This is a genomic window from Clostridium sp. AF19-22AC (assembly GCF_003479085.1).
Taxonomy (GTDB): Bacteria; Bacillota; Clostridia; order Lachnospirales; family Lachnospiraceae; genus Faecalicatena_A; species Faecalicatena_A orotica.
Genome location: NZ_QUGN01000001.1, coordinates 289,262 through 404,604 on the forward strand (window position 1 = coordinate 289,262; position 115,343 = coordinate 404,604).

General features: G+C 44.8%; 99 protein-coding genes and 1 pseudogene (1 of these 100 cut by a window edge). 65 read left to right on the forward strand and 35 right to left on the reverse strand.

All coding sequences use genetic code 11. The features are described from left to right. Positions 1-733: 733 nt before the first annotated feature. From DWX43_RS01290 to DWX43_RS01320, 7 genes are all read left to right on the forward strand, one after another. Entirely contained in the window at positions 734-1,726 is a 993-nt protein-coding gene (locus tag DWX43_RS01290) for a sugar phosphate isomerase/epimerase (protein WP_118618343.1), read from the forward strand. Beyond that, on the forward strand, positions 1,726-2,661 hold the full coding sequence (locus DWX43_RS01295; protein ID WP_118618345.1) for a sugar phosphate isomerase/epimerase: 936 nt from the start codon (positions 1,726-1,728) through the stop codon (positions 2,659-2,661). The genes DWX43_RS01290 and DWX43_RS01295 overlap by 1 nt, the downstream gene beginning before the upstream one ends. Before the next feature lie 83 nt (positions 2,662-2,744). Beyond that, on the forward strand, positions 2,745-3,227 hold the full coding sequence (locus DWX43_RS01300; protein ID WP_118618347.1) for a VOC family protein: 483 nt from the start codon (positions 2,745-2,747) through the stop codon (positions 3,225-3,227). Positions 3,228-3,388: 161 nt separating this feature from the next. Continuing rightward, positions 3,389-4,354, forward strand: coding sequence for an aldo/keto reductase (locus DWX43_RS01305; RefSeq protein ID WP_118618349.1), 966 nt, complete (start codon positions 3,389-3,391; stop codon positions 4,352-4,354). An 88-nt stretch (positions 4,355-4,442) separates the two neighbouring features. Continuing rightward, entirely contained in the window at positions 4,443-5,624 is a 1,182-nt protein-coding gene (locus tag DWX43_RS01310) for an ROK family transcriptional regulator (protein WP_181368692.1), read from the forward strand. 86 nt (positions 5,625-5,710) lie between these two features. Continuing rightward, entirely contained in the window at positions 5,711-6,994 is a 1,284-nt protein-coding gene (locus tag DWX43_RS01315; RefSeq protein WP_118618518.1) for a thiolase family protein, read from the forward strand. A 12-nt stretch (positions 6,995-7,006) separates the two neighbouring features. Continuing rightward, positions 7,007-7,420 carry a zinc ribbon domain-containing protein gene (locus DWX43_RS01320; protein WP_118618351.1) on the forward strand — a complete coding sequence of 138 codons (414 nt, stop codon included), beginning with the start codon at positions 7,007-7,009 and terminating at the stop codon, positions 7,418-7,420. A gap of 630 nt (positions 7,421-8,050) precedes the next feature. Here the strand turns inward: DWX43_RS01320 and DWX43_RS01325 are convergent. The 30 genes and pseudogenes from DWX43_RS01325 to DWX43_RS01495 form a co-directional block, all read right to left on the reverse strand. Continuing rightward, on the reverse strand, positions 8,051-9,241 hold the full coding sequence (locus tag DWX43_RS01325) for a site-specific integrase (RefSeq protein WP_003062094.1): 1,191 nt from the start codon (positions 9,239-9,241) through the stop codon (positions 8,051-8,053). 77 nt (positions 9,242-9,318) lie between these two features. Further along, positions 9,319-9,522 carry an excisionase gene (locus DWX43_RS01330; RefSeq protein ID WP_002322728.1) on the reverse strand — a complete coding sequence of 68 codons (204 nt, stop codon included), beginning with the start codon at positions 9,520-9,522 and terminating at the stop codon, positions 9,319-9,321. Between the two features lie 373 nt (positions 9,523-9,895). Further along, positions 9,896-10,150, reverse strand: a complete 255-nt coding sequence (locus tag DWX43_RS01340) for a helix-turn-helix domain-containing protein (protein WP_002322727.1) — start codon at positions 10,148-10,150, stop codon at positions 9,896-9,898. 3 nt (positions 10,151-10,153) lie between these two features. Then, on the reverse strand, positions 10,154-10,573 hold the full coding sequence (locus DWX43_RS01345) for a sigma-70 family RNA polymerase sigma factor (RefSeq protein ID WP_003061815.1): 420 nt from the start codon (positions 10,571-10,573) through the stop codon (positions 10,154-10,156). A 294-nt stretch (positions 10,574-10,867) separates the two neighbouring features. Beyond that, positions 10,868-11,128 (reverse strand): annotated as a pseudogene (locus DWX43_RS01350) (topoisomerase DNA-binding C4 zinc finger domain-containing protein); the annotation flags it as partial. A gap of 169 nt (positions 11,129-11,297) precedes the next feature. After that, positions 11,298-12,035 carry a 23S rRNA (adenine(2058)-N(6))-methyltransferase Erm(B) gene (erm(B), locus tag DWX43_RS01360; RefSeq protein ID WP_001038795.1) on the reverse strand — a complete coding sequence of 246 codons (738 nt, stop codon included), beginning with the start codon at positions 12,033-12,035 and terminating at the stop codon, positions 11,298-11,300. Between the two features lie 124 nt (positions 12,036-12,159). Beyond that, entirely contained in the window at positions 12,160-12,243 is an 84-nt protein-coding gene (locus DWX43_RS01365) for a 23S rRNA methyltransferase attenuation leader peptide (RefSeq protein ID WP_001814874.1), read from the reverse strand. A gap of 20 nt (positions 12,244-12,263) precedes the next feature. Next, positions 12,264-13,106: an ABC transporter permease gene (locus DWX43_RS01370; protein WP_003060411.1), complete on the reverse strand. Its 843-nt coding sequence runs from the start codon at positions 13,104-13,106 to the stop codon at positions 12,264-12,266. Continuing rightward, positions 13,096-13,866, reverse strand: coding sequence for an ABC transporter ATP-binding protein (locus tag DWX43_RS01375; protein ID WP_003061398.1), 771 nt, complete (start codon positions 13,864-13,866; stop codon positions 13,096-13,098). Before DWX43_RS01375 ends, DWX43_RS01370 begins: the two co-directional genes overlap by 11 nt. Positions 13,867-14,032: 166 nt before the next feature. Then, positions 14,033-14,263: a hypothetical protein gene (locus DWX43_RS01385; RefSeq protein ID WP_003060191.1), complete on the reverse strand. Its 231-nt coding sequence runs from the start codon at positions 14,261-14,263 to the stop codon at positions 14,033-14,035. A 15-nt stretch (positions 14,264-14,278) separates the two neighbouring features. Beyond that, positions 14,279-14,608: a DUF3784 domain-containing protein gene (locus DWX43_RS01390; RefSeq protein ID WP_003061243.1), complete on the reverse strand. Its 330-nt coding sequence runs from the start codon at positions 14,606-14,608 to the stop codon at positions 14,279-14,281. Positions 14,609-14,622: 14 nt separating this feature from the next. Continuing rightward, positions 14,623-14,832, reverse strand: coding sequence for a helix-turn-helix transcriptional regulator (locus tag DWX43_RS01395; RefSeq protein WP_007286202.1), 210 nt, complete (start codon positions 14,830-14,832; stop codon positions 14,623-14,625). A 1-nt stretch (position 14,833) separates the two neighbouring features. Next, positions 14,834-15,148: a DUF6442 family protein gene (locus DWX43_RS01400; protein WP_003061887.1), complete on the reverse strand. Its 315-nt coding sequence runs from the start codon at positions 15,146-15,148 to the stop codon at positions 14,834-14,836. Between the two features lie 144 nt (positions 15,149-15,292). Next, positions 15,293-16,204, reverse strand: a complete 912-nt coding sequence (locus tag DWX43_RS01405; RefSeq protein ID WP_003062215.1) for a conjugal transfer protein — start codon at positions 16,202-16,204, stop codon at positions 15,293-15,295. 16 nt (positions 16,205-16,220) lie between these two features. Beyond that, positions 16,221-17,228 carry a bifunctional lysozyme/C40 family peptidase gene (locus DWX43_RS01410; protein WP_003059774.1) on the reverse strand — a complete coding sequence of 336 codons (1,008 nt, stop codon included), beginning with the start codon at positions 17,226-17,228 and terminating at the stop codon, positions 16,221-16,223. Further along, a complete protein-coding gene (locus DWX43_RS01415) occupies positions 17,225-19,435 on the reverse strand; it encodes an MFS transporter (RefSeq protein WP_003060083.1) in 2,211 nt (736 codons plus the stop codon). The genes DWX43_RS01410 and DWX43_RS01415 overlap by 4 nt, the downstream gene beginning before the upstream one ends. After that, the gene (locus tag DWX43_RS01420) at positions 19,435-21,885 is read right to left on the reverse strand and encodes an ATP-binding protein (RefSeq protein WP_003060327.1); all 2,451 of its coding nucleotides are present in this window, start codon (positions 21,883-21,885) and stop codon (positions 19,435-19,437) included. Before DWX43_RS01420 ends, DWX43_RS01415 begins: the two co-directional genes overlap by 1 nt. Continuing rightward, complete coding sequence (locus DWX43_RS01425; protein ID WP_003061368.1) at positions 21,863-22,261, reverse strand: conjugal transfer protein; 399 nt, start codon at positions 22,259-22,261, stop codon at positions 21,863-21,865. Before DWX43_RS01425 ends, DWX43_RS01420 begins: the two co-directional genes overlap by 23 nt. A 107-nt stretch (positions 22,262-22,368) precedes the next feature. Further along, positions 22,369-22,872 (reverse strand): antirestriction protein ArdA, encoded by a 504-nt coding sequence (locus DWX43_RS01430; protein WP_002323345.1) that lies wholly within the window; start codon positions 22,870-22,872, stop codon positions 22,369-22,371. Between the two features lie 17 nt (positions 22,873-22,889). After that, positions 22,890-23,393 (reverse strand): antirestriction protein ArdA, encoded by a 504-nt coding sequence (locus DWX43_RS01435; RefSeq protein ID WP_003062492.1) that lies wholly within the window; start codon positions 23,391-23,393, stop codon positions 22,890-22,892. Further along, on the reverse strand, positions 23,312-23,608 hold the full coding sequence (locus DWX43_RS01440; RefSeq protein WP_008687105.1) for a hypothetical protein: 297 nt from the start codon (positions 23,606-23,608) through the stop codon (positions 23,312-23,314). The genes DWX43_RS01435 and DWX43_RS01440 overlap by 82 nt, the downstream gene beginning before the upstream one ends. A gap of 90 nt (positions 23,609-23,698) precedes the next feature. Beyond that, a complete protein-coding gene (locus tag DWX43_RS01445; protein WP_003060053.1) occupies positions 23,699-24,118 on the reverse strand; it encodes a nuclear transport factor 2 family protein in 420 nt (139 codons plus the stop codon). A 67-nt stretch (positions 24,119-24,185) separates the two neighbouring features. After that, positions 24,186-24,407 carry a hypothetical protein gene (locus DWX43_RS01450; RefSeq protein ID WP_003060793.1) on the reverse strand — a complete coding sequence of 74 codons (222 nt, stop codon included), beginning with the start codon at positions 24,405-24,407 and terminating at the stop codon, positions 24,186-24,188. Between the two features lies 1 nt (position 24,408). Next, entirely contained in the window at positions 24,409-24,543 is a 135-nt protein-coding gene (locus DWX43_RS01455; protein WP_003061156.1) for a DUF3789 domain-containing protein, read from the reverse strand. A 13-nt stretch (positions 24,544-24,556) separates the two neighbouring features. After that, positions 24,557-25,753: a MobT family relaxase gene (gene mobT / locus DWX43_RS01460; protein WP_003062030.1), complete on the reverse strand. Its 1,197-nt coding sequence runs from the start codon at positions 25,751-25,753 to the stop codon at positions 24,557-24,559. Positions 25,754-25,936: 183 nt separating this feature from the next. Further along, the gene (locus DWX43_RS01470) at positions 25,937-27,331 is read right to left on the reverse strand and encodes an FtsK/SpoIIIE domain-containing protein (protein ID WP_003062524.1); all 1,395 of its coding nucleotides are present in this window, start codon (positions 27,329-27,331) and stop codon (positions 25,937-25,939) included. Between the two features lie 208 nt (positions 27,332-27,539). After that, complete coding sequence (locus tag DWX43_RS01475; protein ID WP_003061262.1) at positions 27,540-28,127, reverse strand: helix-turn-helix transcriptional regulator; 588 nt, start codon at positions 28,125-28,127, stop codon at positions 27,540-27,542. Positions 28,128-28,295: 168 nt separating this feature from the next. Continuing rightward, positions 28,296-28,679, reverse strand: coding sequence for a YdcP family protein (locus tag DWX43_RS01480; protein ID WP_003062614.1), 384 nt, complete (start codon positions 28,677-28,679; stop codon positions 28,296-28,298). A 15-nt stretch (positions 28,680-28,694) separates the two neighbouring features. Beyond that, a complete protein-coding gene (locus DWX43_RS01485) occupies positions 28,695-29,021 on the reverse strand; it encodes a YdcP family protein (RefSeq protein ID WP_003059926.1) in 327 nt (108 codons plus the stop codon). Between the two features lie 235 nt (positions 29,022-29,256). Further along, a complete protein-coding gene (locus DWX43_RS01495; RefSeq protein WP_003060618.1) occupies positions 29,257-32,307 on the reverse strand; it encodes an SrtB-anchored collagen-binding adhesin in 3,051 nt (1,016 codons plus the stop codon). A 346-nt stretch (positions 32,308-32,653) separates the two neighbouring features. Here DWX43_RS01495 and DWX43_RS01500 point away from each other — a divergent pair, with 346 nt between their 5' ends. The 3 genes from DWX43_RS01500 to DWX43_RS01510 all read left to right on the forward strand — a co-directional run bounded on the left by DWX43_RS01500 (position 32,654) and on the right by DWX43_RS01510 (position 35,774). Continuing rightward, positions 32,654-33,646 (forward strand): sugar phosphate isomerase/epimerase, encoded by a 993-nt coding sequence (locus DWX43_RS01500; RefSeq protein WP_118618353.1) that lies wholly within the window; start codon positions 32,654-32,656, stop codon positions 33,644-33,646. Positions 33,647-33,664: 18 nt separating this feature from the next. Then, complete coding sequence (locus tag DWX43_RS01505) at positions 33,665-34,813, forward strand: Gfo/Idh/MocA family oxidoreductase (RefSeq protein ID WP_118618355.1); 1,149 nt, start codon at positions 33,665-33,667, stop codon at positions 34,811-34,813. Positions 34,814-34,895: 82 nt separating this feature from the next. Further along, the gene (locus DWX43_RS01510) at positions 34,896-35,774 is read left to right on the forward strand and encodes a ThuA domain-containing protein (RefSeq protein ID WP_118618357.1); all 879 of its coding nucleotides are present in this window, start codon (positions 34,896-34,898) and stop codon (positions 35,772-35,774) included. A 344-nt stretch (positions 35,775-36,118) separates the two neighbouring features. Here DWX43_RS01510 and DWX43_RS01515 read toward each other — a convergent pair whose 3' ends face one another. Continuing rightward, positions 36,119-37,183, reverse strand: a complete 1,065-nt coding sequence (locus DWX43_RS01515; protein WP_182440589.1) for a LacI family DNA-binding transcriptional regulator — start codon at positions 37,181-37,183, stop codon at positions 36,119-36,121. A gap of 275 nt (positions 37,184-37,458) precedes the next feature. Here DWX43_RS01515 and DWX43_RS01520 point away from each other — a divergent pair, with 275 nt between their 5' ends. The 6 genes from DWX43_RS01520 to DWX43_RS01545 all read left to right on the forward strand — a co-directional run bounded on the left by DWX43_RS01520 (position 37,459) and on the right by DWX43_RS01545 (position 44,612). Further along, positions 37,459-38,886 carry an alpha-L-fucosidase gene (locus tag DWX43_RS01520; protein WP_118618361.1) on the forward strand — a complete coding sequence of 476 codons (1,428 nt, stop codon included), beginning with the start codon at positions 37,459-37,461 and terminating at the stop codon, positions 38,884-38,886. 14 nt (positions 38,887-38,900) lie between these two features. Further along, on the forward strand, positions 38,901-40,235 hold the full coding sequence (locus tag DWX43_RS01525; protein ID WP_118618363.1) for an ABC transporter substrate-binding protein: 1,335 nt from the start codon (positions 38,901-38,903) through the stop codon (positions 40,233-40,235). Between the two features lie 76 nt (positions 40,236-40,311). Further along, positions 40,312-41,196 (forward strand): sugar ABC transporter permease, encoded by an 885-nt coding sequence (locus DWX43_RS01530; RefSeq protein WP_109731498.1) that lies wholly within the window; start codon positions 40,312-40,314, stop codon positions 41,194-41,196. Beyond that, positions 41,193-41,996 (forward strand): carbohydrate ABC transporter permease, encoded by an 804-nt coding sequence (locus tag DWX43_RS01535; protein ID WP_118618364.1) that lies wholly within the window; start codon positions 41,193-41,195, stop codon positions 41,994-41,996. The genes DWX43_RS01530 and DWX43_RS01535 overlap by 4 nt, the downstream gene beginning before the upstream one ends. After that, the gene (locus tag DWX43_RS01540; protein WP_118618365.1) at positions 41,993-43,339 is read left to right on the forward strand and encodes a glycosyl hydrolase family 28 protein; all 1,347 of its coding nucleotides are present in this window, start codon (positions 41,993-41,995) and stop codon (positions 43,337-43,339) included. Before DWX43_RS01535 ends, DWX43_RS01540 begins: the two co-directional genes overlap by 4 nt. Positions 43,340-43,361: 22 nt before the next feature. Further along, a complete protein-coding gene (locus DWX43_RS01545; protein WP_118618366.1) occupies positions 43,362-44,612 on the forward strand; it encodes a glycosyl hydrolase family 28 protein in 1,251 nt (416 codons plus the stop codon). 175 nt (positions 44,613-44,787) lie between these two features. Here the strand turns inward: DWX43_RS01545 and DWX43_RS01550 are convergent, their stop codons facing one another. Then, positions 44,788-45,375: a PD-(D/E)XK nuclease family transposase gene (locus tag DWX43_RS01550; RefSeq protein ID WP_118618367.1), complete on the reverse strand. Its 588-nt coding sequence runs from the start codon at positions 45,373-45,375 to the stop codon at positions 44,788-44,790. A gap of 90 nt (positions 45,376-45,465) precedes the next feature. Between DWX43_RS01550 and DWX43_RS01555 the strand changes: the two genes are divergently transcribed. The 29 genes from DWX43_RS01555 (at position 45,466) to DWX43_RS01700 (ending at position 86,394) form a co-directional block, all read left to right on the forward strand. Beyond that, positions 45,466-45,993 carry a nitroreductase family protein gene (locus DWX43_RS01555; protein ID WP_109731503.1) on the forward strand — a complete coding sequence of 176 codons (528 nt, stop codon included), beginning with the start codon at positions 45,466-45,468 and terminating at the stop codon, positions 45,991-45,993. A gap of 232 nt (positions 45,994-46,225) precedes the next feature. Continuing rightward, on the forward strand, positions 46,226-48,631 hold the full coding sequence (locus DWX43_RS01560; protein ID WP_182440591.1) for a helix-turn-helix domain-containing protein: 2,406 nt from the start codon (positions 46,226-46,228) through the stop codon (positions 48,629-48,631). 194 nt (positions 48,632-48,825) lie between these two features. After that, positions 48,826-50,490, forward strand: a complete 1,665-nt coding sequence (locus DWX43_RS01565; protein ID WP_181368696.1) for an ABC transporter substrate-binding protein — start codon at positions 48,826-48,828, stop codon at positions 50,488-50,490. Positions 50,491-50,647: 157 nt separating this feature from the next. Next, a complete protein-coding gene (locus DWX43_RS01570; protein ID WP_109731506.1) occupies positions 50,648-51,622 on the forward strand; it encodes an ABC transporter permease in 975 nt (324 codons plus the stop codon). Next, complete coding sequence (locus tag DWX43_RS01575; RefSeq protein WP_109731507.1) at positions 51,622-52,515, forward strand: ABC transporter permease; 894 nt, start codon at positions 51,622-51,624, stop codon at positions 52,513-52,515. Before DWX43_RS01570 ends, DWX43_RS01575 begins: the two co-directional genes overlap by 1 nt. Positions 52,516-52,527: 12 nt before the next feature. Beyond that, positions 52,528-53,508 (forward strand): ABC transporter ATP-binding protein, encoded by a 981-nt coding sequence (locus DWX43_RS01580; RefSeq protein ID WP_118618369.1) that lies wholly within the window; start codon positions 52,528-52,530, stop codon positions 53,506-53,508. A 2-nt stretch (positions 53,509-53,510) separates the two neighbouring features. Then, complete coding sequence (locus tag DWX43_RS01585; protein ID WP_109731509.1) at positions 53,511-54,470, forward strand: oligopeptide/dipeptide ABC transporter ATP-binding protein; 960 nt, start codon at positions 53,511-53,513, stop codon at positions 54,468-54,470. Positions 54,471-54,482: 12 nt separating this feature from the next. Then, positions 54,483-55,400, forward strand: a complete 918-nt coding sequence (locus tag DWX43_RS01590) for a flavodoxin family protein (RefSeq protein ID WP_109731510.1) — start codon at positions 54,483-54,485, stop codon at positions 55,398-55,400. Positions 55,401-55,413: 13 nt separating this feature from the next. Continuing rightward, positions 55,414-56,361, forward strand: a complete 948-nt coding sequence (locus DWX43_RS01595; protein ID WP_181368697.1) for a sugar phosphate isomerase/epimerase — start codon at positions 55,414-55,416, stop codon at positions 56,359-56,361. A gap of 13 nt (positions 56,362-56,374) precedes the next feature. Then, on the forward strand, positions 56,375-57,298 hold the full coding sequence (locus tag DWX43_RS01600; protein WP_118618370.1) for a sugar phosphate isomerase/epimerase: 924 nt from the start codon (positions 56,375-56,377) through the stop codon (positions 57,296-57,298). A 15-nt stretch (positions 57,299-57,313) separates the two neighbouring features. Next, positions 57,314-58,492: a Gfo/Idh/MocA family oxidoreductase gene (locus tag DWX43_RS01605; RefSeq protein ID WP_118618371.1), complete on the forward strand. Its 1,179-nt coding sequence runs from the start codon at positions 57,314-57,316 to the stop codon at positions 58,490-58,492. A gap of 252 nt (positions 58,493-58,744) precedes the next feature. Beyond that, positions 58,745-59,857: a Gfo/Idh/MocA family oxidoreductase gene (locus tag DWX43_RS01610; RefSeq protein ID WP_118618372.1), complete on the forward strand. Its 1,113-nt coding sequence runs from the start codon at positions 58,745-58,747 to the stop codon at positions 59,855-59,857. Positions 59,858-59,869: 12 nt separating this feature from the next. Next, positions 59,870-60,265, forward strand: coding sequence for a DUF6379 domain-containing protein (locus DWX43_RS01615; protein ID WP_118618373.1), 396 nt, complete (start codon positions 59,870-59,872; stop codon positions 60,263-60,265). A 12-nt stretch (positions 60,266-60,277) separates the two neighbouring features. After that, on the forward strand, positions 60,278-61,333 hold the full coding sequence (locus DWX43_RS01620; RefSeq protein ID WP_109731516.1) for a TIM barrel protein: 1,056 nt from the start codon (positions 60,278-60,280) through the stop codon (positions 61,331-61,333). A 67-nt stretch (positions 61,334-61,400) separates the two neighbouring features. Further along, positions 61,401-62,450, forward strand: a complete 1,050-nt coding sequence (locus tag DWX43_RS01625; RefSeq protein WP_109731517.1) for a Gfo/Idh/MocA family oxidoreductase — start codon at positions 61,401-61,403, stop codon at positions 62,448-62,450. A 33-nt stretch (positions 62,451-62,483) separates the two neighbouring features. Continuing rightward, entirely contained in the window at positions 62,484-63,935 is a 1,452-nt protein-coding gene (locus tag DWX43_RS01630) for an FAD-dependent oxidoreductase (RefSeq protein ID WP_118618374.1), read from the forward strand. Between the two features lie 217 nt (positions 63,936-64,152). Continuing rightward, on the forward strand, positions 64,153-64,494 hold the full coding sequence (locus DWX43_RS01635) for an ester cyclase (protein WP_118618375.1): 342 nt from the start codon (positions 64,153-64,155) through the stop codon (positions 64,492-64,494). A 34-nt stretch (positions 64,495-64,528) separates the two neighbouring features. Continuing rightward, positions 64,529-66,643, forward strand: coding sequence for an FAD-dependent oxidoreductase (locus DWX43_RS01640; protein WP_118618376.1), 2,115 nt, complete (start codon positions 64,529-64,531; stop codon positions 66,641-66,643). A gap of 4 nt (positions 66,644-66,647) precedes the next feature. Further along, positions 66,648-67,847: an NADH-ubiquinone oxidoreductase-F iron-sulfur binding region domain-containing protein gene (locus DWX43_RS01645; RefSeq protein WP_118618377.1), complete on the forward strand. Its 1,200-nt coding sequence runs from the start codon at positions 66,648-66,650 to the stop codon at positions 67,845-67,847. 143 nt (positions 67,848-67,990) lie between these two features. Next, positions 67,991-70,387 carry a helix-turn-helix domain-containing protein gene (locus DWX43_RS01650; RefSeq protein WP_118618378.1) on the forward strand — a complete coding sequence of 799 codons (2,397 nt, stop codon included), beginning with the start codon at positions 67,991-67,993 and terminating at the stop codon, positions 70,385-70,387. 499 nt (positions 70,388-70,886) lie between these two features. Continuing rightward, the gene (locus tag DWX43_RS01660; protein WP_118618380.1) at positions 70,887-71,858 is read left to right on the forward strand and encodes an NAD(P)H-dependent oxidoreductase; all 972 of its coding nucleotides are present in this window, start codon (positions 70,887-70,889) and stop codon (positions 71,856-71,858) included. A 48-nt stretch (positions 71,859-71,906) separates the two neighbouring features. Beyond that, complete coding sequence (locus DWX43_RS01665) at positions 71,907-73,295, forward strand: MFS transporter (protein WP_118618381.1); 1,389 nt, start codon at positions 71,907-71,909, stop codon at positions 73,293-73,295. Between the two features lie 294 nt (positions 73,296-73,589). Beyond that, on the forward strand, positions 73,590-73,943 hold the full coding sequence (locus DWX43_RS01670; RefSeq protein ID WP_109731526.1) for an Hpt domain-containing protein: 354 nt from the start codon (positions 73,590-73,592) through the stop codon (positions 73,941-73,943). Positions 73,944-73,963: 20 nt separating this feature from the next. Beyond that, positions 73,964-76,078, forward strand: coding sequence for a diguanylate cyclase (locus DWX43_RS01675; RefSeq protein ID WP_118618382.1), 2,115 nt, complete (start codon positions 73,964-73,966; stop codon positions 76,076-76,078). Next, positions 76,039-77,982 carry an extracellular solute-binding protein gene (locus DWX43_RS01680; RefSeq protein WP_118618384.1) on the forward strand — a complete coding sequence of 648 codons (1,944 nt, stop codon included), beginning with the start codon at positions 76,039-76,041 and terminating at the stop codon, positions 77,980-77,982. The genes DWX43_RS01675 and DWX43_RS01680 overlap by 40 nt, the downstream gene beginning before the upstream one ends. 38 nt (positions 77,983-78,020) lie before the next feature. Further along, positions 78,021-80,582: an ATP-binding protein gene (locus DWX43_RS01685; RefSeq protein ID WP_243099228.1), complete on the forward strand. Its 2,562-nt coding sequence runs from the start codon at positions 78,021-78,023 to the stop codon at positions 80,580-80,582. A 49-nt stretch (positions 80,583-80,631) separates the two neighbouring features. Continuing rightward, positions 80,632-82,098, forward strand: a complete 1,467-nt coding sequence (locus DWX43_RS01690) for a GntR family transcriptional regulator (protein WP_330582209.1) — start codon at positions 80,632-80,634, stop codon at positions 82,096-82,098. Positions 82,099-82,123: 25 nt separating this feature from the next. Then, entirely contained in the window at positions 82,124-83,677 is a 1,554-nt protein-coding gene (locus DWX43_RS01695) for a sensor domain-containing diguanylate cyclase (RefSeq protein ID WP_118618386.1), read from the forward strand. An 8-nt stretch (positions 83,678-83,685) separates the two neighbouring features. Beyond that, positions 83,686-86,394, forward strand: coding sequence for a GGDEF domain-containing phosphodiesterase (locus DWX43_RS01700; RefSeq protein WP_118618388.1), 2,709 nt, complete (start codon positions 83,686-83,688; stop codon positions 86,392-86,394). Positions 86,395-86,491: 97 nt separating this feature from the next. Here the strand turns inward: DWX43_RS01700 and DWX43_RS01705 are convergent, their stop codons facing one another. Next, positions 86,492-87,778: a sigma 54-interacting transcriptional regulator gene (locus DWX43_RS01705; protein ID WP_109731532.1), complete on the reverse strand. Its 1,287-nt coding sequence runs from the start codon at positions 87,776-87,778 to the stop codon at positions 86,492-86,494. A 182-nt stretch (positions 87,779-87,960) separates the two neighbouring features. On the opposite strand from DWX43_RS01705, the gene DWX43_RS01710 reads away from it, so the two are divergent. From DWX43_RS01710 to DWX43_RS01745, 8 genes are read left to right on the forward strand one after another with little or no spacing between them, the layout of a single operon-like run. Next, positions 87,961-88,950, forward strand: coding sequence for an ornithine cyclodeaminase family protein (locus DWX43_RS01710; protein WP_118618390.1), 990 nt, complete (start codon positions 87,961-87,963; stop codon positions 88,948-88,950). A 17-nt stretch (positions 88,951-88,967) separates the two neighbouring features. Further along, positions 88,968-90,380 (forward strand): MmgE/PrpD family protein, encoded by a 1,413-nt coding sequence (locus tag DWX43_RS01715; protein WP_118618392.1) that lies wholly within the window; start codon positions 88,968-88,970, stop codon positions 90,378-90,380. Positions 90,381-90,423: 43 nt separating this feature from the next. Beyond that, positions 90,424-91,479, forward strand: a complete 1,056-nt coding sequence (locus tag DWX43_RS01720; RefSeq protein ID WP_118618394.1) for an NAD/NADP octopine/nopaline dehydrogenase family protein — start codon at positions 90,424-90,426, stop codon at positions 91,477-91,479. Between the two features lie 4 nt (positions 91,480-91,483). Continuing rightward, on the forward strand, positions 91,484-92,230 hold the full coding sequence (locus DWX43_RS01725) for a hypothetical protein (RefSeq protein WP_109731536.1): 747 nt from the start codon (positions 91,484-91,486) through the stop codon (positions 92,228-92,230). Further along, positions 92,223-93,398 (forward strand): M20 family metallopeptidase, encoded by a 1,176-nt coding sequence (locus DWX43_RS01730; RefSeq protein WP_182440592.1) that lies wholly within the window; start codon positions 92,223-92,225, stop codon positions 93,396-93,398. Before DWX43_RS01725 ends, DWX43_RS01730 begins: the two co-directional genes overlap by 8 nt. Positions 93,399-93,401: 3 nt before the next feature. After that, the gene (locus tag DWX43_RS01735; RefSeq protein WP_109731538.1) at positions 93,402-94,106 is read left to right on the forward strand and encodes a DUF5058 family protein; all 705 of its coding nucleotides are present in this window, start codon (positions 93,402-93,404) and stop codon (positions 94,104-94,106) included. A gap of 22 nt (positions 94,107-94,128) precedes the next feature. Next, positions 94,129-94,833, forward strand: a complete 705-nt coding sequence (locus DWX43_RS01740; RefSeq protein WP_109731539.1) for a hypothetical protein — start codon at positions 94,129-94,131, stop codon at positions 94,831-94,833. 30 nt (positions 94,834-94,863) lie between these two features. Then, positions 94,864-96,054: an amidohydrolase family protein gene (locus DWX43_RS01745; protein WP_118618398.1), complete on the forward strand. Its 1,191-nt coding sequence runs from the start codon at positions 94,864-94,866 to the stop codon at positions 96,052-96,054. Here DWX43_RS01745 and DWX43_RS01750 read toward each other — a convergent pair. Then, positions 96,045-97,340, reverse strand: coding sequence for a HAMP domain-containing sensor histidine kinase (locus tag DWX43_RS01750; RefSeq protein WP_118618400.1), 1,296 nt, complete (start codon positions 97,338-97,340; stop codon positions 96,045-96,047). The two genes, DWX43_RS01745 and DWX43_RS01750, sit on opposite strands and share 10 nt — an antisense overlap. After that, on the reverse strand, positions 97,330-98,013 hold the full coding sequence (locus DWX43_RS01755) for a response regulator transcription factor (protein ID WP_118618402.1): 684 nt from the start codon (positions 98,011-98,013) through the stop codon (positions 97,330-97,332). The genes DWX43_RS01750 and DWX43_RS01755 overlap by 11 nt, the downstream gene beginning before the upstream one ends. A gap of 139 nt (positions 98,014-98,152) precedes the next feature. Between DWX43_RS01755 and DWX43_RS01760 the strand changes: the two genes are divergently transcribed. From DWX43_RS01760 to DWX43_RS01815, 12 genes are all read left to right on the forward strand, one after another. Next, on the forward strand, positions 98,153-100,390 hold the full coding sequence (locus tag DWX43_RS01760) for an ABC transporter substrate-binding protein (RefSeq protein ID WP_118618404.1): 2,238 nt from the start codon (positions 98,153-98,155) through the stop codon (positions 100,388-100,390). Further along, on the forward strand, positions 100,332-101,249 hold the full coding sequence (locus tag DWX43_RS01765; RefSeq protein ID WP_182440593.1) for a sugar ABC transporter permease: 918 nt from the start codon (positions 100,332-100,334) through the stop codon (positions 101,247-101,249). Before DWX43_RS01760 ends, DWX43_RS01765 begins: the two co-directional genes overlap by 59 nt. Positions 101,250-101,325: 76 nt before the next feature. Beyond that, positions 101,326-102,117: a carbohydrate ABC transporter permease gene (locus DWX43_RS01770; RefSeq protein ID WP_118618526.1), complete on the forward strand. Its 792-nt coding sequence runs from the start codon at positions 101,326-101,328 to the stop codon at positions 102,115-102,117. A gap of 7 nt (positions 102,118-102,124) precedes the next feature. Further along, positions 102,125-103,504, forward strand: a complete 1,380-nt coding sequence (locus DWX43_RS01775; protein WP_118618406.1) for a hypothetical protein — start codon at positions 102,125-102,127, stop codon at positions 103,502-103,504. 143 nt (positions 103,505-103,647) lie between these two features. Beyond that, entirely contained in the window at positions 103,648-104,556 is a 909-nt protein-coding gene (locus DWX43_RS01780; protein WP_147356282.1) for an ABC transporter permease, read from the forward strand. Next, complete coding sequence (locus DWX43_RS01785) at positions 104,540-106,588, forward strand: FAD-dependent oxidoreductase (protein ID WP_118618410.1); 2,049 nt, start codon at positions 104,540-104,542, stop codon at positions 106,586-106,588. The genes DWX43_RS01780 and DWX43_RS01785 overlap by 17 nt, the downstream gene beginning before the upstream one ends. Positions 106,589-106,604: 16 nt before the next feature. After that, positions 106,605-107,882, forward strand: coding sequence for an aconitase X (locus DWX43_RS01790; RefSeq protein WP_243099229.1), 1,278 nt, complete (start codon positions 106,605-106,607; stop codon positions 107,880-107,882). A gap of 15 nt (positions 107,883-107,897) precedes the next feature. Further along, positions 107,898-108,344, forward strand: coding sequence for a DUF126 domain-containing protein (locus DWX43_RS01795; RefSeq protein WP_242996070.1), 447 nt, complete (start codon positions 107,898-107,900; stop codon positions 108,342-108,344). A gap of 114 nt (positions 108,345-108,458) precedes the next feature. After that, a complete protein-coding gene (locus tag DWX43_RS01800) occupies positions 108,459-111,347 on the forward strand; it encodes a glycoside hydrolase family 3 protein (protein WP_109731547.1) in 2,889 nt (962 codons plus the stop codon). Between the two features lie 109 nt (positions 111,348-111,456). Beyond that, positions 111,457-112,161, forward strand: a complete 705-nt coding sequence (locus DWX43_RS01805) for a LytTR family DNA-binding domain-containing protein (protein ID WP_109731548.1) — start codon at positions 111,457-111,459, stop codon at positions 112,159-112,161. Further along, complete coding sequence (locus DWX43_RS01810; protein WP_118618412.1) at positions 112,161-113,531, forward strand: ATP-binding protein; 1,371 nt, start codon at positions 112,161-112,163, stop codon at positions 113,529-113,531. Before DWX43_RS01805 ends, DWX43_RS01810 begins: the two co-directional genes overlap by 1 nt. Positions 113,532-113,646: 115 nt before the next feature. Continuing rightward, positions 113,647-115,343, forward strand: partial view of an ABC transporter ATP-binding protein/permease gene (locus DWX43_RS01815; RefSeq protein WP_118618414.1) — the beginning only. 1,888 nt of this gene lie beyond the right edge of the window; the window shows 1,697 of its 3,585 coding nt (coding positions 1-1,697); its start codon is at positions 113,647-113,649; its stop codon lies off the right edge, out of view.

Here is a 115,343-nt window from a genome sequence, read left to right on the forward strand (position 1 = left end):
TCCTTCGGGCAGCGGTTCATCATGAAGTGCATTATATAGCGAGATATCATTCTCTTCCGCCAGTGCGTCTTCGAAGAATAGGTCTACAAACATGCTGTTCTTGTATTCTCTGTTTTCTTTTACTGTCATAAGCACCCTCCTTTGTGCTTTGTTCCATTCACAGGAGAGGCTCGTTTTTGGGTAACTGCCTGTAGATTTTGAACAGCCACAGTTTCCTTATACATAGAGTATAAGAAATACAGCAGGTATAATCAAGCCCCTTCTTTTTATAAACGGAACGTATTTTAGTGTGAACTGTTTGGTAAAAACGGGGGAATATTCCCTTTTAGATGGTCTGTTTCCTGACCATTTGAATAAACGGATCCTTTTGTTTCATGGATAGACCTTCCATGAGCAGATTTAGAATAGCATACTGTAGATTAGATTACAATACATTTTCTTTGCATTGGCATCAAAATTTTGTTCGTAACATGTGGATATCTGTTGGATAACTATGGGATAACGAGGATAATAAAACTTTCCAGAAAGCTGTTCCGTAAATTGACTTCAGAGAGCAAAAATCCCACTATGATTTTTGCTCTCTGTTCCTTTGCATTTATAACATAAAGCATAATTAATCCCTTATATTTAGCACTTATTTTAAATATTAAAAAAAGTCTTTATTTTAGTGTTGACACAACGAAAAACATGCAGTATTCTACAGATAGAAAGATTCATTCAAAGGAGGTAAAAAATGAAAGCTGTTGCAAGTTTTGGCATCGTAAATGCCGACACAAGCGGACCAGGCGCCTTTTTAAGAGCTGCGAAATGGTATTGGGATGAGATAACGGATATGTTTCCGGCCGCAGGTTTTTCATCTATCATGATTCCTATGGTTCCTAATACAGAGAACGTGTCAAGAAATGGTGCACCGATATGTACAGCATCAATCAGGACACGCTTTGGTTCGCCAAAGGGGTATCTGAGTTACTTAAATGACAAAGGTGTAGAAAATGTGGAAGCCATTACCATTTCTGCCCAGAGCCAGTTTAATAGTCTTTTTGAGACAGGGCTCCCCATTGAGAAGTTTTTTGACGAGTTTTACGACCATGCGGCGGACACGGTAGAAGCCCTGCAGGAATTGAAAGGGAGCACGCTTCTTGTTTCACCGACACCGGGGATTGGCTTTTTGAATCAGACATTTAACGGTGATGAGAATCAGATAGAGAAGTTCCTTGCTGATGCTGCCCAATGTATGAACCGGATCGGCGCAAACTGCCGGAAGAACCAAATTAATCTTGCCATTCGCAATGAGTATTGGACGTTGATGAGGGGCACCGGAATTGATGCGTTTATGAAAATAGTTGACAAGGACCTTGTATCCTATGCTCCGGACCCTGCACATCTGCACATTGCCGGTGCAGACCCTGATGCTTACTTTAAGAAGTATGCCGGGCAGGCAAAGGCAGTCTGCTTTACAGATACAAAATTCGTGGATGAGTCAGATGTATATAAGACGATTTCACCGGAATTCCCGCAGGACGGACGCCTGCAGAGGGTGTATTATGATCTGGGATTTGGGGACATGGATTTCGAGAAGCTTTACGCAATTCTCAAAGAAGCAGATTTTGACGGTCCGGTCATTCTGGATTCTAAATATTCTCTGGATATTCCAAAAGGAATACTCAGGATGAGAACATTCTGGAACAATCTTGAAAAAAATTACGCTGCGAAGGAGGTTCAGTAATGGAAAACAGAAACATCAACTATACATACATGACTAATCTCTGGGGCAATATCAATTACAAACAGATTAATAATTTCAATGAATGGTATATGGGAGATTTTGGTTCAGCCTATTATTATCAGGATTGGGATAAGATCCTTCGGTATTTTGCCGGGGCAGGCTTCAAAGGAATTGAAATCATGGTATTCTCGGTCCCAAGCATTGTGAATGCATTCGGGTCGATGAAGAACTTCAAAGAATTTGCTTTGGAGAGGGGAATCGAGAGAATTACAGGTATGTTTTCCCATCACGTAGGTTCTCAGGATAAGAGAAATCACCCAGATATCTTTGCATACGAACAGCAGGCGATTGATGCACTCGCAGAGTGCGGCGGTATTAATCTCATTGTACAGCCGGCAGGACAGTATTACGGAACAGGACCTCTTGATGAGGAAGGGTTAAAGAACGTTGCAGAGTGTATGAACACAGTGGGACGCATGTGTGCCGAGAAGGGGCTGGCTGTTTCCATTCACAATGAATTCTGGTGTGCAGTCAACAAATACGACCATGAGAAGTTTCTGGAAATGACAGATCCTAATTATGTTTACTACTGCCTCGATACAGCCCAGGTAGCGATTATGGGCAAGGACATCCTGCATTTTTATGATACATATCATGACAGGGTTCAGTATTTCCATATCAAAGATACAACCTATGTAAATGCCCCGGATGAGAAACGTTTTGGGGCAGGAGCAGAATTCGATGAGCAGGGAGCCAGATGGTTCTGGGAGCCGGGCGGTGGTGTGCTTGATTTCAGGGGATTGTGGGAACTTATGAAAAAGCATAATCACAAAGGCTGGATTGGAATCGAGTCAGATGGAACACCGGACCCGTTGGCAACCATCCTGCTGACAAAGAATTATATCGACACAGTCCTTGATCCGATATACAAATAAAATTAAAGCAAACAAAAAAAGAAACACCTGTTCATTATTTTGAACAGAAATATAAAATAAATGATTTTCAGGAGGAAGAAAAAATGGATACACAGTTCGCAAAATTTTTACAGATTGGAATTATCGTTGAGAATGTGGAGGAAACAATCAAACACTATGAGGAATACGGCGTAGGTCCGTGGAGAGTCAGCCCGTTAGATTCCAATGAGTTCCCGGATTTCTCTATGAACGGAACAAAGGACAGACTTCAGACAATTATGGCATTCTGTGACTGCTGGGGATTCGAAATCGAATTGATCCAGCCGATCAGCGAAAGCCCATATAAAACATGGTTAGACGAGCATGGCCCGGGGATGCACCACATTGCACTGATTACGAGAGACAGCTTCGGCGAAGTGATTGAGCAGCACAAGAAACTTACAGGAAGAGATCCTTGGCTTTTATGTAAAGATCCTCAGATCGGAATGGAATTTGCATATCTTGACCTCCACAAGGAATTGGGATTATACCTCGAAGTATACAATGAGGACAAGAAGGGCGGCCTCGACGCTAACTTCATTCCATAGGAAAGTACGTCCTATGAAATAAAGAGCCCTCCCGGCGGGATGCGCACTGCGGCGTATAAGGCAGATGTCGCGGAGCGACCGCCGCAGGCGCGAGTTTCGCAAGCGAAACTCTATTTTAAACTGCCGGAAGAATAAAACGTGATAAGGGAGGAAATGAGAAAATGGAATATGTAAAGTTTGACGGAATAGAAAAAAAGGTAAGTAAGTTTTTTATGGGAACATTCGGAATGTTCCCGGATAATAAAGAAAAACATTTTCAGACATTAGATGCGGCATATGATCTTGGAATCACGGCAATCGATACTGCCAGGGCATATGATTCTGAGCCGACAGTCGGGGAATGGATCAAGTCCCGCGGAGTACGTGAGAATATTGTGCTTCTTTCAAAGGGAGCACATCCTACTGACTACCGTGAAAGAGTGACACCGTACGATATTGACTCTGACCTTGCGGAAACACTGGCAGAGCTTCAGACAGATTATCTTGATATTTATCTGCTTCACAGAGATAACACAAAGCTTCCGGTCGGACCGATCGTGGAGAAGCTCAACGAACATAAAGCAGCAGGCAGGATCAAAATTTTCGGGGGATCTAACTGGACCCATGAGCGTCTGGAAGAGGCAAATGAATATGCTTATGCACACAATCTCACGCCGATGTCAGTCTCCTCTCCAAACTTCAGCCTGGCTGAGCAGGTGAAGAACCCGTTCGCACCGGGATGTGTTACTATCGCAGGCAATAAAAATGCAGACGCACAGGAGTGGTATACAAAGAATCAGATGCCGGTACTGGCATATTCTTCACTGGCAAGAGGTTTATTCTCAGGAAGAATTACAAGAGAACTGCTTGCAAACGATCCGGAGAGCATTGATATGTTCTGCCGAATCGGATACTGCTATGAAGAGAACTTTGTAAGACTTGACCGCTGCAAGGAAATTGCGGAAGAAAAGGGATGCTCCATTCCACAGGTAGCGATGGCTTACGTACTCGACAGCCCGCTCAATGCGTTCCCGATCATCGGGGCTGCAAACAGAAGCGAGATTGAGTCTTCACTCGGTGCTTTAGATGTGAAGCTGACTCCTTCAGAGGTTCTTTACCTTGAGCTTAAGACAGATGATAGAAAATAAGCAGGGCCTGTGTTAAAATAGTATTTAGTAACACTTAAAAAAACTATAAAAGAAAGACGGTAGATGAAATATGAAAGTTGCTAATACTATGGAAATACGTTTACAGAATGCGTTTTATATCATCAATGAAATTGAATGTAACCCGGGGATCACGAATACGGAGATTGCTCAAAAAAGAGGATTAAGTGTACCAACGATATCAAATATCATGAACATCCTAAAGGGCAGTGATATCGTAATGACAACAGGGACAGGAGAATCTTCCGGAGGAAGAAGACCTGTTCAGCTGTCTTTGAACCCCGAATACCAGTATTCCATCGGAGTAAGCATCGCAAGGCATACGGTATACGTGTTGTTGATTGATTTTGAAGGCCATATCCATGAAAAGGAAAAGCATTATATCCAGTTTGTAGAAAACGAGGAATACTGGCGCCAGATTGACAGTCTGATTAAAGGGATGCAGGAAAGGGCGCCGATCCCATGTGGAGTGGGACTTGCGTTACCCGGTTTTGTGGATTATGAACAAAAAGTTATTTCCGATACCTATACTCTGGGGGTGCCTGAGGTATCCCTCGAGAGTATATTCCGGATTCTTGGGGAGCATGTGGCAATAGGGGATTCCTGCAGACTGGCAGCGATGGCACAGGTGTTTGCGAATACGAACGTTGAGGACAATTTTTTTATCCTGCTAAGCAGGCGTGTAAGCGGGATTTTGATTCACGACAGAAGTATTTTTAATTTGAAAGTTTCAAGTCTGGATATCGGTTCCATGATTATAGAACCGGATAAGAAGAAGCTGACATATGAGTCGTCAGGCAGTCTTTTAGGGTTATGCTCCGCAAGTACGATCATTGAAATACTTAAGAAAAATTTTCCGATCAGCAGCTACGAGGAATTGTTTGAAGAAATTGATAAAGGCAGCCTTGTATATGAAAAGCTCTGGGATTCTTATCTGCACCATCTGGCGATAGCAATATATAATATCTATGCTATTTTTAAAGTGGATATTGTAATCGGCGGGGAAATGGCAAAGTATATTGAACCATACACAGAGAAGTTAAACGATTTTATCAGTGCCCTGTCACCCGAGAGCGGCCAGACAATCAGAATCCACTGCAGTATATACGGGGATTATGATGATGCATACGGCGCGGCATTGGAAACAAGGTCACTCTGCCTGCATAAAATGCTTCCGGAATTATTTAAGAACTCAGTAGCCGCGGTGCCTGCCCGGAAAAAAGATGGAAAAAGAAAGAGCGTAAAAAAATAGAATATAGAATGTTATTCATCAGAAGTGAAGGAAGGGTTACTGCGTATACCGTGAGGGTAAACAGTAATCAGGAAGGAGCAGTAGATATGGTAGAGGGAAAACTTGGCAAGTATGCCCGCAGTGTTTCCATTATTGGGATTGGTGCAACCCCATTCTGTAATATTGATGAAGACCCGGACATGAAAGGGCTGACAGAAGGAGAGTTTTTCGGTCATGCTGCACTGATGGCGATGGAAGACGCCGGATTAGAGCCGAGAGATGTTGATTATTTTTATCACGGATCAGCAAATCCTAAGTTCTTTAATTTCGCAGCAACGCCAAATATGCAGGTTGCAGAGTGGTTCGGGATGCGGGGGAAAGGATCTGTTCATCATTCTGAAGCATGCTGTTCAGGTTATGTAGGGCTGGAAGAAGCCGTGAAAGATGTGGCGAGCGGTGCACATGATATTGTGTTAACCGGCTGTGTTGAAATGGCATGCGGTCTGCCTGTAATGGGTAAGCCTGCCCATATACGCAGAACGATAACGACAGAGGATGTAATCCCGGATCTGGAAGCCATTATGGACCGTGCATATACGCGTGCGTTAGGCGGCGGGCATATCGGCCAGGATGACTGGATGGATCTGTATCGGGATGAATATGGCCTGACAGAGACGCAGATTGATGACGTCCTCAATACGATGTCCTATCATGGAAGAAGGGCGGCTGCGCTGAATCCATTGGCAATGCTCCGCACTCCGTTCGAGGAAATCGCAAAACAGTATGGTTTTGATGATCCTATGGAATATCTGCGGTCACCTTTTAATCCTAAGACAACACAGTACCTCAGAGTTACAGGAAACGCACCAAGTGCGGACGGCGCTGCGTGTGTCATTGTATGCCCGACAGAGATGGCATCGAAGTTTAAGCAGAAACCGGTAGAAGTCCTGGGCATTGGCGCGTCCTGTCTGGAATTAATGCAGCCGCATAATGAGATGGAGATTACCAAAGAGGCAGCACGCCAGGTATATGAGACAACTGGATTGACACCGGAAGATATAGATCTTCTTCTTGTGAACGATTTTGTACTTTGTTCACAGCTCTTAGCAGCCGAGGAAGTAGGTTACCTGCCGAAAGGAGAAGGCTGGAAATGGGTAATGGAAGGGCGTACTGCATTTGACGGGGACCGCCCGATTAATCCGCATGGAGGACGCACATCCTATGGACATGCTTATGGCGCATCCGGAATGGCAGATGTTTACGAGGCAGTTCTTCAGCTCCGCGGCCAGGCAGGCTCACATCAGGTCAAGAATCAGCCAAAGACGGCAATGCTCCGTGGCTTCGGCGGCGGACAGAATTGTCGTATTCCTATTCTTAGAACAGTGGATTAGGGGGGAAAGACGTTGAAAATAGAAAAAATTGTAGAAAAATTCTATCAGGGTTTAGCGGAACATAAGCTTTACGGACGTAAATGCAAAGAGTGCGGTGCAATCGAGTATCCGCCGAGATATGCATGTAATACATGTGGATATCATGAAACGGAATGGGTGGAACTATCCGGGAAGGGAAAACTCCACAGTATGATTTTACCGTCCACTCTAAATGCAGACCCCTGGAATGCCAGCCTTGGTACATATGGGTATGGACTTATCGAATTGGAAGAAGGGGTTATGTTTAATGCTACGGTTTTCGGCATAAGCAAGAAAAAAGCAAAGAAATTAAGACCGCTGCTGCCTTTGCCGGTACATCCGCTTTTTGTAGAGAAGGATGGAGTGACAGTCGTATTTTTTGAACTGGACGAAGTAGAAGAGGGTTAGAGAACAAGGGGCCTTGTGAAAAGATGGGGACGCCTGCCGTGGAAGTTGACGGGGTGCGTGAGGGCGGCATATATCCTATGGAAAATGCTGACCGTTATGCTAAGCAGCAGTAAGAGGAAACACGCACAATCTGCCGGCACCATACGCATTCACCGCCTAATCTGATGATTAGGCGGCTCAGGCGTATTCAAAAGTTAATTTGGAAATTAACTTTTGTCCGGCAGATTGTGCGTGTTTCCTCTAACTGCTGCTAAAGCTTACTAAAAGCATTTGCCATAGGATATATGCCATCCTTACGCGCCCCGTCAACTTCCACGGCAGGCTGGTTCCTCCAGTCAGCAGGAAAGTCTTGTTCTCTGGAGGAACCCTTAAGCTCAAGCGCAGTGGATGTGTATTGGCTATGCGGATTGTATAGAAGGCTATTTAAATGATATTTTAATAAAATGTATTCTTTGAAAAACTTACTAAATTTCTGATTATCTTTTCATAAGTTGGTAAATGCCGATATATCCCGTATTTTAGGGCTTTATCGGTATTTTCTTTTTGGAAGATACCTTGCATAAGCTGGCATTTACCAGCATGAAAATGCAACCAAAAGTAGTAAATGAGTAGTAAATATAAGCTCCGATATTAACAAGCCAGTCTTTCCAGTTCTGCTTTTGCAGATTGAAATGTACCGTGTGCATAATAGCCAAGTGTCATGGTTATGTTAGCGTGTCCCATAAGATATTGCAGGGTGTTTGGGTTCATTCCTCTGTTTGCCATATTCGTACAGTAAGTATGTCGGAATGAATGTGGTGTGATGTTCGGTAACTTGTCCGTGTGATACTTGTTATACTTCTTAATTAGTCCTCGCACCATGCCCTCATAGTTTCCTGCAACTTTAGGTAAGCCCTCACGGTTCAAGAATAGGAAATTGCTATAACCACCTACAATCAACGGTTGTGCCTTTCCTCTGTTCTTTAGTATTCTTTGGATTGCTTGATAAGCCCGTTCTGTCAATGGAAGTTCTCGTTTTCCGTTTTTGGTCTTTGGCGTTTCAATATAGTAGCCGATTTCGCTGTCTTTCAATAACTGGTGGTCTATATTGAGTATTCTGTTCTGCATATCAATATGCGTCGTTAGTCCGCAAAATTCAGAAATACGAAGTCCCGTTTCCAGCAGAAGCACAACCTCATCATAATACTTGCTGTAAATCTTATCCTTTTCCATAAAGGCAAGCAGGCGTTCTTCCTGCTCTGGTGTAAGGATAACTTTCTGCTCCGTATCATCTTCCAGAACATCACTTAGCTTAAATTCAAACGGGTTCTTTCTGATACAGTCGTCTTGTATCGCCATGTAAAATGACGCTTTCAAGGAACGCTTGTAGTTATCAATCGTTTTATAGGCGTATCCTTTTTCGCTCATTCTGATAGCCCATTCTTTAGCGTCCGACTGCTTAACAGTATCAATCGCCCTCATACCCAATGGGTCATTTTTCAGAGCGTTCATAAGATACTGTCGTCCTTTTTCAGTAGCCCTCTTGATGTTCTTTCTTTGGCTGTTCTTCTTGTCGTAGAGCTGGCAGACTGTCATTTTACCGCCTGCTGTATCGATACCGTCGTTAAGGTCTTTTTTAATCTGTGTTTCTTTTTCCCTCAACGATATATCATCACGCTTTCCAGCAGGTGTCTTGTCTGTCGGTACAAGTTTCCAAGAATAGATAAATTGTGGCTTTCCGTATATATCGGTATATTTATAAACGTATCTTCCGTCTTTTCGCTGGCTCTCTCCATTACGCAAATTGCGATTTTTACTGTCTTTTCGTTTTACATTAGACATAGTGTAAAGCTCCTTTCCGTCATGGAACGAGCCGTGATACGCTATATTTATTATACCATATCTACGGCTCAATGACATTAGATTTCGTCCAATGTATCTATGATTTTTTCAAATTGTTTTCGCTTAATCTGAATACGGTTGCCGTTCACGATAACCCAGCCAGCGTCAAGATTTTCTTCGGCTAATTTACGCAATTTCTTTTCGCCAATGCGGAAGTATTTGGACGCTTCTTCAACCGTCAGCGTATATTTTTCCCAAATAGGCACATCAGTATTGTTCATAATCTATGCACCCCCCTTTACTGTGTGTCGTTTTTTACAAGCAGGCAGACGGCTTTGGAAAGCTCCATTAGTATCTCAACTATTCCCATTCTTGTGGGCAGAACCGCACCATGCGGACGTATCATTATTCTGTGAGGATAGGTCGTGGCAAAACAACTTTTCCAACAGTCGCTCTCGGATCACTGCGTGGGTCGCTCGCTTTCTTTTGAAAAGGTCGTGGCGTACAGTCCCCGTGGCTCGCCATCTCACAAACGTATCTGTCTGCTTTATTCAGTTGTCAAAGAGCTGTGGTGAAAGCGTGTTGCTTTCATATAAAAGCAGGTGGCAGAGCAGGAAAGAGGGGGATATTAAATCATGCTCCGCTAAAAACTGCTTATTCTTCTGGTTCTAAGTCCATATCTTCAATATCAAAACCTAAAATCATTTTGATAAGTGCTTCTCTGATACGTCCTTTTAATTCCATATCTACAACGATATAAACATTGCCGTATTCATCATAAAGTGAACGCAAACAGCACTTTGATATGTAAGGGTCATAAAATGCCAGTAATTTTTCAATCGCTTTTTCGTTTCCGTCCATAGCTGATGAAATCAAGTAATAAGACGGTTTCTTAAATAACTGTTTCATTTTCTAATGTTCCTCCTTGAGTATTTTTTTCATAGTTTCCAAAGCGTGATGTCGGTTTCTAAATACACCGCTTTGCGTGATTTTCTGCAAGTTGGCAATTTCACTTTCTGTCATTTCCAAGAAGTAATACATCAACAGAGTATTGCGTTTTCTTTCTGGAAGTTTCTTCAAGGCTTCTGCCAATTCATCATCAAGGACACGAATATCAATGCCACATACTGAAAAGATTGTATAATCTGTTTCGTAGTCGTCCCAAACAGCCATTTTATCAACAAGGACATCTGGCAATTCGCTGAAAGATATTTCTTTATTCTTACGACGGTTTAATTCCTTGTAATAATCTTTCACGACACTACGGACAACTTTCTTTAAACAACTTTCAAAACGACATTGAACTGTTTTCTGGAAGTCAGACGGTTTCATCAATCTCACCTCCTTTCCTTTATGATTTGAAAAGTGTTTATCCCTCTTTCCGCACCATATAAGGACAGCTAGGTGTGATTTAATGACCTCTTTTGAAAAATTTTTTAAATTTTTTCGGGTATGAAAAAAGCCCGCACAAAACATATAGTCTGTACGAGCCTTTAAAGCTAAAACATAGTAATATTGTATCATTAAGAATCACAAATCACAAGTGATTTGTGATTAATCACTTGTGATTTGTGATAAGTGATTTGTGATTAATATATAAAAGCCCTCTTTAAAGGGCTTTTATGTTTATTTTGAAAAAGAGATAAAATCAATATATCCCTTTTCCCCAATTTTTACAACGGCATTGTAGGGCTTTTTCTCTTTGTTTTTGATTCCTTTTACCAGGGTTTCTTTTCCCTCCAGTAATTCTTTTACATTCGTTTTGGTTAGTTTTTTCTTTCTAAAATGTTCAGCTAAAGTAAACTTACATTCAGGATAATTTGAACAACCATAAAACGATTTTTTTAATACAATATTGTTGCCACACTTAGGACATTTTCCTACAAGGGGTCCCGAGCGCTTAGTGGGAATTTGTACCCCTTATCGATACAAATTCCCCGTAGGCGCTAGGGACCTCTTTAGCTTCTTGGAAGCTGTCAGTAGTATATCTAATAATTTATCTCCATTCCCTTTAGTAACGTGTAACTTTCCAAATTTAAAAAAGCGACTCATAGAATTATTTCCTCCCGTTAAATAATAGATAACTATTAAAAATAGACAATACTTGCTCATAAGTAATGGTACTTAAATTGTTTACTTTGGCGTGTTTCATTGCTTGATGAAACTGATTTTTAGTAAACAGTTGACGATATTCTCGATTGACCCATTTTGAAACAAAGTACGTATATAGCTTCCAATATTTATCTGGAACATCTGTGGTATGGCGGGTAAGTTTTATTAAGACACTGTTTACTTTTGGTTTAGGATGAAAGCATTCCGCTGGCAGCTTAAGCAATTGCTGAATCGAGACTTGAGTGTGCAAGAGCAACCCTAGTGTTCGGTGAATATCCAAGGTACGCTTGTAGAATCCTTCTTCAACAATCAGATAGATGTCAGACGCACGGCTTTCAAAAACCACTTTTTTAATAATTTGTGTGCTTAAATGGTAAGGAATATTCCCAACAATTTTATACCTCTGTTTGTTAGGGAATTGAAACTGTAGAATATCTTGGTGAATTAAAGTGACACGAGTATTCAGTTTTAATTTTTCTGACGATAAGTTGAATAGATGACTGTCTAATTCAATAGACGTTACCTGTTTACTTATTTTAGCCAGTTTCGTCGTTAAATGCCCTTTACCTGTTCCAATTTCGTAAACGGTATCGGTTTCTTTTAAATTCAATTGTTTTATTATTTGGTTGAGTACTTTTTCACTCGTTAAAAAGTTTTGAGAATATTTTATATTTTTGTTCATGTAATCACTCCTGAAGTGATTACATCTGTAAATAAATACAGAAGTTAAACGATTTGTTTGTAATTTTAGTTATCTGTTTAAAAAGTCATAAGATTAGTCACTGGTAGGAATTAATCTAACGTATTTATTTATCTGCGTAATCACTGTTTTTAGTCTGTTTCAAAACAGTAGATGTTTTATCTACATTACGCATTTGGAATACCAACATGACGAATCCCTCCTTCTTAATTACAAATTTTTAGCATCTAATTTAACTTCAATTCCTATTATACAAAATTTTAAGATAACAGTCAAGAACATATCTGCACAAGTTGTAGATATACCATAAATGCTGATAATCAACATGATTACGCTTACCATCAAATAAGTAAGTGTTTCTTGCTTATTAAAATTATCCATAGTACAACGTGAATTCCAGAGAAAAAGAGAAATCGCACCAAGAATAATACTTAAAACAAAAATGACATTTCTTTTTTTACTGTCACGGAACATTTTCTTTTCATTTTGTTTGTCAAAATAAAGAAAATCACGTATCGTCATTTTACTTATTCTTCTTAATAGATTAAGCAAAACCAAAACATAAATAGTTAAAAAATAAATTATCAATAGTCCAATAGAAACGAAATTCAAAGAAATAAAGAGAGTTTTTGGAATACCCAGTAAGTTTACAATTACTAACGACACAAACTGGCTGAATAAAAAGCCAATAGGAATAGCTAATACAAATGCTAAAATTCCCAACAGTATATTTTCAATTACAACTAAGTGGGCAATTTCTTTTTTCTTAATGCCAAGAAGCATATATGTTCCTAATTCTTTACTTCTTTTTTCAAACATAAATTTCGTTGTATAGTTGATCAAAAAGCATATCACAAAAATAATAAGAATATTTACAGCGAACAATGAATTCTTAAATGCATCCATACTGGAACATAACTTTACAATTTCATCAGAATTTGCCACCAAATTAAAAGCAAATATAAGAGAAAAGGATGCAGTAACGGTTATCAGATAAATCAAATAATCTTTAATATTTCTTTTTGTATTTCTATACGCTAACTTACCTAACATTTCCCACTTCACCTCCGAGCAAGGTTAATATATCCAGTATTTCATTGAAGAAATCTTTTCTGCTTTTTTCCCCTCTGAAAATTTCATTGAATATTTTACCGTCTTTCAAGAACAAAATACGTTCACAGAAAGACGCACTAAACGGGTCATGTGTTACCATTAAAATAGTAGCCTGCATTTTCTTGTTGATTTCAGACATTGTTTCCAGTAATAATCTGGAAGCTTTTGAGTCCAAAGCTCCCGTCGGTTCATCAGCTAAAATCAGTTTCGGTTCATTGATTAAGGCTCTAGCACAAGCACAACGCTGTTTTTGTCCGCCAGAAACTTCATAAGGAAATTTCGATAAAATATCACGAATACCCAATTTATCGGCGATAGCATGAACTCTTTTCTCAATATCAGTAGGGTTCTGTTTGTTGATAACCAATGATAAAGAAATGTTTTCTCCAATCGTTAAAGTATCTAAAAGGTTGAAATCTTGAAAAATGAACCCTAAATTTTCACGTCTGAAATCAGCAAAATCTTTATCCTTGATTTTGGTAATATCTTGATTATTGACTGTAATGTGTCCGCTGGTTACAGTATCAATCGTAGAGATACAGTTTAATAGGGTAGTCTTTCCAGAACCACTAGCTCCCATGATTGCGACAAATTCGCCCTTATCTACATACATAGAAATACCGTCTACTGCCTTTGTGATATTTCCAGAGTTACCCCCGTAGTATTTTTTTACTTGCTCTAAATTTAAAATGTGTTCCATTAAAAATCGCTCCTTTCTTCCTGCCACATTTATTTGTTTTGGAATACAATTAAATTATAGCAAGGGCAGTATTCAATTACACTTACAGTTTTGAAAGTAAACAGAGAGTAAAAGAGCCGTGATAATGCAGATCACAATTTTGTGAAGCATTTCCACGACCCTTTTATTATAATTTTGCCTTTGTCTTTTTCGTAATGATATAAATATATTCTTCTGGTGTAGGGCGTTTATTCCCAAAATACTTTTTGAAATTTGCCTGCACCTCTGGGTCGGTGCTATTCATAGCTTCATCAATCGTAGCTTCAATATCCGCCCGAACATCAGCCAATGATACACCGCCAGCTTTTGCACCAGCTTTCAATGCCTTTTTTATATCTCTTTTGTTCAGTCCTATCATATTCATACCTCAATTCTACTTTTTAAAGCTAATAAGTTTTCCATTGTATTTTACAATGATGAATATGATATAAAACACTCCTACAACAATCAAAATAAGACCTATGTAATAGCCTAATTCAGAATGAGAGATTAAATTGATAATCGGCATAACAAGAATACCAATACTAACCAGTAAAGTGCCTATTCCTATTTTTTTTGTAAACACCTTTTTATCTTTAGGGTCAAGTTGTGTATAATGATAACCATGTAATAAAGTAATATTCTCTTTTATACCTATTTGATAAGATGTAAAAAGTAAAAACAATCCTATAACTATTTCAACAATCAATTCCTCTAATTCCATAATCGTTCTCTCCTTTAATCAAAATAAAATAATTCTTCAAATTTTTTATCTAAAGCTATACAAAGCACTAATGCCAATTTTGCTGTTGGATTAAATTGTCCAGTTTCAATAGAACTAACTGTATTCCGAGAAACCCCGACTAGTTCAGCTAATTCTGTTTGTGATAATTTTTTTTCTTTTCGTACAGTTTTTAATCTGTTTCGCAAAATTAAATGTTCGTCCATTCTATAAACCTACCATTAAAAATTTATAAAAGTAATACCCCATAAATAGAAAAAAGAATAAAGCAATAACAAATTTGGATTTATTTTTTGAAATATGTGCTTCATAACCCATAGAGCCAAATGCCACAGACCCAATAATTGTCATTATGTCATAGTAAGGTTCTTTACAAACTGCTTTAATGAAAAGAATTAAAATGCAGATAAATAAAACAAACATTAAGCCAAAAGATTTCCCTTGAAGTTTAATATGTTTTTCGTATTCATCAAGATATAGATTCTCTTTTTTGTTTTGTGATAGTATTTTTTCTTTATCCATTATATAACGCTCCCTTCAAATAATACCAAGTACACTTGTCATTTATATTATAGCATTCGGTCATTACAAGTCAATATTTTTGCACAGTTTTCTTGTCGTTTTGTAAAAGCGTGCAAATCTGATAGGAAATGCACGCTATATCATTTATCCTACAATCTTCCAGTTACTATCCTTATGTAGCACAAGCTCATACTGCGATACCTGCGTCGCTTTTGTCTGATTATCAATGAATTTTACCGCAACCTTGACTTTCACATTGTCGCCGTCCTTTATAAAGATAGGGTTTACCAGTTCAGAATAAAGGTAGTCCCTGCCGATAGGTTCAATCACATTTCCCAATACATAGTAAGCAAGCTCTTTTTCCGTCGCTGTTGGGTACAGCTTAAAGAATGTTTCCAGAAAAGCGGTAGCGTCATTTACCGTATCAGCGTCCACGCTTGCGTCTGCTTCTGGTGTCTTAGGCTCATAGTCTGATTTTTCAACTGCTGGTGCAAGGGTAGGGTTTTGAACGATTACCATATCCCCGTCTGCGTCCACATAGACTTTTACAGTATAGGTTGCTTTCACATTGCTTGTCTGTTCTCCCTCTTTTATCTGCTGATCTACTTCGTAGGTAGCAGAAAAAGTGTCCGCTCCCGATTGCTCGATATGCCATACAATCACATCTGTAACCGTGGAGCTGGTCGGTATATCGGTTCTAATGGTGTCTACATTTAAGTCCTGCAATTCCTTTGTCAGATAACCGCTGATTGCCTGCGTCCTTGCTTCGATAGCTTCTTTGCTGTTATCCCATGTGTAATAGGACTTCGCAAAGTTTTTCACGAAATTTTCTATCCCGTTGGTGTCCTGCAAGCAAAGTTCAATGATTTCTTTTTCATGGGTGGTGTGCTGGTCGATAGCCGTAAAATTCTTATACACCCCAAAGCTCACGCTTGCGACAAGCACCACCCACAACGCAATCACGGTTTTCTTATGTGTGCCTACCTTGACAGTACGCACCTTTTTTTCTTTTGGTTCTTTGATAGTTTCTGTCTGTTTCTTATTCTTCTTAAACATATTTTTCAAGTCCTTTCTATTGTTTTACTCGTCCTGCACCGATTAAGTGCTGTTGCCAGTAACTACTACTTAGGTCTGCATATCCTATCGGGTCGCCTGCGTGGTACATCTGTGTCGGCGAAACAAGAATACCGACGTGTGTTACATACGAACCAGCGTTATAGGTGGAATGGAAAAACACCAAATCGCCTGCTTTTGCCTGCGAGAGTGGCAGATGTTGGGTTGCGTCATACTGTGCTTGTGCTGTTCTCGGTAAGGAGATACCAGCTTTTCCATAGCACCATTGCGTCAATCCCGAACAATCAAAGGAAGTATTCGGGTTACTGCCACCATACACATACTTCCAGCCTTGATATTTCAACGCTTCATTCATTACCTTTTGTGCCAGTTCTCCCGATACCTGCGGAACTGCTAAATACTGATTGACTACTTCCACATAGAACATATTTCCATAGCCATACCGCCAGCCCCCATTCTTAGCAACGGCTATCGGGTTGGTGTAGGTTACTTTCTTTCCACCCGATTTCTCACGGGCGAAGCTCTCTGCAAGATTAAAAGTGTGTTTTTTTCCTTTTCCTGCCACATATCCCACATAGCCACCGCCATAGTTATAAGACTGTATCGCTACATTCAAGTCGTCGATACCTTGATTTTTGCAGGAAGAAAGCAGGGACGCAAAATACTTACACCCCTGCTTGATTGAGCTTTCCGTATCTAAGGAATTAGGCGGTAAACCAAGACTTTCCGAACTCTGCATAACATCTTCTGCCGTACCGCCACTTTCTACTTGAATGATAGCAAGTAACACATTGACATACTCGGAGATACCGTTTTCTCTGGCGTATTTTTCTACCATAGGCTGATGTTTCAAGACTTCTGCGGATAGGTTCATACCCGTAATGCCAGAAGAAAAATTGCTGTTCTCGTCGTCGCTGTCCGCACTAATGAGGACGCCAAAGAAAAGCACCAGAGAAAAGAGGATAGGAAACAGACTGCCAATGATAGCGATATGTTTCAGTTTCATTTTTTCTTCTGTCCTTTCTTCGTTACAAGGTTACGGGTTTTCTCTATGGTCTGCTGGTTCTTCTGGACGCTCTGGGTCTGCTGAACCTTTATCCTGCGGTCTTTGGTGTCATTCTGGCGTGTTTCCTGCGATACCACTTTTTCTACATTCTGCCTATGTACTGTCTGTGTAGGCTGGGGTGCTTTCTTATCAGAAGCACCAGAAGATAACGGACGCTCTTTGATAACATTTGTCTTGACTGGCTCACTTGCTTTCGGAGTTGGAGCTGTGGCTGGGCGTTTGACTTCCTGCATTTTTTCAACACTCGGCTTTGGAATGGTTGAAGCTGTGACTGGTCGCTCATGGGGACGGGTAGCTCCCGTTGTCGCTGATCCGTCAGCCTTTCGCTGTACCTGCCTTGCTTCTTGTGCCTTTTGAAGCTCCATACGTTTGTCAGCGATATTTTTCTTACGCTGTTCCTGCTTTTCCAAGCGTCCCGTCTGTCTGGACTGCTGTTCCTGCACCATGCCACGCTTGAAGTCGGACACGCTGGACTTTGCCTTTTCCTTTGCGGAATACACCGCATAAGCGGTCTGTGTCGGCATATCCTTGATATTCTCTTTGACAGCGTTTGCCTTGTCTTTCACTTTATTTTTCGTATCTAAAACAGCACCGACTTTTGAACCTGCACGCTGTCCCATGCTGGAAGTGGTATTGCCCCGATTTTCTTTAGAAGCCGTATTTTTTCTTTCGGCTCTCTTGCCAGCAACGGCACTTCCAGCCACCGCACCAGCTACACCGCCCGAAATACCGCCAGCACTTACCGCCCTTGCAATACGGTGTTCCATACGCCTAGCCCGATGTCGCATAAACAGATACGGTCTGCGGAATATGCGTCGTCCCATGCTTTGACTGTCGCCAGCATTAAGTGAGAACATACTCATTAAGTCGCCCAGCTTCATGTAGATACCAGCGAAACATACTATCTGCAAGAACGCCACCATAAAGAATGGGTAGTCTGTGGAAATGTTGTAAAACATACTGGAAATACTAAATGCCACCGTTACAATGAGCGTTATTCCTGCCCGTGTCATTATGGTATTAAATACTCTCACGATTGCCTGCTTTGCCATGCTTTCATAGCTCGGTATCATGGAAAGTAAAAAACTGATAGGTAAAAACATTGCAAAGATAATAAAAAGTATCTGGCTGAACAACATCATGCCCGTAAGCAAGAATACAAATATCGTGATACCCAAGTTAAAGAACAAGAGGAAGAACACCATACCCAAACGGTTCACGACCTGCGGTATTGTCAGATTGTTATTGTCGTTGTCCTCGATTTCTGTTTTCACGACTTCCTCTCTGGTTTTCCCGTCCTCGTCCTCTGGACTTGCCGATACGAGAGCTTCTACACGGTCTGTCCCGATTTCTTCTGCGTTGCTGTTCCCGAATTGAAGCAAGAGCCACGGCTGTTCCACTTGAATAGAAAATAGGCTGTCCCGTATCAAGTCCACGCTGTCCTTACCCTCGCTGTCGGAGTTAGGGAGCATGATTTTTGTTCCCAAATCCAAAGAAGCGGTACTGATGTCTGATGAAAATTCATTTATCTTCTTGATATAGTCGGGAGCATAAGCAATAAATGAAGCGGACAGCACGAACACCACCACAAAGTTGATAACAGCGTGAAGTGCTTTGCTGGTTTCCCGTTTTATCAGTCCCGTATAAGCAACGTACATTCCCACCACTAAGATAATGAGAAGCAGGAAACCAACATAGAAGCCCGTAGAAGAAAAGCCGTTCTCGGTAACGCCTGCAAGGGTCTGTATGCTCTTTCCGATACTGTCTGCCATATCATTGATGAAGTCCAGCTTATAGGCTTCCTGCACCACATAGCCCGTTGCATTACTCAAATACAAACTGATAGTCCAGACAAAGTTGGTAATGCAGTACAGCCCGTATTGTACCGATTTTCCGATACCGTCGAGCCAGTTCCACGGAAGCCACGACCAGCTATTATCGACGAAAAAATCAAGCTGGTAGTTGGAAAGGGGATATTTTGAATAAAGATTTTCTGCGTTTATGGTATCGTCTACAAGCCCCGTCGCATGAGCCACCGTCCCCAAAAGTGAAAGCAGGATAAGGGAGAGTGCCACCACGAACAGAGCCATTTTGAGAAAGTGGAAAATCTTCTTTTTTGTGAACACACCTTTTATCCTTTCTTTCATCACTCCACCTCATTTCTCTGTACGGGCGGTCTGGTATCAAAGGCGTGTAGCAGTTCTTCAAAGACTGGGTGTATCTGCACCACACCGACACGCCCGTATAAGTCCTGCAATAAGCATTGTCCGTTCTCCAAATCACGCAAGCGTTTCTGGTTGTTCTCATCGTCCTTGTCGATACCGAAAAACTCTAAGGTCTGCTTTATCTCGTTTATATCCGTGCTTCTAAATGCAAACTTTAAGCCGATATTGTTTTTCAGACTTTCCTTTGACACGTCATAGGCAGACTGGGTAACGAAATAAACGCCTGCCTGCATAGCTCGCCCAGCACGAACCAGCTTATTTGATAAGGTTTCTCCTTGTGCCACATTTAAGAACGCCCACGCTTCGTCTAAATCGACAATCTTAAAAATGCTTCTGTCCGAATGGATAAAATCAAGGGCAAAGGTACTAATCACAATCAGCATAGACACAGACAACAATTCAATGGTCGTGTATTCTTCAAAAGTGGTATCTTTATCTGGCAGTACAAGGTCGGCTACTTGAATGATATTGAGCTGATTATCCAGACTGATAGCATTTTCTACCGTACCGTCTGAAAACAGCAGGTGTGCAAAGTCGTAGTCCGTGAAGCTGTCGATATGGTCTGCGATATTTCTTGATATGGGCGTATCTTCACGGCGTAGCTCGTCTATCACATGGAGCAAGCCCCGACTGTCGCTCTGGGTAACGGAGCGTACTGCCTTACGAAGTACGGGGAATTTTTCGCCGTCCCTTGAAGAAATACCCGTAAGGAATGTTAAGATGTCGATTGCCAGACTTTCAGCGTCTTTTACATTCTTCATAATCACAAACGGGTCAAGAAGCCCTGCATTGTCCTTATCGCTGGTAAGATTTACGATATTGATTTCATGTGCAATCTCTGGGAGCGTTTCTTTCCAGTTACCACGCTCACTTTTAGGGTCTAACAGAAGTGCTTGACCGCCAAACAGCACCGCATAATATACCAGAAGATTGTTACAGAACGATTTCCCACCGCCAAGCGAACCGACAAAAGCAGACGCTAAAGCGTTGGTAACTGTACCTTTTACACCTTGACTGGCAAGGGACGGTTGCAGGTACACATTTCTTCCCGTATCAACAGAATAGCCCATATAGATACCCGTAGTTTCTCCTAACTGCTGTGTCGCACCAAAGCCAAGCCCAGCTAAAAAATCTGATTTTACATACTGCACATAGTCATTGATATATCGCTTGCTGGCTGGTAAAAATTCAGAATGAAGCCCCAGCATATCCCCAGCAGGACGCACCAGCTTTACATTGAGGTCGTCGTAAAAGTCCTTGACTTCATCACAACGGCGTTTCAGCTCGTCAAGATCGGGTGCAGACACCCGTATGACGTAGCTTAACTTATACATACTTTCTTTTGTCTGGTCTAAATCAGTTTCCAGCTCGTCCACGCTGTCTAAAGCGTCCACCACATTTGAGCTGGTTTCACTTCCTGCTTGATAGGCGTGATTATCAAGGTCTTTCAGTTCCTTTTTCTTGTTGCGGACGGTCGTTAATGCTTTCCGATTTTCCACGATTTCTACATTCATGCTCGTATCAACGGGGAATGTGAATTGCTGTTGCTGGAAATAGAAGATTTCAGACGACGGAAAATCAAGCTCTCCTACAATCGCATTGACGGTAAAATAGGACACATAGCTTTCCTTGTCCTCATGTTCCAATCGTAAATACCGCTGGCTTTCCTCAATCACACACCTTGTCGGACGGATAAGGTCGTAGTATTTTATCAGCGTCTCTTTGTTCAATTTTTTCTTTGGTAGCTGGTACTCATAATCTTCATAAGCGATACCGTCCCTGCCGTAAAGATGTTCCATGAGATACCCAAAATCATGGATTTCCAAGCGACGCACCTTAAAGCGACGGGAGATTTTATTTTCCAGTAACTTTTCCATTTTTATGTAACGGTTGATTTCATCATTCGGCATGGAAACAAAATCATTCATCAGCGTGTGGTTCACTTCATGGAGAAATTCTGTGAACGTCAGCCACACCGATTTTTTGATGTTCTTCAGATTGAGCTGTTCTTCCGTAACCATGAGCTTAAAGCCAAGAAAAAAGCGGTAGTCCACTTGATTGTCCCCAATCATAGATACTAACGCTTCGGTCTGTTCGTCTATCTTCTGGCAGGCAACTTCCTTTAATTTTCCAGTTACCAGCTTCTTTGACTGTTCCTGCATACTGCGGATTGAGCTTTCTGTGGCAATCTGCAACGCATGAATTTTACCCTCACGGGACTGTGCGATAAGCTGTCGGAAACTGTCATGCACGATAAATTTCTGCTCTGCGGATAGAAAAGAATAGTTGTATGGTATCAGCTCATAGTAGGCGAACACCTCATTGTCCTTGTTCCAGACAAGGTTATTGTCAATATATTTTATCGGGAACATAGTTCACACTCCTTACTGCCGTGATTGTTTCATTCAATATCTGCTTATGCAGTTTTACGGCTTTTCCTGCATAAGTGATTTTTGGTCGCAGGGCATAGGTTATCTGTGATTTCAAAAAGCTGTACGGCTTCTTTCCGTCAAAGGTTTTCTGCGACATGAACCAAGTGAGAGCAACGGGAATACCAAAGTATTTGAGAAATGCTCCCTCAATCATGGAAAGTGGGGGAATATCCCCAAACAGAATGATGATAAATTCCGTAATCACAAACCATGTAATCTGTGTAAAAGTAACGGGAAAGGGTAAGTTAAAGTCATTGATTGCATACAAGACTTTTTCCACGTTCCAGATACCCGTGTAGCTTTTAATCTTTTTCAAGTTCTTTCAGCTCCTTTCAAAATAGAAAAGGACAGCCATTTTCAGACTGTCCCTTAAAGAGAAATACGCTGTCAGTAGCAACAATGCTTGTCGCTGATCTTCCAGCGTTAATATGGTATCTCGCACATACCTCGGCTTGTTTCAATAAAGCAACCGCCCATATCCAAATCTCGCCCGTAGGCTTCATAGTCAATGTAATTCTGTAAGCTGGGTGGAATGTCCCCAAGTGCCTGCAATTCGTCTATGTAGTAGTAGGCAACATCTGTCATGGTTTCACAGTCGGGATAATAGTAAATATCGTCCTTATGTTCCACGACTTCTTCCAGCGTCCCATAGTGGCTGATAAATTCGTCCAGACACTCTACAATATAGTCGGGAAGTTCCTCTATCATTTCATACATCTCATTGAGTTCTTCAATGGAAACATACTCGCCAATCGCAATGGGAAAGTTGTCGGTATCATGGATAGCGTATTCCTCATACTGTTCATTCAAGCCGATTTTTTCTTTCACATCTTCCTCGTCAATGGGGAACGTGAACCAAGCACCGACTAAATAGCCCTCATTGTATTTGCCAAGATTAGCAATATAAACCGCCATATCATCAATCATAAGCACCACCTCATTTCCTACTCTGGCAGTTCAAAGATACCGTGTTCTGTTACTAAAAATTTCCCGTGTTCCTGCAAGTGAGAAGCGTAGGCTTCAAAGTCAAAGTAGTATTCTTGACAGTCCTCGGATAAATGCTTGAACATCGGGTCGTTCATCAGCTTTTGCCTTGCAACATCTATCATGCTTTTACAGTCGGGATAAACAATAATCACGTTCCTGCAAATATAAAGTGCTTCTAAATTTTCAAACACCGTAAGTAGTGATACATATTCTTCCTGCATATCACTTGAAAGCTGGCGGTACATAAAATCTAATTCGTTGAGCTGGTACACGCTGGTGTGTTCGTGGACTTCATCAGCATAAGGCAACACCTTTTCGATAATACGATAATCCCCACTTTCTGCACCGATACCTAACTTTTCTTCAAACTCGGCAACATCTATCGGCAGGTCGAACCAGTATGATATTGTTTCTTCGCCAGTTGTTCCTCTCGTTTCCACCAGCACCCTTGTTTCCTGCATTGTTCCTCACGTCCTTTCTGTTGCTTCATCACATCTTTTAAGCTCTGGTACGACATACCAAACACATACTTTGAAAAATCTTCTAACTGTTTTATATCATAATTCGTAAGCGGTAATCGCTTCATTTCATGCCACACTTTACGCTTGTAAGAGGGCAGGTTAGAAATATAATCACAGCCGACGTTTGCCTGCATATCCTTAAAAATATCGCTCATTTCATCACTCCAATCTGATTTTAGGTAAGAAAAAAGCAGTCAATCCTAAGACTAACTGCTTTATGTATATGGATATAATTTGATTAAGTTTTAAAACCAGTTTGTTTTTTCATCTCTAAATTGAGGGTTATCGCTGTGTTGATATGGATTATAGTTATTCAGATTGCAACCATATTCTTTTAATGATTTGATTTTGTTATCTTCTGTCCATTCAATTAAGGAAATACCGTCAAATTCTTCAACGCTTCCCGTATTCATTTCATTTTTAAAATACCATTCTACGACAGTTTGATTTTCTTTATGAAAGAACTGTTTAATATCCCAAATAATGACTTTACCACGAGTATTCCATTCATTAAACCAATGTTTTACTGTTTTAAGATTTTCATATTTAGGACACCAGCTTTCCGTATAAACAACATCTTCTGTAAAAATTTTATCTATTCCTAAGTCTTGCTGTTTCAACCACATATCAAACCATAAACGAATAATTTTTTCTCTCTCATTCAAAATAGAACACCTCGATTACTTCTTTTTTCACATTATAGCACCCATACATCAGCCCCACAATAAAATTTTATGCACCGATAATCTTATTGAACAGCTCTAACAGTACATCTTTCACACCGCCAGCATTGAATACCAAGCCGACAGCAATCAAGGCAACTACCAAGAAACCGATAAGTTTTGAAAACTCACGCTTGAACCCTAAGTAGATACCGATAACCACAATCGACATAAGCACTAAGCTCTGTGCGTTGCTTAAAAACCATTGATACAAATTTTGCCCGAAATTCATGTTATTTGTCCTCGCTTTCTTTTAATTTCTTCATTTCATAGTCAGCTCCTTTGCCAACACTTAAAATACACATCAAGGCTACGCCGATACCCGTTCCAACAGATACCAGCAGGAAGTCTTTCAATAATTCCCACATTTTTTCATCACTCCTAACTTTCTACTAAATCTTTTGCAGGGGTCGTCTGCTGTTTGATTATCATTTCATGCTTTTCTGTGAGCTTTGCCTGCTGTTCGATAGTTTTCATGTAGTCTGTTCCGTTTCCCTTATCAATCCTTTTCAGCATTTTCAAGGTCGGTGCTACCTGCCGTTGTACCCACCGCAATGTACGGTCTAAGGTGTAAGGCTCTGGCTTTGTCGTCAGCTTCAAGCTCTGTCTGTTATCGCCGATAAACCACGCCCAGCGGTCATTGAGTTTCCAGTCATTTTTTCGCTTGTCTGCTTCTTCATCAACAAACCGCACATACTGGTTGATGATAGAAAAGGCAGTCTGCTCTGCGTCATAATAGGTCAGCAAATCTCGTACTGCATAATAGGCACGTTCATTTCTAAGCCGTATCTCAAAACGGTTGATAATGTCGGCTTCTTCCAGCGGTGTCCCTAACTTGACGTACTGCTCATAGTCCTTTTCATAGATACAGAAATACACATCTGATTTTAGCGAACCAAGATAAAGGGTGCGTCCCATATATTCTCTGTCGTCCTCTCTATGCTTGATAAGCTCGCCCGACTGATAAAACTTATAACTTCTGGACTTTCCGATATATTCCCGTTTCCTGCATTTTTCCGCAAGCTCTGGAATATCCAAAATACCCGTATGGTCGTTGATAGCAAGGTCGATACGCTTCATCACGCCACCGTCTATGAGTGCGTCCATGAGAAAGTCATACCAACTTCTTTGTTGTGCCAGCAGGTAACTTTCAAACTGTCGGCAACCACGCCCCTTTAACTCTAAAAGGACACCTTTTTCTTCGTCAGCCGACGTATAGATAAAGATGTCCCCTAAAGAATAATGCTCCGTATAACTGTAATGTCCGTAATCTTCATGGAGCATATAATTGATATTCAGTTTTAATATATCTTTGATGATGTGCTGTATATCCAGCGTGGGAAAACGAATTTTCACATAATCAAACAGCATGGTAAGCGGTACTTCTGGATTGAACCTTGCCAGTTCCTTATGCAGAGTTTCCAGAAGTTCCTTTGACGGCTTCATTTTTCCACTTTCTATCTTGTTGAAATATTCCCTTGTGATACCAGAAGCCACCGCCAGCCTGCCTTGTGAGATACCGTAAGCAATCCGTTTCTCCCGTAATTCTTTTATCCGTTGTTCTTCATTCAGAACCATACCCCCAATCTGTAAAGTGTGAAGTTTTTTAAGGCGACTTCACAGCCGATTTTTGCTAGAAAACCATGCCAGAAGCCTTATGTTTCCTATGTTTTTTGTCTATTGTCTATTTGCAAACGTACCCCTCTGTTAGATACCGAGGGGTTTTACCTGCTGGCGTGGCTGACGCCACACCAGCAACGGCTAGTCCGTGCCGTCGCCTTTCGCTTCGCACGTCGCCGTCCCGTCCTGCCTTGCTTGTGCAAGAGAGCTGATAGTCTGTAAAAAATCATGTCCTTTTGGGACTAAAGGCGTGTAAAACTCACTTATGACGCTTGTTCCCACATCACAATAGCCACGCCCCTTGATACGCTTCTGGAAAAACTGCTTTTTCACATCTGAACCAAACAGCATACCGTAACCTAATTCGCTGATACGCCCAAGTCCCACACGGAAATTGAAGTTATCTCTGATACCATCTGAAAAATACTTTGCGTCTGGACGCTGGCAGGCAACAATAAGGAAATAACCTGCTTGTCGCCCTAACATAACGATTTTCTTTAACTGGCTAAGTAAGCTCACGCTTTCTTTTGTCCCCAACATTTCAAAAAACGCTACATATTCATCAAAGATAAGAAAGCAGGGTGGAAGTCCCAGATAGGCGTAGTTTTCGCCCGTCTTATAGTTCGGGTGTTGCTTCATTTCCTCACTTCGCCGTACCATGCCCTCATAAAAGGCATTGACGCAATCAATCATTTCTTCTTTGGTGTGATAGACATTAGGCATGACTGTTCCCAAGTCTGCAAGGTCGCTGTTCTTTGGGTCTAAGATATAAAGGACAGCGTTGGTATGCAGTAAGGCTTCAATGAGCGTCAGCAGAAAATAAGTTTTACCGCCACCAGTCCCACCAGCAATCAAAGCGTGAGGGAGTGCGTCATATTCCCACACAAGATTTTTCATCAGCCTAAGACAGCCGTTTTCTGCCCATACTTCATCAATGGTAATGCGGTTTGCTATCATGTCATAAAGCAGGGTGTATTCAATATAGCCGTCATGTAAGGTCTTGTCGGTCAGCTCGCAATACAAGCCACTTTCCAATTTATCCTCTAACCGTAAAAGCTGGTCTTGATATTTTCCTAACGTGATTTCACAGCGGATATGGAGCAATCCCTTTTCCATTTGATAATAAATCTTTGGAAACCAGACGATTTTTTCCCTTGATCTGCTTTGCAGGTCAGTAAAAAAACCGCTGTCTTGTACGGTATCGGCTTCATACCACTTATTTTCCAGTATCATTCGTGCCAGCTTTTGACGGTGCAATAGCTTCTTGAAACTGTCGTAACAGAAGCGGTAATACAGAAAAGCGACCAATGCACAAACACCAGTCGCTATCAGCACAGTTATGAAGTTGTAAGGGGAAAGCGTCAAGCCGTTTTCTAACAAGCTGAAATGTTCCCAGTCGGTACGCATGAGCTGTTTGATGTTCAGTAGCAGAAGAACCGCCATGAATACAAACAGAAGCGTCCCTATGGAAAAGTGGTAGACAAGGTGCTTGTCGCTGGCTCTGATACGGTGTCCTTTGTTCCAAATCATACGCATAAATCAATCCTTTCTAGGTATGAAAAAAGCAGTCAATCCTAAGACTAACTGCTTAATCAACAATAAAGTGTAAATTTTATTGTTTCTTTTCTTCTTTTTTATCTTTTTTATTTTTTCTATCCCACCAAGTACCTGCTAATGAACAACTTCCGCCCATAACTATAAAGCCAATCATAATAAGCCAAAATTCCATGATTTCTCCTCCCTTTTAATTTGTTAAATGCTGGCAAATAAAAATTACAACAAAACATATAATAAGTGCGATTACACCTGCAATGAATGCAAATATGATTTTTTGATAATTTCTTTTTCCTATTTCTTGTTGTGTTTCATCATGCGTTAATTGCTTTCCGTCAATAAATGCCAAAATTTCTTTATAGGTTTGAATGTCATGGCTCTTTTTGAATTTTTCAATCTTACTTGCCGTATAGAGCGTTATTGCAAACAAGCATAACCAAATAATAATTCCTATATTTCCCTTAATACTAAATAAAGGATAGGCACTTATGGCTACGACTATCAATTCAATTAGGAAAACTACACTTATCACATTAAACTTTTTAATAGTTGCTTTTTCTACAATCTCCCTCATCTCCTTTATATCTTCTTTTATAAAATTATCTAAAGACACATTGAAGATATTAGATAAAGTAATTAAACTTTTAACATCTGGACAACTTTTATTTGTTTCCCAGTTAGAAATTGTTTGTCTTGAAACAAATATTTTAAGAGCCAGTTCTTCTTGAGAAATTTTTTGTTGTTCCCTAAATTTTTTAATTTGTAATCCAATATCCATCTTGAATCTTCTCCTTTATTGTATATGAATATAGCTATTTTGTCTGTCAAAAGCCTTTGACATTGCCATTTTCCCTTGTCAAAATAGTTTTACATGGCTTAAAACAGAACTTTTCAACTAATTATATCGGTTCTATATATAAGTTACAAGAAAAATATGGGCTCACATTTATTTTTTCATCTGTCCTTGCGGTACATGGTTCTGTGGATTGCCTGCGTTCTGATTGCCTTTATTCTTCAACACAATATCCTCTGCCTTTACATACCAGTCCACATCTGCACCCGTATAGGTTTTTCGTGATACCGTATCGGCTACTGGATTGACAAGCTCCACAACTGCATTGTACGGAAATTCCCTTACTGGTACTTCTGGCGGTACAGACACGGGGATAATTCCACCATGCAGACTGCACTTCAAATCATAGATACGCTTTTTAAGCTGGGTACTCGGTGTCCCGTCCTCATTCTGCAAGAATACATCACGCACTGCTGTAAATTTTAATTCTCCAAATGTTTTCTCTTTGTCAATAACAAAACCGTTTGATAATCTCATAATATTTTCACTCCTTTACTTTTCTTCAACTGCTACAATATCATCAGCAAGTAACACATAATCGGTATGTCCCATATCCCCAATTGCGTAACCTCTGCCGTATAATTTCGGATTGACAAGTTTTACTTTCTGTTCATACTTGAAATGCTTTTCGCCAGCCTGCACGGGAATTTCCACGACAACATTTTCGCCTTTCTGCACATCAGAATAAAGGTTGTAGCTTCGTCTGGCTAAGACCCTGCGGTTATTTTTATCTCTTTCAAAGATAGGCTCGCTTTCGCCTGCAAATTCAAGTGTTCCAAAAGACTGTGCCATATCTGGCACGACATATTTCATTTCCATATTGTTTTACCTCGTTTCTTTCTATATTTGATAAGTTTTTGATAGTGATTTCTTATTCTGGCGGTTAGGGAAGTACCAGCAAGTCCCCAGATAGTAAAGGGTAAAATAAATGCTTACGCACCCTTGACTATCCGTGTTCTTGCAGGTAAGTAGCAGACAAGCCAGAATAAGCGGAAGTCTGCCGACACGGTATCGGCGGAGAACGTGATTTTTCTTTTCTCATATCGTTACCGCCTTATGATTTCTTCATTTTACGGCGTTTGCAGAAGAAGATACCTGCCAGTCCAGCACCAGAAGTTAGTAATAATGCAAGCAGTCCGTAAAGGTTCGTGTTATCGCCCGTTTTTGGACTGTCTGTTTTATGCGGTGTATCTGGTGTCTGTGGTGTTTTGGGTTTCTCTGGTTCTTCTGGGACTTCGGGTTTTTCCTTAAAGGTAATCGTCTGTCCCTCGTTGTCAATGTCTTTATGCTCGGTAACTTTCTTCGGCTCGTCTGGATTGCTTAAATCGTACAATTCTTCAAAAGTTACAAGCTGTTTGCCGTCAAGAGAAGTAGCGTCAAAGGTAAAGGCAACTTCCGCTTTCATAGTTTCGCTGTCTGCGGTAAAGGTGTAATCACTTTCCACACGTTTTCCATTGATAAGAAGCTCTGCATTTTCTTCTTTCAACATCTGCCAGCCTACAAGTTTGTACTGTGTGCCGACTTCTAAGCCCTCTAAGGTTATGGTATCAATGATTGTTACCTCTTTTCCAGCTTCAAGCTCTTTGTTGCCGTCCTTATCGGTAGCAGTCGTATGAATTTTGATGATACGCTCTGTGATAAGTACCGTCTGTCCGTCGTCCTCAATGTCTTTATGTTCCGCAACTTTTACGGGTTCTTCTGGATTGCTCAAATCGTATAATTCCTCGAATGTTACCAGATTTTTACCGCCAAGCTCGGACGCATTGAATGTATAAGTAATTTCCACTTTCATAGCTTCATCATCAGCGATAAAGGTATAGTCATTTTCTACACGCTTTCCATTGATAAGAAGCTCGGTGTTTTCTTCCTTTAACATCTGCCAGCCTTTGAGCTGATATTTTGTGCCTTTTGTAAGTCCGTCTAATTTGACGGTATCAACGATTGTTACCTCTTTTCCTGCAAGGATTGTCTTTTCGCCGTCCTTACTGGTCGCTGTGGTATGGATAGAGATTTCTTTTTCGTATTCATCAGTCAAAGTACCTAAATCAATCACAAGGTTATTTCTTGATACCACGATTTCAAAAGGTGGGATAAGCTCAAAGCCTTTGTTACTATCGCAACGCATTTCTTCAATGATGTAGGTATCATAAGGCAACGCCCCTTTGCTGTCGTCTGGTTTAGAAGTTCCAAACCATACACCGTCCTCGCTGGTCTTTCCTGCGTTGGTATTATGCTTATGAGAAGCCCAGTCAGAAGAAGTGGAGAATTGCCCGTTATCATCAGTTACCACAACATGACTTTCGCCCGTTGTCTTGCTTGTGATCCTAAAGGGAACATCAGCAAGACGCTTGTGTGTGCCTGCTCCGATTTTTACGCCCTCAATATCTCCACGCTTAATCTGATTGTAGATAGAATGGGCTTCGTCGGTTAAATCAACGATTTTTCCATTCTCTGTGATTGCAAAATCAATCGGTTTTGCACCGTCTGTCAAATATCCGTTTGGAGCTTCACTCTCAACGATACGGAATTTTCCATAAGGTAAAAGGTCAGCAGACGTAGAAGCGACACCCTCAATGTCTGTATGGATTGTCTTTACCACTTCATTTTTCTTGTATAGCTTGCCCTCAACCAGTACCGCATTATCATTTAAGGAAATGATGTCAAAGGCAGTATCTTTCAAAGTGGCACTTCCTTGTGGTTTTGTATCGCCCGTTTCTAAATCTCGTTTCTGAATTTTCACACCGCCACGGATAACCTTGTCTGATACAGAAAACTGGTTACTTCCAGTCAATACGGCAAGGTCGCCGTCCTCGGTAATCTGTGTTACATATAAGCCCTTAATCTGTTCGGACTTATCGCCAGCCTGCATATATGCACCGTCCAGCAAGTAACCGTTTGGAGCTTTTGTTTCTTCTACGGTTAGTGTTCCAAGTGGAAGAACGGCTTTGCCGTCCTGCATATAGAAACTGTCGCCAGATACCTTGTATGCGTCCGCTAATTTTGTAACATAGTGGATTGTACCGTCGCTGTCTGTTTCGGCGATTGTCTTTGTAACCCATGTTCTTGTAGCTTCGGCAGGGAGATTGTCTTTATTGTAGAAGCCAGTATAATACTTCCATGTAAATTCCGCACCTGCTAAAGAAGCGTTCCCCTGCGGATTGTCTTTCTGTGTTTCCATATCAATCTTGAAGAGTTCAATCAAAGTGTCTGTTACCTTTGGTGTATCTGATACGTTCAAGGTCGCTGTCTTTCCAGCTTCAACCTTTAAGGAATATATATTTGTATCAACCTTATATCCTGCTGGTGCGGATAATTCCTTGATATAGACTGTGTCAGCCGTTACCTCTACGACATCTGTATTTCCGTTTTCATCAGTCGTAAGGGTGGCAAGCTGTTTCGTGCAGTCCTTATCAGCAAAGACACCGTATGTCGCACCAGCGATAGAGTAATTCCCGTTACCGTCTGTAATGCTGGTATTACTGGAAGTCTTTTGAAGTTTCGCATTTCCAACATTGAGTTTCGCCCAGAATTGTCCCAATTCCTGCCCCTCGCCAGAGTAGATATAACCGCCACATTCATAGCGTCCTTTATTCTCTTTGACAAAGGCTTTTGCACCAGCGAAAACTTCGTCCTGCGTTGCCTTTGGAATTTCATCATAAGAAGCTCGCACGTTATCGCATTGCCAGCCAAGATGTACGCTTAATCTCTGCCAGACAACAAGCTGTCTTAAAAGGTAGGCGTGGTTTTTGCTTATTCCGTTGTGGCTGTCTGTGTACTGTTTTACATATTCGATAGATAAGGCAACGTCGCTTATCTGGTCGGCACTCATACGGGTGCTTGCGTCAGCTCTGGTCTTGTAGCCATTCTTAAAGTCTGTGTTAATGTCGATACAGTAAGCGTCCTCGCCCTCAACGGTCAAATGTCCCTCATTAAAGGTAGAACCAATCGAACCGTCATTCATTACTTTTTCAACGATACCGACACGCTCTTTTGACTCCGTCCAGTATTGCTTACTTTCTGCATGAACGGGTGTAGTCGGCAAAGCAGTAACGACAGTTGCAAGAGCTAAGAAGCCCGTACACAATCGTTTTAACATCTTTTTCATAAATCTAATGCTCCTTTCATTTTTGGTAATAAAATAACCGTCCATAATGAACGGCTGAAAATAGAAAAGGAACGTCATTTTAGGCGTTCCATAGTCTATGAGTTATTCAATTTTTCTTGTTTCAATACTGATGTGCTGTACCATATCTTTGCATATCTAGGAAAACTTGCGTATCAAGGCTCATTCAATGGTAGTAAATAAGTAGTAAATTGATGTGTTTGTTTCCTTGAAAATGCTGATAGATACTGTGTTTTAGCGGATAATCAGATTTTTATTGTGTTTTTGATATAAAAAAATGTATTATGTTGCAATTAATTAAATATTATAAAAATGGAGGTAAAATGTTATGGCAAGACCGGTTACGTTGATGACGGCGCAGTGGGCGGATATCCCTTTTGAAGAGATGTGTGTGTTAGCAAAGAAGATGGGATATGACGGATTGGAGATTGCATGTTGGGGAAGTCATATTGACATTAACCGTGCAGTGGAAGACCCGGACTATGTGGAATGGATTTTAAACACATTGAAGGAAAACGGACTTATCTGCAAGGCAGTCGCTGTTCATACAATAGGACAGTGCGTCGGAGATTATGATGATCCGAGACTTGATAATTTTGCACCGGCCGAGCTGGCCGGAAAACCGGATGAGATTCGTGCATGGGCAGTTAAGACGATGCTTAATGCACCGAAAGTAGCTAAGATGATGGGCGTTCATATTATCACGGGATTTGTGGGATCACCAATCTGGAAATATCTTTACTCTTTCCCACAGACAAGTGAAAAGATGATCGAGGACGGATATCAGGAAATCTACGATTTATGGAAACCTATCATGGATGAGTGTAAGAAGTATGATGTGAAGTTTGCGCTCGAGGTACATCCGGGAGAAATTGCATTTGATTATTATTCAACAAAGAGATTACTGGAGAAATTCGCTGACTGTCCGGAATTCGGAATCAATTTCGACCCGAGCCACTTGATCTGGCAGGGTGTTACACCACATGTATTCTTAAATGATTTTATTGACCGTGTATATCATGTACATATGAAGGATGCAGCCGTTACATTAGACGGAAAGAGCGGACTGCTTGGTTCCCACATCGACTTCGGCGATCTGCGCAGAGGATGGAATTTCCGTTCTTTAGGTCATGGAGATGTAAACTTCGAAGATATTATACGTGTGCTTAACGCATATAACTATCAGGGGCCGCTTTCTGTAGAGTGGGAAGACTCAGGTATGGAAAGAGTTTATGGTGCTACAGAAGCAGCGGAGTTTGTCCGGAAAGTAGATTTTGCACCTTCAGATGTTGCTTTCGATGCAGCGATTGCTAATAAATAGCGGTGAAGGAGGTTAAGAATGAAGAAAACATTAAGTTATGGAATGGTAGGAGGCAGCCTTACAGCTTTTATAGGGGGCGTGCACAGAGTCGGTGTTGATTTTGACGGGAGAGCCTTTTTAAAGGCCGGATGCTTCAGCCAGAATGAGGCTAAGAATAAAGAATGTGCAGAGTTTTATCAGGTAGATGATGAACGTACTTATAAGAATTTTCATGAGATGGCTGAAAAAGAAGGCTCGCGGGAAGACGGAATCGACTTCGTGACGATAACGGCTCCGAATGATGTTCATTATGAAGCAGCAAAAGCATTCCTTGAGAATGGAATCCACGTACTCTGCGAAAAACCTCTTTGTTTTGAGATCGGACAGGCAGAAGAACTGAAAAAAATTGCGGAAGAGAAAAACCTTCTGTTCTGTGTGAACTATTCTTACTCAGGCAATGCAATGGTGAAGGAAGCGAGAGAATTGATTACAAGCGGATACATCGGTGACGTGATCAATGTAAACGCAGAATACCTTCAGGAATATCTGGTTGATGATATCGGTGCCGGAGACCAGGTGATGGTAAAGCTTTCTTCATGGAGAAAAGATCCTGCCGTGGCAGGTATTTCAAACTGTGTGGGTGATATTGGAACACATATCGAAAATACAGTAAGCTATATGACCGGATTAAAGTTAAAGAGAGTTGCGGCAAAACTGGATTACTGGGGACAGCCGCTGGACCTGAATGCAAACATTCTTGTTGAGTTTGAAAATGGTGCACATGGTGTATTCTGTTCATCACAGGTATGCGTAGGCCATATGAACGGCCTTGTAGTGAGAATTTTCGGGACAAAGGGTGCAATCGAATGGATTCAGGAAAATCCGAATATTCTTTATGTGACCCTGAAAGGACAGCCGACACAGATTTACAACCGTGGTATGGGATATGTCACAGAGCGCACAGCCGAAGTCAGCAGAATTCCGTCCGGCCATCCGGAAGGATTGTACGTGGCATTTGCTAATATTTACAGAGTCTGGATTTCCAGTATCCTGAAGTTGAAAAACGGTGAGGAACTGAGCGGTTATGACTATGATTTCCCGTCTATAGATGATGGAATTGAAGGCGTTAAGTTTATTCAGGCTTGTGTGAAAAGCAGTAAAAATGACGCCGTATGGACAGAAGTATAATGTAACAGTAACAACAGTACAGGAAGGTCTGCGTATTTACTGCGCAGACCTTACAAATTTCTGAAAACAAAAAGGAGCAGCCATGAGTAAAACGATGTATCAAATTTTGATTGTTACAGGAATTGTAACCTCGGAGCATGACCCTAAAACCAACAGAATGCTGAAAAGGACTTTGGAGTCAACAGGCAGATTCCAGGTAAAGATTACAGAAGAATTCAGAGGCGCGACAGCAGAAACATTAAAAGGCTATGACGCTGTTCTGTTCAATTATGATGGGAAAGCTGACGTAAAGGCTCCGTATATCCCGTTGGGAGATACCGCAGTAGAAACTCTATGTAAGTTTGTAGCAGACGGAGGCGGAATCATTATCTATCATTCATCCGCGATAGCACAGGAAGAGGAATTCCCTGATGAATTTGTGAAGATGATAGGCGGCGCTTTTAAGTTTACCAATGGAGGACGTAAAAACCCTAAGCTGTCATTTAGAGTAGACACCGTAAAGGGCGATCCCATTTGTGAGGATGTACCCGATTACTGGTATACTGCACAGGATGACTTATTTGTAAATATCAAATGGCTTGAGGGGAATCAGGTGGATGTCCTTGCTACTGTTTATGACGGTGAGGAGGATTACGACCTGAACCGGATGCAGAAACATCTGGCGAAAGACTATCAGAATATCGATTTTTCAAAACTGGAGAATCTGAACAAGGATCATCCGGTGATCTGGAAAAATACATACGGAAAGGGACGCGTTTTCGTCCCGTTTATCGGCCACGGAATAGATACCATACGCAGACCGGAATTCGTCTCCATATTTGCACGAGGATGCGAGTGGGCGTGCTGCGGGGAGGTTACCATTCCATATCCAGATATACAGGAAGAAAAAAGATTTGCCGTGTGGCCGTACTATGATAATATTTCACTGGCAAAAATGGCAGAACTGACAGAAGGAATTTAGTGGAGGAGGGCGCCTGCCGGGGAAGGGGACGGAGGATGACGGGAGTATCTGACCTGTTTGAATGACTGCCCGCTATGCTAAACAGCAATAAGAGAGAATACGCAAAATCAGCCGGAACCGTACGCATTCACCGCCTAATCTGATGATTAGACGGTTCAGGCGTACTGAAAAGTTAATTTGGAATTAACTTTTCTCCGGCTGGTTTTGCGTATTTTCACTAACTGCTGCTAAGCCTGCTCTATGCATTTCAAACAGGTTAGATACTCCCGCTGCCCTCCGCCCCCCTTCCCCTGCAGGCTGGGCTCATCCGACTTGTAGTGAGAACCCTTGCACTGAGGAGAATCCTAAACGATGCTCTGGGTTTGAGGTGCAATTGTTTTGCGTTCAACGATATGTGTGGAGAATATGACGTTTCGGATACAAGGATTATCTACAGGACTTTTTAAATGCAGTTTATCCAGCAGGATCCGGACGGCCTCCTGACCGAGTTCCTCACGGGGGTAGGAGATGGTTGTTAGGGGTGGGTTCACATATTGTGAAAATTCTATATTATCACACCCAATGATCGATATATCTTCAGGAATCGAGTATCCGAGTTCCTGGATTGCTCTCATGGCGCCGATAGCCATTCTGTCATTCGCTGCAAACACTGCTGTAATATCAGCGGTGGAGGTTAATAACTTTTTCATTTCCATGTAGGCGTTCTCCATATCCCAATTAATATTGAGCAGCAGGGAAGGGTTCAATTGTCTGTTGTTGGCCAGCATGGCCATTGCATATCCGCGGAAGCGGTCTTCATATTCCAGAATACGTATTTTATCAGGTGTGTAACCGCTGATATCTCCGATGTAAACAATCTGGCTGTGTCCCAGATCAATCAGGCGCTGGATAATGGAGTATACAGTACTCTCAAAATTGAGGGATATCTTGTCATTCTGGAATCTGCCATATCCCCGGAACATCTCGACAGCAGGAATCTGTTTTTCATAAAAATACTCGTATATTTCTATGGGGACATCGCCTATAAAAATAACACCGTCACAGGCGGAGGGTTCTCCCTTTTCACGCACTGCGGAATCAGAAAATTCCTCTGCTGAAAGCGCAAAGCTTAAGTTACATTTCTGCGCAATCAATTCCGACTCTATTCCCTTGATAATATCGGAAAAATAACTGTCGTCAAAGGAATGCTCATCTTTGGTTACGATATAACCGATATTCTTTGTCCTTGAATTAGTCTGGGACTTGGTTTTCCGTTTTTTTACCTTATAGCCGAGTTCTCGTACACTTTCCCAGATCTTTTCCTCTGTTTCTTTTGAAACGTTCATTGTTTTATCATAGTTTATAACTCTCGAAACCGTGGTCAGGGAAACGCCTGCCTTCTCGGCTACATCACTTAGTTTAACCGCCATTTTATAACCATCCTTTTGCTTATACCCAAAGGTGATAAGCATTTTACTAAAATCTATAAAGCTATATTAACATACTATTTTCTGGTTTTCAATGGGTTCTTTCGGAAATCTAAATTTTAGTAAAAAATGTAATAGTTTATAATACATGTAAAATATAGTAAATTCAATAATGGTAAATATTTCCACTGAATCAGAAAGAATGATAATTTTAGTAAAATTAGTGTTGACAAATTTACTAAAATTATATATATTAAAATAAAAAAGGAGGTAACGGAATGGAAGAAAAACAAAAGAAAACGAGTTATGAAGCGAATTGGGAATCTTTAAAGCAGCATGAGCCCTCGGAATGGTTTAAGGATTCAAAGTTTGGTATTTTTGTACACTGGGGTGTGTACTCGGTGCCGGCATGGGCGCCGACCAATGACTGCCAGATCGACCAGTATACGAAACTGCATGGGACTCACCCGTATGCGGAGATTTACCTGTATTGTATGAGGTTCAGGAACAGTCCTTTCTGGAAACACCACGTAGAGACGTATGGGAGCAATTTTCATTACGATGACTTTATACCGATGTTTCAGGCTGAAAATTACCATGCAGAGGAATGGGCAGACCTGTTTAGGGAGGCAGGGGCAAAATATTCAGTCATGGTTACAAAACACAGTGACGATTTTGCCATGTGGCCTACGGAATATTCGGACAGGAATGCATTCAAAATGGGACCACATAAGGATCTTGTCGGGGAATTTGCGGAGGCAATGAGAAGCCGTGATCTGAAGCTCGGGTTATATTTTACATGGTGTTTTAATGTCTATTACTCACATTATCCGAGTTTTCCGTATACGGATTATATCCATGCGCAGGCAAAGGAACTGATCGATACATATCATCCGGACCTGTTCTGGCCGGATGCAGAGTATGCGGTGCCCAGACAGAGGGTTCCGGCAGAGCTATGGAGAAGCGAGGAGATGATTTCCTACTTTTATAATCAGGCAAAGGACCCGGCACAGGTACTTGTAAATGACAGGTGGGGAAAGGTTGATAATGAGCGGCTTCTTGGAGACTATATGACGCCGGAATATGCAAGCATGGATGGGATTCCTGAATTTTACTGGGAAACGACGAGAGGGATCGGACGGTCATTTGGCTATAACCAGATGGAAGGCGAAGAAGATTATGCCAGTGTGAAAGAACTTGTGCACATTCTGGTAGATAATGTAAGTAAGAACGGCAACCTGCTATTAAATGTCGGACCGAAAGCAGACGGAACAATACCGGATATACAAAAGAACCGGCTGCTTGGAATCGGCAGATGGCTGAAGAAAAACGGAGAGGCTATCTATGGCACACGCCACTGGGTACACTTTGGAACAACAACAAAAGACGAGATCCCCATCAGGTATACCAAAAAGGGGGATACGGTTTATGCGATTGCTCTTGAGCGTCCGACAGGAAACCTGAGTATACCGTATCTGTATGCGAAGGACAATACGGTAATCAGGGGTGTGGCAGCGAACCGGGAACTGGAATGGCGGCAGAAAGGGAATGAGCTTGAAATTATACTGCCGGAAAACCTGGAAGAGTCAGAGGCTTATGCATTCTCGATCAGCCCGGAGCCATACTGCCTTATAACGGAGGAGAATAAGCCCAAAATACTGAAGGTAACAGATCTTCAGGTAATGGGACTGGATAAGCACTGGTAAAGGAGGAGAATTTTATGAAAAAGTGTAGGATTTTGAGTGTTTTATTGTGCGCGGCTATGCTGGTAACAGGGCTCGCGGCATGTGGAAAATCAGACGGGGATAAGGCTCAGAAGGATGGAGGCGGTGATGGGAAAATCAAACTGACCTTTATGGGGTGGCAGCCTGAGCTGCAGATGATGAATGACAAGATGCTTCCTGTGGTGAAGGAAAAATATCCGGATATCGAGATACAGGTGGAGATACTGGAATGGTTTGATTACTGGGATAAACTGACGATAGACTCGGCAGCGGGGGATGCTGCGGATATCGTTGCGATGGATGTAGACCATATTGCGACTTTTGAGGATTATTATATGGGACTGGATGATCTGGCAAAGGATGTGCTGGGTGATGGCTGGGAGGACCAATATAATGACGGCATATTGGATGACCTGCGCGGTGTGTCCTCAGACGGGACACTAAAGATGATGCCGTCTGATGTGACAGGGCTCTGGTATATTTTCTACAACAAAACAATTTGCGATAAGCTGGGAGTCGAACCGCCAAATGGGGAATATGAGGATCTGGCAAGATTTGCGGCGGAAATCAAAGAGAAAGACTCATCTATACTGCCAGTAGCATTTGCAGCAAAAGAAGATGTGAATCTGGGTTATTTCTATCTCTGGCTTGCAACAAATAATCAGCAGGGGATTGTTCAGGATGCAGTAGAAGGAAAAGCGTCTTTTACAGATGATGCCTTCGTGAAAGCATTTGACCAGCTCCAGAGAATGTATGATGACGGGATTCTGGCAGAAGAGAATTTCGGACTGGATGCTTATCCGGGATGTGATGAAGCTCTGAAGAATGGAAACTGTGCGGCTTATCTGACAGGAGAATGGTACCTTGGCAACTATCTGATGGGAACTTCCCTAAAGGGGACACCTACGGAAAATGATGAGATGGGTGTTGTTACCATGCGCAATGTGCAGGGCGGCGAAACCTGTATGCAGAAATATACTTCATTCGGATATGCCATCAGCAACGAATGTGAATATAAAGAGGAAGCAATGAAGATTCTGGAAGAATGGACTCAGGGAGAAGCAGCAAATGAATGGATGAATTACATGGCCTGTGTCCCTGCAGCAAAATCTGTATCGATTGATGTCGGCAATATGAAATCCGAGGAGGCAAAGAAGACTTATCAGAAGGCGCTGGATGACTTGAATCAAAATCCATCCGTTCTCCGTTCAACATTAAATATTGAACTGGATAATAAAATAGGTGAGGCTGTTGTTTCGGTTATGCGTTCAGGTCTGGACGTGGATGAGGCGTTGAAACAAATACAGGATACCGCAGATGCAGTGAGGTAACAGCGGTCTTAAAGGATGTCAGGAAGCAGTGTCCTTAGCTTCCTGATATCCGGGTAAAAACGGGAAGGTGGCATGGATGAGAAAAAATAAATGGAATTCATATTTATATATATTGCCTGCAGTTGCATTCGTTAGTGTTTTTCTGATTTATCCGATTCTCTTCAACCTGATATCCAGCTTTACAAAATGGAAGGGGCTGAATTTCAGTGCGGCAGAGTTTGTTGGACTCCAGAATTATGCAGCTTTATGGAAGGATACAGTTTTCAGGAATGATTTGAAAAACTGCATTTTCTTTATGGTGCTGACGCTGTTTTTCCAGATGAGTATCGGGCTGCTGCTCACGGTTCTGCTGAATATGAAACTGGCAGGGCACCGGTTTCTGGAGACAGTGTACTTTTTTCCGGTTGTGTTGTCATCTGTTGTGATCGGGTATACATTTTCGCATATCTTCGAGCCGAATTTCGGAGCCCTGAATACATTTTTACAATCGGCCGGGCTATCAAATCTGAAGAGGATGTGGATTGGAGACCCAAAGTACGCTATCTATGCGATTCTGATAGCCAATATTTACCAATGGGCGGGTATGGGAATCATATACTACAGGGCAGGTCTGGCAGGGATTTCAAAGGATATCTATGATGCCGCTAAAATAGACGGGGCAGGATTCTGGCAGAGTTTTTTCAAGATTACAATCCCGCTGCTTAAAAATATCCATGTGATTATCCTGCTGATGGGGACTATTGGGTGTCTGAAATTCTTTGATCTGGCCTATATCATGACGAGCGGGGGACCGGCCAATTCCACAGAATTCCCGCTTTTGTATCTTTACAGGAAGTTTATGAGAGAGTCGAACAGCGGGCTGGCAAGTGCGGTTGCAATTATCATTATTATTCTGGCAACTCTTATGTCGGCGGGAATTTTGAAAATTACGGGGAACGGTAAGGAAGAGGGCGAATTATGAATAATGCAAAGAAGAAAAATTTACTGATTGAAGTGATATTGTTTGCTGTCGCTGCGGTCTGGATTATTCCAGTATTGTCAACGGTACAGATCTCTTTGAAAAATGGCGGGATTCAGAATTATCAGGATGTATTTGCCACAAAAATCAATGAAGTAATGATTCTGCCGAAAATGATATTGAATAGTGTGATTGTGACAGGCGGAACGATCCTGATTGTTATGGTATCTGCAACACTGGCTGCTTACGCATTTTCAAAGCAGGTTTTTCGCGGGAAACATTTTTTCTTCGTCCTTCTATTATCCTGCTATGCAATCCCGATGCTGTCCACACTAATTCCCAATTCACTGCTGATGAAAAGCCTTGGCCTGCGCGGATCCTATATCTCCATGATATTTCTGCTTGCAACGGCGAATATTCCATTGGCAATTTTAATCTTCAAGGGCAATTTTGACGGGATATCGAAGACATACATAGAAGCAGCCGCAATAGACGGGAGTACGGATCTGAAAACATTCCTCTTTATTATTCTGCCGATGTCAAAGCCTGCAGTCGTAAATGTCCTTGTAGTACTTTTTATACAGGTGTGGAATGATTTCCAGATACCACTGGTTTTCTCTACGAGTCCGGAAAAGTATACACTCACCCTTGCGCCGACATTCTTCGGATTGACACAGAACCGTCTGGACCTGCCCCATTTGTATGCTTCCATTGTAATTATTGCCATACCGGTTATTGTCTTTTATATGTTTATGCAGGATAAGATTGTGGAAGGAATGAGTCTGGGAGGGTTAAAAGAATGATAAATATAAAAAAAGAAATATTGCTCGTACCTGAACCAGAGTGCACAGATGATACGGGGAGAATCCAGGCAGCGGTGGATAGCTGCAGGGAAACGGGTGGCAGGGTAGTCTTTGCACCGGGAAAATATTATACAGGGACGATACATTTGTGCAGTAATTTGATGATAGAATTCACAGAAGGCAGTGAAATAATCGGAAGTGACGATCTGGCGAAGTATACGGTTCATGAATACAGCCACCAGTCAAAGCAGAATTACTGGCAGAGTCTCTTTTTTGCAAGAGATGCGGTACATGTGGTGCTAAAGGGAAAGGGCCGGATATCCGGTCAGGGGGATCATTTTCCATATGGACTGGAGGCATACAGTGTGGATGATCAGGATATGGCACCAGTCAGGGAATATAAAGTAAGGCCCAGCCTGCTCTATTTGAAAGGCTGTACAGATGTGAAAGTAGAACAGTTAGAATTGAGAGATGCCGCCCAGTTTGCAGTGCTGACAGAAGAATGTACAAAAGTGGAGTTTCGGGACATCAGTGTCATTAATAGAAAGAACCAGAACACAGACGGGTTTCATTTCTCCGTGACCAGAGATATTATGATCGAGAACTGCAGGCTGGACTGTGGAGACGATGCGGTCGTCCTCAACAGAAGCGCCGTCGGAGTCAGGATCAGAAATTGTGATATTTCATCCAGATGGGCGGGAATACGGATCGGACCTTTTTCAGATGGAGAGTTTACTAGGATTGAAGTCTGTGGCTGCCACATTCATCATACTTACGGATGCGCTGTAAAGATACAGGTAGGGGAGGGCGGCTATGCTCATGATCTATATTTTCACGATCTGGTGATGGACGAAGTTACAGGACCAGTTCAAATCAGGCTGTGTCATTTTCCGGGGTGGGAGACGAAAAAAGAAACAAACATAAGTCCTGGTAGAATTGATCGCATTACCTTTGAAAGAATCAGGGCCAGAGTAATCGCCGAGGGAAAACCGAAGCCACATGAAGTGCCCGTATTCAACGGAGAAAGATATTCCTGTGTTCAGGTTCAGGGACTGGATGAATATAAGATAGGCCGGCTGACATGCAGGGATTGGGGCATTCAATATGAGGGCGGGTATGAAGATACGGCATATAGTCTGCATTTAACAGAAAATGCAGACTACAGATATCCGGAATATTTTATATTTGGGATTATGCCATGTTATGCCATGTATGCGGCCCATGTAGAAAAACTGGTGCTTTCCGGTCTGCATTTTTCTTGTGAAAAAAGGGATGTCAGAGTGCCGTTTGTTTTTCATGATATAGCTGGAATAGAAATGACAGGAATACAGACAGAACAATAAACACGACCAGTAAGGAGAGACTATGGAAAATGTGAAATTATTTGGAGCGGCAGGGGACGGGATACAGGATGATACACAGGCGATACAGCACGCGGCAGACCAGGCGGCAGCAGCGGACGGAGAAGTTTATTTCCCGGAGGGTACATACCTGACAGGGACACTATTCTTAAGGAGCGGCCTGCATATACGGCTGAGTGAACGTGCGGTACTGCTGGGCAGCCCGGAAATTAAAAGCTATAGTACGAAGACACATTATAATAGGTATGCAGGAGAGCATTTTCTGGACAGATGCCTCATTTATGCGGAGGATGCGGAAAATATTAGGATATCGGGCGGGATAATTGACGGCAATGGGGCTGCCTTTTATGAGGAAGGAAATCCTGATATAGTGCATCCGATGTTGTTTCGCTTTTTGAGATGTAAGAATATCAGGATGAATGATCTTAATATTCGTATGCCTGCCGGATGGAGTACGGCGTTTCTTGAATGTGAAAACATCCGGATATCCGGAATCAGTATCATAAGCAGACACTTTAATGGTGACGGGCTGGACTTCGACAGCTGCCGCGATGTCCGGGTGTCAGACTGTATGCTGGATACCAGCGATGATTCCCTGTGTATTCAGAATTCAGTGGCGGAAAGGGTAAGCCAAAATTTTGTGATCAATAATTGTATTATGAGAAGCAGGTGGGCAGCAGTCCGCATTGGTCTTTTAAACAGCGGAGACATAGAAAATGTGACAATATCAAACTGCATCTTCCACGATGTCTTATGCAGCGGACTTAAGATTCAGGCGGCTGAGGGCGGCAGAATCCACAATATTATGATAAGCAGTCTGCTGATGAAAAATGTCCCCAGACCGGTATTTGTAACATCGAATTATTGCAGGATGGGGGTACTGGATGATAGTCCCCACGATGGTGAACGTGGGATTGACGGAGTATATTTCAAAAATATAGTGATTGAGAGTGACCATACAATGAAATCAGACCCGGCAGCCGGATTTATCGTTCTGGGGACAGGAAAAAGGAAAATAAAAAACATCCGTTTTGATGATATTACATATCACGCACCCGGAGGCTGGAAAGACATACCAGACAGCATACCGGAACTCGAAGGCAAAAGACCTGAATACTTTTCAATCGGCCAGATTAGTGCATCTGCATTTTATGCAGCACACATAGAGGGGTTGCATCTGGAGAGATTTACATACAGCTTTACAGAAAAAGACGCAAGACCCCCTATCGTTTTTAACGATGTACAGGTAGTCTAGTACTAGGGGGGGCTTTCGAAAAATCACAGAATTTATCAAAAATGCCAACTTACGGGAGAAGAGAACGGGGACAGCAGGAAGCATATAACCTGTTTCTCTTCCGTTCTCTTCTACGTTCAGCAGGTAAAGCCGCTCAGAGAGATTCAAAACTATATCCAGTGTATGTGTATTAACTTTAATTGATATGATATTCAGAGAGTGGTTTTTCAACAGCTGGCTGCCTGATTCGTTTTAGAAGGACATCATCGGAATCTTGGGAGTTTGCCTTTACAACATTATAAATTTCTTCAAGATCATCTGCAGATTCTTCTAAATCTTCTGCTATTTCTGCTAATGTTTTTCCTTTAAGATATTTTTTCTTTATCTGTGAAATTAATTTTAGAAATTCTCCATCTTCAAGCCCAGCCTTACGACCTTCTTCAAGTCCTTCCCTGCGCCCTTGGTTTACAGCGGTCTGCAGCCGGCTTATTTCATCACTGATAGCCATCTCGCGGCGCAGATATAAGTAGCGCTCGTTTTCATCCTGGTTTATTTTCTCCAATTCGTCTTTTGCTGCCTCCATATAGGGATTCCCTTTGGTCTCCATACATATCGCCTCCCAGCTTTTTGCCGCAATAACCTTCGCCCATTTGTAAAGCTCCGGTTCCTGTTCTTTTTCTGCTTCTGTTGCATCTTTTAATTTCTTTAATTCTATCACATGGAACTGGAATTTACTACTGTATACTTCATGAGGAAATTGTTGCCGGATACCGTTATTTGCCATATATAAGAGGCAAAACGGCGTTTGAGAGAAAGGGAAATCCTGAACTATAATTTAGTCAACAAATCGAATCGAATAGAAAGGAAGAAGCACATGAAAGAGACCATAGCTGATATCAAAATGCGTCGGAGTGTAAAGGAGTACAAGAAGGAGCAGATTACGGATGAAGAGCTGCTTACTGTTCTTGAGGCTGGGATGAATGCACCGTCCGGGGGGAATAAACAGTCACCCATTTTTATTGCAGTACAGAATCCGGAATGGATTCAGAAGCTTTGCAAATTAAATGCGGAGATTGCAGGGGCTCCGGAAGGGTTTGATGTATTTTACGGTGCGCCTACCATTATTCTTGTATTAGCCCAAAAGGGAGTTGGCAATCCGGTGGAGGACGCAAGCCTGTGCCTCGGAAATATGTTTAATGCAGCGTATGCCCTTGGCCTTGGTTCACGCTGGATCAACCGGATTTATGAAACCTTTGAGACTGATCTGGGAAAGGAACTGCTCAAAGAGGCCGGATATGAGGGCGAGTACATAGGTGTCGGGTCCTGTATCCTCGGATATCCGAAAAACGGGTTCCCGGAACCAATCGAAAGAAAGCCGGATTACTATAAAATTATTAAATGATGTTGGGGTCAAAAGGTATTTTGACCTCTGATGCCTACGGATTTCTCCGCACTTCGTGCTCCCGAAATCCTAAAAACATTCGAAATCCGCCCTAATCGGGCTACTTTCTCATGTTTTACGGGTCCCAAAGTCATCCAATTGCATGCGAGCATGCATTGTATGACCTTTTGACCCTGGCATTATCAAATAATGAACTTCATTCATGCACTGTTTTAGGAAGCGGGGATTGCTGATGAGAGAAATTATGCATCTGGAGTTTATTACTGACCGGGAAAGCAGGACGCATCTGCATCAGGATCTGGAAATCATCTATATTCTAAAAGGGGATGTTGAGATCCTGCTTGATAATAAAAGTTACAAACTTTCTGAAAATGACTTTATCCTGATCAACACGAACAAAAAGCACTGGATCAAAAGTGGGAAAAATTCGGTTCTGGGACTTCGATTTCTCATTGATTACCAGATACTGACAGAGTACATGAAAACAAACCAGCTTTTATTCTGGTGCAACACAGTAACGGATAATGAGGAGAGCTATACGCTCCTTAGGAAGATCATGGATCAGATTCTGAGTCTGTATTTTGACGGGGCAGAAGCAGATGCGTTCCGTATCAGAAGCCTGATGAATGAGATGCTCTATCTGCTGACAAGTAACTTCCTGGTCAGGAATGAGATGAAGAAAGCGGCGTTACTGAACAATGAAGAAGATGCCCGGGTGATTGAAATCAGGAATTATATATTGACGAATTACCAGAAACAGTTAAGCCTGAATGATCTGGCAGAACAAATGCATCTGTCAAGTGCACATTTATCCCGGTATATAAAACAGAACTTTGGAATTAGTTTTCTTGAATATTTAAACAATGTACGTCTTTTCCACGCCGTAGATGACCTTGTGTATTCCAATAAAAAAATCATTAATATTGCGATTGACAACGGTTATCCAACACCTACAGCATTTAACAAAGCATTTCGCGACTGCTACCAGATGACACCGTCTGAGTATCGCAGCAAAGCGAATGAAACAAATGTAGATGATGGTCAGATGACCCGAATGACAAAAGAAAAACAAAGGGAATTGAAAAAGATCATCAGGCAGAAAAAGAATTACTTGAAGAAGGAAAGCCTACAGGACCACAGTCTTCTTGTTGTAGATGCAGACCAGATCAGACCGCTGAAAAGTGTATGTAATGAGATTTTAAACGTGGGTGATATTACGAACCTAATGCGTTCTGATGTACGAAGCCAGATACATTTTTTACAGAATAAACTGAATTTTAAATATATCCGGATGTGGAACATGCTCAGACAGCTTGTTTATAAAGATGACGAGGAGCATATACAGCTTAACTTTACCCAATTGGACCGCATTTTGGATTTTTGTTTAGAGATACATTTAATTCCCCATATAGAAATCGGATATAAGCCGGTGATTCTGATGGAAGGGGCAGAGAAGCAGATATACTCGGAAGCGGATACTATTTTATTTCAGACGCTGGAGGAATATGAGGATGTACTGAAAAGATGGTTTATGCATCTGATTAACCGGTATGGACTGGAAGAATTTGAAACATGGCGGTTTGAAATGCGCAGGGATATCACACATTTCCCACATAAGAGTGATACATTTTTTGAATGTTTTCCAACGGCAAAGAAACTGCTCAAGGGACTTTCCCCCAAAATCAGGCTGGGAGGTCCGGGAATTATTCTGGGGTATGAGAATTACCAGTATGATGAACTGTTTGAAAAGTGGAAGGAAGTCCCGGATGCGGAACCGGATTTTATCAGTGTCTACAGTTTCGGCTATGTAACAGTAGAAAAGGATGGAAAGTATTATGTGAAAAAATCTGTTGATTCCCAGTATACAAACCATCAGGCAGAACTGCTGAAAGAGGTCTTAGACCGGAATGGTTTCTCAGATCAGAAAATCTATGTGACAGAGTGGAACTATTCGATCTCAAACCGTAATGTACTCAATGACAGCTGTGCGATGGGTGCTTATGTTATGCAGAACCTGATACAGGCGGAGAATACAGTCGAGTCTATGGGGTGGTGGCATGCGACAGACCTTTTGACCGAGTACCATGATACAGATACAGCGTTGAACGGTGACAACGGAATGCTTACCTGTGACGGAATACAAAAACCGGTTTATTATGCCTTTGAATTTATGAATAAACTGCATACAGGCATGCTGGGAAAAAATGAGAATCTGCTGATTACTACAAATGAAAAGGGCCGTTATACGCTTGTGTGCCATAACAGTAAAAGGCTGTGCTATCATGGCAGGACTGTAATGGAAAATAAAATCCGCATAGAGGATGTGGATGAGTTGTTTGAGAATACGGAACCCATACGGCTGAAGGTACAGATCCATAACGTAAAGCCGGGAATCTACCGGATGAAATCCAGTTTTATTAACAGAGAACATGGAAGTGTGCAGGATTTGTGGACGCAGATGGGGAAAAAGAAGAATCTGTCCAGAAGTGAGAGTGATTATCTGAACCGGATTACAGTGCCCCATATTAAGATCACAGAGATTGAATCAACAGAGAATATTTTGAATTTTGAAATCGACTTACAGCCATATGAAATCAGGCTTATAAAGTTAGATTATCAATATAAAAGCCATAAATAGGAAACAGATGTTGCGATAAAAATACATATCAAAAATGAACCTATTGTTTTTGATGCTGCAAGTAATAGTGACTGTGACTTTTGCATGAAAGTCAATAGAAAAACAGCGCAGGGAGGGAAGAAATAAAATCAGAATAAAAATATAATATAACTATCATGCAGCACAAATATAAGATCAAAAAAAGGAGGAACAGTATGAAAAAGAAAATGGTAAAAAGGATTCTGGCGTGTGCATTAGCAGCTACGATGGTGGTGGCAATGGCAGGGTGCGGATCTTCAAAAGACACAAAGGAGACCAGTGCGAAGAGCGGTGAGGAGTCTAAAAAGCCGGCATCTGTAAGTGACATCGAAATCAACGAGGCAGGTGTAGACGCAACAGGGCATGAGGGAGAAGAGGCGCCGGAGGGCGTGCAGGAAGGGACAACCTATAACCACTGGACAAACTATGACATTCCGATTTATACACCGTGGATGGATAACCGTGCAGCAGTCCTTTCTTATCAGATTTATGACAACCTGCTTGTAAAGTGGAGAGGGGATGTGAATGACATCCGTTGTAATATTGCAGAAAGTTATGAAGTTTCAGACGATGGACTTGTATGGGACTTTAAACTGAGGGATGACGTTACGTTTTCTGACGGGTCAGGCTTAACGGCACAGGATTTTATTGCTACATGGGACGTTATGGAGACATATCAGCCACGCCCATTTGCCAGTGTGGAAAGCTATGAGGCAGTCAGTGACTATGAACTGAAGATTACCTTAAGTGCACCGAACCCGACCTTTATCTATGAACTGCCGACACAGAACATCTATGGCGTTGTTTCCCACAAAGCACTGGAGCAGTACGGACCGGAAGATAACAGGAGCGCAGTGGGATGTGGACCTTACTATGTTGAATCATATACAACCGGCGAGAAATTCGTTCTGAAGGCAAGGGAAGATTACTGGAATAAAGAACGTGCACCTCATATTGAAACATGCGAAATCGATATCATTGCGGACGAGAATACAGCTATGATGGGCCTGCTTAACGGCGAGCTTGACTGTATGAACACCGTGGATATTGAAGTTATGAATAACCTTCTGGATAACGGAATTACACTGGCCCTGATCGAAGACCGCGAAAATCCGTTCTGGCTGAACTGCCGTACCGTAGACTGCTTAAAGGACATAAAAGTACGTGAAGCACTCTGTCATATGATTGACTGGGATGCGCTTTCTGAACTGGTGTATGACGGATTATACCCACATCCGGACAGCTATTTTACAGGAGACGAGGCACCAAAATATTCAGAAAAATATGATTATGACCCGGAACTTGGACTTAAAATGCTGGATGAAGCAGGATATAAACCGGAAGATATTGACTTTACAATTCTGGCAGATCCGGACTTTACAGATTTAGAAGTTGCTCTGGTTTCACAGTTTAATGAGCATGGCCTTACAAACATTGATACAGTAACTTATGACGGTGCTACATGCTACGGTATGCTGAAATCAGGTACATATGACTGCTTCCCGGTACACAATGGGTACGATCCGACTTCACCGCTGACACCATTTACAATGGGACTTCTGGAAGGTGGAACACAGCCTTGTATGTTCTTAAAAGATGCGGATGAGGCAGCTTATAATGAGGCAGTTGCTATTTATGACAAGGTAGTATCTTCAACTACGACAGATGAATATTTTAAAAATGTGACAGAGCTTGAGAATCTGGTACAGGAGCAGTGTCTGGCACTTGGAGGACTTCAGGTAATCAGAGGTTATGCATTCTCTGATAAAATCCGCGGTGCATATGTATCACCAGTCAGTGCTGAAATCCAGTTTAGCGATCTGTGGGTTGCTGAAGACTAATATGCAACAGTTCAGGACTGTCTGAAATGTAATATATATACTGCACCGGACAGCTGAATGTAAGAAGAAACGTCGGCAGGAACCTGTGGGCTTGGGTCTGCAGGTTCCTGCCTTTCTTATTAGTAATGTTAAATCAGATGATTTAGGGGGACCATATATGGCGAAATATATTATAAAAAGAATTTTGATGGTACCTGTGCTGCTTCTGCTTATTGCGATGTTTGTTTTCTTTCTTCTCAATCTTTCAGAAGCGGATCCGGTCTTAATGATGATGCCGGCTGAATATTCACAGGAGGACTATGATGAGATGGCAGAGCGGTTTGGCCTGGATAAACCAAAACCGGTCCAGTTTGTAAACTGGGTGAAAAGTGCCGTTACGGGTGAATTCGGAACTTCCTACAAATCCAAAGCGGCTGTATCAGATGAAGTGCTTTACAGAATTCCTGTCAGCCTGAAACTTGCCGGTGTGACAACACTGCTGATGATCCTGATCGGAGTTCCTATGGGGGTCATGTGTGCGGTGAAGCAGTACTCGGTGTATGACAATATTGTAAATATTGCCGCAAAATTTATGGGATCCATCCCCGGTTTCTGGCTCGGACTGATGCTCATCCTTGTGTTTTCCGTAAACCTGCACTGGCTGCCTTCGTTTGGAATGAAGAGCTGGAAGAGCTGGATTCTGCCGGTATTTACCTTTTTGCTCCCGTATCTTGCCAACTACCTGCGGCAGGTGCGCAGTGCGATGCTTGACTGTATCCGCCAGGACTATGTGCGGACATCCCGGAGCAAGGGACAGAAAGAAAGCGTTGTTATTTTCCGGGATGCACTGAAAAATGCATTGCTTCCGATCATTACCCTGACTGGCGGTACTTTTGCATCCATGATCGGTGGTGCGGTCATGATAGAGCAGGTATTTGCATTCCCGGGAATCGGATATAAGGTACTGGAGGGAATTAATAACAGGGATATGCCTGTCATACTTGCCTGTACGATTATCCTGGCATTATTCACGATCGGTGCACAATTGATTATTGATATCCTGTATGCGGTTGTGGATCCGAGAATCAGGAGCAGCTTTGCCGGGAAGAAGAAAGTGAAAAAAGAAATCAGCACGGCAGGAGGTACGAATTGATGGCTAATACGGGAAAAGATGGAAGAAAAAGGATGAAGAAACGCGGCCAGATGGCAGAGGCATGGGCTCGTATGAAGACGCAGCCGATCGCCGTGGTATCGCTCGCGGTTGTTGCAGTACTGGTTCTTGTTGCAATTTTTGCAGACCTGATTGTTCCTTACAGCAAGGCAATTACCCAGGTCGCATCGGACAAGCTTCTGCCGCCGGGAACGGCCGGACACATACTGGGAACGGACGGCTTCGGGAGGGATATGTTTGCCAGAATCATTCATGGTACACGTACTGCATTGGAGATCGGATTGATTTCTGCAGGTGCATCTATTGTTATTTCGACCTTTCTGGCATGTTTATGTGCCACGGTCGGCGGATGGGTTGATAACCTCATCATGCGTTTTATTGACGTTGTAAGCTGCATTCCAAGTCTGGTCATGGCGCTGGCTATCTGTGCCGCACTCGGAAACGGAATTCCCCAGCTTGTATTTGCCCTGTTTTTCACAGGACTGCCCATGCACACGAAAATGGTACGAAGTGTGGCTTTAGGTGTTGCAAAAATGGAATATGTGGAATCGGCGGTTGCACTCGGTGCAAAGCCCGGATATATTATGATGCGGCATATGATACCGAATCTGGCGAGCGTTATTATCATCAATGGTACGGCACAGGTATCCATGAATATCATGATGGGGGCAACCTTAGGATTTGTCGGCCTCGGTGTAAAAGCTCCGACTCCTGAATGGGGAACGATGCTGGCTGACGGCTTAAGCTACATGCTGCGCAACCAGTACATGGTTCTGGTACCGGGACTTGTTCTGGCACTTGCAGCCTTATTCATTAACTCACTGGGCGACAGCCTGCGTGATGCACTCGACCCGCAATTGAAAGGCAGAGCATAGGAGGAGCGTAAGATGGGAGAAAAATTACTGGAAATTAAAGATTATAGCGTCAGATTTACAACCGATAAGGTGATCTCCAGAGCGGTCAACCACGTGAATCTTTCTGTGGATAAAGGGGAAGTTCTCGGACTTGTCGGGGAGACAGGCGCAGGGAAAACGACGACTGCACTTTCTGTTATGGGCCTGCTTCCGAAGTATGCGGTAGAGACAGAAGGAAAAATCATATTTGACGGTCAGGAACTGACAGGGATGAAGGAAAGGCAGTACCGGAATATACGGGGAAAACGGATTTCTATGATTTTTCAGGATCCGATGACCAGCTTAAATCCGGTATTCAGGGTAGGGGACCAGATCGCCGACGTGATCAAGATTCACAATCCCAAGATAAGCCAGACCGAGGTAAACAAACGGGTAGACGACATCATGAGGATGGTAGGGATTGCGAAGGAACGAAAAAGCGAATATCCGCACCAGTTTTCAGGCGGTATGAAACAGAGGGTTATGATAGCTATTGCGATTGCAGGTAATCCGGACCTTCTGATAGCAGATGAACCAACGACGGCACTTGATGTGACAATTCAGGCCCAGGTAATCAAAATGATGCGTTCCCTGCAGAAAGAACTGGGTTCCTCCGTTATCCTGATTACGCACGATCTGGGAATCGTGGCAAACTTTTGTGATAAGGTTGCGATCATGTATGCAGGGGAAATCGTAGAGAGTGGTACACTGGAAGATATTTTTGACAAGAGCAGAGAACATCATCCATATACGGAAGGGCTGTTTGCATCACTTCCCAATATTACTGAACGCACCGAGCGTCTGACACCTATTAAGGGACTGACACCCCATCCGTCAGAACTGCCGGCCGGATGTAAGTTCCATCCGCGCTGTCCGAAATGCTCGGAAATATGCAGCCAGGGTGACACACCTCCGCAAAAACAGAAAGAGACCCATATGGTTCAATGCCACCAGATTCATGAGGAGGAGATGTAAATATGAGTGAAAAGAAAATATTGCTTGAATGCAAAAACTTAATGAAATATTTTGAGACTCCCCGTGGGATGCTGCATGCGGTTGATGATGTAACTTTCCGGCTCGAGGAAGGAAAGACGCTTGGTGTTGTAGGAGAGTCGGGGTGTGGAAAATCCACGCTCGGAAGAACAATACTGCGGCTGCTTCCATCGACCGGTGGGCAGATTATCTTTGACGGGAAGGATATTACAAAACTGCCGGATAAGGAAATGCTGAATCTGAGAAAGCAGATGCAGATTGTCTTTCAGGACCCGTTTTCCTCACTGGACCCGAAAATGACGGTTTCACAGATCATTGAAGAACCTTTGAAAATACATAAGCTTTACAACAGCAAGGAAAAAATGAGTGAGCGTGTCAGCGAACTGATGGAGATTGTCGGACTGGACGACAGGTATGTGAATACCTACCCGCATGAACTAGACGGCGGAAGACGGCAGAGAATCGGTATTGCCCGCGCCATTGCGTTAAACCCGAAATTTATCGTCTGCGATGAGCCGGTGTCCGCACTGGATGTATCGATCCAGGCCCAGATCCTGAACCTGATGATGGACCTGAAGGAAGAACTGGGACTGACTTACATATTTATCACTCACGATCTTTCTGTAGTCAAGCATATCAGCGATGAGATTCTCGTTCTCTATCTGGGGAAAATGGTCGAAAAAACCAGTTCAGACAGGCTGTTTGAGAACCCGCTCCATCCATACACAAAAGCACTGCTGTCCGCAATTCCGATTCCGGATATCGCTTTTAAAGGGAAGGAAGCACAGGTTATGAAGGGAGAAGTTACATCTCCGATTGAACCACCCGAGGGATGCCGGTTTGCTTCCAGATGTCCAAATGCCACGGAGCGATGCTTTAAAGTAAGCCCGGAATTCAAAGAAGTGGAAGAGGACCATTTTGTTGCATGTCATTTATATGAATAGGAGAGGCTTAAGATGAAGAAAGTATTGGGACTGAATTTTGGACGGGTAAACGGAAATTGTAAGAAATTTTTAACAGAGGCAGTGGAGGCGGCAAAGTGCGCAGGCGCCGAAACGCAGATCATAGATACGATGAAGCTGGAGATCAAACCCTGCATTGGCTGCGGGGCATGTTCCAGAGTGCTTGAGAGCGGAAAAGGGCAGATTACATGCTGCCAGAAGGATGATTATGAGATGCTGTCAGACGCCGTACTTGCGGCGGATGCGATTATTGTGGCGGCACCCGTGTATGTGCTGGCACCGACCGGGCAGATGAAAAACTTCATAGACCGCTTTGGTCCTGCCCATGATAAGGCATATATGCTTTTTGAGAATGAGCTCCGCAAGGATACAGGGGGCGAGGAACTAAATCCGGACTGCCTGAAACGCCATCTCGTGTCTTATATATCCGTCGGCGGCGCGACAACCCCGCACTGGGTTGCTTATGGAATTCCGGGTATGAACCTGTTCGGTATGAGCCTGAATATGAAGGTAGTAGACCAGTTGGATGCCTACGGGGCATATGTACCGGATAACCATCAGAAATTATTAGAGAAATCGAAACATATGGGTACAAGGATTGTGGAAGCACTGGATCTGAAAAACAGTGAAATCACCTGGGAATCCGATCCCGGCGTATGTCCGGTCTGCCACTGCAAAGAAGTGACACTGAACGGGACAGATCAGGTTTGCTGCCCGGTCTGCGGTATTTACGGTACTTTGAAAATGGATGGCACAAAGGTCTGCGTCGAGTTTTCAGAAGAGGAACAGAGCCGCAGCCGCCTGAAATTTACAGGTGTGCTGGAGCATCAGGTGGAGCAGGGCAGAAAAGACCGTTATCCGAGGTTTGACGAGTATGTAGAGAAGTTCAGGGCAATGCAGGAAGAATTGTAGGGGGGACATGAAAATGGAAGCTTGCTTTAGCACAGAAACTGTGGATTTGAATCATCAAATGCCCAATCGGAATCAGAGAGAAAGTAAGTATTACTGGGATGAATTATACCAGCTGATTGCTGCGGCGGGATTTACCTCTGTAGAAGTGCCATATGAGCCAAAATGGGATTTCGGCGGCCGTTCCGGAATCCCCCGGACACTGCGGTCTGTCACGGTGAAATACGGGACCATGCAGAAATATATGGAAGAAATCAGGAAGAACGGAATTGAGAAAATCAGCAGTGTACACCTTGATCCATCTCTCTTCTGTCAGGGAAACCTTAAGATGTATCTCGGCGCTTTCGGTCATTTTGGAGAAGAAGCAATAAAGTTTGCAAAAGGAGCGGGCGCAGAGACAATCGTATTGACTGCCTCACCTTCTATTTATTCCGTGAGGAAACTGATGGAAGGATCTTCACATGGGGAAGAAGAGTTCCTAAGCCAGACTGCCCGCGTCATTGACAGCCTTGCAGAAATGGCAGGGGAAGAAGGCTTAAAGCTGTGTCTGAAAAATGAATACTGGGGACTGCTTCGGGGAGAGGCAGTACTGCAATTCCTGAAACAGTGCAGAAAAGAGATTTATCTTGACATTGATACGGCACATCTTAAGATAGCCGGCACAGATCCTGCAAAGTTTATTGCTGCAAATAAGGAAAAAATCGGTATCGTACATTTGACCGACACCGGTTTTACAGACGATCAGGAGGCTTATCTGCAGCCCCTGCCGGAATATCCGGCAAAAACTGCTGCAAAGGTATTCTGCGATATCGGGAAAGGCAGCGTAGATTTACCCGCGGTATTAGCGGCGCTGGAAAATGCAGGGTATGACAAAACAGTCATATATAATTGTAAAGATTCCAATGATGTATACCGTTCTCTTTTGAGGACGCGCTGCTACATTCAAAACAAATTATCGGAATAAGCGGGAGGGAATGATGTCAAATATTAAATTATCACATATGAGCCACTGGAAAACCGTTCCATATAAACAGATTGATAACTTCAGAGATTATTATTATGAGGATAAATCCAATATTTGTTACTATCAGGACTGGGACAGGATTCTCCGCTACCACAAAGCAGCAGGATACGATGGGATTGAGATTGCACCGTGGGACCTGAATGAGATTCTGGGACTGTTCGGGACACCGGGAGAATTCACGGCATTTGCAAAAGACCACGGAATAGAAGTCAGCGGTATGTTCCACGGCTGTGACGATTCACAGATTCCGGAGAAATATGATGAAGTGCTTCAGGCAGGAAAAGATGCCATCGACACACTGCAAGCCTTTGGGGGAAAACATCTGAATGTATGCCCGGCGAGAAATTATTATGGGGTGGGGCCTTTAGGCGATGAGGACCTGAAGAATTCTGCAAAGGTGATAAATGAAATCGGACGTTACGCAGTCGATCATGGGATTCAGATCGGACTCCACAATGAATTCTTCTGCGCGGTAAATAAAGAAAACCACAGGAAGTTTCTGGAGATGACAGATCCGCGGTATGTCTTTTACTGTCTGGATACCGCACAGATTGCACTGCTCGGGGATGACCTTTTAAACTTCTACGATACATATGCAGAACGTATCTGTACATTCCACCTGAAGGATACCGCATCACGCGGTGAGCCGGATGAAACAAGGCATGGACAGGATGTAGAAATCTGTGATGATGGCTGGCGCTGGTTCTGGGAGCCGGGGGAGGGAGTGCTTCCCTTAAAAGAATTGTGGGAGCTTGTCAAAAAACATGGATTCAAGGGCTGGTGTACGGTTGAAGACGATGGCGCGCCGGATTATCTGGCGGCAATGTGTCTCTCTTCCTATTATGTAAAGCAGGTGCTTGGAAAGATCTATGAATAAAAGGATGGTAAAAATATGAGTGAGAAGAAAATTGGAATTGGTGTAATCGGGTGCGGAACAATCAGTGACGTGTATCTTACGAATATTACACAGCATTATGGGAATCTGGATTTGATTGCAGTTGCGGATATGTTTCCTGAGAAAGCTAAGATGACCCAGGAAAAGTATAAGGTTCCGAAAGCATGTACAGTAGAGGAACTTCTGGCAGATGAGAAGATACAGATTGTATTAAACCTGACAATCCCTGCAGCACATTATGACGTGAATATGCAGATCCTGAATGCAGGAAAGCATCTGTACTGTGAGAAACCTTTGACCCTGAAATTTGAGGATGCAGTGAAGGTTGTGGAGACTGCAAAAGAAAAAGGGCTGATGGCGGTGAGTGCACCGGATACATTTTTAGGGGCAGGGGCACAGACATGCCGGGTTTTGATGGAAGAAGGAAAGATTGGAGAACCGATTGGATTTACTGCCAATATGACATGTCCGGGACACGAACTGTGGCATCCGGCTCCGGGGTTCTACTATAAAAAAGGCGGCGGACCGATGTTCGACATGGGACCATACTATATCACGACATTAGTTGCGCTGCTGGGACCGATCAGGAAGATATCATGTTTTGCCATAAAGGGACGGCCGGTCAGAAATGTTTTAGGAATGCAGCAGGAGTCGGAAGTACCGACACACTATACGGCAATAGTAGAATTCGTGTGCGGGGCAGTCGGAAATGTAAATATGAGTTTTGATGTGTGGAATTCGGAATTACCATGTATGGAAATCTATGGAAGCGAAGGAAGTATTTCCGTTCCGGACCCGAATATGTTTGGCGGGCAGGTGAAGTTCTGCGACGGAAAGAAACTGGAAGGAATCGTAGGAGCTGTCACAGAACCGCATCCGGCAAAAATTATAGCGATGATGACAAACCAGAAGTCCTGTATTACAGAGCAGGAGCCGCTTTTTGCATCAGACCCGGATCCGCGCGGAAACATGCGGGGGCTGGGTGTGTCTGATATGGCACAGGCTCTTCTGGATGGAAGGAAAAGCAGGCTGTCTTCTGAAATCTCCCTGCATGTTGTGGAGGCATTAAATGCATTTGAAACAGCGGCGGAAACGAATACGGTTTATGAGATGAAAACAACCTGTCAGAAACCGGAAATGATGGGACAGGATTGGGATTTGTGGGAAGTAAGATAGGACAACAATTGACTGGTGTGCAGTTCTATGTATACAGCAGCTATTTCAGGACAAAAAAAGATATGCTTTTTTTGTCCTGAAAAAATTCAGGGAAAAAATTAGCCTAAATCCGGTAACGGTATAGGTTAATTCAAGGAAAGTTTTCGACAGACTGTGTGATTATAATAAAGGCAAGGTAAGACATAACCCCCGCAGCAGGCCGCGTGCAGGCCGGATGAGTGCGGGAACAAATTAAGAATAGGAGAATGAGTTATGGAAAAATTAAAGATTGCTATTGTTGGATGTGGTGGAATTGCAAACCAGAAACATATGCCTTCCTTAAAGGCACAGGCAGATAAGGCGGAAATGGTTGCATTTTGTGACATTATCCCGGAGCGTGCTGAGAAAGCGGCAAAGGAATATGGTGCAGAAGGCGCAAAGGTTTACACCGATTACAATGAGATGCTTTCAGATACCGGAATTGAGATTGACGTGGTACATGTATGTACACCAAATGTAGCACACTGCCCGATTACTGTTGCGGCTTTCCAGGCAGGAAAACACGTTATGTGTGAGAAACCTATGGCACACAACACAGAAGACGCGAAGCAGATGATTGAGGCATGGAAAGCATCAGGAAAGAAATTTACGATTGGATATCAGAACCGTCTGCGTGATGATACACAGACGCTGCATGCCTCCTGTGAAGCAGGGGAGCTGGGAGAGGTTTATTTTGCAAAGGCACATGCACTGAGAAGAAGGGCCGTGCCGACATGGGGCGTATTCCCGAACAAGGCGCTTCAGGGCGGCGGGCCTCTGATTGATATCGGAACCCATGCACTGGATATCACCCTCTGGATGATGAACAACTATGAGCCAGAGTCTGTATCCGGACAGGTATTCTACAAACTTGGACGTCAGGAAGACGGACCGGCAGGAAACGTATTCGGACCGTGGGACCCGGAAACATTTGAAGTAGAAGACTCTGCATTCGGCCTTGTAAAGATGAAAAACGGAGCCACGATCTATCTGGAGGCGTCATGGGCGCTGAACGTTCTAAAATCTATGGAGGCATCCACAACCCTCTGTGGGACAAAGGGCGGCGCAGAGATCCATCATGGCGGAAGCTATCCTCAGGATGAGCTGATCTATAACACAGTAGAGCACAACCAGCTGATGGAAAAAACGATTTCACCGGCAGGCGTAGTCGATTTCTTTGAGGGCGGGGCAGCAGCAGAAGCCGTACGTGAGCAGGAGCAGTGGCTCAATGCAATCATCAATGACACAGACCCTCTTGTTCTGCCACAGCAGGCATACGTCGTAACACAGATTCTGGAAGGAATCTACAAATCAGCAGAGACGGGAAAAGAAGTATTTTTCGATTAGGGAGGATTTAAAATGGCCGGCAGACAGATTTATAATCCGCAGGGATTTCAGAATGTAACAGAAGACGGAGTGGCTGTGGGATACCAGTTCCAGTTTAAAGCGCAGTATTACCGCGGCATTACGCTTTCTATTGTAAGAGATATCAAGGTGAATGTAGACGGAGAGGATGCGAAAAGAGAGGATATCCGGTTTACGGTGAACGGCGAGACATTTACGCTTGAGGAAATGCGTATAGTAGTGGATTCCGATTACCGCTGGGAATTTGGTGACTATGCGCAGGTTACGGTATTGAAAGAGGGCGGACTTTCTAAAGGAAAGCACCACATCAGGGCGGTACAGGTGATCGACCCGTCATACATGCCGTTCCAGATAGAAGCGGTTTGTGAAGCAGATTTTGAGATTGAATAGGAGGAACGGGTAATGGGCTGTGATATAAAAAGAAGTGTGTCCCTTTATAGTTATCAGGACGAATACTATGATGGAAAATTAGATCTGGAAGGATGTTTAAGAGAAACTGCTAAAACGGGGGCGACAGGAGTAGAACTTCTCGCAGAGCAGATGATCCGCCGTTTTCCGCTGCCGATTGAGACGGAAGAATTCAGGGACCAGTGGTTTGGATGGCTGGAGAAATATAATCTGGAACCGTCCTGCTACGATGCGTTTCTGGAAAACCACATTTATGACAACCGCATGCTTTCTCTGGGAGAGCAGATTAATATGATGAAACGGGATATCCGTCTGGCTTCTCTGCTTGGTTTTCACAATCTGCGTACACTGGTTTCCACACCGATGGATGTGATTGAGGGAAGTCTTGCATATGCGGAGGAAAAGAACGTAAGGATTGGTCTGGAAGTACATGCGCCGTTTTCCCTGAATTCCGGATGGGCAGACGGGTATATGGAAATGATTCACCGGACAGGCACGAAATATTTCGGATTTATCCCTGACACAGGTATCTTCTGCAGGAATATCCCGGATGTGCTGCGTGATAAAGCAAGAAGGCAGGGAGCTTCCGAGGAATGTATTAAGATTGTAGACGAGGCATATGCGCAGAGAGTAGAAAAAGGGTTTGTGAAGATCAAATATGACCTGAACCTCGGAAAAGCGAATATGGAATACCGCATGGCGAACGGGATGAAGGAAATGATGGATGCGGTAGAAAAGGCAGGCGGAGGTCCGGCCGACAAGGCATATGCGGGTGCTTCCTTTACTTATTCCTGGTCAAGTCCCCAGGACCTGGTCGACAACATTGACTACATCTATCATACACATGCAAAATTCTACAACGTGCATGAGGACTATCAGGAGACTGCAGTTGCAATTCCGGAGGTCGTGGAAGCATTTAAGAAAGCCGGATATAAAGGATACTTAAGTTCCGAGTATGAGGGCGGGGAACATCTGCGCGACATCGGAGTGGACAGCATCGAGCAGGTACGCCGCCATCAGGAAGCATTGAGAAGGGCGATTGAAGAGTAATATACCTTTCCAAAGCGGGAAGGAAACAGGTTTATACATTTGCATATAGCGGAAGAGAGGGAAACAGATGGAAAAGATGAAATTGGGGATTGTCGGTTTTGGATTTATGGGGCACTGCGATGCAGATATGATGGCTACATTTGATGAAATTGATCTGGTGGCAGTTGCAGATACGAATCCGGAGCAGCTCAAAGATGCGCCGGAAGGAGTAGAGACCTATGCCAGCATTGACGAAATGCTGGAAAGTGCGGATATTAACGTAGTCATGATATCTACACCAAACCCAAGCCATCCCGAGATGGTAAAAAAAGCCGCTGCAGCGAAAAAGCATGTCATATGCGAGAAACCGGCAGCGATGAGTGTGGCCGAATTCGATGAGATGGTCGCAGCCTGTAAAGAAAATCATGTTCTTTTCACGGTCCACCAGCAGAGGCGGTGGGACAAAGATTACCGGATCATGAAAGAAGTCTATGACAAGGCGCTCGTAGGAGATATGTATATTATCAAATCACAGCTTTACGGTGTGAACGGGAACATGCATGACTGGCATGTGTATCCGGAAATGGGCGGCGGCATGCTCTATGACTGGGGCGTTCATTTAATTGACCAGATGCTGGATATGGTGAAATCCGAAATCGTATCGCTGTATGCAGATGTACAGAACGTAATCAATGAAAAGGTAGATGACTATTTTAAGATCATTATGAAATTTAAAAACGGGGTGACTGCGGAAATCGAGCTTGGTACCTATTATCTGACCCCGAAGCGTGCATGGTTCATCGGGGGAAACACAGGATCTGCGATGATAGACGGCTTTGGCGGTGAGGGAAAGATTGTGCGTACAGCCCATCTTCTGGAGAATGTACCGGGCAAGATTACCATGACGGCAGCCGGTCCGACCAGAAGCTTCGGCCCTCCGGCACCGGGGCTGCTGTCCGAAGAGGCACTGCCGGAGACGGATGTGGCACACAGAAATTATTTTGAACATTTTCTGAAGGCTTTTCATGGGGAAGAAGAAATCGTTGTAAAGCCGGAACAGGTAAGACGCGTGCTCCGCGTTATGGACAGTGTGAGAGAGTCTGCAAGAACCGGGAAGGCAATCGCATTTGAAGAATAGAAAATCAGGAAAGAAAAAGTGAGGTAGGAAATTATGGCAAATTATGAAACCCAGATCGTTGTAATCGCGGCAGGCCCGTCAGGATTATCGGCAGCAGTACAGGCAGCGGAAGACGGCGCGGATGTCATTGTAATGGAAAAAGCGGCTGCAGTCGGCGGAGCGGCAAATATGGGGATGGGACCTCTGGGAATCGGTACAAAGTACCAGAAACAGCAGATGGTAGACATCAGTGTGGAGAAAGCCTTTGGCATGTTCATGGAATATACACATTATAACGTAGATGCAAGGCTGGTAAAACGGTATTTTGAGCAGTCTGCAGAGACGATTGAATGGTTGGAGGACATGGGCGTTGAATTCGAAGGTGCATTCCGTTATTTCCCGAAGTCCGAGGCAACATGGCACATCGTTAAGACAGACCAGGGCATTGGCCCGCGTGCGGCTTCTTTTATGAATAAAGCGTTATATGCCAGAGCACAGGAACTTGGCGTGAAGATACTCCTTGAGACACCGGCAAAGAAAATTCTGATGGAAGACGGCCATGTATCAGGCGTACTCGGAACTGATAAAGACGGAAACGAAGTAGAGATTACATGTAAGGCAGCGATTATCTGTACAGGCGGTGCAGGATGTAATAAACAGTTCATCAAAGAGGAGACCGGATATGAACACGGTGTTGACATGTTTAACTTCGCTATCCCGGGAATTATGGGAGAGGGGCTGAAGATGGCCTGGGAGGCAGGTGCAGACAAGCTTCCTGTCAGAATCGAGCAGGCAGCAAGCATCGAAGGCATTGACGATCTTCCGGGAAGTGTGGCAAATGTGATGGGACAGCCAAATCTTCTTGTAAACATTCAGGGAAAAAGAATCATGAATGAAGACCACATGCAGAATTCCACCTACCTCTCTAATGTAGTATCCCACCAGAAGGGGAAAGTTGCATTCAGTATTGTGGACTCCTCCATTGTAAGATATTACATCAAGAACGGTGTGGACAATGTATGTCTGGTTCGTCCGGACCCGGATGTATCCGATTTTGCAGACGGCGTAAAGATGGCGCAGGAGAATGGAAACGAAGGACTGTTTATCGCCGACAGCATAGAAGAATTAGCACAGATGACAGGAATTGACGAAGAAACACTGGTAGAGACCGTGGAAGAATACAATGATTTCTGTGACAGTGTGGATGAAGAATTCTTTAAAGAGAGGAGATACTTAAGGCCTATCACCAAGAAGCCTTTCTATGCGGCGAGAGTTCGTCCGGGTGGATATGGAACAGTCGGCGGTATCAGAATCAATGAAAACTGTGAGGCATGTGATAAAGAATTTGAGGCAATTCCGGGACTTTATGCAGCCGGTGCTGATGCCTGCAACATCTATGATGACAGCTATATGTTCCTGCTTCCCGGCAACTCGATGGGATTTGCAGTCAATACCGGAAGAATTGCCGGAATGAGTGCAGCAGAATTTGTAGAGGATGAAGATTAAGAAATCGTTGGTCACTGTTTACAGGCGTGTTACTATTCACGGCCAGAGGCCATGCATAGTAACTGCATCTGGTTCATTTTAAGTCGCCTAAAGGCGAGGAACCAGATGCCCGAGGCCATCACTTTATTGGCTCGGATGCCGTGCAGCGCGGTGCACGGCCCCGTGAATAGTAACGCAGGCATGCCTGAGAACAGTAACCATTATTGGGGATGAGACATTGGAAAAGAAGAATAAAGAAGTAATCAGAACGTTTTATGAAGAATTTTTCAACCTGCACCGGATAGAAACAGCAGATTTATATGTGAGGGAAGACTACATCCAGCATAATCCCGGCGTAGAGCAGGGCCGTGCTGGATTGAAGCGCGCATTTGCAGAAAAATTCAAAGAGCATCCGGAATTTCGTCTGAACATCCAGATGATGATCGCTGAAGGAGATATGGTGGCGGTCTATCTGAAAAATGTAGGGGAAGACGGGAGTACCAGATGCAGGGTAGTAGATATATACCGGCTGGAGAATGAAATGCTGGCGGAACACTGGGATGTCTTACAGCCCTGTTAGCAGAAAATCAGGCCAAAGTAGAGGAGGTTGTGTTATGGCAGTCATTACCATAGATGGGAAAACGCTGGACGTGCCGGAGAATAAAAATGTGCTTGAATGTGCATTGGAAGCAGGAATTTATATTCCACATTTGTGCCACCACAAGGATTTGAGCCCGCTTGGGTCATGCAGGATGTGTGTGGTTGAAGTAGAAGGAGAAGACCAGGTGACAACGGCCTGCACACTAAAAGCGAGAGACGGGCTGCGGATTCATACGAAAACGCCGGAAGTGGAGCGGCTTCGGATGCTGGCTCTGGAACTTTTACTGACGGGGCATCCCGAAGATTGTTCCACCTGCCCGAAGTATGGTAATTGCGAGCTCCAGATGCTGATCCAGTATATCGGACCGAAAACCGGGCGGCTTAAGATGCGTACGAAAGGTTTCCGTCCCAAAGAAGAGAATCCGCTGATCCTGCACGATATGAACCGCTGTGTACTGTGCGGCAGGTGCGTGCGGGCATGTAATGAACTGAGGGGAGTCAAGGTTCTGAATTACCAGAAAAAGGAAATGGAAACTTATGTGGGCACGCTCCACGATAAACTGCTGAAAGATGCAGACTGCCGCTTCTGCGGTGCATGTGTGGAAGTATGTCCGACAGGGACGATCCGGGACAAGGTGCTGAATCAGGAAGTAAAGAAAGAGGATGCGGTTGTGCCGTGCCGGTACGCCTGTCCTGCCCATACAGACATCCCCCGCTATATCCGCCATGTGAAAAACGGCGAATACGACGAGGCGGCGGCGGTCATCCGTGAGAAAGTGCCGTTCCCGAACGCGCTGGGGCATATCTGTACCCATACCTGTGAGCTGGAATGTAAGAGAAAAGAAGTCAATGAAGCAATGTCCATCCGTGACATCAAGCGGTATGCGGCAGAGCATGACACGGGTTCCTTATGGAAGGGCAAAGGAAAACAACTGCCGGATACAGGAAAGAAAGTCTGTGTTGCAGGCGGAGGTCCTGCGGGCCTGACAGCGGCCTATTATCTGCGCAAACAGGGCCATGCGGTAACCATAAAAGAAGCACTGCCCACACCCGGCGGCATGATGGCCTATGGGATACCGTCCTACCGTCTGCCAAGAGAAATCATTGCGGATGAAGTAAAGGTGATTGAGGATCAGGGCGTACAGATCGAAGTGAATGCAAAGGTAGAGAAGCCGGAAGAATTATTGAAGGAATACGATGCCGTCCTCATGGCAATCGGCGGGCATAAAGGCGTACGCCTGCCTATGGAGGGCAGTGGGCTTAACGGAGTCATCATAAATACAGATTTTCTGCGTGCCGTAAGCCTCGGAAATGAAACCGGCCTCGGGAAAAAAGTGATTGTCCTTGGCGGAGGAAACGTAGCGTTTGACTGTGCAAGAACTGCAAAGCGGCTTGGCGCAGAGGAAATCCATCTGGCATGTCTGGAAGCCAGGGATGTGATGACGGCAGATGATGAAGAAATCGAACAGGCACAGGAGGAAGGCATTTTTGTACATCCGGCCCAGACATTCGAGCGGATTACAGGAACAGACCATGTGACAGGGGTTGATTTCATGAATGTGAAGTCCTTTACCTTTGATGAGAACCGCCGTGCGATCATCGAAAAAGAAGAAGGCTCTGAACACCACATTGATGCGGACACCGTTATTTTCGCGGTCGGCCAGAGACCGGACATTACAGAGGAAGCCGGACTGGAACTCGGAAGGGGCAACAGCATTAAAGTGAAGGATATGGAACAGGACAAATCAACCTCGGTTCCGGGAATCTTCGCGGCGGGCGATGCTATTTACGGGACAAAATCCGTCATTATGGCGATCGAATCAGGAAGGGAAGCGGCAAGCCAGATCGACCGGTATCTGGGAGGAGACGGGGATATTTCTGAAATTCTTGCACCCGTAAAGAAACCGGAACCTTATATCGGCCAGTGTCCGGGATTCGGCTATGCACAGAGGAAACAGCCGGCAATCGATCCGCCTGAGGAACGAGGCAGTCATTTTGGCCCATTTGACCACGGAATCTGTGAGTCGGATATTTGTGCGGAAGCCGGACGCTGTCTGCAGTGCGACCTGCGTCTTCAGATTTCCAGGCCAAGCCTGTGGGGCGATTTTGCAGAGAGTAAGGAGGTCTAGGGATATGAGTGCTTTAGAAAATGCCGTAGGACTAAGTAAAGAACAGGTAATTGAGAAAATAAAAGCTTCAGGGCTGCAGGAATATGGCCTGTGCCGGGAAACACTTACCCGCCGTTTCGAAAATGCCCTCAAGGAGTGCAGGGAGGAAGAGAAAGAACCGGGAGTCGTGGCGGCACTGAATAATGCGGACACATCCGGTGTACTTCTGGAAATTCTGCGCTCAGAGCCGGAGAAAGTAATGGAGGGAATCTCCATTGCCGCATATGCTGCCGGGGCTGGTAAAAAGGTTCTGCATATCCCGGAATATGAAACCCGGCTTTCTGAGACAGTGAAGCCCGCGGCAGAAAAGTATGGGATTGAAGTCGTAACGGGCCTTGTGAATATACGTGAATCGAAGGGCTGTGTACTGCTTCATCTTGTGACGGCCGCACAGCTGGCGGAGGTGTTCCTCGGTACATACGAAAAAGGAATTTATGTCTCTGTTAATGGAGGGGCCCTTCAAAAAGCCACATGCAGCACGAAAATATCGGACCTTGCAGAATTGGAGGAAGCAAAAGCAATTCAGGCAGGATACCGGTATTATCTGCCCGAACAGGGAGAAATGACGGTGGAGGAAGCAAGAATCGATAACGGCGTCCTGAACATTCTGACAGAAAAGGAATGCGTAGTATGTGAGACAGAGAAGCAGCTTGCCGCATCCAGAAAGCAAAGCTGCGGGAAATGTGTTTTCTGCAGGGAAGGACTGCTCCAGCTGCACCATATGCAGAAGGAAATCACGGAAGGCAGGGGAAAGATGGAATTTATTGACCTGACGAAGGAAATCGGTGAGGCAATGACAATCTCCACCCCTTGTACGATGGGACAGGAATCCTCAAAAACAGCCCTTTCGGCAGTGGAACTGTTTGAGGAGGAATACAAGTCACATATCAAGAAGAAAAACTGTCCGGCGGGTGTGTGCAGTTCTTTCGTCAATATCTACATCAATCCGTCAGCATGCGAAGGATGCGGGGAATGTGCGGATGTATGTCCAAAAGACTGCATCGAAGGAAAACCGAAATACATCCATATGATTGACGATTTCGACTGCGATAAATGCGGAAAATGTATAGACGCCTGCGATGCAGGGGCAATCATCCGGACAACGGGCAAGGTGCCGAAGCTGCCGAACAGATTAACAAAAGTAGGCAAGTTTAAAAAACATTAGGATATAAAATTATTAGGTTTTCGTTTTTGAAAATTCGCTTGAAAATAAGTGCAATATAAAATAAGATGATTGATAGAGATACTACGATTAATCAGATATATAATGAAAATCAAAATGTAATATACGAAAATGAGGAGTAAAGTATGGATAACAGGCGGAAATTGATGCAGCTTTATTTTCTGACAGAGCCGGAGGTATGTACCCACTATCATCAGGATCCGGAATTGTTCTATCTGCTGAGCGGACATTTTGAGGTGAAGATAGATGATGCAGTTTACCAGATGAAAAAAGGGGATATTCTCTTAATCAATGCCAATAAACGCCATACCCTGGCAGCAAAAGGGGAACTGCTGATGGCAAGATTTGAGATAGACTTCCATCTGCTGGCGGAACAGCTTGGATCCATGCAGCTCCTTTTCTGGTGTAATTCGGTTATTGACAAGAATGAAGCCTTTCAGGAACTGAGAATACTTCTGGACAAAATTATAGACCGTTATTTTGAACAGGAAAATAAGGATGCACTCCGCATGAATGCCCTTTATTATGAAACACTGTATGTGCTTGCAGGCAATTTCCTTGTGAAGTCAGACGACATCCGTCTGAATGTAGAGGATTCTCAGGACCGCGTCCGGATACGGCAGATTCAAAACTATATTCAGGCAAATTACCAGAGCCAGATCAGCCTGAACGATCTGGCAGACAGGCTGTTTCTTTCGAATGCATATCTTTCTAAATACATAAAGAAACACCTCGGCCTGACATTTATGGAATATCTGAACAATGTACGCCTGTTTCACGCCGTAGATGAACTTCTGTACTCCAAAAAGAATATTACTCATATAGCAATGGACAATGGATTTCCTACTTCTGCCGCATTTACCAAAGCGTTCCGTGACGTACACGGGGAGTCGCCCAGTGAATACCGGAAGCTAATGCAGGAGGAAAATTCCACACCGCGGGACAGGAGGGAACTTACAAAAGAGGAAGAACTCAAGATTGTCGAATACCTGAAATTGAAAAGGCAGGAAGATGAGGCGGAAATCAGTGACTCCCGGATATGCCATATGGATGCTGCCGTGATAACCGGAAAGACCAATGACTTCGGAAAAGCAGTCGTGCTTGGGGATGCATACACCATCCTGCAGTCAGATGTACAGGAACAGCTTAAAGAACTGAAGCAGACAACGGGAATCCAATATGTAAAAATATGGAATATTCTTTCAAAGGAACATTGTTTTCTCGAGAAAAAAGGCTACAATTTCAGAAAACTGGATCTGGTATTGGATTTTATGGTTGAAAACCACATGAAGCCATATCTCGAACTGGGACATAAGCCGACTTTGTTTATGTATACCCCGGAGCGGAGTGTCAAAGGACAGGAAGAGGAACGGAAAATCTACCAGTACAGTGTTTTCGAAGAAATTATAAAACAGCTCTGCACCCATCTGGTTAACCGCTATGGGATAGAGGAACTGGAGAGCTGGTATTTTGCATACTGGAATGATCCACAGCTCAATATGACAGAGGCTGAAGGGAAATATTATCCATATTTTGAGATGATTTACAGGACACTGAAAGAAATTTCCCCAGACATCCGCGTCGGGGGTGCCAGCCTGATACTCGGGTATGAGTTAGACGTATGCAGCAATATACTAAATTTATGGAAACAGCGGAACATCACCCCGGATTTCTTCTCCGTCTGTTCCTTCCAGTATATTGCAGTTACAGACCATGAGACAAGATATGGCAGAAAATCAATCGACAGCAAATATATGAAGAATCAGATTGATATCCTGCAGAATGCAATGGATGAGAGCGGGATTGGAAATATAGAGCTTCATGTTGATGAATGGAATTTTACCATTTCCAACCGCAACGTCCTGAACGACAGCTGTGAACAGGGGGCCTATATCCTGAAAAACTATATTGACATGGAAGGTACAGTCGATTTTATGGCGTACTGGCATGCGCTGGATCTGTATTCCGATTACTATGACACAAATACCATACTAAACGGAGATTCAGGCCTGATCTCCAGGGACGGCATCCGCAAGCCATCATTCTACGCCTTCTCTTTCATAAACCGGCTTCTGCCTTATGTCATCTATAAGGATGAAAACGCTATCGTAACAACAAATAAGCGTGGGCGCTATGTCATTGGGTGCCATAATTTCAAAAAACTTTCTTCCAGATATGTATTTACGGAAGAAGACGAGATCAAGGTCCGGGAGCTGGACAACTACATGGAGGACATGGACCCGCTCGAGAGGAAATTCTGCATCAGCAATGTGAAAAACGGCAGCTATATCGTAAAAATGCATTATGTCAACAAAGAGAACGGAAGTGTACAGGATCTTTGGAAACAGATGGACTATACAAAAGGACTCGCCAAAGAAGAACTGGAATATCTGAAAAACAGTGCCATACCGTCAATTATAATGAGAACCGTACTGGTAGAAGACGGGGTGCTGGAAATCGAGAACGTGCTCAAAGCACAGGAAATCAGAATGCTGGATATACAATACCAGTACAGCTTATAAAAAGGGAGCGGTTGTCGGGGTGGGGGATGCTCCTGCGGGGGCCTGTGTGCTGCTTCTGTATCCATAAAGCACGCTTTAGAAGGTGTTGGTGAAAAAATGGGGGAAAGGAAGGGCAGAATTTGTTTTCCAAAACAAATTCTGGTGCCGCCTGAAGTTCAAAACCATCAGGTTTTGGACTGAATGCGGCGTGTACCTTCCTTTTTCCCGTTTTTTCACTTACAGCTTCTTAGCACGCGTTCAGGATACAGAAGCAGCACACAGGCCCCCGCAGGAGTATTCCCCACCCCGCCATCAGCGCCCCCATCTGTTATCTGAAAAAAGCTCAGTCCTGTCCCCGTATTTGGAGAACAAAAAATGTTCTCCTTTTTTTGTTGTTTCTGATTGGGGCTGAAAATGAAAGCAAAAATTCTCCCCTTGATACAGGAGTGTCAGAAAAGCGGAATTATGCAAAAAAGTGTAGAGTAGAGATACAAAGAAAATTTACAAATGGAGGGAAAATATGAAGGTATTGGGTATTTCTTTTGGAAGAAAAAACCAGCGCAGCGATGTGATGGTAAAAGAGGCGTTATTTGCAGCGAAAGCGGCAGGTGCTGATGTGCAGTTTATCAATACGATCCGTATGGATATCGGACACTGCCGGGCATGTGATTACTGCAGCCGTAACCGTGACAAGGGGGAACGGGAGATTCACTGCTGTATGAAGGATGATTACCATATTCTGGAAGAGGCGTGTCTGGATGCAGATGGTATTATTATTGCAGCTCCGGTTTATGCAGTTGGAATCGTAGGACAGTTTAAGAATTTTGTGGACCGTTTTGGCCCGTCACATGACAGGGCGGCACTTTTGGAAGAGAATAAGAAGCGTATTGCAGAAGGTAAGTCTGAGGACGAGCTTCTGGATCCGAGGTACTTTAAGGACCGTTATGTGGGATACATTTCCGTAGGAGGGGCACAGACACACAACTGGGTTTCACTGGGACTGCCTATGCTGGATTTATTTTCATTCTCTTTCTGTATGAAATGTGTAGGACATGTGGACGCTTATGACCAGGGAAGAACGGGACACCCATTGTTTGACCCGGCGCTGATGGAGCAGTGTGCGAAACTGGGAGATGCAGTTGCCCGGTCTATCGGAAAGCCTTATGATGAATGTGAGGAGTGGGTTGGCGATGAAGGGGTCTGCCCGGTATGCCATAATCCGCTTCTGAGTATGAACGGCACTACAAAAGTAGAGTGCCCGATCTGTGGAATCTGGGGTGAACTTTCTGTGGAAGGTGACAAAGTAAAGGTTGATTTCCCAGAAGAAGAGATTGCAAGGGCAAGGTATACAAATACTGGAATTTACGAGCACTACAATGAAATTCAGAATATGATAAAAGTTTGTGTTCCGAAACTGGTTGCTAACAAAGATGTGCTTCCGAAGATGATGGAAAAATACGAGAGATTCGAGGAAACAATCACAAACATGTAAGGCAGCATTAGGAAAACTTAAACACTATGTTAGGAAGCGGAGATAAAGATGAAAGAAAATAATTTGAATGAATATGGCATGGCCCCGTTAACTGCAAAGCACTATTTTGTATATGGTCTGGGAAATTTTGCGTCCCAGTTATCATGGACGATGGTCAGCACTTATCTTTCCATTTTTTATACAGATGTATTCGGCCTGGGAACAGGGGCAGTTGCGTTGTTAATGCTGGTTGCCAAGATCTGGGATGGAATCAATGACCCGATGATGGGAACTCTGATGGAGCGTACACACACGAAATACGGACGATTCAGACCGTACATTTTTGTGGGGGCGATTTTCCTTGTAATATTCACAGTTCTGACGTTTACCGTACCGGGATTTGGCGGACCTGCGAAATTGGCTTATGCTTATATTACATATATCGGCCTGGGTATGTCCTATACAATGACAAATGTGCCGTACACGGCGCTGCCGGTTGTTATGACGCGTGACCAAAAGGAAATTAACAAATTGAATGCAGCACAGATGATGGGTATGACGATCGGCCAGATCGTATTGAACCTCTTTGTACTGAAACTGGTTCTCTGGTTTGGAAAGGGAGACCAGGCCGCAGGGTACCAGGCCACGGCTGTCTTACTGGCGGCTATCGCCCTGCCGATGTTCTGGGCAGTTGCAGTTCTGTCAAAAGAGCGGATTACGGTGAAGAAAGAGAGTCAGGGAAAAGTCAGGGAAGGTCTGAAACTGGTATTTAAAAACAAGAACCTGGTATGTGCGATGCTTTACAGTTTCTTCAATATGTTTGGTATATTGGGACGTATTTCTGTTGCCGTTTACTTCTATTTATATTGCGTACAGAATTTTACATTTGTAACCGTATTTATGATGATGCAGATGATTGTCGGAACCCTGATTATGCCATTTACACCGAAAATTATCGACCGGTTCGGCAAGCGAAATGTGGGGATTCTATCCATGATCATCCAGGGAGGCGCGCTGATTGTCCTGTTCGTAGGCCCGTATGAGAATATTGTGTTTGACTTTGTGATTCTGATCGTTTATGGACTGGGTTATGTGGCAGGACCATGCGGGGCAGGCATGATGGTTGATGCAATCGATGATTTTGATGACAAATATGGATATCGTAATGATGGAATGGCTTTCTCATTCCAGGGCTGTGCAGTCAAGGTGGCTACAGCAATCGCGAACTCTCTGTTTTTATTAGTCATGGGAGCATTCGGATATGCAGGCGGTGTGGAGATGACCCCGCATATCCAGAAGGGAATTAATCTGGCAGCTAACCTGCTTCCGGGTATTGTCTTTTTCATTGGAATTATTCCACTGTTAATCTATAATCTGGACAAACCGGGATACATGGAAGGAGTCAGAAAACGTCTGACTGAAAGGGATAAAGCAAAACATACGATATCAGCAGAATAAAATAATGTGTGGGAAAAGGCAGAAGCGGCGGCTTCTGCCTTTTTATATAATAATCATAAAAATATATACATTACTGATATGAAATAAATAATAACATAGTAATCTTACATAAATCATGAAATCACTTATTTTAGTTGCAAAATAAGGTACTTTACTTTATAATTATTTGGATAAGGAACCAAGATTGGATCCTGCATTTGTCATGCCTGATATCAGGATACTTGTCGGAAATTTATTGGTATTTCACATGCCGGGTATATATTACTCAGTATAATGTGTAGAAAGGAATCATTTATGACAGTCAAAGAAGCCTATGAAAAACTGGGCGGGAATTATGTGGATTTGACATATCGGGTTGGGGAGGATATGCTTTTGCGGCTGATTAGCTTATTAGTCAGGGATGAGAGTTATACAGATATCTGCATGGCGCTGGAGGGAGAGGATTATGAATCTGCTTTTAATGCGGCTCATACTCTGAAAGGAATTGCACTGAACATGGGACTTACAATATTGGCGGAAAAGGCATCTGTACTTACAGAATCTTTACGCAGCAGGGGATATAACAGCAACATTCAGCCATCTTTTGCGGAATTAGAAGAGGTATATAAGGAAACATATACCGTTCTGTCTGAAGTGCTTGATTCTTAGATACCGGGGGGCATTGAACAATGACAAAGAATACAAAAATACTAGTTGCCGATGATTCGGAAATTAACCGGGCCATATTGGCAGATATACTAACTCCGGACTATGAGGTCCTGGAGGCCTGCGATGGCGAAGAAGCCCTGTATTATCTGAAGAGGTACCATTCTGAAATCGCTCTTGTCCTGCTGGATATTGTGATGCCAAAGCTGGATGGATTTGATGTACTGACAATTATGAACCGTGACGGTATGCTCAATAATATTCCGGTCATTATCGTATCTTCCGAAACATCAGCTGCTTATATTGACCATGCCTATAATCTGGGGGCGGCGGAGTATATCAGCCGTCCGTTCCATAAGATGACCGTACGTCACCGTATTGAGAATACAGTGAAACTTTATGCAAAACAGAAGTATCTGGAGAATATCGTTACAGATCAGATATTAGAGAAGGAAAAAAATAATGTGGTCATGGTTGATATCCTCAGCCACATAGTTGAATTCCGAAACGGCGAAAGCGGCCTCCATGTCCTGCATATCCGTACCATAACCGAACTGCTGCTGCGGCAGCTGCAAAGGACATGCAGCCAGTATCATTTAACACCGGCAAGGATTGCACTTATGACGAATGCCTCAGCCCTCCATGACATCGGGAAGATTTCAATTCCGGGAGAAATCCTGAACAAGCCGGGCAGATTAACGGCAGAAGAATTTGAAATCATAAAGACCCACAGCGTAATCGGGTCCGAGATGCTGGAAGACCTTACCTACTATCAGGATGAAGAACTGGTACAGGTGGCGAGAGACATCTGCCGCTGGCACCACGAGCGGTATGACGGCGGAGGATATCCGGACAGTCTGAAAGGGGAACAGATTCCCATTGCGGCCCAGGTTGTTTCTCTGGCAGACGTATATGATGCCCTGACAAGTGAACGGGTGTATAAGCCGGCTTACTCCCACGAACAGACACTGGAAATGATTTTCAGTGGTGAATGCGGTGTATTTAATCCGGTCCTGCTGGATGCATTAAAAGCAGTGGAGGATCATCTGGAAAGCGAGGTAAAACTTCGCTCGGCAGGAAAAATAACAAGGGACCAGATACATGAGTTGACATATGAGGGACTCAATAACTACGGAGTTTCTGACAGGACACTGGATCTTTTGGAACAGGAGAGGACAAAATACCAGTTTTATGCCTCCCTGACCAGAGAGATACAGTTCGAGTATACTTATGGATCTGATACACTGATTATTTCTGAATGGGGCGCTGCTCAGGCAGGGATACCGGAAAGTGTGCCCCATCCGCGAAATTCTCCCGAATTATTTAAGATATTTGCCGAAGAGGATTTCTGGGACCTGCATTCCCGCCTGAAACAGGTGACGCCGGACAAACCGATCGTCAGTGAGGTTTACCGCCTGACAATCAAAGGGGAGCGACGCTGGTATAAGGCGGTGGTCCGTCCGATCTGGGGGCTGGACGAGAATGTTCCTCCCACAAAGATCATCGGCAAACTGGTTGACAATGATGAGGAACAGAATACACTGGACCAGCTGGCCCTGCAGGCTATGCATGATGATCTGACCGGACTGCTCGGCAAGAATTATGCCCGCAAGGAAATTGAACAGCATCTTGCCTGTTTGAAGAAGAAAAAAGCGGCCCTCATGATTGTAGATCTGGATATATTTAAAAGTGTAAACGACCAGTACGGGCACCTTTACGGAGATAAGATGCTGAAGACTGTTGGATCACGGCTGAAGAAGAGTGTGCGTAATTCAGATGTTGTGGCACGCATCGGCGGGGATGAATTTTTAGTATATGTAGAATACAAAGAGCACATAGGCAGGCTGGCAGAACGTGTCTTCCATACCGTATCAGGGTCTTATGATGGAGTGGATGTGTCAGTCAGCATAGGAATTGCTTTAGCGAAAGAGAACGGTACGACATATGAAGAATTGTTCTTTCATGCAGATCAGGCTCTGTATGCAAGTAAACAGGCCGGAAGAAACCAGTACCGCTTCTATGAGGATTCCATGCAGACAATATTGCTGCCATATCATATGGATTTGGAGACAGGACAGGAAAGAAAGGGTGAAACTTTATGCGCAGCAGAACAAAAAGACGGATTGCAGGAACGCTGAGTATTGCTATTTTATTTGGCCTGCTCACAGGCTGTGCCACACAGGAACCGAAGGAAAAAACAGTCGTAAAGATTCTTTATTTAAGCAACTTTAAAAATGTAGAGAAGCTGGTGGAGTCCACTTATGATGACATAGACCTGCAGGTGGAAATATCACCCTATTCCAGTGAGGAGATCCGGCGGCTGGAGAAAGGGGACGGGCCGGACCTTGTGATAGCCGCGCACCCGGACAGCAATCTGGTGCAGAAATATCTGATGGACTTGAGTGACACGAAGACCAGTGCTGCCTATGACGGTACAATTATGAATGCGCTCAAGCTGGAGGGGAAGACCTATCTCATCCCGTTTCCCGGTGTATACAGCGGATATATCATCAATGAAACACTGTTTGAAGAGGCGGGCCTTGCAGTTCCCACTTCGAATGAGGAACTGGTGGCAGCGCTGTCAGAATTGAAAGAGAAGGGACTTGGTGTCGGCGGGGACCATGCCAATTTTTCCATATATAGTGACTATAATGCGGCGGTAGGGATGTTTTATGTCGGCTGTATGGTTCCCGATTTCCTTGGTACAATGGAGGGCGTGCAGTGGCTGTCTGATTTCAGGGATAAGAAAGCAACTTTTACCGGGGTATGGGAGGAAAGCTTCGTGCTGTCGGATACGCTGGCAGCAGAGGGGCTGATGGATCCAACAGCGATTTCACGACAGCGTAATACAGTACTCTGCCGGCGCAGACTGGGGAACGGAACTCTTGCCGCTGCATTTGGTGACTCTGCCTTGTACTATGAATGTGTTGCAGAAAATAAAAAAGCGGTGGAAGAAGGTACGTCTAAAGAGTATTCCTACCGTATGCTCCCCCTTTTCAGCGAGGAAGGGAATGAACCGTGGTTCCTGTTTGCACCCTCCGCACTCATAGGAATCAATAATGCCATCAGTGAAGAAAAAGAGGACGCCTGCAAACGCGTTTTAGCTATACTTTCTACCCCTGAAGGACAGGAAGCGCTGAATCAGGATCTGGGAACGGGTATATCCTGTCTGCTAGATTATGAGCAGACAGAAGCTGGAATTCCGGCAGGTGTGGGAGAGTATGTAGAATCAGGTTATATTTATAATGTACTGTTTCCAAGCAAGACTGTGGAATATCTGGGGGGCTGTGCCCGGGAAGTGCTGGCCGGCAAAAAGACGGTGGGAGAAGCACTTAAGGAGGTTGACAAGTCTTACTATGAAGGCACGGCGGAGTCAGGATATGATTTTACTGTTGTAGGTAAGATGGATCACGATCTTCTGTTGGAAAATTTTAATGCAAGGCGCGGGGAAACAGAACTTGGTAATTTCATTGCGGACTGTGCCCTGGATGCTTCCGGCGCCCAGGCCGCGGTAATCAATGGAGGCGGAATCCGGGCCAGCTTTTATGAAGGGGTGGTATATGGCGGGGACCTCTCCGCAGTATGTCCCTTTGATAATAAGATTATTGTGCTGGAAATGAAGGGGCAGACTGTGTGGGATATGCTGGAAAAAGGGCTGGAAACCTGTAGTGATGAGTTTCCTGGCGGAAGTTTTCTGCAAATTTCAGGACTTCAGTATAATTTTGACAGCAGCAGACCATCCGGCAGCAGGCTGGTAAGCGTGAAGATGCCGGATGGCTCAGATCTTGATCCGGACGGGGAATATCAAGTTGCAGTGAATGACTATATGGCAGGAAAAGGCAGTTATGCTGAAGGAAACGGCGACGGGTTTACGATGCTGAATTACTACGATGACGATACCCCGAAGGGCAGTGTGACACTGGTAAAAGATACAGGGCTGTTTTACCGGGATGCAATGGCATTGTATTTCGAGAAACACGGCGATGCCGCTGTTGATGTCCGGATTGAAGGAAGAATCTGCGATTTAGCACAGGACAAATAAATTATTTACGATGCAGAAAGGATGGAGTCCCATTGAGAATGCAACATAAAAGAAAGAAAGAATATAGGACGCTTATTTTTATCTCTGCGCTGATTCTTATGGTTTCTTTCCTATGCCTGTTTGCGTCTGCTGTATTTAGTAAAGAAACGGAACGTACCGTGACGAATATCAGTGAGATTTACCTGAAGGAAATGACTGTGCAGATCAGCAGCCATTTCCGGACAAATCTGGAAAGCCAGTTTTCCCAAATCCGCACCATTGCGTCTTCTGTATCAGAATACGATCTGGAGGATGAAGAAAGTCTTAGGAATTTTTTGAAAAAGGCCCAGATAGACAATGACTTTACGCATATTGCACTGGTAACGGATAAAGGGATTGCCTATTCTCCGAAAGATACGGTTCCCGTGATATCAAAAATATCGGCACTGGACCAATTAATAAACGGCTCCAAAAGGCTGGTTTCTGTGAACGAAAATATATGGGAGAGCAATACACTTCTTTTGGGGACCTCTATCAACCCCATGCAGTTCGGGGATGAAAAACTCGTTGCTGTGATTACCGGGATCCACACCGCCAATATCGGGGCGAAACTTGGGATGGACAGTGAGAAAGAGACAGATTCCTATACAGATATTATAACCAGAGAAGGAGATTTTGTGCTCAAAAGCGCTTTCTCCCGGACAGGTTCATATGGTACGAATCTTTTTACAATTTATGAGCAGGAGGCTGTTTTCGACAAGGGTTTTGACATGGAGTCTTTTCATGCTGCGGTAGATGCGGGGGAAAGCGGTATGACACTGCTGAGTGTCGGGGAAAATCATGAGTACCTTTATTATATGCCTCTTCCGGGAACGGAATGGTACGTCGTTACAAGTATGGCGTATCAGACGGTGAACGACCAGATTGCATATTTAAGCCATCTGATGCTTTTAGTGGGGATAGGGATATTTTCAGCGATTCTGATTACAATTATCACGTTTTTCTTACTATTGCGGCGCAATGAAAAGCGCAGTAGTGCACTCGTGCTTATGGAAAAGGAACGGGCTGAGAAGGCAAACAGGGCAAAAAGCGACTTCCTGTCCCAGATGTCACATGAGATCAGAACACCGCTCAACGGTATTATCGGCATGACCGAAGTTGGAAAGAACCATATTGGGGAACCGGAGCGTATCCGTACCTGTTTTGAGAAGATCACCCTCTCTTCCAGGCACCTGCTTGCTCTGGTCAACGATATCCTTGACATGGCTAAAATCGAAAGTGGAAAGATTGAACTGCATCGAGAAAAATTTGATCTTGGACAGCTTTTGCGGGCATTGACAACGGTATTTTATGTGCAGGCGAAGAGTAAAAAAATCTCTTATAAGATATACATGAGGGGAGAACTGGAAGAATTCCTGATCGGCGACGAACTCCGCCTCAACCAGATTCTGACCAACCTGCTCTCAAATGCAATGAAATTTACGCCTGAAAATGGCTGTGTGAGTCTGACTGCCGAGGAACTGCGTCGTGAAGCGGGAGTTTTATGGCTCAGGTTTGAGGTCCGCGATACCGGCCGGGGGATTACTCCGGAGAATATAGAACGTATATTTGAGACATTTACGCAAGAAAACAGTGGAATTTCCCGCCAGTATGGTGGGACCGGACTGGGCCTTCCTATTACGAAGAACTTTGTGGAGATGATGGGCGGCACCATAACAGTATCCAGTCAGGCTGGTTCAGGCAGTACTTTCCGGGTGGACCTGCCGTTCACCTGTGCGCAGGAAATGCAGGAAATCGATGGAGAAGCATGTGGAACTGGCCAACATGTCCTGATTATCAACAGGGATAAAAAGCGGGAAACCCATCTGGCCAGTGTTCTTAAGAAAGAGGGATTTTCAGTCCGCCCGGTGGATGTCAGGGAGAAAGGCAGTATACAGGAAGCGGTAAAGAGCGGAGGACCTTATTCAATATGTATTATAGAACTGGATTATTGTGACGAGATGAAGCTTATGGCGGATATGATCCGAAAGGAATTCCCAGATACGGAGCTTAAAATAGTCGCAGCGGGATTTGACCAGGATGAGCTGGATGATGTGGCAAGGCAGTGCCGGATTGATGCAACTCTGTGCAGGCCTGCATTTCACCGGGATATCGTACAGCTCATGAAAAAACTCGGCGGTGAAGAGCAGTCCCTTCCGGCAAAGGAGGAGCCTGATATATTAAATAGTGTCAGGGTACTGGTTGTAGAAGATAATGAAATTAATCTGTACATTGTAGTAGAATTGCTTGAAAATGCAGGCGCTGTTGTCACAACGGCCCAGAATGGCCAGGAGGCTGTTGATATATTTTCAGGATCAGATGAAGGCGAGTATCAGTTGGTTTTAATGGATGTACAGATGCCTGTTATGGATGGATACAGGGCAACACGCGCAATCCGCGGACTTTCCCGCTCTGATGCAGCAAGCGTTATCATTATTGCAATGACGGCCAACTCATTTCAGGAAGACATCCGTAAATGTCTGGATGTTGGTATGAATGCACATATTGCAAAGCCTTTCGTTATGGAGGATGTCTGCCGCACATATGCGGAGGCACTGGTTGATAAATCAAAAAAAGAATGATATCATTTGACACATATAAAGTGGAAGAATAGGAAAGGTGATTATCATTTTGAATTACGATAGCATGAAATATGAGCGGGTTTTCCAGATATTGAAAAATAAAATTGAGTGTGGCTTATTGCCGGCAGGTTCGAGCCTTCCGTCACGGCAGGTCCTGAGCAGGGAATTTCAAACTTCGGAGAAAACAATCCGGCATGCACTTGCAAAGCTGGAGGAAGAGGGCCTGATTCAGACACAGCAGAGAAAGAGGCCCGTTGTGAGCAGGGGGCATGCCCATGAACATCAGGTAACAAAGCTTGCGATGAAGAAAATTGATACTACGATTACAAACGACCTCCTGAAGACCGGTGTGCTGCTGTGTTACCCGGTGATAAAAAACGGGATTGCGCTGTGTGAGCAGGAGGACCTGAAAATACCCCGCAGGATTCTGGAAAATATAGATGTTGAAAACGGGGAAGAGTTCTGGGTACAGACGAAACGCTTTTTAAGATTTTTTATAGCACGCAATGAAAATAATCTGAGTCTGAGCACGGTAGACAGTCTGGGGCTTGAAGACCTGAAACCAATGAAAGACACGGCTGAAATCAGGAGCCGGCTTTATAAACAGCTAGATGATTTTTTGCAGATCATAGAGCGGGGGGATCCATCGGAAAGTGCTTATTTCGACGACCTGTCTGAACTGTACGGACTTACATATGCAAAACAGCCCGCATTTCGTGTTCCGGCCGATTCTGCTGTTATTTTCGGAAGGGAAGATCTGGAAAAACCTCTGGCGGGCGCCGAATTGAGGTATTCGGCAGTGTATATGGATCTGCTCAGCCTGATTGCAATGGGGCGCTACCTGCCGGGGGATAAACTGCCCTCCCATCTGGAATTGCAGAAAATTTATAATGTCAGTGTGGATACAACCTCAAAGGCAATACAGCTGATGCAGGAATGGGGAATTGTAAAAACGGTCCGCGGCAATGGAATCTATGTGGAGATGGATCTGGCTGAACTGAGGAAGATCCAGATTCCGGCAGATTTAATTGCTTACCATGTCCGGCGCTATCTGGACAGTCTGGAATTACTTGTCTTAACCATTGAAGGGGCGGCAGCCTGCGCGGTTCCGAATATCAGGCAGGAAGAAATAGCAAAAGTAAAAGAAAAAATGGACCAGTTGTGGAATGAAGAATACCTGTACGAGCGTACTCCGGCCATATTGCTGGACTTCATAACAGAGCATCTGAGAATCAATGCATTTCAGGCAATCTATAGACTGCTGCAGAGGAACTTTAGGATTGGACGCAGTATTCCGGCCCTGCTTGATACGAATAAAACGCCTGTTAACACGAGAATTCACGAGCAATGTGTGGAAGCACTGGATACACTTAGTGAAGGCAGCCAGGAAGTTTTTCCAGGGAAGACATACCTGCTGTTTGAGGACATCCGCAGCTTAGTTATTCAGGAATGTAAAAGACTGGGATACTATGAGGCCGCGATGGAAGTTTATGATGGAAGCTCGCTATGGAAGTAGGGTGAAAGGGGATCCGGTATAAGAAATGAAACGAAAGAAAAACAATGGCAAAGGTGGTCAGTGGGAGGTATCGTTTTTCCCGATTATACGTTATAATGTGATATTTTGTGTATTAGTTATGGTTTTCATCATGGCGGGGGGAGCTATACTCTCTGCCGGCCGTATGAAGTCAGATGCAAAAGCCGCATTAAGCAGTGCTCAGGCACAAATATCACAGAGAGTTACCGGTGCAGTTGACCTGTTAGAAGCTCTTGCAAGTTTTCCGGATTTTAATGATCCTGAGACAGAGCCTATCGTTAAAGTGAAGAGACTGGATCAGATGAGCCCCTATTTTGGTTTTATGATGATGTGTTATGTAGATGAGGATATTCTGGTTTATTCTGATGGGGCTGAACCGGCCAGCCTTGCAAGCAGGGACTATATGCAGCGCCTGTTTTCCACAGGGCAGCGGCAGGTTACAGACAGTTTTGCGGCAGGTGCGGACGGCGAGACTCTGAACTATACAGTGGCAGTCCCCCTGACTGATCAGGGGGGCAATATAACAGGCGCCCTCTTTTCTGCCATTTACTTTGATGAAGTAGTCCAGATATTGGAAGAGTCGGCAGGGAAAGTGAATGCCAATGCGACTCTGTTAGGATCTCAGGGACAGGTTATGTCCTCTACCACGGACCTGTCTTACGGTGACCCGGTAATGGAGGCACTTCGGGACGATAAACTGCTGGGCACAACATCAGATAAACTGGAAGAGAAACTGCTTGCCGCACAGACCGGAGGGTACTGGAGCATCCATGGCGGGGACATCTGTTATACGGCTTATCAGCGTGTAGACAACACAAACTGGGACATCTTATGCTCAGTCAGCTTTGGCGATGTATTTTTTCAAATACTACCCTCTCTGCTGTTTGTAGTATGTCTGGCGGTATTTGCCTGTATCATTCTGCTGCTGTTCCTGAAGCGTTATATAGAAAAACAGATGCAGGTTGTAAAAATGCTGGTGCAGTCGATGGAAGAACTGGAAAAAAGGGTTTATCAGAATGAACGGCCCGAAAATGTTGATTTTAATGAAATTCTCCGCCTGACCAGTGACGGCCTCTCAGACAGCCTGACCGGCGTGGTTACGCGTACCGTGTTTCTCAATAAAGCGGAAGCGCAATTGAAAAATGCAGATCCGAAGCTGGTAAAAGCCCTGTTTTTTGTGGATATGGATAACCTGAAATACATCAATGATACATGTGGGCATGACGGCGGTGATATTGCGCTGAAAAGTGTGGGATACATTCTCAGGGAGTACGAGAAGAAGTATGACGGTGTGGTAGGGCGCTATGGCGGGGATGAGTTTGTCATGCTTCTGACCAGTCTGGATGATGAAAAAGAATTGCGTGATGTTCTCGATGGGCTGATCCTGCGTCTCCAGTCTAAAATTCCGTCCGGAGGTCAGAATATTCCGGTACAGTGCAGTATAGGCGTGTCGGTATACCAGCCGGGGATAGAGCTGGAACGTATGATTTTCGAAGCAGATGAGGCTCTCTACCATGTGAAGCAAAATGGTAAAGGATACTATCATATTCACCAGAATTGAGGATTAGGATGAAGAAGTATAGCAGAAAGCGGATTCTTTCTTTTGCCGGTGTGCTGTTGTTTATTTTTGCCGTGGTCACAGTACTAGGAATGTATCTGCGCAGCGAAATGATCAGTATACGGCAAAGGGAAGCCAAGAATATTTTATATCATTATAATGACAAGATTATATTGCAGCTGCAGGGAACCATGAATGAGGCGGACTCTCTGGCACAAATGGCCCTTGTGTCAGGCGGTAAAGAAACGGAATGGTTCAATCTTGCGTCGGAATCACTTTTAAAGCGGGAAGAGGTGTGCTTTGTCGGCCTTTTTGAGGGAGATACCCTTGTAAGTGCGCTGCCGGAAGAGGAGTGTGCTGAATTGGTCGGGCGGGACCTGAAGGATTTTTCCTATGCCTATACACTTGCTAAAGTAGTCGGGGAGCTGGTTGTGGAAGGGCCAAGTGCGCTGGAGATTGGTTCGGAACAGCAAAAAGTGTTTCTGTTCCTGCAGCCTTTTCTGGATAACGGGGCTTATAAGGGGGAGGCTGTCGTAGCTCTGAATTGGGATTATGTACAGGAAAAGCTGGCTCTGGACAGCTTATCCGCCCAGGGATATGATTATGAACTCTGGAGGGTAGAACCGCAGAAAGGTGCCAAGGAAGTCATTGCAAGTACAGGGGATAATGTTGATTTTTCAGAGGCAGAAAAGATTACCTTCTATCTGCCCAGCCAATGGAATCTCAGCATCCAGCCTGACAACGGTTGGATGAGCCCGGTGCAGAAGAGAGGCCTTGCGGCGGTATGTGCGGTGCTTACAGGTCTCCTGATGGTGCTGGCTTATCTGGTTTACCGGCATTTTGACAGGGAACGCATCCTGAAAAGACTCGAATTAATGGATGAAGCTACGGGACTTTATAATCAGAAAGGATTCACTAAGGAGCTGGACAGATGGCTTTCTGGCGGACGCATTCCTGTCATACTGTTTTATTTTTCCATAGAAGGTTACAGCCAGGCAGCCAGACTGATCGGAACGAAAGAAGAGTCTGCTTTTCTAAAAAGCATTCCCGGACGTCTGGATGAGTATATCCGCAGCCCGTATCTGGCAGGATATCTGGGTTCAGGAAATTTCATTCTTGCTGTCCGTGATGAAATGAGCGGGACAGAGCAGGAAGAATTTGCAAAAGGACTGTCTCTGGAACTCCTGCTGAAGGTCCGTATCGGGGCTGAGAAGAACTTCCTTCTGGCCCGTTATCAATATGCGTCCTGCCAGACAGGAAAAGGACGGGCGGGGATAGAAATGGAAGCACTGTTTCATGCCTATTATGACGAGATAAGAAAGGAATCCCCTATACGGATGATGACTGAAAAATGCGAGCAGCTCATTGAGGGGAAAGATGATGTCATATTTGACGAGTACACAGACCTCGATATGATGGAACTGTCCAAGACCTTTAACCGTTACCACAAACAGGTGGAACAGCTGGCTTACTTTGATCCGGTGTTCAACGTCGGCAACCGGTCGAAATATTTCAGGGATACAGATATGCTGATTTCCTATGATCCTAAGAGATCGTTCAGTCTTTTCTGTATTGATATCTGTAATTTCAGCCAGTATAACGAACTATTTAGTGCGGATGTGGGTGATGACATACTGCATGAAGTACTGAGGCGCATGTCAAGGACTTTTGGTTCATACCTGTATCGTATTAACGGTGATGTCTTTCTGGGAGTTTCACTTTCCAAGGAGAAAACGGACTCTTTTGCGGAACATCTTCATGAGACACTGACACGCCCTGTCATGGCGGGAAATTTGTCTATCCCCCTGCAGATCCGCCTTGTTGTCTGTCAGTATCCGTTATATGGGGGAACGCCCGGTGTTCTGCTTGAACGGATTCAGTCGGCCATGAGCTTTTCTAAAACGTCAGGCAGAAATATTGTGATCTATAATACGGAACTGGACGATATGGTGCGCACAGAGGCAGATATTTTACACCGGCTGCGTATAGCAATCCAGCAGCGGACATTGGAAGTGTGGTATCAGCCGCTGATGTATCTGGAAACAGACAGCTATCAGGCAGCCGAGGCGCTTGTCCGCCTTCGGGACGGCAAGGGGGGCTATTTTTCTGCATTTCAGGTCATATCGCTTGCCGAACGCAATGGAATGGTGGAAGAACTTGGCGATTATGTGCTGGCCCACGCCTGCTCCTTTATGCGGGACTATGGTGAATCGCTGGGGCTTAACCGTATGAGTATCAACCTGTCTGTGCAGCAGCTTCTGGTTGGGAACAGCGCAGAGCACCTGCTGCAGCTGATCCAGGCATCCCATGTCGATCCACGGCGGATTACGCTGGAGATCACCGAGAGCGTTCTGATCCAGTCCATTGACCGTGCGGCTGATACATTGGAACGGCTGCGCCGGGAAGGGATTAATATCGCTCTGGATGATTTCGGGGTAGGCTACAGCAGCCTTAACTATTTATCAAATCTTCCTGTGAACATCGTCAAAATTGACCGTTCACTGACACAGCAGATACTGACAAATAAAAAACAGTATGCGCTGCTGAAATCTATTGTAGAGATGTCACGGGTAAACGACCTGATTGTGGTAGCCGAGGGGGTGGAAAATAAAGAGGAACAAAAACTGATTTCTTCCGCAGGTGTGCATTATATACAGGGATATTATTATGCAAAGCCGATGCCGGAGGAGAAATTTATAAAACATTTGAAAGAAAGATAAAAGACTGCGGATAATAGGTACAGCCATAGCTAAAAAGCGGGCAGGCCCTTCATGAATGAGGGGACCTGCCCATTTTGTATGGAGTTACGGACTTGTTTTATGCCACTAAATATTTATCCAATATATCCTGAAGTGTGTAATTATACCGTATCACAATCGGAATATCCCTAAGAAGTGTATCTAATATTTTACTGCTCCCGCCGACTGTGAAGAGGGAGAGTGCAATATTCTGGTTCAGATTGCTAAACTCAATTTCCAGATGTTCTTTATGCTGCAGCAGGTGTTTATAATAGGCATTTGCGCAGGTCAGGCATATATCAGTAGAAAGCTGCCCGATGTTATTTGGACAGTCATAATGTACAAACGTACTGATAATCTTGCGGTCTATCCGTATTTCTTTCTTCAGATTGACAGCCTCCCTCCAGAAAAAGAATAAAACAAGCCGCAGGCGTTCTGCGACAGAGCGTTCCGCCAGAGAGGGGAGCTTGATCTGCACCGGAATCCTGCGGAGAAAGGTACTGAGCATCGCACTCTGGGGGCTTTCAGTCGTGGCGCAGATTAGGAGGACATCCGCATGTCTTGTCCTTGTCGTCTCTCCGAGGCGCCGGAAAATCCCTTTGTCCATAAGCAGGAATAGTTTTTCCTGCCCTTCCGGGTTCAGGCGGTGGATTTCGTCAAGGAAAAGTATGCTTTTATCAGCCAATTCAACAAGTCCCGGTTTATCAGAATCGGCTCCGGTAAATGCCCCTTTTGAATGACCAAACAACTGCGACATGACGAGCTGCGGGTTCTCCGCATAACTGGCACAATTATAAGTAATCAGGGTAGCGAACGGTGAGATACGTCCGCTTTTTTTTGCGAAATCGAACATGGAATTCGCAAAATGGCTCTTACCAACTCCGGTCGGCCCGGTAAGCAGTGTATCGAGTCCGTGGGGAGGATACAAAATAGCCGCTTTTGCCTGTTCAATATGGGCGCTTAAACTTCCTCTGCATCCGACTAAAGAATCGAAATCAGACAGCACGGATGCATCGAGACAGCTGTCCCCATTCTGCCCTTCAGATAATGGGGAGGGGGGATCCAGAAAATCGCAGAAAGCATCCATTGAAGAGAATTCATATGTAGGAAGCTGCCTGCCTAACAGTTCTTCTAACACAGAAATACTAAAATAGATAACAGGACGGCCTTTGATACGCATGACAAGTCCGTCGGAAAAAAGGCGGCCAAGCTCCATACTTATATTATTCGGACTGATTCCTGTTTTCTCTGAAAGAGAACTAATATGCAGGGATTCTATATTCATCTCCGGATTTTTGGGGGAAAACTGTGCAGTCGCTTCGAGTACTGCCTGATAAATCTTTTCTTTTCTGGTATATTGCTTCATTAGTATCAGCCACCTTTGATATTAATATCATTTTATAATACTGATTATAAATCCGTAAAAAAGAGTTGTCAATTTAAAAGAAAAAAACGCCATGTTTATAAGGAAAAATTAAGTTAAGAGAAAAGTTGGCACAAAGATTGCTATATAGATTAATAAGAATAAAAAGAAAGGAAATAAAAGTTATGAGTTATCCAATTAAGGTAAGAATGATTTCTAAAACAGAAGTAGAAAACCTGGTATCTCCTAAAGACGTTCTGGAGGCGGTAGACTCTACCTTTCAGGCTCTGGGGAACGGACGGATATTCCATCCGGTAAAAGAGCCGATCTGGATGGGGAAGGAAAATGCAAACATGTTGATTGCAATGCCTGCACATCTGAAAGAAAAAAACATTGTTGGAATGAAGTGGGTGAATATGTACACCTACCAGCAGGAGGGGATCCCTTCATCCTATGGGAACCTTCTGATTCTGAGCCATGAAGAGAATGGCCAGCCATATGCAATTATCGAGGCGACCGCGATTACTACGATGCGTACGGCGGGAGGGCACGGAGTCGTTGCCGCACAGTATCTTGCGAAGAAGTCTTCAGAGATACTTGCTGTTGTCGGATGCGGGGCAGAAGGAATAGCGGGAATTAAAAGTTTCCTGTACGCCTTCCCCGGGTTAAAAGAATTACGTGTATGTGACAGGAATCCGGCCGCTTTGGAAAATGTAAAAGAACAATTTGGAAACCAGATAAAAATCACAGCATGGGAGAATGCGGAAGATGCAGTCAGACCGGCAGATATTGTTCTGCTTGTGACAACTGCAAGAAAACCGGTTGTCATGTTTGACTGGCTGAAGAAAGGCTGCTTTGTATCCGGCCTGTACTCCTTCAACGACCTTGATCCGGAATGTTCCAGAAGGGCGGATAAATGGTTCCTCGGCTCAAAGGATACGGATTACCACCAGATTATCAAAGCACCGTATCTTGCACCATACAACCTGAGCATGGAAAACGTAACAGGAGACCTTGGGGAAGTGGCTGCAGGAAAATGTGCGGGAAGAGAAAACGATGACGAGATCATTGTGTATACACACATGGGGATGGGAGCCCTTGATATTGCGGTGGGCGATATCATTTACCGCCGGGCAGAAGAACAGAATATAGGGAAAGTAATTGATTTGTCATAAGAGGAGGAAATGGAAAGATGGGAAGAAAGTATTTTGCAGCGAATGCAACAGATTACACACAAAAGCTGGCTGATTATGCGGTGGATTTAAAGTTCGGGGATATTCCCGCCGAGGTAATTGAAAGGGCCAAAATGCTGACCCTGCACACTTTGGGTGTTGCACTGGCAGCAAAACCAATCGAACTGTCAGATGCAGCCATAAAAGTAGCAGAGGCTGCCAATGGAGGAAAGGGAGGAGAGGCTTCGGTCTGGCTCGGCGGTGAAAAATTATCAATGGCCAGCGCTGCATTTGCGAATGGGACATTATCCGACATGCTGGACTGGGAGGACTGTGCATGGGCCGGACATCCGAATGCCGGTGCAATCCCGGCGGCGATGGCGGTTGCAGAAGGGCTGAAAAAGGACGGAAAAGCATATCTGGAAGCAGTTGTGGCGGCCCTTGAGATTTATCAAAGAGTTTCTATGGCAGTACAGCCTGCAGATGATTTTGACCACAATGAAGGATGGGCCTTAGGCAACTGGCAGATATTCGCGGCATCCACACCTGCGGCAAAGCTGATGGGATTAACAAAACAGGAGATGAACCAGACCTTTGGTGCAAGCGTCCTGTTTGCGAAAATGCCTTCGAACCTCCAGCAGGCGACCATGAGCAACGCTTACCACTATGAATACGGAATTACGGCGCAGAACGGGATTCTTGCGGCAATGTGCGCTAAAAATGGTGTGGCTAACCTGATGGATTGCTTTGATATTCCCAATGCATATTGTGAACAGCTTACAAAAGCAGTAGACAGGACATGGCTGGACCGCAGTCTGGATGACAGGTTCTATATGATGGATATTCTCGTGAAGCACTGGCCTGCAAATATGTGGGTGCAGACTCCTGTCGAATTAGTGGATTTGCTTGTGAAAGAGAATAACATCCATGCAGATGATATTGCAGAAATCGTGGTAAACCCTCCGACACAATACCGCATGCATTTCTATGAGGAAGGATTTGAAAGCCTGATGGAGGCACAGTTCAGTATTCCTTATGTTATTGCAGCGATGCTTCTGGATCCTAAGCCGGGCCCGAACTGGTATACACCGGAGATGTTTAAAGATCCTAAGTTAATAGAACATGCCAAAAAAGTAAAGGCAGGACCGGATAAAGAAGATACTCTGCTGGAATGTTTCCATATCTACCAGAATGGCAGCCATCCGGAGAAAACGGTCACGATTACAATGAAAGACGGCACCGTGTACGAGAAGACGCAGAGAACGCACAAAGGACATCCGCTGGACATGCTTACATTAGATGAGTTCTGTGATTTATTCCGCAGAGAAGCTTCCTTTGCACTGACTCCAGAGCGGACGGAGGAAATCATTGACTTTGTTCTGAACCTTGAAAATGTAGATGATATGTCAAAGATTCATGAGCTGCTGGTATAGACGTCTAAAGAAAATTGATCTGACAATATAAGGAGGGAAGCTCATGAAAAGAATTACTGTAATGGGAGGCGGCGGAACCGGAATTATGATGGCAGCCGATTTGTCTCTCAAAGGACATGATGTTACTTTGTTTGAGGTTAAAGAACATGCGGCCGGAATTGAAGAGATAAAAGAACGGGGATACATAGAGGTTACCGGGAATGCGGCCAATGGAAAAGCGGTTATACATACGATTACGACGGATATTGCGGAAGCAATGAAGAACCCGGAATATATCCTGATCGGAGCTATGGCACAGCGGCAGGAAGAGTTTATGGATTTAGCGGTTCCTTATCTGAAAGACGGGACAGTCGTCTGCTTTTCAGCCGGAAACTGCGCCTCTATCATACTGAAGAATAAGATAGGGGACAAGGATGTGTTAGTGGGGGAAATGCAGGGGAATATTTATCCGTGCCGCTTGCTTCCGGACGGAAAACTGATTAGTGCATTCCCATACAAGGAAAAAGGGATGGCGGCATTTCCGGCACAGGATAATGATAAGTTTATCGAAGCAATGAATCAGGTTTACCCGTGCCATCCCGTGAAGAATGTATTTGAAGCGGCATTAAACTCCCCCAATACTTCTATCCATCTTGCGGGAAGCATACTGGGAATCACCAAGATGGAGACAATGGAGGACTTCCGCCTCTACAGAGACGGCCTGTGTCCTTCCGTTGCGTCACTTATCCGTGGCGTGGAAGAGGAAAAGGCACTGGTGATGGAAAAAATGGGCTATGAGATGGGCCGGGCTGTCGGGCAGATAGAAGCCCTCATGGAATATGACAGGCACCCGGAGCTGGAAATATTCAGGGGGCTGGAAGGCCCGACGAGTGTCCATCACCGGTATATTACAGAAGATGCTTATGCAGGGAACAGCCTGCTTTTATCTCTGGCAAAAGAGTATGGCATTGAAACACCGCTGTGTGAGGGCCTGCTTGCCATTGCATCGTCACTCAATGAGACACCCTTCTACCAATTAGGGAGGACCGCTGCATATTTCGGTTTAAGTGGGATGGAGCCGGAGGAAATCAACAGATATCTTGAGACAGGAGAAAAATAACTATATGGAAAAGAGCGGGAAAAAGTATGTAGTAGGAGTGATCAATGTCAGGAATACGAAAAGTTCGGTGATGGAAGAAGAGTTTGCTGTCGGATTTCCGGATAATGTGGAAATCGTTATGGCTTATGCGCCGTTGGAGCTAGTCTCCTACGATGGTCTGATGGGGTTCTTAGATGCACTCCCGGGTGCATTGGATCAATTTATAGACAAGGACCCGGATATCATCATCGTACCCAGCCTCACAGGAAGTGCGATAAAGGGCTATGAAATTGTAAATATACTGGAACAGCGAAGCGGCCGTCCGGTCATTGTGCCTGCTCTGGAGACAAAGAAGTGTTTCAAAACACTTGGAATCAGACAGATCGCAATCGTTTCGGCATTTGGCGTGGAATTAGGGCTTCTGGAGCAGTTATTCTTCCGTAACCATGATATTGAAGTTACGAATCTTATTAATATTTTTGACGAGCCTAGTGAAGACAGACTGAGAATTGACCAGGTTGACAGCGCCTTGATTCTCGAGAAGGCAAGAAAGGAAGATTTCAGGGGGGCACAGGCAGTCTTTTTCGACAGTCCCACCTACAAGCTGCGGCCTATTATAGAGGAATTGAAATCTTTGATAAAGCTGCCGTTATTTTCGGTGAACCAGATTATCATTTATTCCGCATTGAAAAGGCTGGGGCTTCCGGCAGACCACCTGCCGATTGCCGAATATTACAGGGAAGAAGAGGAAAGGAGGCAGAGCCGTGTATAAGAAAGAGAAAATAACGGAAGTAATTGAGAGGAACAGAGAGGAAATCACGGAGCTTTGTGAGTACATTTTTGAGAATCCGGAATTGGGATTTCACGAATACAAAGCAAGTGCTGCATTGAAGGATTTTCTTGAGAAACATGGGTTTACAGTAGAAATGGGTGTAGCAGGGCTTGAGACTGCGTTTCGTGCAGAGAGAAAAGGAAAAGGGCAGGGGCCGACAGTTGGATTTTTCTGTGAATACGATGCACTTCCCAACGGACATTCCTGCGGCCATAATATTATCGCATCCTCTGCGGTGATGGCAGGCGCAGGGCTTGCGGAAGCTATGGGGGAATATGACGGGAATGTCGTTGTGCTCGGGACACCTTCGGAGGAAGGAAGCGGGGGCGGAAAAGAGCTCCTCTACCAGGCAGGGGTCATGGATGATATAGACTGTGCCATGATGTTCCATCCGGGTAATAAGACTGTGATCAATGATATTCTGCTTGCAATCAGCGCTTATTCGTTTACCTTCCACGGCCGGGCAGCCCATGCAGGAGCCTGCCCGGAAAAGGGCATCAGTGCTGTGGAGGCTGTGATACAGATGTTCAACAATGTAAACGGGATGCGGGTAACCGTAAAACCGGACACAAGAATCCACGGGATTATAAAACAGGGCGGCGTAGTGACAAACGTGATTCCGGACCTCACAGAAGCGCAGTTTGGAATCCGGGCGAAGACGAAGGAGGAATTAGAGGAACTGGTAGAACGTGTAAAAAACTGTGCCAGAGGTGCTGCACTTTCTACAGGGTGTACGGTGGACATCCGGGAGATCGGTATTTCTTACATGAATTTGAAAAATAGTGAAGTACTTCTTCAGCTGGCTGAAAAAAATATGGCGGATATGGGGGAGCAGATCGATGTAAGAAATGCATCAGAAGGCCTTGGGTCCAGTGACGTCGGGAATATTTCACACAGAATCCCGACCTTCCAGATCATGATTGGAGTTGGAAGCCCGGCAATACCGCACTCAGAAGCATTTGCAGAAGCCTGTGGGGGAAAACGAGGTGCAGATATTGCAGTCAGGGCGGCAACGGCACTGGCGATGACAGGAATGGATTTATTTAACAAACCAGAACTTATTGAAAAAGCAAAAGAAGAACTATTAAAGGAAAAAGAGGAGGAATAAAGTATGAAGACAATGGATTTAACTCAATTGAACAGCCCGCTTATGTGGCTGGGATGCGGACTGCCGGTGTTATTCTTATTGTTTCTGGCCGGAAGGACATGGAAGAAGTCCTATAAAACAGGACAGGAGATAGGGCTGGAGCAAAGCCAGCTAAAGGCTGCGATCAAAACAAGTGCAATTACGGCAATCGGACCGTCTATCGCCTGCCTCGCAGGAATGTTTGCCGTCATGGCAATCATGGGGGGCCCGGTGGCATTCATGCGGCTGTCCTTTGTAGGAAATTCCATGTTCGAACTGATGGCGGCAGGATTTGGTGCAGGAGCAACGGGGATTCAGGTCGGTGTTGATAAGATGACGGAGAATGGATTCATGGCCGCACTCCTTGTTATGATTTTAGGATCTATTCCCTGGGTACTGTTTGGAACCTTTGCTTCTGATAAGATGGACAAGATCCAGAATAAAATTGTAAAAAAAGTTGGAAGGTCCATATTACCTGTTATTTCAACAGGAGCCCTGCTTGGTGCGCTTGGCGCGAACAACGCAACCTACCTGACTGCAATAGATAAGACAACAATATCCTGTCTGTTAGGTGCAGCAATCATGGCAGCAGCGTGCATCATTGCCAAAACAAAAAACATCAAATGGCTTTCACAATGGAACCTGACAATCGCGATTTTCCCGGCAATGATTATCACGGCACTTTTGTAGAATAGAAAGGAAGGGTAAAAATATGTTAAAACCAGAAGAGGTAAGAGAGGATATTTATCAGAACAGTTACTTAAAAGGAATCCATAAAAGCGGTAAAATAGGCAACTATATCTGTGTTGTTTTCTGCTTTATCCCTGCGATTCTTGTTGCCCTTGTATATGGGATCGAAATCCCCTGGGCGGCAGTACTGACAGGATGGCTTTCCATCGCAAGTGCGATCGGGGTTGTATGGTTTGTAGAACCGATTTCCAATTTCCCGATTGTAGGTTCGGCAGGAACTTACATCAATGTTGTTGCAGGAAATACATCGAATATGCGTGTGCCCTGTGCGGTTATGGCACAGAAAGAAGCAGGGGTAGAGCAGGGGACGCCGGAAGGCTCCATCATTTCAACACTTGGCATTTGTACGTCTGTGTTTGTTAATGTGCCCGTACTGGCAGTCGGAGCAATCCTCAGCAGCGTTATTATGAGTTATCTCCCCCAGGGAGTGCTGGATGCATTTAACTATCTGCTGCCCGCACTCTTCGGAGCCGTATTTGTACAGTTCGCCATGACAAAGCCGAAGATCGTACCGGTTGCATTACTGCTCGGGATTTCATTCTGTTTCATGGTAAAGAAGGGCGTATTCAGCTTCCTCGGCCCAAACCCGAGCTATGTGACATCACTCGTCGGAACATTCGGAACAATTGCGTTTGCTCTCTGGATGTATAAAAAAGGAAAAATCTGATTCTGAGAAACAAAACAGGAGGGATTCTGTATGATCATTGCAGCAGATAAAATTGTGACCGGCGACGGTGCAACCGTTTTAGAAGATTCCGCTATCCGCATAGATGAGGGCGGGAGAATAGGGAAGATTGGAACATGTTCAGCAGTAAAGACAGCATATCCGGGAGAAGAAGTCATATCATATCCGGGAAGTACGCTGCTTCCGGGGCTGATTGATTTACACGCACATCTGGGGCATTGGGGGTGCAGGCCGGCGCCCCAGATGCAGAACGATTACATGATGGCATATATTACCCAAAAGTATGCACAGGATGCATTTAAACGCGGTGTGACAACACTTCGGGACGTAGGTTCTCCGGAAGGGGTGTGCATGACGATGAAAGAGGCATCCAGAATGGGATTTTTCAAAATTCCGAGGATGGAATACTGCGGCAGCGCACTGTGCATTACGGGAGGGCACGGGAGCTCATTTGGGCTGGGAGAAGGCGTGGAAGAGACTGACGGTATTGTCGCACTTCAAAGGGCAATCAGGACCCGGATCAAGCATGGCAGCAAATGGATCAAAATCATGACAAGCCACCGGTCAGACCTCTGCGAGTACAGTCAGGAAGAACTGGATGCGGCGGTCAGGGAATGCCACAGGCTGGGGGCTAAGATAACCGTGCACTCCGGGACACAGCCTTCCATTGGTATGTGTATCAAGGCTGGGTTTGATACGATTGAACATGCAACATTTGTTACGAGGGAACAGATACAGGAGATGGCCGGTAAGAAAATTGCGTGGACCCCGACGATCCTCCCCTATACAGTCATTTATGAGAATCTGGAAAAGAAGTACGAAAATATAGAAGAAAAACCGAGAGAGTATTACTATTGCAAGGCGGCGGCCGATATGTATAAAGATCATTTTAAAGAGTATTATGACATTGGGGTGCTCGTAGGCGCCGGGACGGATAATATTACGGCAGCCGGACGGACAGATACCTTTGTCGCAAAGGAACTTGCATATATGACAGAATATGGTCTTACGCCTCTTGAGGCAATCCAGACAGGGACTATGAATGGCGCAAAGGTCCTTGGCATGGAAGACCAGGTAGGACAGCTGAAGGAAGGGCTGTACGCAGACCTGCTGATTGTAAACGGAGATGCGTCAAAAGATATCCATGCACTTGAAAATGTCAATACAGTATATCTAAACGGCGAAACAGTATATCATACATAAAATTCGACGATAAAGGTACTACCGCCCCCGTCCGTATCCTCCACCCTCAGCCTGGCCCCCTGAACCCTGGCAAGTTCCGAAGCGATAGAGAGACCCAGTCCAAAGTGTTCTTTCTTACTCCGGGACTTGTCGCCACGGTAGAAGCGGTCAAAAATGCGGCCTTTTTCTTCTTCCGGTATCCCGGCTCCGTAATCAACTACGGAGACAGAAACATGGCCCTGCAAGACTTCTGCTTTCAGTAAAATCTTCGGATGCCTGCTGTTTTCAAGCCCGTAAGCAGCCGCATTATCCAACAGGATGGTGAAGATCTGCAGGCAGAGTACCGGGTCCGCTTTTATCCGGGGCAGGACCATATCCGGGAGCTCGAGCAGCAGGCTGCTGTTTTTTGCATGGAAGACAGGTTCATACAGCTCCAGAAGATGCAGAAGTAATTCGTCGATTTCTACGTTCTCTTTCTGTATTGTCAGGTGATTGGAATCCATATTCGCAAGAAGCAAAAGATTCTTAATCAGGGAACTGCCCCGGTCACATTCTTTTTGTATGACGGACAATAGCCGTGGCATTTCTGAGGGGGCATCCGCAATGGCTGCAGCATTTGCCTGAATGACGGCAAGCGGGGAGCGTAATTCATGGGAGGCCGCTGACACAAAGTCCTGCTGTTTCTGATAACTTTCCTCCAAGGGTGCTGATGCACGGCGGACAAAACGCCTTCCGGCCAGATAGAGCAGGAAGATTCCAATGCAGTCCGCCAACAGAAACAAAAGCCCCATAATCAGGATGCGGAAATGTTCACCGCTTTCATCGGATAAGAGGATTAGTTTTTTATAGCCGGAATCTGTGCGGATAACCAGCACGCTTCCAAGCCATGTATCATGGTGCTGTCCTTTTGTACGGAAGACGGAGCTTTGTAACGTGTTTGAGGAGACTGGCAGGGAATCCTCATAGATTCCTTCTTTTTTGGCCTGTCTGCCAGCCTGCTCCAGCAGAAAATCCCGGTTCTTGGTGGTTTCATATGTACCGGGGAAGAACAGGGGGTGCCCGTTTTCTTCGATATAAATAATCAGTTCATTCAGCGTTTCCATTTCTGCCAGATAGGAATCGGTAACCGTATTATCTGTCTGCAGTCTGGAAGTCAGCGTAAACAGATGATTCTGGAACAGCGACTGCCGTTTGTTTTCCTGAGATATCAGGGAAAAAAGAAACGTAAGAACAACAATCAGGGTTAGAATCAGTCCCGTACTTAACGTATATAAAAATATCAGGTTTTTCTTAAACTCACGAAACATGTGGTCCCTCCAGACGATAGCCCAGGCCGTGCATGGTTGATATAACCGTCTCGCTGCGCAATGTCTTCAGATGTTTTCTCAGGAAATAAATATAAGTGTCTAAATTCCCGTCTTCTACGGCAGTATCCGCGCCCCAGATCCGCAGGAATATCTGTTCCCTCGTCAGTGTCTTTTCGGGATTGCGTAAAAAGTATTCCATCAGCAGGGCAGCCCGGCCGGAGAGCCGCAGTTCCAGCCCGTTACACTTCAGAATCCGGGTATCAGGTGTAAAAGAAAGGTCGCTAAAAGCAAGGTCCTGATGCTCGGAAAGGATGGCCGGGCGCCGGGAAAGAGCGCGGATTCGCGCCATCAGTTCTTCAATCGCATAAGGTTTGACCAGATAATCATCGGCACCGCAGTCCAGCCCGTCGATCCGGTCGTTTACAGTATCTAACGCGGTAGTCAGGATTACCGGGACCGTGATATGGTTCTGGCGTATGGCGCGCAGGATGGACAGCCCGTCAATCTCAGGAAGCATCCTGTCCAGCAGGATCAGTTCGTACGAGCCGTTCAGGGCATGGTATAAAGCATCACTTCCCTTATGGCAGCAGTCAGAAGAATGGTTTCTGGCTTTTAGCTGAAGCTTAAGAGCATCGCAGAGTTCTTTGTCGTCTTCTATGATCAAAATGTGCATAATTAGTCCCCCTCGTCCTGTAATAAAAACATTATAGCAGATAAATCTCAAAAAAATCTTTAAAAAAAGAATCTGGCTTTCAAGATTTTTTGAGATAGTTTCTGTATGATAGATAATAAAGAATGTAAGGAGGGGTGTTATGAAAAATATGTGGAAATATACAATTGTATTTTTGTTGATTTTATCATTGGCAGCCGGGGGGCTTACGGGCTGTAAGGGCGATGGTAAAAAGAAGTCCTCCGGAAAAGGGCGGTATGTTGAAAAGGACATAGAATTCCCGGTGAAGGAGGGACAGGAGCAATTCATAAGTTTTTTACAGTCAAAGGATGGCAATCCGCTGTTGTTTGCAAGCAACTACCTGAGGGCGGAAATCGCCCGGTACGAATATGTGGATGGAAAATGGGAAGAGACTGACCTTGACTGGTTCAGCAGACTGCACGATGAAGGAATGCCGACGATCGGCAAGGTGCGGGATGTACAGGAGTCTGATGATGGCACACAGGTGGTAATCATGCAGGGCACTGCGGGGACCCCGGACATTATATGCCGCGGGAAAGTAGGAAGTGCGGGAGAGATTCTCGAAATCCCTTATGTGACAGAGAAATCGGGAAACCAGTACATGATGGTTCAAAATATGGTGATAGACAAAGAAGGAAACTACTGGCTGAACGATCTGAATAATTTGAAGGCCGTGGTCATCTCACCGGATACACTGGAAACTATTATGGAGGTGGATTCTGCTTATTACGGCGATGCATTTTCCGGTTATGGAAGGCTTGCAAAAGGAAAGGACGGAAGTATAGCAGTCCAGGCAGAGGATGGCATCTGCAAGATATATGATGCCAAAAGCCTTGAAACAAAAGGTAAATTAACATTTGAAAAGGGTGAATGGCCTGCATTATGCAGTGATGGCAGCAATTGGTATGCTGTCTCCGAAAAAGGAATCAGCCGCTGCCAGATTGGCAGTGATATGACGGAAATTATGATGGACGGCGGCATGGGAATGATGGGACAGCCCAAATACAGGGCCGGTTCCGTAATCATGGGAAGTGATGACGATTTCTATGTGCTTTACGGGCAGAATAAGGACTATGATTATAACCTGAAGCATTATGTTTATGATCCGGATATCTCAGCAGTACCGGAAAAGACACTGACTGTGTTTGGCTTGTCGGACAATGATACGGTTCGTCAGGGGATTCAGGAATTCCAGAGGAAGAACCCGGATGTCAGGGTAGATTTCCATACATCAGGCAAAGAGGACAGCGAAGTGACTTCAGATGATATCCGGACACTGAATACGGAACTGCTCAGTGGAAACGGCGCAGATGTGCTGCTTATGGATGGCCTGCCCCTGGATGCCTATATAGAAAAAGGGACACTGGCGGACCTGACAGACTTCACGAAGGAATTGACAGCCGAAGATTCCTATCTGGATAACATTTTAGAAAATACGGCGCAGAAGGATGGCAGGATTTATGCCCTGCCAATAAAATTCAGGATTCCAATTATGTATGGAAGCCCGGAAGTCCGGGATGCATTAGAGTCAATTGATTCTTTGGAACGTTATCTGGACAAAGAGCCTGATGCAACTGTTTTTAGCTTTCCTGACCACTGGTACATCAGAGATCTTCTCTTTCAGCTATATCACGAAGAGATTGTGAAAACAAACGGTAAAGTCGATCAGAAGAAGCTAAGGACACTCCTTGAACTGGAAGAAAAAATCTGTGAAAATGCCGGGACAAAAGAATTCGAAGAACGAAACGATATTACAGAGAAGTACAAGGATTCCGCGGGGATATTCACCAGTTGGGCAGAATTTGGGATTATAAAGCATCCGGATACAGCAGAAACCGCGGAGATTTCCAGCGTGCCCGGCATGACCTTCCCTTATGGAATTATGCGTGAGCTAAGCCTGTCCCCGGTATCCATCCAGAATCTGTATCATCCGGTCGGTATCGTGGGAGTGAACCAGAACAGCACCCAGAAGGATTTGGCAGAGGAATTCCTAAAATTCCTGCTGTCCGAAGAGGTACAGTCGGTGCAGCAGAAAGAGGGACTTCCGGTTCTGGCAGATTCAATGGACGGCCTGAAGGAAGAACTTGATAGTACATATATGAATTCACTTAGCAGTGGATGGAGATTTGAAACAGAAGATGGAGAAATGGAGTTTATTGCATTTGGATATGCAGTGACGGAGGAAGAACTTCGGGGCCTGCTTGACATGAGCCGGACACTGACCAAACCTCTGATACAGGACCGTGCCGTATGGGGCATTTATCAGGAGAACGCGGAAAAATATCTGGAGGGCAGTATCGATGTGGATGAAGCAGTTGAGACCATTGCGCAGAAGGCGGATACCTATCTCGCAGAGTAAGAAGACGGAATACCGGACGGCATACCTGTTCCTGCTCCCAAGTCTTTTGGGAGTGGGAGGGTTCGTCTTCCTTCCCTTTCTGGATGTCTTCCGGCGCTCCTTTTTACAGGCATCCGGACACGTGTTTGTAGGGTTTGGGAATTACCGGACTGTGCTTCAAAACGAAGCTTTCCAAAGGGCGGCAGGCAATACAGCGAAGTTTATGCTGGTCTGTATCCCGCTGCTTCTTACATTGTCCCTTAGTATTGCGGTATTCGTCCAACAGAGCAAAACATACCAGAAACTTATGAAAACCGGGTTCCTGCTTCCGATGGCACTGCCGGTGGCATCTGTGGCAGTCTGCTTTAAAATGATATTCGACCGGCATGGCTGGCTGAACCTGTTCCTTAGGCAGTTTGGAGGGAAAGGGGCGGACTGGCTCTCTTCGGACAGTGCTTTCTGGGTGCTGATTGCCTGTTACGTGTGGAAGAATCTTGGATATGACATGGTGCTGTGGCTGGCAGGGTTAAGTGCAATACCGAAGGAGCAGTATGATGCGGCTAAGGTACAGGGTGCAGGGCGGTGGGCTCTTTTTCGCTATATCACCCTGCCCCAGCTGGCAGAGACGATATTTGTAACGGGGCTTCTTTCCTTTATCAATGCGTTCCGTGTCTTTCGTGAAGCATACCTGCTCTCAGGGGATTATCCGGACAAAAGCATCTATATGCTGCAGCATTTGTTTAACAACTGGTTTACCAGTCTGGATATCCAGAAAATGACAGCCGCAGCGGTGATGCTGGTGCTGTTGATAGGAGGGATCTTAAGCGGTGAGGAATTTTGGAAGAACTGCCGGGAGAAAAAGGAAGAGCAAAGGAAATAGCGGGGGCGTAAGAAGGAAGAAGAGGCAGTTATTTGATGGTGTGACAGGTCTGTTCCTGTTTTTAGTACTGGTTATCATGGTATCGCCGCTGCTCCTGATCGTATCCTATTCGTTTATGGGAAGCGGAGAGCTCAAGGAAGTGTGTGGTGCGGTTCTGTCAGGGATGAAAGGGATGGCGGGATTCAGGTTCTTTCCTGCATATCCCACGCTTCGTGCATACGTGCAGATCCTTCTGGATTCACCGGAGTTTTTTACGTCTTTCTGGAATTCCTGCATACAGACGGGGGGAATCCTGCTGGGGCAGTTTCTTGTGGCAGTCCCGGCCGCATGGGCATTTGCCAATTTCAGGTTTCCGGGAAAGAATGTGCTGTGGTTCCTTTATATGCTTCTGATGATCCTGCCGTTTCAGGTGACGATGGTTTCCGGATATCTGGTTTTAAACAAAATACATCTGATGGATACGTTTGCAGCAATCATCCTGCCGGGAATGTTTTCCACACTTCCGGTCTTCATTTTAAGGAAAACTTTTGCAGCAGTTCCGAGAGAGATCATTGAAACGGCGAAGGTGGACGGGGCGGACGAGTTCAGGATTTTCCTGTCCATAGGACTGCCATTGGGAAAGGCGGGGATCTTTGCAATCCTCATCTTAGGATTTCTGGAGAGCTGGAACGCGATTGAGCAGCCCATGACATATTTAAAGACAGCGGCGTATTGGCCAATGTCACTGTATCTGCCGCAGATTATAGAGAAAAATGCTTCTCTTGCGTTTGTAGCTTCTATGATTATGCTGGTGCCGGCACTTCTTTTGTTCTTCTTTGGACAGGATTATCTGGAACAGGGGATTGCTGCATCAGGGCTAAAGGGGTAGACAGAATATGGATAAAAAGAAAAAACTTGCGGTTCGCATTCTGGCCGGATTTTTTATCGCAATGGCGGTATGTACTATTATTGCAAGGGCGGCGGCATCTTTGATGGTTGCACAGGTGAACGTGGACAAAGTAAGAAGGGGACGGCTCACCTATTCCTACACGGGGAGCGGGAAGATTGTGCCTGAGAAAGAAGAGCAGATTTTCCTCTGGCCGGGCCAGCAGGTAGAAAAAGCCGCAAAGGAAGGGAGTACTGTGAAGAGGGGCGAATGCCTTGTACAGTTTCGCGGGGAGTATCTCTTAAAGACTATTGAGCAGAAACAAAGTGAGGTCGAGCAGCTTAAGCTTAGGCGCGAACAGCAGCTTATTTCCACGAGGGAGACACAGAGGGTACCGGCTTCTGCAAGTGCAGCGCTTGCCCTTAAGTCTGCCGAAGACCGTCTCGCACAGGCATGGCAGAAGGAAGCAGACGCCCAGTATGCCTATGATTCGGAGGAATCCGAAGAATTGAAACAGCAGCTATATCAGGAAGTGCAAAGTGCTCAGGCGGAAGCAGCGTCTTTGGAACAGGCGGTGACAGATGCCCAGAATGCTTATGATTTAGCCTGCCAGCAGGATGCGGCACAGGAAGAAAACGATGCAAATGCCAGGGAGGCTGCTGAATTGGGGATAAAAGATCTGGACATCCAGATCAGACAGGCAGAGGAAGAACTGAAAAAGCTGCAGGAATATCAGGCTGCCGACGGTAAAATCTATGCAGAAAAAACTTGTGTGATACTGAAATCAGGCGTGCAGGAAGGGAGTATTTCCACAGGGACAGAAGTACTGACGATTGGAAACAGCGGATGGCGCCTTCAGGGGACTGCCGGTTCAGAGGAGAAAGAGGTACTGGCAGCAGGACTTCAGGTGGAAATTGAAACTTCTTCATCAGAGAAATATAAAGTAGAGATTGAGTCAGCGGTACAGGGCAGAGACGGGGAGAACACGGGAATCCTTTCCGGCCAAACTGGCAATGCAGCCGTCGGGGACGATCCGGCCGCAGAGGTTACTTTTTGGTCTGCTTCCCTTCCGGACGGCATGGTAGCGGCATACAATGAAACTTTTATCTGGAAGGCAGAGATAGAAACCGAGGAAGAGTTTGACCAGATTATTCCCCAGTCAGCGCTCCGGGAGGGGGCATCTGGCTACTACTGTCTGGTCCTTTCAGAAGAAACCGGCATGCTTGGGACTGTTCAGGCAGCAAAAAAGGTGAATGTAAACGTGATAAAAAAAGACGGTGAGAAGGCGGCAGTTGAAGGCGGTCTTAAAAGAGACAGCCAAATCATAGTATCTTCTGACAAATATGTAGAGGAGGGTGATCAGGTACGGATAAAGGAAAACGAAAACTAATATGTTATCTGATATTGGCAGCACTTCTACTGTTGGTGGATCTTTGGCTGTTTAGCCGCATGTCTGTACAGGAGGAGTTTTCTGAACACCTGAGTATGCGCTTCCGGGAGGGAACTATTTCGGAAGGGGCATTCGATGCCTTTATGGAAAGTAGCAGTAAAGAAGAGTTTTCTTTGGCCGCCGTGTGGAAATCAGACGGTGAGGCAGCGGCAGCAGCAAAGAACACAGGAAGAAGAGAGCAGTTAAAGTGCTATCGTATCAAAGGACAGCCGGAGGCAGTGTTTGGGGTGACGCTGTGCCTTGGCCGGTATTTCTTTCAGGATGAGGAGGCTGCCTGCCTGCTGGACCAGAAAGCGGCACAGTGTTTATTTGGGACAGAAGATGCTGTGGGAAATATTGTGGAACTGGGCGGGAAAAAATATCAGGTTGCAGGAATTCTGTCAGGCAGCAGGATGGTCTGCGCCACCCAGGCAGATCAAGGGGCCGCCTTTGACGGGATCGCGGTCTGCAGAGTATCGTCAAAGCAGTCTGTTAAGAACAGCATCAAAACACTGGAAATGTATTTTGGAAACGCGGATGAAGTGATTGACGGACAGTTCTACTTCTCATCCGCGTATATTCTGTTTGCCCTGAATCTGGCGGTGACATGGTTCATGATCTGCTTTTTAATCGGTTTTTCTGCCAGCCGGCCAGTTAAAATATTGTTTCTGGTAACCGGAGGGGTATTTGCTGTCCTGATTCTGATCATGGGAATACGTTTTTCAGGATTAGGGAGAGAGTATCTCCCTACTTACTGGTCAGACTTTGAATTTTACGAAAACTTATGGAGGGAGAAGGCGGATGCGGTAAGGCAGCTTTCGAGGCATCAGGAATTCTGGCAGGAACAGCTGATATGGACACGGTGGCTGCAGGCAGTCATAGGGAATCTTGTTCTTATAGGCGTGCAGATACTGACTGTGTATGTTACAATAGACATAACACGAAGCATGCAGCTTCATACCAGAAAAGGAATGCACAGGAAGAGGAGGAATGAGGATGGATCCAAGGCTTGAACCTTTATTTACGCCGTGGCGTATCGGAAACTGTGAGATTAAGAACCGCATTGTTTTAACTTCTATGGGAGGGACGAATCTCTTAGGGTGGATGGAAAAGAACCATTTTGACAAAGACGGGGCCCGCTTTATCATGGAGGTGGCAAAGAATAACGCCGGACTGGTGCTGCCGGGGTGCCAGCCGGTCTACAACCCGATGTTCGGGCAGTGGCTTTATAAGAACAAAAAGATGTATGAGGATTTAAAAGCATGGCTCCCGGAATTCCATAAGACGGGGGCAAAGCTATTTATCCAGCTGACGGCGGGCTTCGGACGCTCTTTTACGATCAGCGGACTGATGGAGACTCTTTACACAAATAAGTTTTTAAGAGTAGTTTCCAAACCGTTTATGGATCTGGATAAGATTACGGCGACAGCCAGCCCTTCACCGAACCGGTGGTCTGATAAGGTGCCGTCAAGAGAGCTGACTGTGGAGGAGATCCATGAATATGTAGAAGCTTTCGCGAAATGTGCAAGGCTGCTTCAGGATGCCGGCGTGGACGGCATCGAGATCCATGCGGTACATGAGGGCTATCTGCTGGACCAGTTTACCCTCAAATATGTGAACCACCGCACGGACGAGTATGGCGGCTCTTTCGAAAACCGTTACCGTTTTCCGGTGGAGATCGTGCAGGCCATTAAGAAAGAATGTGGAAAAGATTTCCCGGTATCCTTAAGATACAGTGTCCGTTCCATGACAAAGGGATTCAGGGAAGGGGCCCTGCCGGGCGAAGATTTCGTAGAAGCAGGAAGGGATATGGAAGAGTCCGAAAAGGCTGTGAAATATCTTCAGGATGCTGGCTATGATATGCTGAACTGTGATAATGGTACATATGATGCATGGTATTGGGCACATCCGCCGATCTATATGCCTGAGAACTGTAATCTGGAGGATGTGGAGCACATCAGGCAGTTCGTGGATATCCCCGTCGTATGTGCGGGCCGGATGGAACCATACACTGCGGCCAAATCCATTTCCGCAGGGAAAATCGACGGTGCAGGGTTTGCACGGCAGTTTCTGGCGGACCAGGAGTGGGTTACAAAGATGAAGGAAGGCAGGGAAGAGGACATCCGTCCCTGTATTTTATGCCATAACGGGTGCTTTAACATGTGTCATTACAAGGGTGTTGCGAATGACCAGGAACTTTCCGACAGCCTGCATTTGTCAAGATGCGCGGTTAATGCAGAGACGATGCAGTGGGATAAACACTATATTCATAAGGCATCAAAGCCCCAGACGGTATCCATTATCGGCGGCGGTATCGGAGGCATGGAAGCGGCAAGGGTATTAAAACTCAGGGGGCATGACCCGGTTATTTATGAAAAAGACAGTGTCCTTGGGGGAACTTTTATTCCGGCAAGTGCGGAATCCTATAAAGAGAAGCTTAGAAGCCTGCTTGCATGGTACAGACGCCAGATGGAGGTACTGGGTGTAAAAGTGAATCTGAACCACAAAGTCACAGATACGGAAACGTTTAAGGACGGCCCTGTTATTATAGCCACGGGTTCTGTTCCGAGGCTTCTGAAAAATGTGCCCGGTTATGAGCGTATGATCGAGGCATGTGACTTCTTAAACGGAGCAGAAGCAGGTGACACGGTGGCTGTGATCGGCGGGGGGCTGACCGGAAGCGAGATCGCATATGAACTGGCATTGATGGGAAAGAACCCGGTCATTGTGGAGATGAAGGATGACCTGATCTCCCAGACAGGTGTCTGTCTTGCCAACAGTTCTTATTTGCGTGAATGGTTCGCACTCCACAAGGTCCCGGTTTATCTGGAGACGACCTTGAAAGAGGTAAAGGAAGGTTCTGTAATCTGCCGGACCAAGGATGGAAAAGACATAGAGATCGCATGTGATTCGGTCATTAGCTCTGCGGGATATATACCAGATCCGTTGGATAAGAAAGGGGCATATCTGGTAGGTGACTGTAAGAATGTAGGCAATCTCAGGTCAGTGATCTGGGGCGCGTACGAGACGGCAATGAAAATATGATGGGAGGCCGGATACGATGATAAAGTATAAAATGAAACTGTCGAAGGAGCAGGAAGCAATCTTAAACGGCAACAAAGGCGAGGTTATGGCAAAGGTTATGGAGACCATGATCCGTTACGGGGAATTGTTCGGGGCAGACAGGATGGTCCCGATTACCAGTGAATACAACCATCTGGTTACCTCCTTCGGACTGAAGGCGCTGGGTCCTGTATATGACCTGATGGAGAAACTGATTGATGCAGGGTGTGTGTCCTCACAGAAATTCACCGCAGACCCGAGGCCGTTAGACAAGAATGTACCAAGCTCTTTCATACAGAATATTGTTTTCAACCACTTTATGTACAGTAAACAGGATTTCTATGAGGACCAATTGGGGAAGCTGGGGCTGCTTGAAAGGGACGCCTTTACGTGTACCTGTTATATGGACGAGGTAGGAAATGCACCGAAGCCGGGAGACATTCTATCCTGGTCAGAGTCCTCGGCAGTCGTATATGCGAATTCCGTACTGGGAGCCAGATGCAACCGTAATTCGGGTATTATCGACCTGATGGGATCCGTGGTGGGGTATGTGCCCTATTTCGGACTGCTGACGGATGAAGGCCGCAGGGCGGACTGGATCATTGAAATTAAGACGACAGAGAAACCAGAAGCACAGCTGTTAGGCTCGGCAGTTGGTATGAAGGTCATGGAGGATGTCCCTTATATTGTCGGACTGGACAAATGGCTCGGGGAACTGGACGAAGATGCAAGGACATACCTGAAGGATTTCGGGGCGGCCACGGCTTCCAACGGTGCAGTGGGGCTGTACCATGTGGAGGGAATTACCCCGGAGGCAGTGCAGCAAAAGAAGGCACTGCTGAAAGAGAATCCGAATGTATATGTCATCGACGATGCGGAACTGAAAAGGGTCTATGACAGCTATCCGGTCATCTGGAAAAACAAAGAGGCAAAGCCAAAGCTGTGCTTCATGGGGTGTCCGCACATGAGTCTGAACCAGCTTGTTAACTGGACCGAAAAGGTGGAGCGGGGCTTAAAAGAAGCCGGCAATGAAAAAGTCGTGATTCCTACCGTATTTACGGCTGCCCCGGCGGTGCTGAAAAAGTTTGAAGAGACGCCTTATGCGGCGCGGCTGAAAAAGACGGGGGTAATCTTATCTTACATCTGCCCCCTTATGTATATGAATAATCCTTTGAGTACGAGTATGCCTGTCATAACTTCCAGCAATAAGCTCCGTACCTATACGAGTGCGAGATACTATACGGATGAGGAAATTCTGGAACAGATCACCAGGTGAACAAGGAGGTAAGATATGATGAAGAGTTTTCAGGGAAGGGTTGTGACCCCGGGGAATATGACTGCACAGGCGCTTGTGAGCCATGAAGGACTCAATACACTGGCGTCTTTCCAAAAAGCACTGCAGTTTGGCGATAAGAAGGCAACCTGTGGGGACCAGAACAACACAGACTTATACGGGAAACAGATGGCGGGCAGGGCACTCTGCCTGCCGAGAACCATCGGTTCCACTACAGGAGGGCTTGTTCTTTACTGTGCCTGTTCCATGAAACGGCAGCCGGCGTGTATGCTGTTTTCCGAACCGATCGACTCACTGGCCGGGGCTGGGGCAATTCTGGCGGACGTGTGGCTGAATGATGTAACGATGCCGGTGGTGGATTCACTGGGAGAAGCATTTTTAGAGTATGTGAAGGATGACATGACCATTACGGTGAAAGAAGACGGCGTAGTGGAAGTGGGCTGATAAGAAACTTCGAACAAGATATGCCAGCAGATATACAAGATGTGCCAGAATGAAAACACCTTCATTTTTTTGTGATATTCTTTCCGTGAATTATAAGACAGGGAGGAAAAAGAGATGAAGGGAAAAAAACCAATCTCAAAAGTAACGGCAGCAGTCAGTTACATTGTATGTGCGGCTGTCATTATCGGGCTGGTTATCGGCAATTCATATGCATTGAAATATCAGAACCTGATATCTGTATATTTTAATCAGCCGACACAGAAGGTAGTATCGTCGGAGAGTGAGGAGACAGAACACTTTGTCAGTGATTTTGACAGCAAAGAAGAGCGTAAGGCTCATCTGGAGGAACTGGGAACACAGCTTGAGGCAGAAGGAATCGTGCTTCTTAGGAACCAGGATGGGGCGCTTCCGCTTGGGGACGGTGCGAAGATCAGCCTGTTCGGACAGGACAGCGTGGACCCGGTTTACGGGGGCGGAGGAGCCAGCACGATTGATACATCTGTGGCAGTTAACATTAAGGATGCCTTTACCGACAGGGGGCTGACACTGAATGACACCCTGTGGGATTTCTATGACACGGGTGCCGGAAAGGATTACAGGAAGACACAGCCTGATGTTTACGGAGTCGGGGCATTTACGGTCAATGAGGTCCCGGCAGATGTTTACACAGAGGAAGTGAAGGGAAGCTTTGCAGAGTTTGCCGATGCGGCGGTTGTCATGATCGGACGCACGGGAAGCGAGGTATCCGACCATTCCGCAAAAGCAATGGACACAGGATATCATTACCTCCAGCTGGACGGCAATGAGAGGGATATGCTTCAGATGGCGGCAGACAACTTTGAGAAGGTAATCGTAGTGCTCAATACATCGAATCCTATGGAATTAGGCGTACTGGAAGAATACGATGTCGATGCGGTTCTCTGGGCTGGTGCATTGGGCCAGACAGGTTCCTATGCTGTGGCAGATGTGCTGACAGGCGCGGTAAATCCGTCAGGCGCACTGGTAGACACTTATGCCTATGACACAACGAGCGCTCCGGGCATGGCTAATTTTGGGGATTACACGATTGCGAACAGCAGCGTGGACCGTGGAGACAAGTATCTCGTATATGGAGAGGGGATCTATGTAGGATATCTCTATTACGAGACAAGATACGAGGATGTGGTTCTGGGTAATGAAGATCCCAAGGCCTATGATTATACGGCATCCGTGCAGTATCCGTTTGGATATGGACTTTCATATACTGACTTTGAATGGTCAGATTTCGAGATGGAAGAACAGGAGGATACTTACGAGATTTCCGTAAAAGTGAAAAATACAGGTGATGTGGCAGGAAAGGATATTGTCCAGATTTATATGCAGTCCCCTTACACAGAATATGATAAAGAAAACGGGATAGAGAAGGCTGCGGCAGAACTGGCAGGGTTCGCAAAGACATCCTTACTGGAAGCGGGAGCAGGGGAAACGGTGACTGTCAGCGTTCCGAAAGAACTTATGAAAGCGTATGATGCAAAGGGTGCAGGAACGTATATTGTGGATGCGGGAAGCTACTATTTCGCGGCAGGTACGGATTCTCACAATGCATTAAATAACATTCTCGCTGCAAAGGGAAAGAGCACAGCAGACGGAATGGATAAAGACGGAAATGCTGATTTTGCAGCGGAGGTTACAGTAAAGGAGCTTGATACAGAGACATATGCCAGCTCAGCGGCAACGGGAAATGAGATTACGAATCAGTTTGAGAGCACTGATATCCGTTATTATGATCCGGATTATCAGTATCTCAGCCGCAGCGACTGGGACGGCACATGGCCGGAGACATATAAAGATGGTACATGGGAGGCACCGGACGGACTTTTGGCAGACCTGGAAATTTCCTATACAGAGGATGAGGATGCGACGGAACCTGTAACAGATACAGTTGATGAAGAACTAGGCAGGCTGAACACAGCGGCCTTAATGGATCTGGACCCGGAAGACAGTGCATGGGATACTCTGATCCGTCAGATGAGCGTCAGCGAACTGGACAGCCTCGTCAGGATCGGGGGCTACGCTACGCAGCAGATTGATTCGATACAGCTTCCGGCAACGACAGACAAGGACGGGACAGCGGGGATATCCAGCGCCTTAGTAGGCGGAGAGAGCGGGACGGCATATCCGCCGGAGATTGTGATCGCATCTACCTGGAATGTGGAGCTGGCCGGGGAGTTTGGCCGGTGCATCGGGGAAGACAGCATCAGCCTCGGGGTAACGGTATGGTATGCACCAGCCTGCAATATCCACAGATCCCCATTCAGCGGCCGTAATTTCGAATACTATTCCGAGGATGGCTTCCTGTCGGGAAAGATGGCGGCCAAGACAGTGGAAGGTGCGCAGTCAAAAGGCGTGATCGTTACTGTTAAACATTTTGCATTAAACGATCAGGAGTGCAACAGAACCGGCGGGGCTATGTTTGCGAATGAGCAGTCTGTCAGGGAACTGTACCTACGGCCGTTTGAGATTGCTGTCCGCGATGCAGATGCACTGGGGATGATGGCATCTATGAACCGTCTCGGTGCAAGATGGTCGGGCGGCCATTACGGGCTTATGACTTCTACACTGAGGGAGGAATGGGGATTCAAGGGATTCGTTGTAACGGATCAGGCATCATTTGACGTATTTGCTTATGAAGATTTAAGGGAGGGACTTGAAGCTGGGACTGACCTGTGGCTGAATACGGATGCCGGCCTGTGGAAGCTCTCCGATGCCGAGATGACACCAACGGTTATAGGTAATATGCAGAAAGCGTCCGGACATATCGCATATGCAGTGGCAAACAGCAATGCCATGAATGGCCTTTCGGCAGGAAGCAGGATTGTGTCCGTTATGCCGCTCTGGATGAAGCTGCTTGTGGCACTGGATGTTGCAGCAGGAATTATCGTACTGTGTGTAGTGGTCATCACGACAGGACGACTCTTAAAGAAAAAGCAGTCAAATGCAGAAATTCAGGATCTTTCTAAATAATAAGATATGGAATCTGCGGATAATAGATGATAAATAATTGAGGGCATGTCCGGTGCGCGGCATAACGCGGCCGGATATACCCTCGATTTGACGTACTGGAGGGAAGGGAATGAAACTGGCGGTTGTGGATGATGAAAAGAAAATGACAGAGCTGCTGTCAGACTATATCAGTCGGTTTGCAGAGGAAAAGCAGATGCCGGTCCAGGTGTCCGTATTCCATCATCCGAATGATTTTCTGACAAAGTATACGAAAGATTACGACCTGGTCCTGATGGACATCGAGATGCCGGGGCTAAATGGTATCGAAACTGCCCGGGAACTCAGGAAGATGGACGCAAGGGTCGTTTTAATGTTTATCACTAACATGGCGCAGTATGCAATCAATGGCTACGAGGTAGAAGCAGTAGATTTTATAGTCAAGCCTGTCTCCTATCCGGATTTTGCAATGAAGCTGGCAAAGGCCCTGCGCTATGTGAAACGTAATGAGGAGAAACGTCTTGTATTGAATACGCCGGATTCAGTCGTACATATTTCACTGGGGGATATTTACTATGTCGAGGTCATACGGCATTATCTCGTGTACCATACCGTGTCAGGGAACTATACCGTCCGGGGCGTACTAAAAGAAATGGACGAACTGCTCGCGGAATATCATTTTGTCAGAAGTAACCATTGTTACCTGGTAAATCTGAAGTATGTAGAGTCAATCACGGGGAATCTGGTGAAAGTAGCCGGTGATGAACTGCAGATCAGCAGAAACAAGAAGACGGAATTCATGATGGCATTTACCAGATATGTAGGAGGGATGGATTAATGAGTGCTTTGGATGTTTTTGAAGAACTGCGTTTTATCATAGAATTGCTTGTAGCAGAACAACTATTTACGTTTCATTTCGCAAAGAGGAAGAAGGACCACGGAAGGATTAATCTGGCAGGAAGCCTTCTCCTTATTCTGACTGCAGTCAGCTTTGTACCGATCCAGAAACTGGCGGTGTCCACAGACATCAAGATGTTAATTTATACCCTGCATGTATCATGGTACATATTCCTGCTGTTTCTGAGTCTGGTACTCGTAAGGCTGACTTATGAAATCACGATAAGTGATCTTATGTTCCTGGGAATATCAAGTTATTCGGCACAGCACATTGAATATGTTGTCGTGAATGAGATACTTGCAATGGGGATCTGGCCCGGGCTGCCGGACCATCTTATACTCTATGCACTGGTATGCATTGTTACCTGCGCGGCATGGTACTGGCTCTTAGCAAAAATTTTTGCATCAAGGTTAAAAGATCTGGAAGGAATTATTTATGAAGACAAACCTTCTACCATTTTCTACTTTGCGCTGATGCTTATCATGCTTATTGTATCTGCATTCATGGGGCAAAACCTGTTTCGTGGGGAGGATTATCCTGCAGGGGTGAATTACCGGGGGGCTCTTACGGATGTATTTAACTGTATTCTGGTACTGGTTGTCCAGTACAGTGTCTACCGGATCAGCGCCCTGAACAAGGAGAAGGAAGTAGTCAGGCAGCTCCTCTATGAACGGCAGAAACAGTATGCGCTTTCAAAGGAGAATATTGATATCATTAACCAGAAATGCCATGATCTGAAGCACCAGCTGCAGGGACTGAAGGACACGAAAGAAGAGGAACGCAGAAAGTATATCGAAGAAGTAGAAGAGTCTATTATGTTTTACGATTCGGTAGTAAAGACGAGTAATGAAGTTGTGAATACAATCCTGTCCGAGAAGAGCCTGTACTGTGAAAAACATAAGATCCGGCTGACGTGCATTGTCGATGCAAAACCTCTGGATTTCATGAATACACTGGATATCTATGCCCTTCTTGGGAATGCTTTAGATAATGCAATCGAATGTGTCAGTAAATATGAGGATACAGATAAAAGAGTTGTCAGCCTCAACATATCTGCGAAGGGTGGATTTTTGTGCATACAGACAAACAACTACATGGAGGGCGAACTAAAGTTTCAGGACGGGCTGCCGGTTTCTACGAAGGTGAGAAAGCGTGAGAACCACGGGTTCGGGATGAAGAGTATGAGACATCTTACCGATAAATACGGCGGTACGATGTGCGCGGACATTGAAAACGGGATCTTCATGCTCCAGATTGTAATTCCCATGCCGAAAGAGTTCCTGAGACTTCTGAACGAGGCGGGTGCGTGACAGCAGCTTTGCAGCGGAATAGAAGGAAAACTGAAAAAATATGACCGGTTCTTGTAAGTTGAGGTTAGGTTGAGGTTGGGCATGTATCTTTGGTAAGACAAGGAGAGTGAATAACATGCTGCAGATTAAGAGTATTAGCAAAAAATATAAAACGGGAGACCTGATACAGACGGCCCTGAATGAAGTCAGCCTGAATCTTAGAGATAATGAGTTCGTTGCAATCTTAGGCCCCAGTGGTTCGGGAAAGACAACACTTCTAAATATTATTGGGGGGCTTGACCGTTATGACAGTGGAGACCTGATTATCAACGGCATTTCTACGAAAAAATATCAGGACCGAGACTGGGATTCCTACAGAAACCATACCATCGGTTTTGTATTTCAGAGTTATAACCTGATTCCCCACCAGACGATACTGGCGAATGTGGAACTGGCACTGACCATTTCCGGAATCAGCAAGGCCGAACGTAAGAAACAGGCTCGCGAGGCGCTGGAAGAGGTAGGGCTCGGGGAGCAGCTGCACAAAAAGCCGACCCAGATGTCCGGCGGGCAGATGCAGAGGGTTGCCATTGCCAGGGCACTCGTAAACAATCCGGATATCGTGCTGGCCGATGAGCCGACCGGGGCACTTGACAGTGAGACCAGCCTTCAGGTCATGGAGCTTTTAAAAGAGGTGGCAAAAGACCGCCTTGTAGTAATGGTTACACATAACCCGGAGCTGGCAGACCAGTATGCAAACCGGATTGTAAAATTAAAGGACGGCACGATCCGCTCGGACTCCAATCCGTATGAGCTGGATGAAGATAGCATGGAGGAGCCGGAACACCGGAACATGGGGAAATCCTCCATGTCATTTCTGACGGCACTTTCGCTGAGTTTTAACAACCTGCGGACAAAAAAGGCCCGGACACTGCTGACCGCTTTTGCGGGTTCCATTGGTATCATCGGAATTGCACTGATACTGTCGCTCTCCACGGGGGCAAACGACTACATCCAGTCCGTGGAGGAGGAGACCCTTTCCGAATATCCCCTCCAGATTCAAAGCACTGGTTTCGACATTTCAGCTTTGATGGTCGGAAATTCAGGGGGAGGCGGGAAAAAAGAAGATGGTGATATCCATGTGGTGCAGATGGTGACGGATATGTTTTCCACGATGAATTCCAATGACTTGGAATCTCTGAAGAATTATCTGGACAGCGGTGAAAGCGGGATAGAGCCATATACAAAAGCCATCGAATACTCTTATAATGGTGTCCCCCAGATTTACCGTGAGGATGGAGATAAGATCCGTCAGGTCAATCCGGATAAATCCTTCGATTCTCTTGGATTTGGCTCAGCCTCCGGTTCCAATAGTATGATGTCCTCTATGATGAGCACGGATATGTTCTATGAAATGCCGGAAAATGCCTCTTTGTATAAAGACCAGTACGATGTAAAGGCCGGGCACTGGCCGGAAAATTACAAGGAATGTGTTGTCGTTCTAAACAGCAGCGGTAGCATCAGTGACTTAATGCTCTACACATTGGGGCTGAGAGATGTCATGGAACTGGATGAAATGATTCAGCAGTTTATTGATGAGGAGACAATCAATACACCCGATAATATGGGCTCCTATACTTATGAAGATATTCTGGGGACTACCTACAAGCTGGTAAACAGTTCAGATTATTATGAATATGACGGTGAGCATAAAGTGTGGACGGATAAGACCGATAACAAGGATTATATGCGCACACTGGTGAAAAACGGGGAAGAGCTTAAAGTGGTTGGTATTGTGCAGCTTTCAGAGGGGGCAAACGGTTCCGCACTTAA

What these genes read in the sequence shown, in the direction of transcription:
- DWX43_RS01300 (WP_118618347.1), top strand. Translation starts at nt 2,745, where the DNA reads ATGGATACACAGTTCGCAAAATTTTTACAGATTGGAATTATCGTTGAG.
- DWX43_RS01810 (WP_118618412.1), top strand. Translation starts at nt 112,161, where the DNA reads ATGAGTGCTTTGGATGTTTTTGAAGAACTGCGTTTTATCATAGAATTG.
- DWX43_RS01795 (WP_242996070.1), top strand. Translation starts at nt 107,898, where the DNA reads ATGATGAAGAGTTTTCAGGGAAGGGTTGTGACCCCGGGGAATATGACT.
- DWX43_RS01305 (WP_118618349.1), top strand. Translation starts at nt 3,389, where the DNA reads ATGGAATATGTAAAGTTTGACGGAATAGAAAAAAAGGTAAGTAAGTTT.
- DWX43_RS01735 (WP_109731538.1), top strand. Translation starts at nt 93,402, where the DNA reads ATGAAGACAATGGATTTAACTCAATTGAACAGCCCGCTTATGTGGCTG.
- DWX43_RS01760 (WP_118618404.1), top strand. Translation starts at nt 98,153, where the DNA reads ATGAAAAATATGTGGAAATATACAATTGTATTTTTGTTGATTTTATCA.
- DWX43_RS01475 (WP_003061262.1), bottom strand. Translation starts at nt 28,127, where the DNA reads ATGGATATTGGATTACAAATTAAAAAATTTAGGGAACAACAAAAAATT.
- DWX43_RS01610 (WP_118618372.1), top strand. Translation starts at nt 58,745, where the DNA reads ATGGAAAAATTAAAGATTGCTATTGTTGGATGTGGTGGAATTGCAAAC.
- DWX43_RS01675 (WP_118618382.1), top strand. Translation starts at nt 73,964, where the DNA reads ATGACAAAGAATACAAAAATACTAGTTGCCGATGATTCGGAAATTAAC.
- DWX43_RS01565 (WP_181368696.1), top strand. Translation starts at nt 48,826, where the DNA reads ATGAAAAAGAAAATGGTAAAAAGGATTCTGGCGTGTGCATTAGCAGCT.
- DWX43_RS01420 (WP_003060327.1), bottom strand. Translation starts at nt 21,885, where the DNA reads ATGTTCCCGATAAAATATATTGACAATAACCTTGTCTGGAACAAGGAC.
- DWX43_RS01550 (WP_118618367.1), bottom strand. Translation starts at nt 45,375, where the DNA reads ATGGCAAATAACGGTATCCGGCAACAATTTCCTCATGAAGTATACAGT.
- DWX43_RS01665 (WP_118618381.1), top strand. Translation starts at nt 71,907, where the DNA reads ATGAAAGAAAATAATTTGAATGAATATGGCATGGCCCCGTTAACTGCA.
- DWX43_RS01570 (WP_109731506.1), top strand. Translation starts at nt 50,648, where the DNA reads ATGGCGAAATATATTATAAAAAGAATTTTGATGGTACCTGTGCTGCTT.
- DWX43_RS01770 (WP_118618526.1), top strand. Translation starts at nt 101,326, where the DNA reads ATGGTATCGCCGCTGCTCCTGATCGTATCCTATTCGTTTATGGGAAGC.
- DWX43_RS01695 (WP_118618386.1), top strand. Translation starts at nt 82,124, where the DNA reads ATGAAACGAAAGAAAAACAATGGCAAAGGTGGTCAGTGGGAGGTATCG.
- DWX43_RS01585 (WP_109731509.1), top strand. Translation starts at nt 53,511, where the DNA reads ATGAGTGAAAAGAAAATATTGCTTGAATGCAAAAACTTAATGAAATAT.
- DWX43_RS01385 (WP_003060191.1), bottom strand. Translation starts at nt 14,263, where the DNA reads ATGATAGGACTGAACAAAAGAGATATAAAAAAGGCATTGAAAGCTGGT.
- DWX43_RS01590 (WP_109731510.1), top strand. Translation starts at nt 54,483, where the DNA reads ATGAAGAAAGTATTGGGACTGAATTTTGGACGGGTAAACGGAAATTGT.
- DWX43_RS01800 (WP_109731547.1), top strand. Translation starts at nt 108,459, where the DNA reads ATGAAGGGAAAAAAACCAATCTCAAAAGTAACGGCAGCAGTCAGTTAC.
- DWX43_RS01520 (WP_118618361.1), top strand. Translation starts at nt 37,459, where the DNA reads ATGGAAGAAAAACAAAAGAAAACGAGTTATGAAGCGAATTGGGAATCT.
- DWX43_RS01790 (WP_243099229.1), top strand. Translation starts at nt 106,605, where the DNA reads ATGATAAAGTATAAAATGAAACTGTCGAAGGAGCAGGAAGCAATCTTA.
- DWX43_RS01720 (WP_118618394.1), top strand. Translation starts at nt 90,424, where the DNA reads ATGAAAAGAATTACTGTAATGGGAGGCGGCGGAACCGGAATTATGATG.
- DWX43_RS01310 (WP_181368692.1), top strand. Translation starts at nt 4,443, where the DNA reads ATGGAAATACGTTTACAGAATGCGTTTTATATCATCAATGAAATTGAA.
- DWX43_RS01715 (WP_118618392.1), top strand. Translation starts at nt 88,968, where the DNA reads ATGGGAAGAAAGTATTTTGCAGCGAATGCAACAGATTACACACAAAAG.
- DWX43_RS01685 (WP_243099228.1), top strand. Translation starts at nt 78,021, where the DNA reads ATGCAACATAAAAGAAAGAAAGAATATAGGACGCTTATTTTTATCTCT.
- DWX43_RS01450 (WP_003060793.1), bottom strand. Translation starts at nt 24,407, where the DNA reads ATGAATTTCGGGCAAAATTTGTATCAATGGTTTTTAAGCAACGCACAG.
- DWX43_RS01375 (WP_003061398.1), bottom strand. Translation starts at nt 13,866, where the DNA reads ATGGAACACATTTTAAATTTAGAGCAAGTAAAAAAATACTACGGGGGT.
- DWX43_RS01525 (WP_118618363.1), top strand. Translation starts at nt 38,901, where the DNA reads ATGAAAAAGTGTAGGATTTTGAGTGTTTTATTGTGCGCGGCTATGCTG.
- DWX43_RS01410 (WP_003059774.1), bottom strand. Translation starts at nt 17,228, where the DNA reads ATGAAACTGAAACATATCGCTATCATTGGCAGTCTGTTTCCTATCCTC.
- DWX43_RS01315 (WP_118618518.1), top strand. Translation starts at nt 5,711, where the DNA reads ATGGTAGAGGGAAAACTTGGCAAGTATGCCCGCAGTGTTTCCATTATT.
- DWX43_RS01405 (WP_003062215.1), bottom strand. Translation starts at nt 16,204, where the DNA reads ATGTTTAAGAAGAATAAGAAACAGACAGAAACTATCAAAGAACCAAAA.
- DWX43_RS01680 (WP_118618384.1), top strand. Translation starts at nt 76,039, where the DNA reads ATGCGCAGCAGAACAAAAAGACGGATTGCAGGAACGCTGAGTATTGCT.
- DWX43_RS01705 (WP_109731532.1), bottom strand. Translation starts at nt 87,778, where the DNA reads ATGAAGCAATATACCAGAAAAGAAAAGATTTATCAGGCAGTACTCGAA.
- DWX43_RS01660 (WP_118618380.1), top strand. Translation starts at nt 70,887, where the DNA reads ATGAAGGTATTGGGTATTTCTTTTGGAAGAAAAAACCAGCGCAGCGAT.
- DWX43_RS01325 (WP_003062094.1), bottom strand. Translation starts at nt 9,241, where the DNA reads ATGTCTAATGTAAAACGAAAAGACAGTAAAAATCGCAATTTGCGTAAT.
- DWX43_RS01595 (WP_181368697.1), top strand. Translation starts at nt 55,414, where the DNA reads ATGGAAGCTTGCTTTAGCACAGAAACTGTGGATTTGAATCATCAAATG.
- DWX43_RS01500 (WP_118618353.1), top strand. Translation starts at nt 32,654, where the DNA reads ATGGCAAGACCGGTTACGTTGATGACGGCGCAGTGGGCGGATATCCCT.
- DWX43_RS01725 (WP_109731536.1), top strand. Translation starts at nt 91,484, where the DNA reads ATGGAAAAGAGCGGGAAAAAGTATGTAGTAGGAGTGATCAATGTCAGG.
- DWX43_RS01710 (WP_118618390.1), top strand. Translation starts at nt 87,961, where the DNA reads ATGAGTTATCCAATTAAGGTAAGAATGATTTCTAAAACAGAAGTAGAA.
- DWX43_RS01625 (WP_109731517.1), top strand. Translation starts at nt 61,401, where the DNA reads ATGGAAAAGATGAAATTGGGGATTGTCGGTTTTGGATTTATGGGGCAC.
- DWX43_RS01430 (WP_002323345.1), bottom strand. Translation starts at nt 22,872, where the DNA reads ATGATTGATGATATGGCGGTTTATATTGCTAATCTTGGCAAATACAAT.
- DWX43_RS01745 (WP_118618398.1), top strand. Translation starts at nt 94,864, where the DNA reads ATGATCATTGCAGCAGATAAAATTGTGACCGGCGACGGTGCAACCGTT.
- DWX43_RS01560 (WP_182440591.1), top strand. Translation starts at nt 46,226, where the DNA reads ATGAGAGAAATTATGCATCTGGAGTTTATTACTGACCGGGAAAGCAGG.
- DWX43_RS01400 (WP_003061887.1), bottom strand. Translation starts at nt 15,148, where the DNA reads ATGGATAAAGAAAAAATACTATCACAAAACAAAAAAGAGAATCTATAT.
- DWX43_RS01435 (WP_003062492.1), bottom strand. Translation starts at nt 23,393, where the DNA reads ATGCAGGAAACAAGGGTGCTGGTGGAAACGAGAGGAACAACTGGCGAA.
- DWX43_RS01575 (WP_109731507.1), top strand. Translation starts at nt 51,622, where the DNA reads ATGGCTAATACGGGAAAAGATGGAAGAAAAAGGATGAAGAAACGCGGC.
- DWX43_RS01480 (WP_003062614.1), bottom strand. Translation starts at nt 28,679, where the DNA reads ATGAGATTATCAAACGGTTTTGTTATTGACAAAGAGAAAACATTTGGA.
- DWX43_RS01620 (WP_109731516.1), top strand. Translation starts at nt 60,278, where the DNA reads ATGGGCTGTGATATAAAAAGAAGTGTGTCCCTTTATAGTTATCAGGAC.
- DWX43_RS01505 (WP_118618355.1), top strand. Translation starts at nt 33,665, where the DNA reads ATGAAGAAAACATTAAGTTATGGAATGGTAGGAGGCAGCCTTACAGCT.
- DWX43_RS01555 (WP_109731503.1), top strand. Translation starts at nt 45,466, where the DNA reads ATGAAAGAGACCATAGCTGATATCAAAATGCGTCGGAGTGTAAAGGAG.
- DWX43_RS01535 (WP_118618364.1), top strand. Translation starts at nt 41,193, where the DNA reads ATGAATAATGCAAAGAAGAAAAATTTACTGATTGAAGTGATATTGTTT.
- DWX43_RS01530 (WP_109731498.1), top strand. Translation starts at nt 40,312, where the DNA reads ATGAGAAAAAATAAATGGAATTCATATTTATATATATTGCCTGCAGTT.
- DWX43_RS01600 (WP_118618370.1), top strand. Translation starts at nt 56,375, where the DNA reads ATGTCAAATATTAAATTATCACATATGAGCCACTGGAAAACCGTTCCA.
- DWX43_RS01775 (WP_118618406.1), top strand. Translation starts at nt 102,125, where the DNA reads ATGGATAAAAAGAAAAAACTTGCGGTTCGCATTCTGGCCGGATTTTTT.
- DWX43_RS01495 (WP_003060618.1), bottom strand. Translation starts at nt 32,307, where the DNA reads ATGAAAAAGATGTTAAAACGATTGTGTACGGGCTTCTTAGCTCTTGCA.
- DWX43_RS01290 (WP_118618343.1), top strand. Translation starts at nt 734, where the DNA reads ATGAAAGCTGTTGCAAGTTTTGGCATCGTAAATGCCGACACAAGCGGA.
- DWX43_RS01740 (WP_109731539.1), top strand. Translation starts at nt 94,129, where the DNA reads ATGTTAAAACCAGAAGAGGTAAGAGAGGATATTTATCAGAACAGTTAC.
- DWX43_RS01580 (WP_118618369.1), top strand. Translation starts at nt 52,528, where the DNA reads ATGGGAGAAAAATTACTGGAAATTAAAGATTATAGCGTCAGATTTACA.
- DWX43_RS01440 (WP_008687105.1), bottom strand. Translation starts at nt 23,608, where the DNA reads ATGAGCGATATTTTTAAGGATATGCAGGCAAACGTCGGCTGTGATTAT.
- DWX43_RS01615 (WP_118618373.1), top strand. Translation starts at nt 59,870, where the DNA reads ATGGCCGGCAGACAGATTTATAATCCGCAGGGATTTCAGAATGTAACA.
- DWX43_RS01455 (WP_003061156.1), bottom strand. Translation starts at nt 24,543, where the DNA reads ATGTGGGAATTATTGAAAGACTTCCTGCTGGTATCTGTTGGAACGGGT.
- DWX43_RS01545 (WP_118618366.1), top strand. Translation starts at nt 43,362, where the DNA reads ATGGAAAATGTGAAATTATTTGGAGCGGCAGGGGACGGGATACAGGAT.
- DWX43_RS01750 (WP_118618400.1), bottom strand. Translation starts at nt 97,340, where the DNA reads ATGTTTCGTGAGTTTAAGAAAAACCTGATATTTTTATATACGTTAAGT.
- DWX43_RS01765 (WP_182440593.1), top strand. Translation starts at nt 100,332, where the DNA reads ATGTGGATGAAGCAGTTGAGACCATTGCGCAGAAGGCGGATACCTATC.
- DWX43_RS01485 (WP_003059926.1), bottom strand. Translation starts at nt 29,021, where the DNA reads ATGGAAATGAAATATGTCGTGCCAGATATGGCACAGTCTTTTGGAACA.
- DWX43_RS01470 (WP_003062524.1), bottom strand. Translation starts at nt 27,331, where the DNA reads ATGCGTATGATTTGGAACAAAGGACACCGTATCAGAGCCAGCGACAAG.
- DWX43_RS01785 (WP_118618410.1), top strand. Translation starts at nt 104,540, where the DNA reads ATGGATCCAAGGCTTGAACCTTTATTTACGCCGTGGCGTATCGGAAAC.
- DWX43_RS01515 (WP_182440589.1), bottom strand. Translation starts at nt 37,183, where the DNA reads ATGGCGGTTAAACTAAGTGATGTAGCCGAGAAGGCAGGCGTTTCCCTG.
- DWX43_RS01510 (WP_118618357.1), top strand. Translation starts at nt 34,896, where the DNA reads ATGAGTAAAACGATGTATCAAATTTTGATTGTTACAGGAATTGTAACC.
- DWX43_RS01365 (WP_001814874.1), bottom strand. Translation starts at nt 12,243, where the DNA reads ATGTTGGTATTCCAAATGCGTAATGTAGATAAAACATCTACTGTTTTG.
- DWX43_RS01700 (WP_118618388.1), top strand. Translation starts at nt 83,686, where the DNA reads ATGAAGAAGTATAGCAGAAAGCGGATTCTTTCTTTTGCCGGTGTGCTG.
- DWX43_RS01415 (WP_003060083.1), bottom strand. Translation starts at nt 19,435, where the DNA reads ATGAAAGAAAGGATAAAAGGTGTGTTCACAAAAAAGAAGATTTTCCAC.
- mobT (WP_003062030.1), bottom strand. Translation starts at nt 25,753, where the DNA reads ATGGTTCTGAATGAAGAACAACGGATAAAAGAATTACGGGAGAAACGG.
- DWX43_RS01755 (WP_118618402.1), bottom strand. Translation starts at nt 98,013, where the DNA reads ATGCACATTTTGATCATAGAAGACGACAAAGAACTCTGCGATGCTCTT.
- DWX43_RS01645 (WP_118618377.1), top strand. Translation starts at nt 66,648, where the DNA reads ATGAGTGCTTTAGAAAATGCCGTAGGACTAAGTAAAGAACAGGTAATT.
- DWX43_RS01670 (WP_109731526.1), top strand. Translation starts at nt 73,590, where the DNA reads ATGACAGTCAAAGAAGCCTATGAAAAACTGGGCGGGAATTATGTGGAT.
- DWX43_RS01650 (WP_118618378.1), top strand. Translation starts at nt 67,991, where the DNA reads ATGGATAACAGGCGGAAATTGATGCAGCTTTATTTTCTGACAGAGCCG.
- DWX43_RS01340 (WP_002322727.1), bottom strand. Translation starts at nt 10,150, where the DNA reads ATGAAACAGTTATTTAAGAAACCGTCTTATTACTTGATTTCATCAGCT.
- DWX43_RS01395 (WP_007286202.1), bottom strand. Translation starts at nt 14,832, where the DNA reads ATGGACGAACATTTAATTTTGCGAAACAGATTAAAAACTGTACGAAAA.
- DWX43_RS01540 (WP_118618365.1), top strand. Translation starts at nt 41,993, where the DNA reads ATGATAAATATAAAAAAAGAAATATTGCTCGTACCTGAACCAGAGTGC.
- DWX43_RS01630 (WP_118618374.1), top strand. Translation starts at nt 62,484, where the DNA reads ATGGCAAATTATGAAACCCAGATCGTTGTAATCGCGGCAGGCCCGTCA.
- DWX43_RS01370 (WP_003060411.1), bottom strand. Translation starts at nt 13,106, where the DNA reads ATGTTAGGTAAGTTAGCGTATAGAAATACAAAAAGAAATATTAAAGAT.
- DWX43_RS01390 (WP_003061243.1), bottom strand. Translation starts at nt 14,608, where the DNA reads ATGGAATTAGAGGAATTGATTGTTGAAATAGTTATAGGATTGTTTTTA.
- DWX43_RS01780 (WP_147356282.1), top strand. Translation starts at nt 103,648, where the DNA reads ATGGAAAGTAGCAGTAAAGAAGAGTTTTCTTTGGCCGCCGTGTGGAAA.
- DWX43_RS01640 (WP_118618376.1), top strand. Translation starts at nt 64,529, where the DNA reads ATGGCAGTCATTACCATAGATGGGAAAACGCTGGACGTGCCGGAGAAT.
- DWX43_RS01345 (WP_003061815.1), bottom strand. Translation starts at nt 10,573, where the DNA reads ATGAAACCGTCTGACTTCCAGAAAACAGTTCAATGTCGTTTTGAAAGT.
- DWX43_RS01805 (WP_109731548.1), top strand. Translation starts at nt 111,457, where the DNA reads ATGAAACTGGCGGTTGTGGATGATGAAAAGAAAATGACAGAGCTGCTG.
- DWX43_RS01295 (WP_118618345.1), top strand. Translation starts at nt 1,726, where the DNA reads ATGGAAAACAGAAACATCAACTATACATACATGACTAATCTCTGGGGC.
- DWX43_RS01330 (WP_002322728.1), bottom strand. Translation starts at nt 9,522, where the DNA reads ATGAACAATACTGATGTGCCTATTTGGGAAAAATATACGCTGACGGTT.
- DWX43_RS01605 (WP_118618371.1), top strand. Translation starts at nt 57,314, where the DNA reads ATGAGTGAGAAGAAAATTGGAATTGGTGTAATCGGGTGCGGAACAATC.